The organism is Microcoleus sp. w1-18aA5, assembly GCF_036701705.1.
Classification (GTDB): domain Bacteria; phylum Cyanobacteriota; class Cyanobacteriia; order Cyanobacteriales; family Microcoleaceae; genus Microcoleus.
The window spans coordinates 1-82597 of the sequence record NZ_JAUPTE010000021.1 but is presented as its reverse complement, the minus strand read 5'-3'; the positions used below and the strand labels follow the sequence as shown (position 1 = coordinate 82597).

Genomic DNA, 82597 nt, shown 5'->3' with positions numbered 1-82597 from the left:
CAATTTTCAAGCTATTCAGACTCATGAATCGAACAATGTTGGTCATGGTCGAGTTGAAAAACGCACGGTTAGTATTAGTAACCAGTTAGATAATATTCCTGAATTTCCGGGACTTAAAACCGTGATTCGTATTGAGTCATACCGCGAAGTCCATCGAGCAAATATTATTGAATCAAGTGTTGAAATTCGTTTTTACGTTTCTTCTCTGATTGAAACGGCTGAAGAATTTGCCAAGCGGATTCGAGGTTATTGGGGAGTTGAAAACAAGGTTCATTATGTGCGGGATGTAACTCAAGGTGAAGATGCTTCTCGTATAAGGACAAAACCTTTAGTTCAAATTTGGGCAGCCGCTCGAAATTTTGCACTCAACATATACCGCGATTATGGATTTGATAATATGGCTCAAGCCCAACGTCTGGCGGGATTTGGCCTTAAACTAATTAAGGAGTTGTTTAGAATGAAATAGCCCTGGATTTAATCCTATCTACAATCACATCTAGAACCCCATCCAAATTATGATAAACATTATCATTTGTAAACCTCAAAAAATTAATTCTTGCTGATTCAATAAATTCTTGCCTTTCCGCATCATATTCTACAGCACCTTCTTGAAAATGACTATCACCGTCAACTTCTAGTGCTAACTTGATTTCCGGTGAGTAGAAATCAATCACAAATTCTGCTACGCTGTACTGTCTGCGAAATTTACAATTCTCAAGCTGTCTGTTTTTGATTTTGTCCCAGAGACGTTTTTCAGCTTTTGTCATTTCTCTGCGAAGCCGCTGTCGCTTGAGTTTTTCTGAGGTTTTGTTGTAAAGTTTTGTCATTTTTTTATTGGGGTCTTTTCGTTGCTTGCTTGGCTTTTCTTACCCCCCCCAGCCCCCCCTTAGCAAGGGGGGGAGCAAGAGGGTTTTTCATTGCTTGCTTGGCTTTTCTTACCCCCCCCAGCCCCCCCTTAGCAAGGGGGGGAGCAAGAGAGTTTTTTCGTTGCTTGGCTTTTTTTACCCCCGTTGCTAAGGGGGGGAGCAAGAGGGTTTTTCGTTGCTTGCTTGGCTTTTTACCCCCCCCAGCCCCCCCTTAGCAACGGGGGGAGCAAGAGGGTTTTTTCGTTGCTTGCTTGGCTTTTTTTAGCCTCGTTGCTAAGGGGGGGAGCAAGAGGGTTTTTCGTTGTTGCTTGGCTTTTTTTACCCCCGTTGCTAAGGAGGAGCAAGAGGGTTTTTTGAGGTTTTGTGAACTATCCGTGTAAGTCCGGTAGATAAAAAAAAGGGGCAACTCGCGTCGCCCCTCATCTATTTAACCAACTGGAAAATTACGCTTCCACAGCAATCTTTTGTTCCGAAGCCTCCGGCGAATTCGCTTCACTTGGCGGCACAACTTGCCAGAACTTAGGCAAATATTCAGCCCAATTTGCCAAAATCTTCTCAGCTTTCTTGCTGCCAGTTCGATCGCACTGAGCCTCAATCAACTCCTTCAATTGCGCCTCCCCAGCCGCCGTACAAACGCGCTGCATCTTCACAATCTCCCCGTTGACGTGAGCCGGAAAAGTCCCATCTTCATCGAGGAAATAAGCCAAGCCACCAGTCATTCCAGCGCCGACGTTGCGGCCGACTTTTCCTAACACGACAATCACGCCGCCAGTCATGTACTCGCAGCAGTGATCGCCCGCACCTTCAATGACTGCTTTCGCCATCGAGTTACGCACCGCAAACCGTTCGCCAGCTTTACCCGCAGCTAACAGAGTTCCCCCCGTCGCACCGTACAAACAAGTGTTACCGACGATCGCATTTTCGGAAGCATTATAAGTCGCACCAGCCGGCGGTGCGATCGCGATTTCGCCACCGTGCATCCCTTTACCAACGTAGTCGTTGGCTTGGCCTGACAGTACCAGCGTCATCCCCGGCAAATTGAACGCGCCGAAGCTTTGGCCTGCGCTACCAGTGCAATTGAGGGTGATTTGACCGCTAAAGCCGGTGTTGCCGTGTTGCTGTGCGATCGCACCTGCTAAACGTGCGCCTACAGTGCGATCGGTATTCACCAATTTTACACTCTTGCTAACAGTGCCGTGATTGGCGATCGCACTTTGAATCTCAGCATCCGCCAGCAAATCGTCATCTAACACAGGCCCGTTAGTGTGTACATCGCCGTGGATCAAGAAAGATCGATCGCTCTTAGTATCAGGTAACTTGGTCAAACAATCCAAATTAATCGCTTGAGTTTTAGTTAGTTGCACCCCCTCGCGCATTTTCAGCAAATCCCCGCGGCCGATGATATCTGCGATCGACTTATAACCCAATTTCGCCAGCAAACTCCGCACTTCTTGTGCTACGAAATAGAAGAAATTAACAACGTGTTCCGGCGTTCCGGGGAACCGTTTCCGCAAGTGTTCTTGTTGAGTTGTCACGCCCACCGGACAACTATTCATGTGGCAAACGCGAGCCATAATGCAGCCTTCTGCAATCATTGCCACCGTGCCGAAACCGTACTCTTCGCCGCCCATCAAAGCGCCTACAATCACGTCCCAGCCGCTTTTAAAGCCACCGTCAACGCGCAGCAAAACTCGATCGCGCAATTTATTTTCCATCAGCACCCGGTGAACTTCTGTCAACCCGAGTTCCCACGGAGAACCTGCGTGCTTAATCGAACTCAGTGGTGAAGCACCGGTGCCGCCATCGTGGCCGGAAATTTGAATCACATCAGCATTTGCCTTGGCGACACCGGCGGCTACAGTCCCGATGCCAACTTCCGACACCAACTTCACCGAAACTCCTGCTTTCGGATTGATTTGGTGCAAGTCAAAAATCAACTGCGCCAAATCCTCGATCGAATAAATATCGTGGTGAGGAGGAGGCGAAATCAGCGTGACACCCGGTTTCGATCGGCGCAAATAAGCAATGTACTCGCTCACTTTCGCCCCTGGCAATTGACCGCCTTCACCCGGTTTCGCACCTTGTGCGATTTTAATTTCGATTTGTTGGGCGTTCATCAGGTACTCAGGAGTCACCCCGAAGCGTCCCGAAGCTACCTGTTTGATTGATGAAGAAGCTGTATCGCCATTCTGCAAACCTTTCAAGTGAGGTAGCGTTTGTGAGAAACCAGCCGCGCTCACATCGTTTAGCACTTTGTAGCGCACCGGGTCTTCGCCACCTTCGCCGGAGTTGGATTTGCCGCCGATGCGGTTCATCGCAATCGCTAGCGTTTCGTGGGCTTCCGGGGACAAAGCGCCGAGGGACATACCGCCGGTGGCGAAGCGCTTGACAATATCTGCTACAGATTCTACGTCTTCAATGGCAATGGAAGGGCGATCGCTCACAAAATCCAGCAAATCCCGCAAAGCCGTTACCGGGCGATTTTCGAGCAGTTTCTTGTAAACCTCGTAGTGATCGTAAGCACTTTCACCATTTTTGTCACCAATTGGTGTCATTTTTGGTTCGGCCCCATTGCCGTTACCGTTGCTTCCTTCTTCCTTCTTCCTAACATCCGTTACATCCGTTACATCCGTTACAGAATCCGTTGCCGAACTTCCTTCTTCCTTCTTCCTTCTTCCTTCGTTAAAAGTAGTCACAGCCTTGTGCAAAGCCTTCGCCATTTCCGGGCTGTTCATGTGATATTCACCGCCCCGGCGGTACTGCACAAAGCCGTAATTTTCCAGCTTTTTGAGGTGCAATTCTGGGAAAGCCTGACTGTGGAAAGACATTACCTCGTTAGCCAGTTCCGCCACACTCAAACCGCCGATGCGGGAAACAGTGCCTTTGAAACCCAAATCGAGCAAATCACCGCCAATGCCGATCGCCTCAAAGATTTGCGCCCCCTGATAGCTAGCCAGCAGTGAAATCCCCATTTTCGACATAATCTTCAGCAAGCCGTTTTCCACCGCTGTGCGGTATCTAGCTTGAGCCTGTTCCACGGTAATATTGGGAACTTTGCCGTGCTGCATCAAGTTTTGAGTCTTGCTGTCAGACCACCAGGCGCGCACGCTTTCCAATGCCAAGTAAGGGCAAACAGCCACCGCCCCGTAACCAATCAAACAAGCGAAGTGGTGAGTGCTCCAACATTGCGCGGTATCCACAACCAGCGAAGTTTGCATCCGCAGGCCGACGCTAATTAAGTGGTGGTGAACCGCACCAACTGCCAGGAATGGCGGAATATAAGTACATTCAGCACTCAATCCAACACTAGATAAATCTCCCTCTTCCTTCTCCCCTCTTCCTTCTTCCTTCTTCCTTCTTCCTTCTTCCTTCGATGGTCGATCGCTCAAAATCAGAATTCTCGAACCCTCGCGCACCGAAGCAGCCGCCTTTTGACAAAGTTGCTCGACTGCTGTTTTCAAACCAGAAGGCCCAGCAGAAATTTTGTAAAGAGTTGACAATTCCGTAGCTGGGAAAGACTTTTGATCTTTCAAGAAAGACAGTTCAGCGTCGTTGAGTACGGGAGAATCAATTTTCAGCCGCTTGGCATTTTCCGGCACTGCTTGCAGTAAATTGCCCCGCAGGCCCACATTCATCGTCAGCGACATCACCATCCCCTCGCGCAGGGGGTCGATCGGCGGATTTGTGACTTGAGCGAACCGCTGTTTGAAATAGTTGTACAGCAACTGAGGCTTTTCTGACAATACAGCTAAGGGAGCGTCGTCGCCCATGCAGAAAGTCGGTTCTTTCCCAGAACTCGCCATCTCGACGATTACCATGTCCAAATCTTCGGCTGTATAACCGAAAGCAGTTTGGGTTGCCAACAAGGTTTGCGAGTCGAGGGTTGCTGTTTCGGCAAAAGGCTGCGGTTCCAAGGTTTCGCGGTGTTTTTCCAGCCATTCGCCGTAGGGATGCCGCTTAGCAATTCGCTGCTTGAGTTGCCAATTTTTGAGAATTTCTTGAGTTTGGAGGTCAACGGCAATCATTTGTCCGGGTCCCAAACGGCCTTTTTCGACAATATCTGCTTCGGGAATATCGACAACTCCGGCTTCGGAGGCCACAATTACCAAACCGTCTTTAGTAATGCAGTAGCGGGCCGGCCGCAAACCGTTGCGATCGAGCGTAGCACCTACTTGTTTCCCGTCGCTGAACACCAGCAGTGCGGGGCCGTCCCAAGGTTCTTGAATCCCGCTGTAATATTCGTAAAAATCGACAATTTCTGGATATGGAGCCAAATCCGGCTGATTTTTGTAGGCTTCAGGTACCAGAATTGTCAGGGATTCTAGGGGGGTGCGGCCGGAGTGCACCAACAACTCCATCACGTTGTCTAAGTTTGCCGAATCGCTGCTTTCGGGATTGACAATTGGGTTGAACGTGTCGATATCAGCTTGAGTCCAATTCGGGTGAGCTAAATTGGCTTGCCGCGCCTTCATCCAGGTAATATTGCCCAACAGCGTGTTAATTTCGCCGTTGTGTCCCAGCAAGCGCATCGGCTGGGCTAAGTGCCAGCGGGGCATGGTGTTGGTGCTGAAGCGCCGGTGATAGACGGCAAAAGAGCTTTTATAAGCGGGATTTTTCAGGTCTGGGTAAAATTCTGCTAGTACAGCCGATCGCACCATGCCTTTATAGACGATCGTGCGGCAGGAAAAAGAGCAAGTATAAAAGTCTTGGCGGGTGAAGTTGGGGCGATTTGACAGCGCGTGTCCGATCGTGCGGCGCGCCAAAAATAGATGTTTGTCGAGTTCGTCTCCGGCTAAGTGTGGTGAACTGACTATTACTTGTTCGATTTGAGGTTGATTTTCTAGCGCTTGCTCGCCCAAAACCGACGGTACAATGGGAACTTTGCGCCATCCCAAAAGTTTCAGCCCGCGATCGGTCAGAACTTGCTCAACCACCTGCCGCGCTATAGTCGCTTGAAATTTATCTTGAGACAGAAACAGCATTCCCACGCCGCAGTTTTCCCGCGCCGGAGGCACAATTCCCTGTTCGGCAAACCAAGCATCCAGCAATTCCCAAGGAATCGCGGTCATCAAACCCGCACCGTCGCCGGAATCCGAGTCAGCGCTGCAACCGCCGCGATGTTCCAGACAAGTTAAAGCTGGAAGCGCTTTTTCAATAATCGAGTGCGTAGCTTCGCCGCTTTGGTTGGCAATAAACCCCACACCGCAGGCATCTCTTTCTTCCACTAACCAGCTTTGGCCGGCGAATGGAGTTCCTCGCTCTGTTTGATGCACGTTTCTGTTTGGATCGATCGTGTTACCCATGTTGATTGAATGTTATTTCCGTGATTGTGTGTTGATGCGTTTTTATAGCTCGGAGAGAGAAGGCTGCCGAGCGGTGGGAGCCTAGTAAACTTTAAGACAGCACATTGGAAGCTGATTTGATTAAAAATTTACGTCTATGCGGCCTGTACCTAGCACTGAAACCCTGTTTGCAGATTTTAAATTATCTCGCTCGCATCGCCTCAGAGATGTCTCCTAGAATACCCTGCTGTTAAAAAGCAGTGATTCTTTGGGCGATCGCCGCCCTGCAACTAGATACATTGCAGCCGATCTAGTTTTTTGTGTGGGTTTTTCCTGAGTCCGCAAGGGTAGCCTTGCAGCGAACACAGGTAGATAGTAACTTTAGCGTTATTTTGCTTGCTGCGCTGTTGAGTTGCTTTCGTCAGCGCCCGCAGACACAAAAGCAACCTGCCCGCTCAGTCGGTAGGTGCAATGTAGCAGCGCGGTTCACAACTGGTGAAACCTGTCTTATTGTGAAGTCAACTCTCAAGCCGCGAACATCAAGTTTATCAAAAAATTGATAAAATTTCACCCATTAGACTTAGAGTTTGCGTGCAAGTCTTGTCAGCGATCGTCCAGAACTCACGCTAAGATGCCTAGCCGAAAAAGGTTGACAGTTTTCCATAACTCTAATTGAGATTTTTTTACCCACAAAGTTTTGTCATCTCAAATCCGTTGGCATCGGAATTATTGATCTCTCTCTTCCCTTTCTCTGTATCCTCTGCGTCCTCTGCGGTTTAATCATTCCGATACAACGGGAATGGATATCACTCATCAATGCAGGATATTTCAAGGATTTCTAACACATTAGGAGCATCTGGTAGAGTCTGCGCCGCCTTTTGGAACACGCGCCCAAATGGATACTTGCTTGCTGACAAGATTCGGGGAGAGGCAAAAATTTTAGACCACTGTCCAAGCTGCCAGATTCATTGAAGTAAATCTCAAATCTCAAACTCAACTCGACTAACGCTCACAAGATTGTCCTTGGTAATTTTGTTTAGCTCAACCGTGAGCTTTTTTACAGATTTGATTGGCATGGGGAATATTGCATGCCTATCTTTTATAAAAGAAAGGTTAGTTAGGGGAAATCGTAAGACTGGTAAAATGTGCAGATGGTGATTACGCTCAATTCTGCATACAGGTAGACCGAAGCCCAGTGATATAAATCATGGTAATCCTATTATAGGAGAGAAATAATTAAAATAACTTGACACTGATTAAAATAGCAGAGCGCTTGAGAATTTACGCTTTTTTCGTAAGGAAGAGGTTGGCTTAAATTAACCCCGCACACTTGTATCAATGCGTGTTAATGACTCAGAAAATCAGCCAAAAGCTAAAGTAATTTTAGGTCAACGCTATCTCAAAAAAAGTATACAACCAAAAACAACCAAAATATTAAGTCTGGCTTTAAAAAAGCGCTTTCATAATTTGAGCGACAAAGTAGATTAAACTAAATATAGTTAATCAATAGCACAGCCGATAGAGCGAAAATAGTAGATAGTAACTCTAAAAAGCTTCAGGCTTGACAGAAGCAGTAGGAGTAGGTAGGTAGGTATGGCTAGCATAACAAATATTTTTCGAGGATATCAAATCAACGAGCAAATATACGCAGGCAATCGAACTCTAGTTTATCGTGGCCGTCGGTCTTCAGATCAGCAGCCCGTCGTGATCAAACTGCTGCGAAATGACTTTCCCCGCTTCAACGAACTGGTTCACTTCCGCAATCAGTTTGTCATTACTAAAAACTTAGAGATCCCCGGCACTGTCAAGGCATACAGCCTGGAGACTTACCATAACCACTATGGTCTGGTGATGGAAGACTTTGGGGGAATTTCCTTAAGTAGTTACCTCGCTAGTCTGGTATTCGCCAGCAAGGAACCTCTGGAAGGCTTGCCCATTAACGAGTTTCTTCCCATTGCAATTCAAATTTCCAACTCGCTTGACGGACTTTATCGCCACCACATCATCCATAAAGACCTCAAACCTGCCAACATTCTAATTAACCCTGTCAGCAAACAAGTTAAGCTGATTGACTTCAGCATCGCTTCCCTGTTGCCGCGCCAAACCCAAGAAATTCAAAATCCCAACCTCCTCGAAGGCACTTTACCTTACATATCTCCCGAACAAACTGGGCGAATGAACCGAGGCATTGACTACCGCACGGATTTCTACTCTCTGGGAGTCACATTCTACGAACTGCTGACGCGACAGTTGCCTTTCCAAAGCGAAGATCCGATCGAGTTAGTACACTGTCACCTTGCCAAGCAGCCTATCCCAGTTCATCACCTCAACAATAACGTTCCATTGGTGCTGTCTGAAATTGTTAGCAAACTGATGGCGAAGAATGCTGAAGATAGGTATCAAAGTGCGATCGGACTCAAGTTTGATTTGGAAACTTGTTTGTACGAATGGGAAGATACAGGTCAAATTACTTCCTTTAAATTGGGAACGCGAGATTTGTGCGATCGCTTCATCATTCCCGAAAAATTATACGGTAGAGAGAACGAAGTATTCTCCCTACTAGCAGCCTTCGATCGCGTGAGTGCAGGAAGCGCGGAAATGATGCTGGTGGCTGGCTTCTCAGGCATTGGCAAAACCGCTGTTGTCAACGAAGTTCACAAACCGATTGTCGCAGCTAGAGGTTACTTCATCAAAGGCAAATTCGACCAATTTGGGCGCAGCCAACCCTTCTCAGCTTTTGTACAAGCTTTTCGCGATTTAATGAACCAATTGCTGAGCGAAACAGATGCTAAAGTTGAACAGTGGAAGACTCAAATCCTAGCAGCATTGGGCGAGAATGCTCAGGTAATTGTTGAGGTAATTCCCGAACTAGAGCGGATTATCGGAGAGCAACCACCCGCACCAGAACTTTCGGGCAGTGCTGCCCAAAATCGCTTCAATCGGTTATTAGAGAACTTCATTCAACTCTTCGCCACCCAAGAACATCCCCTCGTCATCTTCTTAGACGACTTGCAATGGGCCGACTCAGCCTCATTGAAGTTGATTCAACTTCTGATGAGCGATCGCGATCGGCACTATCTCTTATTAATTGGAGCGTATCGAGATAACGAAGTCAGTCCCGTACACCCTTTATTACTGACATTATCCGAAATTCAACAGACGGGAGCTACAGTCAACACCATTACCCTCACGCCGCTGGATTGCGTCAATTTGAATTGTTTGATTGCCGATACTTTAGTTTGTTCTAGAGCGTTGGCTATGCCCTTAACAGAACTGGTCGATCAAAAAACCCAAGGCAATCCATTTTTCAGCACACAATTCCTCAAATCATTGCATGAAGATGGGCTAATTACCTTTAATTTTGATGAGCGGTATTGGCAGTGCGATATCGCGACTGTGCGAACCTTAGCCCTGACTGATGATGTTGTCGAGTTCATGGCGATTCAACTGCAAAAGTTGCCAGTCCAGACTCAAGAAGTTTTAAAGTTAGCTGCCTGTATTGGCAACGAATTTGATATAGAAACGCTGGCGGTAGTGTGTGAAAAATCTTCTTCAGATACGGCAGCCAACTTGTGGCCAGCTTTGCAAGCAGGGTTGATTCTCCCACTAACTGAAGTTTATAAGTTTTTCACTTCAGAGGAGTTGGAATTCACAAATCAGAATTCAGAAGAAGAAAGCGATACTTCTGACTCGTGGTTCCAGAATCCAGAATCCTGTTATTACAAATTTCTGCACGATCGCGTACAGCAAGCAGCTTACGTTTTGATTCCCGAATCCCAGAAACAATCCACTCACCTCAATATTGGTCAACTTTTGTTGATTAATACTCCCACAACAGAAAGGGAAGAGAAAATTTTTAATATAGTCAACCAGTTGAATTATGGTGTTGATTTAATTACCGAGTCAACCGAGCGTTACCAACTGGCTGAGTTGAATTTAATCGCTGGACGCAAGGCGAAGAATTCTACTGCTTATGCTGCAGCCCGCAAATATTTAAGTTTTGGCAGGCAAATTCTAGCTCCCGATAGCTGGCACACTCACTATGAAACAGTTCTCGAACTGCACGTATTAGGGGCAGAAACCGCATACCTGAGCTATGATTTTCAGGACATGGAGGAATTAGCAGCTTTAGTCCTGCACAATGCCAGAACGCTGCTGGATAAGGTGAAAGTTTATGAAATCGAGCTATCTGCTTGTACGGCGCAAGTCAAACCTCAACAAGCAGTTGAAATGGGGTTAGCAGTTCTCAAACTCTTGGGAATCTGCTTTCCAGAAAATCCAACACCGGCAGATATCCAGCAGGGACTAGAACAAACCGCATCACTTTTTGCTGGGAAAAAAATTGCAGACTTTATAGATTTGCCAGAAATGGAAAATCTCCAAAAGCAAGCAGCCTTGCGAATTTTATCAGCTATAGTTTCTCCAGCCTACATCACTGCTCCACTTCTCCTGCCACTGGTTATTGTCGAAATGGTTCAGTTGTCGGTTAGTTATGGGAATGCTCCCTTATCTGCTTTTGCTTACGGCTTGTATGGATTGGTATTAAGCGGTGTACTTCAAGACATTGAAACTGGGTTTGAATTTGGGCAATTGGCGTTAAATATTGTTGATTTATTTAATGCTAATTACCTCAAAACCAAAGTCTATTATACAGTCGGCGTTCACATCATACATGGTAAACATCATGTTAAAGAAACCATCCCTCTTTTAAAAGAGGGTTACGCCAGAGGACTGGAAACAGGAGAGCTAGAATTAGGATATTCAGCCAAAGAAATTTCTCAATATTCATATTTAATCGGTCGGGACATTGCGGGGCTCGAAGAGGAGGTAGCGACCTACTGCAATGCGCTGGTTCAATTTAAACAAGAAGCAGCGTTAAATTATACTCAAATCGTTCATCAGGCTTTATTAAATCTGCTGGGGCGATCGGAAAATCCCTGTCAATTTGTGGGAGATGCCTACAATGAACAAACAATGCTCCCATTTCACATCCAAGCAAACGATCGCAACGGACTCCACTATTTTTATTTCCATAAACTGCTTGTGTGTTACCTGTTTGGAGAAACCGAGCAAGCTTTAGAAAATGCTCGGCAAGCCGAACAGTATTTAGACGCGGTGACGGGTATGCTCAATGTGCCGATGTTCTACTTTTATGACTCTCTAGCACGGCTGGGAGTGTGTAGGGATGGGGGTTCATCGGAAGAGAAAGAAGAACATCTGCAAAAAGTGAGAAGCAACCAGGAAACCCTTCATAAATGGGCACATCACGCTCCCATGAATTTCTCGCACAAATGTTATCTAGTGGAAGCCGAACGGTTCCGAGTGCTGGGTGAATATGTGCAGGCGATGGAGAGTTACGATCGCGCCATTTTTCTTGCTAAAGAAAACGATTATCTCAACGAAGAGGCTCTGGCGCATGAATTGGCTGCTAAATTCTACCTGGCATGGGGGAAAGAAAAAGTTGGTCAGGTATATCTAATAGATGCTTACTATGCTTATGCTCGTTGGGGAGCGAAAGCAAAAATCGACGATCTAGAGCAACGCTATCCCGAACTTCTCGCTCCTATCTTCAAACAGGAAAATGCTCGTTCATTCGAGGAAGCTACTACCTCCCATGAGACTTCATTGATTTCTAGTCATCGCCAAACAATTGCTGGAAGTACGAGCACCGCAGTAATAGATTTACCAACTGTTATCAAAGCTTATCAAGCTCTGTCTAGCGAAATTAAGCTGGAACAATTGCTCACTACCCTTATGGAAGTAGCGATTCAGAATGCAGGCGCTCAAACAGGAGTATTAATTTTGAAAGAAGAGGACAACTGGACAATCGCCGTCCACTGTAGCGATCGCCAAGGCTGTCTTCTGCAAGAAACTATTGGGATCGAGAAGAGCGAATCTATTCCCCAGACTGTGATTAATTACGTCAAACGCACCAAGAAAACCCTAGTTTTCGATGATGTCAAAACTGAATTAATATTTACTTCTGACCCGTATATACAGCAGCAGCAACCTAAGAGCATCCTCTGTAGTCCGATTATCCATCAAGGCAAAATGATGGCAATTCTGTATTTGGAAAATAATCTGACGACAGGGGCATTCACTCACGATCGCGTGGCCCTCCTCAACATCCTCTGCTCCCAAGCTGCCATCTCGCTGGAGAACGCCCGCTTGTATCAGCAATCTCAACAGCTTTATCAACAATCTCAGGATTATGCTCAAAAACTGGAGCAGTCTATCCAGGATCTCAAACAGATGCAACTGCAATTGGTGCAGGGTGAAAAAATGTCGGCTCTGGGAAATTTAGTCGCAGGTGTAGCCCACGAAATTAACAATCCCGTAGGCTTTATAGCAGGCAATTTGCAACCCGCTCAAGAATACGTGGGGGATTTATTCAATTTGATTGATTTGTATCAAGAAAAATTTCCCAATCCGGGAGTGGAAATTGAAGCAGAAATAGAGGATATCGACTTGGAGTATTTGCGAGAAGATTTGCCCAAATTGATTGGTTCGATGCAGGAAGGAGTCGATCGCATCCGCAATATCAGTACGAGTTTGAGAACGTTTTCCAGGGCAGATAGCGATCGACCAGTTGCTTTCAATATTCACGATGGACTGGAGAGCACTCTGCTAATTCTCAAGCACCGTTTAAAAGCCAGCGAGTTTCGCCCTGCCATTGAAATTGTGAGAGAGTATGGTAACTTGCCCCTAGTGAAATGCTTTCCGGGACAGTTAAACCAGGTATTTATGAATGTGCTGGCTAATGCTATTGACGCTCTGGAGGAGTCCAATAAGGGGCGGAGTTTTAGTGAAATTAAAACCCTACCTAATCAAATCACAGTTCAAACAGCTCTGAGCGAAGACAATAATCAGGTTGTGATTCGCATTAAAGATAATGGAGTGGGGATGTCGCCCGAAGTCAAGGAAAACATCTTTAACCACTTATTTACAACCAAGGCTGTGGGTCAAGGAACTGGATTAGGATTGTCGATAGCCCATCAAATTGTTGTAGAAAAACATGGAGGTACGTTACTGGTGAATTCTTCTTTGGGGGAGGGTTCGGAGCTGGTGATTTCTATTCCGGGGTGAGCCTTTTGTAGTAGGGCTTGAGGGCAATTAGTGCGATCGGCTAAAAATATCGGATTTAGTAAGAAGAAACATACGGATCTTCCGGGTTTCTAAATCCCCATGCGTTTAGAAGTGAAATTGTGAGTTGTAAGCTGTGAAACGTAATTTTTTCTATTGGCGTCTAATATTGTCAGTCTCGATTTTACCCGTACTGGCGATCGTCCCGTCTTTAGTGTGGAATCAACCCGCCAGAGCACAAGAGGGGGAGAGGGCTGGGTTGATTTATTATGCTTCGAGAGCCCGCCAGGGAATGAATTCCCTGGCTGATAGCGAAAGTCGGTTAAAACCGACTGAAATATTCACCGATAGTTCTCTTGAGAGAACTTCAGTTATGAGACAGGGGTGGAAACCCCTGTCGGACTATAAGTTTTTGGCTCAATCTGTACCGCCATCTTCGATAATTAGACAAGGCAGCCAAGTGTCTCTAAACGGCCGCATTCTCCCCCTAACTTGGACTCAGCAGCCGGCAAACAGCACTTCTGGGAATTTCCGAACTTGGATTGCTGATGTTGGATTGATGCAAAGTGCGGGAGTGGATTTGCTTAGCAGCGCCGACAGTGCCAAACAACCGGTGCAGTGGTTTTCGGTATCTTTAACCGGCGCTCAAAGCTTAGCAGCGCGGGCAACAGGCCCGTATCGTTACTTAGATGTTACCGATTTTGCTAGACTTGCGGGCTGGGAGATATCTGCTGATGGGAATATTCTAAAAATTACTTCTCAAAGTGCAAGTGTTACCGGAATTCGGCAAGCAGAAATAGAATCGGGCGATCGCATTGTAGTAGATCTCGATCGACCCGCCCCCTGGCAAATCAACTTTGTCAATAAACCAATCCCGTCGCCGACACCCACACCCAACCCCCCGGACGACCCCACAAAGCCCGCTATCCCACTGCCAAACCTCCGCACAGCGCCAAACCTCGAAACACCAGACGACCCGACCAAACCCGCTCTCCCGCTGCCAATAACGCCCGCAGCGCCGATCGCCGGTCAAGAATGGTCGATCGCGATCGATGCCAAAGCCGCACCCGCCATAATTCAGCAGACTTTCTCAACCAGCAAACAATTGCTATCACTAAAAGTCGAACCTGACGGCGTTCAAACCAAAGTCAAAGTCACGATTCCTTTAGGTTGGCGGCCGCAAGTTTTCAGTCTGGGAAATCCCAATCGATTAGTAATCGATATTCGGCCAGATTCGTTACTAGAAAAAAACATTGTTTGGGCGCCCGGTGTGCAGTGGCGACAGCAGTATCAAAATTTAGGTAATGCTCGTTTTCCGGTAGTTTGGTTAGAAGTTAATCCCCGTCAAGCTGGTGTAAAAATTCGACCAATTCTCAGCAATCCGCCTGCTGATCAAGGCACTGCACCTTTATTGCAAACAGCAGAAGCGTCGGGTGCGGCTGCGGCAATTAATGCAGGTTTTTTCAATCGAATTAATCGCTTAGCTTTAGGGGCAATTCGGCGGGACAATAAATGGCTTTCCGGGCCGATTTTGAACCGGGGGGCGATCGCCTGGAATGATCGGGGAGAATTTGCGATCGATCGTTTAACTCTGCAAGAAACTGTGATCACTACGGCCAATCAATTTTTGCCTGTTTCTCACCTCAATAGTGCCTACGTACAACCGGGAATCGGTCGCTACAATTCTGATTGGGGCACAACTTATACTCCGTTGTCTGGCAATGAAATAGTTGTGACAGTTGCGGGCGATAGAGTTGTCAGCCAATCCCCCGGAGGTGCGGTGGGAACAACAACTTTTTCCATTCCAGCTAACGGTTATATTTTGGTTTTGCGTGCCGATTTGTTCCCGGCATCTGAACTCTCTATCGGCACTTTATTGCGTTTGGAAACTAACACTTTTCCTGCTGATTTCAACCGTTTTCCTTACATTATCGGCGGCGGGCCGGTGTTGGTACAAAACAGTCAAGTTGTGCTGGATGCTAGGGCGGAAGGGTTTAGCGATGCGTTTGTTAGACAGACAGCAATTAGAAGTGCGATCGGGCGAAATGCTGCGGGGAATTTGCTGATTGTAGCGGTGCACAATCGCGCGGGCGGGGCGGGGCCAAATTTCGCAGAACTGGCGCAGATTTTGCAGCAAATGGGTGCTGTGGATGCTTTAAATTTGGATGGGGGAAGTTCGACGGGTTTGTATTTGGGAGGTAGTTTGCTCGATCGACCTCCGTCAACTGCTGCGAGAGTTCATAATGCGATCGGTATTTTCATTCAACCATAAGTAGTTAATCTTCGACATTAATTTTCGGCGGTTAGAAACCGTTACTACACAAACAAAGTCCACCTACGTGGACTGGTAAATGTGAATGTCCCAACCTGCGGAGGCAGGTTTCGTCTTTGTAGCCGCGGTTTCCAACCGCCGCGGCATCTACAAATCTTTTGCCAAAAATAACTTGACATCCCAGTCTCCCTGTGCTAGCTTGTCGAATAGTATGGTGTTTAATCCACAAATCGCAGCACTTTAGCTATGTTCACAGCCAACAGCTATTTTTATTTTTGGTACAGCCAAGTTCGCCCGGAGTGAATTGGTAATTCACTGTGAACATCCGGGCGAACCGCAGATTAACACCTGCGGTTTTGTTTTTTCTAGTTTTTTTCCCAACAACCAATCGAGTACAAGCGAAAACAGCAATGACATTATTCAGTAACTGGTACAACAGCTTTTATTTTTGGCCCAACAAGAGTTCTGGGTAAATTGTCGCGCTGTCTTTTCGCACGAACCCGGAACTCTTAAAAGTTCCGGGTTTTTTGTTGTCAACCACCCACTTAATTTTCCTGGAAAATACCCTCATGTTAGAAGCCAAACTCGTCACTAAATCTCATCCCGAACACCAAACAATTGTCAAAATCTCAGAAACTGTCTCAGTCGGGGGCACAGAATTATTAATCATCGGTGGCCCCTGTACCGTAGAAAGTTCCGCACAAATGGAAACAGTCGCCCGCCAACTATCCGCCGCATCCGTGCAAGCTTTGCGAGGCGGAGTCTACAAACCCCGCACTTCTCCCTATGCTTTCCAAGGGATGGGAATTGAGGGACTGGAAATTTTAGCTGATGTCAGCCGGCGCTACGGTTTGCCCGTGGTGACAGAGGTAATGTCGATCGCCCAAATCGAGCCAGTTGTCACCTATGCTGATATGCTGCAATTAGGCAGTCGGAATATGCAAAACTTCGAGTTACTAAAGGCGATCGGTCAAGCCGGAAAACCAGTCCTGCTAAAACGCGGTTTGTCAGCCACAATCGAAGAATTTGTGATGGCCGCCGAATACATTCTCAGTCACGGAAATCCTCATGTAGTTCTCTGCGAAAGAGGCATCCGCAGCTTCGACAATTACACCCGGAATGTATTAGATTTGGGTGCAGTCGCAGCGCTGAAACAGTTAACTCATTTGCCAGTAATTGTAGACCCTTCTCACGCCGTCGGCAAGCGAGAATTAGTCGCACCACTAGCCAAAGCAGCGGTTGCTTGCGGTGCAGACGGATTAATTATCGAGTGTCACCCGCAACCGGAAAAATCGGTTTCTGATGCGCGGCAAGCTCTTTCTTTACCAGATATGGTAGATTTAGTTGCGAGTTTGCGCCCTGTAGCCGCCGCCGTTGGCCGGTGCATACCCGAAATTAATGTGCATTCACAGGTATTAAGTTTGAAGTGATATTAGTGGGAAATAATCTATAACTTTTAACGTCAAACTCTACAGTCGGTTTTAACCGAATTGAGCTTTGAGGCAGGGGTTTAAACCCCTGCCGAAATCGGGGAAAGCGCGTGTTTCACGAATTTAGATTAAAATAAAAAATAATACTGTCATCTACGAAAATTTGCTTAATTATGGCAATACTACTTAACGTTCCCTCGATCGTCTGCTCTGGCTGCGGTGATACAATTACCAAAGCCATCAAAACTGTTGAATCCGATGCTACTGTCAATGTGGATGTCGCAGCTAAGACTGTTACAGTAGAAGCTCAAGCTTCGGAAGAGTCAATTAAACAGGCGGTTGTTGCTACAGGCCACACCGTCCAAGATTAATATCTAGTTGGGTGGGGGCGGATTTACGAGATTAGTGGTCTTAAACCAAAATAATTGGTAAAAGCCGCCCCTAGAGAATTTTAAATCCATTACCAATGCCCAATGCCCAAAAGCTTAATCTGCTTCGTCTAAGTGGTCGGCGACGGCTTGGTAAAGTTCAAAAACGTGGCGATCGAGTAAACTATAAAAAACTTGTCTCCCAACCTTGCGGTAACTTACCAACCGCATCGCCCGCAATGCCCGCAACTGATGCGATACTGCTGACTCACTCATACTCAACGCTGCAGCTAAGTCACACACGCACAGTTCTTGTTTTGCCAAAACCGACAGCAGCCGCAGGCGATTCGCATCTCCCAAAAGACTGAAAAACTCAGCCATCCGCTGCGCTTTTGCGGTGTTGAGAACTTGTGTTTGGATGTCCCCGGCCCGTACACTGTCAACTAGGTGCGGTCGATCGCACATTGGTGTATCGTTTTCTTGGTGAGGCTGACTTATCGCTCCATTAACAGCAGAGTTGGGTGACATCTTTTCCCGGCTAATTTTAATTCTCATTTTCATTTTAGTGCGATCGGCAAAGCTTTTGTAACAAAACTTTTACACTCCCTTGACTTATATCTGAATATGTGTTCATATATTAGTATAGACAAACAACCCCACCAGGAGAATGTAAAATGACTACTGCCACCCAAACAAAATGTGCCTGTCCTTCATGCTCGTGCGTTGTCAGCCCCAGCGAAGCCATTGAAAAAGACGGCAAAACATACTGTTCCAGTGCTTGCGCTGACGGACACCCCAACGGCCAAGGCTGTGGCCACACCGGCTGCGAGTGCCACAAATAAATATTCGGCTTCACAAAAGGTTAATTACCAACTGCCAAATCTATCTTTAGGGAGATGCGAACCGCGCATTTCCCATTTTTTTTGCTTTTAGGTTAAAGAAAAGTTAAAATAAAGCTAACTTAAGGTTAAGACTGTATTAATAGACTAAATACAGAGCGAAAAAGCACAATTGCTACTTACGCAATACAATAGAAGCAAGTTAGCGCCGCGATACTGAGTACAAATAGTGCTATTAACAGCAGAGACCGAACCACAAGTTGAATACCAAAAGTTTAATTAGGAGGGGGCAATGAAAGAGCGGGAAGATTTTTTACATCCTCGCAATCGCTACTACGGTGATTTCACGCCAGAAAACTTGGCGTTTAATGCCAACTTGCAGGAGTTTGCTCAAAAAATAACTTATATTTGCTCGCTGGAAACAGGGGGGAAAATTAGTGCTGAGAAAGCCTATAAAGATATTAAGATGCTTTGGAAAGACTTAAAATCCTCTAAGAAGCAATTGGGAATTGGTCAAAAACCCCCCAGTACCGAGGAGCAAAATTCACCTTAAAGTCATCGCAGCCAACGCAGCGTTGGCAATCGAAAACCCCTGCGATTGCGAGCGCTGCATTTTGCTGCGTACCCATTAAATGTAAGGTGCTTGGTAGTAGGCGAACTTTAGAAAATTCTATGGTTTGGGAGTTGGTGCAGTTTCTCCGGCAAAGGAAGTACAATTACCGCCGAGGCCAGAAATAATCGCGCAAGTATTAGTTTTCAGCATTCCCTGATATGTATCAGCACCGGTGCCCGGGCCGCCCAACTCGTCGCTGTAAAGTTCTTTGTCCCAAATTTTGACATTTGCCTCCCTCGCCACAGTCTCCATCAACTTCGGATTAGTTGTAGTTTCGGCAAAAATTGTCGGCACTCCTGCGGTCTTAATTTCTGAGGACAATTCGGCAATTCTTGCGGCGGTGGGCTGTTCCTCTGTCGTCACACCCTGCAAAGCTCCAGCCATCTCTAAACCGTAAGCATCGGCATAGTAACTCAGAGCATCGTGAGTTGTTACTAACTTGCGTTTTTGGGCTGGAATAGTCGCAATTTGAGCTTTAATCCAAGTATCTATTTTTTGCAACTCATCTGTTAAGCTGACTGCATTTTTTGTATAAATTTGAGCATTGTTGGGGGAAACTTTGATCAATTCATCGCGAATTGTTTCTACCATACGGATGCCATTTTGAGGGTTATGCCAAACGTGAGGATCAGGGACTTTTTCGCCTTCTGCATGAGATTGGTTTTCCCCTTTCTCTTCGCCGTGTTCGTGCTCGTCTTTGCCCATCAGCGGTTTGGGAACGGCGAGTTCGTGGACGGCGATTTTGGGCGCGGAATTACTGCTGGATTGAATTAACTTAATGATGCTGGGTTCGTGGTTGTAGCCGCCGTATAAAATCAGATTTGCTGTTTCAATCGCTTTGCGGTCTTCCGGTTTGGTTTGATAGGCGTGGGGGTCGTCTCCCGGCTTGATTAGACAGGTAGTGTCGATCGAACTTTGAGCGATTTCTTTAGTTAGGTTGCAGATAACGCCAGTCGTAGCCACGACTTTGGGCAAGTTGGCGGCGGGACTGGCTTGAGTTTGAGTCGCGGCCGGACTCTCTGGCACTCCATTGCTGGCGTTCTGTCCTCCAGTGCACCCAACCAGCCCGCAGCCAATTGCCAAAACAGCCGCACCGCACAATCTGCCACTTTTTCCAGCCCAGTTCTTTAACATTTTCACCTTTGGAACGATAATCATTATTGCTTTTTCGAGTTATCCTATTGTAGTAGCTACGAACAAGAATCGTTCTCAAAATTTTGAATTATGTTAGAAGTGCAAGACTTAGCTGTTAATTATCGAGGAATCTCTGCCCTCAACAGCGTGAATTTCCAGTTAGATCCCGGACAATTAACCGGTGTGTTCGGCCCCAACGGCGCGGGGAAAAGCACGATGGTGAAAGCGATGCTGGGATTGATACCCACCTGTCGCGGTTTGGTCAAATATCAGGGGCGGCTGCTGAAGGAACAGTTGTCGCGGGTGGCTTATGTGCCGCAGCGATCGCAAATTGACTGGGATTATCCGATTACGGTGTGGAATGCGGTAATGATGGCACGAACCGTCCAGACTGGTTGGTTTCGCAGTCCCTCGAAGCAGTCGCAAGAATTGGTGAAAGCTGCTTTGCTGCGGGTGGGAATGTGGGATTTGCGCGATCGGCAAATTGGCGAACTGTCTGGCGGACAGCAGCAGCGGATTTTCTTAGCAAGGTCGATCGCCCAACAAGCCGATTTATTTTTTTTCGACGAACCTTTTAACGCGATCGACAAAGCAACTGAAGAAATTATTTTCAATATTTTTGCAGAGCTCAAGGCCGAAAATAAAACATTGCTAGTAATCAGCCACGATTTAGGCGAAACTTTAAAACAGTACGACAATTTATTATTGCTAAATAAGCAGTTAATTGCAAGTGGTACCTGCCGGGAAGTGCTCACCGCAGCCAATATTCAAAAAGCCTATGGATACGATTTAAGTTTAGTTTCAGCGTAAGCCAAAAAAGATTTATCTTTAAAATTGATAGTGGCACGGGCGGGACGCCTGTGCAATTGATAGTGGCACGGGCGGGACGCCTGTGCAATTGAAGGTGGTTGAAAAAATCCTATTATTGACGTAATTCAATGTTAAACCTACTAATTGAGCCGCTAAAATTCGAGTTCATGCGAAATGCGATCGCCGTCGGCGTTTTGCTAGGAATTCTCTGCGCCGTTGTCGGCTCCTACTTAATTGTACAGCAAATGGGAATGATGGTTGACATGATAGCCCATTCAGTATTAGCAGGATTGCCAGTGGCTTTTTCTTTAGGTTTCAATATTTCGATCGGCGCCTTTATATCGGGAATTATCAGCGCGGTAATTATGGCGTGGATTCAATCGCAATCGCGCCTAAAAATTGATGCAGTCATGGCATTAATTTTATCTACATTTTTAGCCATTAGCGTCACCTTGATTAGCTTATTGCGGACAACAAAATTAGACTTAGACGGGTTTCTGTTCGGGAATATCTTGTCAGTTGCACCGACGGACGTGCAGCAGACTGTGGTGATAACTTTGATAATTTTGGCGACGGTTAAAATCTTTTACAAAGAACTGCTATTCTATACTTTTGACCCTCTGGGGGCGCAAGCGTCCGGTTTACCTGTAAACTGGATTTATTTGGGGATGATTTCGGCGATTACGCTGACGATTGTTGCGAGTTTGCAAACTGTGGGGGCGCTGTTAGTAATTTCGCTATTAATCGGACCGGGAATTACGGCGTATTTGTTGGTAAAAGAGCTACATTTAATGATGGGATTAGGAGCAATTATTGGGATTATAGCTAGCGTGACTGGTATGTATCTCAGCTATTATTTTAATATGCCGTCTGGGGCGGCAATTGTATTAGTTATTTTTGGGTTATTTTTAGGGGCTTTGCTATTCAGTCCCAGTCAAGGAATTTTGACAAGAAAGAGAGCAGGATAATTCGATTAAGTGTAAAACTCTTGATAAATATCGCTTTTAGCTGAGTCTCTATCCCGCTAAATCCCCTTTAAAAAGGGGGACTTTGATCCTTTGCGGTTCTTCCCGAATCGAAGGGGACTTAGAGCCTTTCCGGTTCCCCCCTTAAGAAGGGGGGCTAGGGGGGGATCTGGGCCTAGTAGTCAAACAGCAGACTTGGTACGACGTTAGACTTGGTACTAAGTTTGACGCGCTTGTTGACAGCAATGGCACTCACCCGCCGCTACAAATTATGCGTTTTTTACGCCTGATTACTTAGCTTGACAATAGGTTTCATAAACGCCGTCAAGCAGTAAGTTGATAGCAAAAGTTGCTTTCTCAGTTGCTAACAGCGCTTCCTGTTTTGCTTCTTCAGTTTGGCAAAGTTCTAACAGCGCTTCGCGGGTAGCTTCCGAGTGGAACTCGTCGGCTTTTTCGTGGACTTTAAAGAAAGACAAAGCAGATTCGGAATCGATGCCGTAAAATTCCTTCAAACCAGCGATTTTGGTTGTAGAAACTTCGGGGATTTGCGCTTCGTAAGCGTAAAGGGCTGCTAAACCTGTGACAGGCGATTCGCTGCGCGCTAAGTCTTTGAGAATGCGAACGGATTCGCTGGTTTTTTCTAAGTGTTCGTGATCGATAACAGCATTTCTGTCTAAACCCAAACCTTCGGCAAAGCGCAGCCACAGTTCAGGGTGATTAGCAGCGCCTCTCTCTTCTTCTATCAGGTTTTCGAGGAGCATCTGACGAATTTTGATGTCGTCACAGGCGGCGTGCGTAGCGCTGACGTAGGTGGGGAAGTTGTGGACTTGCAGATAATATTCTTTGGCGTACTCTTGCAGCATTGCGAGGTCGAGTTTACCTTCGTTCCACATTTGGTAGAACGGGTGTTTCAGCAAGTGGTTTTGGTCGAGAATAGTGTTGAGTTGTTCGAGAAATTGCTGTTGGGTCATAATTGTTGATCGCCTTGGAGGATAGTTCAGCCACTAAAATGGTATTGTAATCTAGCATTTTGTCAAGACCAAGTTTTCAATTTTTATGTTTTGGTCAAACTGGTGCGCCCGTTATGCCAACTTAGCGCCGCCCGAAGCCTTGGCCGCGCATAGACTTTGACCAAACCAGCAATTCGCCACCGCATCCGCCAGCGGCGAGAAACTGACCTTCGGGATGCCATGCGAGACAGGAAAAACCGCCCTCTGCACCTTCTAGAATTTGCAGCAATTGTTCTGCTTCCCCCCACAAACAAACTTGACCATCTGCGGCGGCGGAAGCTAATAAAAATGTGCTAGGTTGAAAGGCGATCGCATTTACCACATTTTCATGCACCTCTAACGCCCAAGAATCCCAACCAACACTTTCATCAGCGTCTCTTTCCCAGACGGAAATGCCTTGAGAGCTCGAAGCAGCTAACAAAGGTGCACCCAAAGAATTAGTTTTATCCGACCAAGCTAACTCCCGAACTTTCCCCGGAAAACCCTGCATTACCCACGGTTCAAAATTTCCCCATTCATTAACAATGAGAGTATTGTCCATATTGCCACAAGCTAAATATTCTCCTTGTGGCGACCAAGCAATTGCACCGGTTGCAGAGGGTACTGATAAAATTTCCGGGTCTTCGTCCCAGTCTTCGCCATGCCAAACTTTGACGCCTTGATAGCCGCTAACTGCCAGATATTGAACCATCGGATGCCATGCTAAATCGAGGATAGATGATGACTCGAAATTCAGCGTTACTTCAACAACATTATCCTCAGCATTCCAGACTTGAACGTAGCGGCCCATACTGAAAGCTAACTGGTTGCAGTTGGGACTCCAAGCTAACTTATCAACCCAGACACGCTGGTTATCCAAATCAGCAATTAATTCCCCAGAATTAACGCGCCAAATTCGCACTTTTCCATCTTGTCCGCCAGCAGCTAGGAATTGACTGTCGCGGGAAAAAGAAAAACAATCGGCTGACTTACCCGTGGCACTTTGTAGTGTTTGCAAGGACAATTCATTAACTTCCCCTACTTCCGCCAGCATCACTTCCCCCGCAGCAGAACAGACTGCTAAACTTGTACCATCCGGCGACCAAGTAACAGCAGTTACGTAGTCAGACAGCATTGCTTTGGCGTGAAATTCCAGGGTTTGTTCGCTACTTTTTAAACTAGACACCGACGGAAATCCTCTCGCAATTGATTTTCGTTTAAGTTACGGCCGATGAATACGAGTTCATTTTTCGGAGTTTCGGTGGCTTTCCAAGGCCTATCCGGCCGGCCATCGAACACCATGTGTACTCCTTGGAAAACAAATCGCTGGTTGTCTCCGGCGACATTCAAAATTCCTTTTGTCCGAAAGATATTTGGCCCTTGAGTCCGCAACAATTCCTCCATCCAATCGCTGAATTTGTTGCGGTCAATAGCGCCGGATTCTACTATTGCTACGGAGGTAACTGTTTCGTCGTGTTCGTGAGTGTGCTCGCCCAAAAAGTCGGGTTCGATTTCTAATGCGCGGTTCAAATCAAATGCTTTAACGCCCAACAAAGCATCCATTTGTAATTCAGCATTGCGGGTTCGGTGAATTTTTGCCATTGCATTCATGGCGCGAATTCGCTTTTCTAATTCAACCAATTCTTCGTCAGTCACTAAATCTGTTTTGTTGAGTAAAACTACATCAGCGAAGGCAATTTGTTCTTGAGCTTCGTCTGCATCCCAGTGCTGCCAGATGTGCTTGGCATCCACTACGGTGACAACTGCGTCTAGCAGCAATTTTTCCCGCATATCTTCGTCTACAAAAAATGTTTGAATTACGGGTGCGGGGTCGGCTAAACCTGTGGTTTCGATGACTATGTGATCGAATTTGTCGCGGCGCTTCATTAAGTTACCGATAATCCGAATTAAATCACCTCGGACTGTACAGCAAATGCAGCCGTTGTTCATCTCAAAAATTTCTTCGTCGGCATCAATTATCAGTTGGTTGTCGATGCCTACTTCGCCAAATTCGTTGACGATGACTGCAACTTTTTTGCCATGTTCCTGTGTTAAAATGCGGTTCAGTAGCGTAGTTTTGCCTGCACCCAGATAGCCTGTGAGAACAGTAACAGGAACTGATTCGATCGCCCCAGCACTCACCATACTTGACCTCGATTATTGTACAATGATAACCATTATCACTATTCTATACCAGACTTGCTGGCAGTGACCACAATATTAAATAATGTTAATAAATTGTTCGTGAGAGCTTGGAGGAGTGAGTTTTACCAATAATATTTGCTGCAATTCAAAATATCGATAAACCCGCCCCTCTCAGATGAAACTTAATTGTTAATCATAGTTGCAATTCGATCGCGATCTAACTCTCGACCGATCAGCACTAATTTGGTTTGGCGGAGTTCGGAAGGTTGCCAAGGGCGATCGTAAAAATATTCTATCCGCGAGCCCACACCTTGTAACACCATCCTCATCGGTTTCTTGGGAACCGCCACAAACCCTTTAATCCGATAAATTTCCTCCTGCTGCATCAAGGATTGCAGTTTTTTCACCAAAGCTTCAGGTTCAAATTCGCGATCGGCAATAAAGTAAGTCGAGTTAATATCATCATCGTGCTCGTGTTCCTCCTCAGTGTCGTGGTGACTCGGACGAGACTCCAAATCATCCTCAACCGCCGCATTAAATCCCATTAGCACATCAGGGTTAATTTCGCCACCTTTGCAGGGCACAATTTTCACACTCGGACGCAACTCTTGCTGCAACCAGCTTTGGACTTTCTTGTGAGTTTCCGCATCTACGCGATCGACCTTCGTTAAAAGTACCATATCGGCACAGGCTAACTGGTCTTCAAACAATTCCTCGATCGGAGTTTCGTGATCTAAACTATCATCAGCCTGTCGCTGTGCCATCAAAGCATCGATATCACCGACAAAAGAACCGCTAGCAATAGCTTCGCAATCGACAACAGCAACAACACCGTCTACTGTAGCACCCGTGCGAATTTCCGGCCAGCGAAAAGCTTGAATTAAAGGTTTAGGAAGTGCGAGGCCAGAAGTCTCAATTAAAATACAATCAATTTGTTCTCTGCGCTTCAACAATTCCTGCATAGTCGGCAAGAATTCCTCTTGAACAGTGCAGCAAAGACAACCATTTGTTAGTTCAACAATATTGCTGCTAACATTTTCTTCTTCGTCGCAAACTTGGCAATCGCGCAGCAGTTCTCCGTCAATTCCGATTTCGCCAAATTCGTTAACCAGAACAGCAATGCGGCGACCTTGATTATTTTGCAATAAGTGGCGAATTAAGGTAGTTTTGCCGCTACCAAGAAAACCAGTGATGACAGTAACAGGAATTTTGTGCATTGATAATTTTGTGCTTATTTGGTGATAAAATATCTCGTGACCAAGCTCTGCCTGGGAATACTGATCTAGAGGCTCTGCCTCGCTGGAATAAAGGAGCGCTTTTAATACGAGGCAGAGCCTCTGCATATGTGTTACCAGACCGAGATCGTAGGTGACAACTTAAGACTGAAATCTACAATAAAAGTCGCTTTTAAGCGAAGTCTAGATCCCCCTAAATCCCCCTTAAGAAGGGGGACTTTGAGAATATTTCTTGTCCCCCCCTTATTAAGGGGGGTTAGGGGGGATCTAGATTTCGATAAAAACAAGAGAGACGATCGGTTTGACGTTAAGTAGTCACCAATGGGCAGAGCATGGTAACGAGAAAGGCTCTAATTTGCCAGCGGTGGAATCTTTGCTAAAACGCCTTTTTTCAGAGCTTGAGGACGCTCCGACCAAGGCAACAAACCGTCCGGTTTAGCATAGTATTGACCCGCGCATTCGAGTACCGCCTCGACGCTTTCCGACTCATTTGCTGGTAAATCGCCAAACAGATAAGTGTACTTTCCAACAGCAGCAAAAGACACCGCACAAGAGTGACTGCAAGCACTCATGCACTCAACCTCTTGAATCTCAAACTTATCATAAAACTCCCAATCTTTAGCGAGTTGCGACAAATTTTCCATAAATTGTTGACCGCCGCTTTTACCTTCGCGCTTGCCGTTTTTCCAAACACTAGCGCAAGCAGTGCAAACAAATAGATTGTGCTTTGTGCGTACAGCCGTGTTAATTCCATCCATCATCCGTACCTCGCAGATGCGTTCAAAAGTGAGTTAGATATCGGCGGGCATTCTGACTTGAGAAACCACAAGGGTTTCATTACAGTTGCGGGACAGCGCCGGACTTGCACCGAACTTTCCCCGTTTCCTCTAACGGCTGCTCCCCGCTAGAACCGATCGCGAAATCACATCATACCGCACTTGCCGCCTTTTTGGAAAAAAGTTATGTTGGTCATGTCGATCCATCAAAAAAAATAACTCTTTGTGGAACAGGCATCTTGCCTGTTGCTGACAGGATAGAAGCCCATCAAAAAAAATAACTCTTTGTGGAACAGGCATCTTGCCTGTTGCTGACAGGATAGAAACCCCTGCCCAAAAAATTCACTGTTTGTGGAACAGGCATCTTGCTGGTTAATGACGGGCTAGAAGCCCATCCCACAAGAACATTACTACAAACTATATGAACGCCTTCCCCGATTTTTCCACTCACGGCTATCAGATTGAAAAAGAACTCGGACACAACAGTCTCGGCGGCCGAGTTACATACTTAGCGAAAAATACGAATACTCAAAAATTAGTTGTAATTAAGCAATTTCAATTTGCCCAATTAGGTGCTAGCTGGACAGAATACGAAGCTTACGAACAAGAAATTAAAGTTTTGCAAAAACTGGATTTCCCGGGCATTCCCCGCTATTTGGATTCTTTTCAAACTGACAGCGGTTTCTGCATGGTGCAGGAATACAAAAATGCCGAATCTGCTGTAGCGCGGAGTTTTTCGCCGCCGGATATAAAAGAAGTTGCGATCGAAACTTTAGAGATTTTAGTTGACCTGCAAGCTCAGAACCCGCCGATAATTCACCGCGACATTAAACCAGAAAACTTGTTAATAGATGACGAACTCAATGTTTATTTAGTAGACTTCGGTTTTGCTCGGCTAGGAGGTGGAAATATCGCGGCTAGCAGCGTTGTCAAAGGTACGATGGGATTCATGCCGCCGGAGCAAATGTTTAACAGGAAATTAACAAAAGCCTCCGATCTTTACGGCTTGGGGATAACGCTAATTTGCTTGTTAAGTGGTACGAAATCTGCGGATGTCGGTAATTTAGTTGATGCCAATTATGGCATTCATTTCCGGCATTTAGTGCCACCATTGCAGCAGGGTTGGATGAATTGGCTGGAGAGGATGGTAGCGCCGAGATTGCAAGACAGATATCCATCGGCGGCAGATGCTTTAACTGCGCTAGAATCTTTGGATGTCAGCAGCTTGCCGAAAGTGAGAATTGAGCGCGATCGCATTCAATTCATCGCCACAGAATATGGAGAGAAAGTAACACAAATCGTTACCGTTAGCAACCCTATTCCGGATACAATTTTAGCCGGTCGATGGGAAGTTGCACCGCACCCGAACGATCCGCCACATACTCCTTACGACCACCCTTACATCTCCTTTGAACCGCAGAAATTTGAGGGCAATGAGGTTAGGTGCAAAATAACGGTAGATACGAGCAAATTGCTAGCAAGTAAAACTTATCATCGCCAGATGATACTCCACGTTAATTCCGATCCAAATACCCATGAAATTGAGATTCAAGTTAAAACTGCTCCTCTTCCCGAACCAAAGCAAATGCCATATTTGTTTAAAGATAGAGGGAGTTTTATGTTTGTGTTTATCTGCCTCGGTTGGCTGCTAAGCAACCCGATGGATCGAGGGATGTTTTTCACGTTAATAGCTGTGCTACTTTCGGGTTTTGCAGCAGCAGAAAAGATGCTCTATACAGAAAAAGAAAAGACGCTCTATACAAAAGTAAATAAAACTGCAAATGGGTTTCAATCTGTCTTAGGAGCCACTTTAGGGATTACAACAATATTTCTGGCATCGACTACTTTTTTATCAGTTATTGGTAGTAGTTTTGGTAATAGTACGGGTCAAGAAATCGCTTTACTTTTTTGTTTGGTGATTGCAGCTATAGTTGGTGCTTCAGGTTGTGTTGAGAAGAGTAGGAGTTTGACAATCCTGGCATTTCTAGCTTGTGGACTTTTGAGTGTCTTTTATTTACCGACGAGTATAGTAGTGACATTTGTGCTCTTTGTTACTAATTTGGGTTGTTTTAAGGTAGTTTATACCTTAGCTAAAGCCAGGAGTTACGAACAGATAAAAAGAGGCTTTTTTAAGAAAGATGCTGTAGCAATCGCATTTCTCACCGCTGGATTTTACATCAGTTTAGGAGCCGTATTTCAACGCTACTTAAGCGTGGCAAATGAGATGGGATCGATCGAACCCTTAAAAGTTTTAGTTTTAGCAGCAAGTGCGACTGCCCCTCTCCTCGTCACCGCTATTCCATTACTTTACTTGATTGTTCTTAAAAGAAACAGAATGATTGCTGCCTACCGCAAATCCAAGCCATATTTGATTAAACCATAATCAACCGTTCCTACTAATAACTTTTGTTTGGATTTTTCAAAAATTTTAAATACTGAAGTCATTACTACAAACCTGACAAATTTATGGACGCTTTTCCTGACTTTTCTAACTACGGTTATCAAGTAACTCGCCAACTCGGACACAATCGCGCCGGCGGGAGAGTTACCTATCTCGCTACCGAAATTAATACCCAACGTTCCGTCGCTGTTAAACAATTTCAATTTGCCCAAACAGGCGCTAATTGGGCTCAATATCAAGCGTGCGAACAAGAAATTAAGATTTTGCGAGAACTGGATCATCCCAATATTCCCCGCTATTTAGATTCCTTCCAAACTGCATCGGGTTTCTGCATGGTTCAGGAATACAAAAATTCCGATTCTCTCGCTATTTTGTGCCAGCTAACACCGCAGCGAACCAAGCAAATTGCTATCTCTGTTTTAGAAATACTCAAATACTTGCAAAACCGCGTTCCTCCAGTTATTCACAGAGATTTAAAACCGGAAAATATCTTGGTGGACGATCGCCTGAATGTCAGTTTTGTCGATTTTGGATTTGCTAGAATCGGCGGGGGAGAAGTGGCCGCCAGCAGCGTTGTTAAAGGCACTTTGGGCTTTATGCCACCAGAACAAATGTTCAATCGGCAGCTAACTGTTGCATCGGATTTATATAGTCTCGGCGCAACGCTAATTTGCTTGCTAATCGGCATCCATTCTACTGAAATTGGCAGCTTGATGGACGATACGGGGCGGATTAATTTTAAACCTCGGTTGCCGCAGCTAACTCCAGAATTTCTTGACTGGTTGCAAAAAATGGTGGAACCTAATTTTAAACACCGTTATCCTTCCGCAGATGCGGCCTTAAATGCTTTGATTCCCCTCCAAGTAGTTCAGCAGCGTAACAACTTAAAACCGGTATTGATATCAGTCGGAGTATTAACAGCAATTTCGGCTATTTTTATTCCGCTTTTTAGGAAATCTCCCGAACCTCAAACAGCAGTATATCTCCAACGAGTAATCAACTTAGAAAATTTCAACCCTAAGACTCAAGTAATGTTAACTGACGAATTAGAATCAACGAAACTTAGGAATGTTTGGTCTTTGAAGAAAAACAAAAAAGTCTATTTTGCTGTAAGTGCTGCTAACTTGCCAGAAGGAGAATATAGAAGTTATTGTAAGGTTGTCAACCCTCAAGGACTATTGGCAGCCCAAAGTCAATCTTATTTAAGAACGACGGGGGATGGATTAAATACTTGGTGTTGGTACACTTTTCAAAAGGATGACAAGCCGGGAAATTGGAAGTTTGAATTTTACTTAGAGGGTGAAAGAGTGGCGCAAAATAGTTTCAAGGTCTTACCTTAAGATAGTTGTTCCGGGCTGGCAGTGAATTTCTTTGCCGTCAAAAGTTGGCGGATTCCAAGTTTCTGCATAACTTGCATTAATTCGATCGCTCTCGCAAATTGCAGCAATAGTTGTTATAATATTGCTACCCTTTTCTTTAAAAGCAAATACTGCGCCAGTGTAGGATTTCTCCATGCTCCTCATATCATTAGGTTGGGCAATCGCGATCGCGCTTTCAAATTGTGCTGGTTTGCGGTGATTGTGCCTAGTTTGAACCGGGCCCATTGATGAGACGAGAGTGTAATAATAGTTATTGGTCTGTTCTTTAATTCCAATACTCAATTTTCCAATGGAATCGCTAAATTGACCGTATTCTGCATAGTAAGCTTGCTGCGCTCTATTGATGCTTGAAATATATTGTATGGCTTCAAAAAAATTCTTACCCCTTGACGGGGACGGGGGCGGGACGATCGTATTGAGTGGGAAATTGTACCATGACGCCATGATGCCAGCCACAACCGCGCTGTAAATTGCAATCCTCGGCAGCAAACTGGATACTGGCAATCTCGATTTTTTACTGGCTTTAGCTACATTGACTGACATTTTTTTAACTGTCATAAAGTAAATTTGCCAAGCTTGTAGGGTGCGCCACAAGCACCCTACAGATTATAAATTATGCAGTTTCGTGCTGTTTGTGCCATGCGGGATGCCACAGCAATTCAGCAGTCGATCGCTTCTCGACCATTTCAGGAGTAATCATACAATTAGCCACATCCTTGCGAGAAGGCAACTCGTACATGACATCGAGCATTAACTCTTCTAAAATGCTGCGGAGAGCTCTGGCGCCAGTTTTGCGACGATAGGCCTCCTGGGCGATCGCCCGTAGCGCTTCCGGCTGGAATTCCAATTCCACGCTATCCATCTTCAACAGCTTTTGATACTGCTTCACCAGCGCATTCCGGGGCTCGGTCAATATCTGCATCAAAGCTGCTTCATCCAGCGGCGAAATCACCGTCACCACCGGAATCCGCCCGACAAACTCAGGAATCAAACCAAACTTGACTAAATCGTCCGGCTGTACCTGCTGCAAAATATCAGCAGCCCGCTTGTCTTTCGCCGGCAAAGTCGAGTTGCTGTCGCTTTCCGTTGGCTGAATAAAGCCCAAGGATTTTTTACCCAAACGTTGTTCAACTATTTTTTCCAAACCGACAAAAGCACCGCCACAAATAAATAGAATTTTGCTAGTGTCAACTTGAATAAAATCTTGGTAAGGATGTTTGCGGCCGCCTTGCGGGGGAACATTAACCACTGTTCCTTCCAACATTTTTAGCAGCGCTTGCTGCACTCCTTCTCCCGATACATCCCTCGTGATCGAAGTGTTTTCGCTTTTGCGAGCAATCTTGTCAATTTCATCAATATAAATAATGCCCCGTTGCGCCGCTTCCACATCAAAATCGGACATTTGCAACAGCCGCAGCAAGATATTTTCTACATCGTCGCCGACATATCCAGCTTCTGTCAGTGTCGTCGCATCCGCTACCGCAAACGGAACTTCGAGCATTTGCGCCAAACTTTGCGCTAACAAAGTTTTGCCACAACCTGTGGGTCCTACTAGCAGGATGTTGGATTTTTGCAGTTCTACATCGCTATCAGGGGAAGACTTCTCGCTATCTTTAGCTTGGTCAACGCTCAAGCGCTTGTAGTGGTTATAAACTGCTACAGAAAGGACTTTTTTTGCTGAATGCTGGCCGATAACGTGGTTGTCTAAATGCTGCTTAATCTCTGTTGGTTTCGGAATTTGAGCTAAAACAATTTTCGATTTATTCGATCGACCCGGACGCCTGGTTCCTTGTCCCTGAGACTCTCGCACCTCTGATTGGGGAATCTGTTGACCAATTGTTTTACTGGAGTCAAAGAACTCCTCCTCTAAAATTTCATTGCACAGTTCCACGCATTCATCGCAAATGTATACGCCGGGCCCAGCTATTAACTTGCGGACGTACTCTTGCGACTTGCCGCAAAAGGAGCATCTGAGATGGGAGTCATATTTTGACATATTTGCCTCTTAATTTACGGTTGCGGTTGCTTGTTTCGACTGGGGAAGTTGCCGCGGGAGCGACCTTAGCTTTGCCCTAGAAGGGTTTCCCGATCGGACACCCAAGCCAGTCAAGCTTCGCGATCTCTATTTCTAAGTTAACACTTTTGAGGCTTTAGTCATTAGTCACAAGTCATTCGAGCAAATTTAAATTTTTCATTTTCACTTGAAAATAAAGCCGCACGGGCTTACCATTTTTTGTATTCCAAAAATTTTCCTGACATAATTATTTTCACTCGATCGCCTTTTGGGTCTGCTTCTTTCTCGACATCCAAAGTAAAGTCGATCGCGCTCATAATCCCGTCACCAAATTTTTCGTGAATCACTGCTTTGAGTGGCATCCCGTAAACCTGGATAATTTCATAAAAACGATAAATCAGGGGGTCAACCGGAACCGAGTTCTCCAAAGAACCTTTTAAGACAGGTTCACAGAGAACCGCAGCGGTCTCGCTATCTAGCCCCAAAGCCGAGATAATTTTCTCGGCTTCATCTGCTGATGCGGTAGCTTGACGATAAAGAACCGCCGCAATCCAAACTTCGTCGCGCCCCAAAACTTTTTCCAAATCTGCAAAACTAATTCCTTGAGCTTTTTTAGCAGCCAAAAGCTTTTCTGTAATTCCTGAAATTGCCATTAAATATTCTCCCCTTCACTCCAGTGTCAGATGTGAAATATCTCTCATGTTTTGGGGATTTTGTCAATACCAAGTTGAGAAAAAAATCCAATTGATAGCTCGGATCATCAGCAAAAGCCGCTCTCGTCAACCCACAACTCATACAATTTGAGATTTGAGATTTGAGATGTTAGGTTGGCAATGACTGATGACTATCAGGGTTTGGAGCCAGTCAACACTTGCATTCTTTTTGCCAACTGGTATCACAACTGACACAACTGATAAATCCTAAAATAACTCATATAGCCTTTCTCAAAAAGGTGAGGTACGAATTTTGACCTGGAAAGCTTGACAATACAGGGTTTCTGTATACCTCATTTATCTGAGAACCGCTATAGCTGCCCTGTGGCGATGGTACAGTTGGCAGTATATGTAATAAAAGTTACACAAACCAAGGCATTCGGCAAACGGCTGAATTTTGCTCGTGCTAGCCTGAAGATCAATCCTCGCTCCCTCCGCCAAAGCCCCTTTACCACTCAAAACCGGCAACTGACAAAAGTATGGAGATTCAGACCAAAGATTACACGATCCAGTACGATCGCGCTACGCAAACAGTCACCTGTAGCGGCTCGTTCCGACTCAGCCAGGCGGAAGAATACGAACCGATCGTCGATCTGCTCAACGAAGTGGCTGACTCCTGCCCAAACACCGTTACTCTAGACTTGCGAAAGCTAGAATTTTTAAATAGTTCTGGAATTAATATTTTCTCAAAATTTGTGATCAAAGTGCGCCAGCAAAAAAATATTCAAATCGCCATCAAAGGTTCTAAACAGATCCCCTGGCAGATAAAATCCCTGAAGAACTTGCAGCGGCTGATGCCTTCCTTGCACTTAGAATTGGAATAATAACGAAAAAGGTAAACAGGAATCCCCGGCTAAGTCCGAGAACCAAGATGAGGGTGGCTGAAGTTAATCGCAATAAGTCATAGTTAAACTAGCACAAAACCCTAAAAAACTTCAGAACCGACTAAAAATTACCAATTTTCAATTGCTATGCAGGAAGAACCATCGACAGAACAGCTACTTTTCGACGTTCAGCGGCTGAGTGCGGAACTTGAAAACTTGAAGCGCGAAAAGGTTGACCTAGAAATCTTGCTGGAGACTACCACCGAACATTCAGATACGATGGAAGCTCACTTGCTGAGCAAAGCTCAGTTGGCGCTGCGTTCCAGCGAAGAGCAGTTTCGGGCGATCGCCTCGGCAACTCCCGTGCCGATATTAGTTTCTCGCCTCTGTGACGGCTTAATTATGTATGCGAACGCTCAATTGGCTTCTCTCCTGAACATACCCCTAGAAAAATTGATCGGCTGCTGCACTCCAGACTTTTACTTCAACCCCACAGATCGCCCAAACCTACTTGAGGCACTTGCTAAAGAGGGATACCTGCAAAACTACGAACTCCACTGTAAAAAATCAGACGGCACCGCTTTCTGGGCGATGATCTCGGTTCAGTCGCTGGTGTTTAACGGGCAGCAGACGGCATTGTGCGTCTTGTACGACCTCACCCAGCGCAAGGAAGCAGAACAAACCCTCCAAGAAAGCGAAAAGCGTCTCCGCCGCCAGAGTTTGGCTTTGTTGCAGCTAGGTAGGCAGAGGACTCTCAACAGCGGTGCGCTGAATGTGGGAATTCGCGAAATTACCGAGGCTGCTGCCCGGACTTTGGATGTGGAAAAAGTCAGCGTCTGGCTTTACAACCATGGAAGATTTGGAAATCGCTACCCCAGCGATCAGCAGCTAAATTTTACGGAGAGAGTGCTCGCCCACAACCAAACAGAGCCATTAGATACAGAGACCGCTACCCCTGATCCAAACGAGGGGGTTAATCATTCTAAGTTTAAAATCCCCAACCTCAAATTAGTTTGTCTCGACGTGTACGATCGCACCCAAGAGAATCATTTGAGCCGGGAGTGCATATCGGCAAGCGATTTAAATTTATCAATTTTAGATGTTGAAGGCGACGCACCGGGCGAAAATTTGCGATCGGACAATGGTTTAGAACCTCCGACAAAGACTCAAAACTCTGTACCAACAAATTTGTCCCACTCATCTTCCCTAGCCGAACATTCCGGTGTGCTGCCAAATGCCAGCAAGCCGAATTCATCCATATTAAATGTAGCAATTAGGCTCGGGGGCCAGATCGTGGGCATCCTCTCTCTCGAACATATCGGCGCGCCCCGCCAGTGGGCTTTGGAGGAGCGCACCTTCGCTGATTCTTTGGCAAATTTGGTAGCACTGGCGATCGAAGGATTTGAGCGCCAGCGGGCTCAGGAAGCACTCTCCAAAGCCAAAGCGCAGCTAGAAATGACCGTCGATCAGCGCACCACTCAACTCACCACCGCCAATAAACTGCTCCGCATCGAAATTGCCGAACGCAAAAGAGCCGAAATAGCCTTGCAAGAAGCCTTACACAAAGCTGAAGCAGCTTCGAGAGCTAAAAGCACTTTTTTAGCCAATATGAGCCACGAGCTGCGGACGCCGCTCAACGCGATTATCGGTTACAGCGAAATGCTACAAGAAGAAGCACGGGAATCGGGACTCGAAGAGCTCATTCCCGATACCCAAAAAATTTATAACGCCGGCAAACACTTGCTGACTTTAATTAACGATATTCTAGACCTTTCTAAGATAGAAGCAGGTCGGATGGAGCTTTATTTAGAAAAATTTGACCTCAGTAATTTAATAGAAGAAGTTGTTGCAACTTTGCACCCTTTGGTCGAAAAAAATCACAATCAATTGCAAGTTTCTTGCTCTGAAAATTTGGGAGTGATGTATGCAGATTTGACTAAAGTCCGGCAAATTCTGTTCAATTTGCTCTCCAATGCCCTGAAGTTTACCGAAGGTGGAACGGTGCTGTTGAGTGCGACTCGCGAACCAGCAGGCGATAGCGATTGGGTGTATTTGCAGGTATCTGATACGGGGATTGGAATGTCGGCTGAACAGCAACAGAATTTGTTTCAACCTTTTATTCAAGGGGACGCTTCGACTACTCGCAAGTACGGCGGCACCGGTTTAGGATTGGCCATTAGCCGCTTGTTTTGCCAGATGATGGGCGGCGATATAACTGTTGAGAGTGAGTTGGAGGTTGGCTCTACTTTTACTGTTCATTTAAAGACAAAAGTTGATATTAATTAGAAGCAAGTTGGGTAACTAGCAATGTAGCAGATTTAAGGGATTTAACGGGTGGGGAATTTTCCAGAAATTGTGGATCGGATTTAACGGCTTTAACGGATAGCAAAAGATGGAAGAATTTCCCCTTACTAATTTTCCCATTACCAATTACCAATTACCAATTACCCATTCCCTTTTTAATTGTGACACCGATCGCGATCGACCTCTGTTGTCGATCACACAGTAGCATTTTTTTTCAGCCTAGAATACCTATATTATTCCAAGATTGTCCTGCAGGCACGATCGGGGGCCTCGCTGCATTCACAATTCCCACCTCAACCTAATTAAGGCGGTGGGGGGTTGCTTCCAGAAAGGCAATTTGGTAAAAGTAATGCTATGGTCGCGAAGCAGTAGAAGGCAAAATTTAACAGGAAATCAGGAAGTTTCAAAAGTCTCTGGACGCAGAAACACAATTCTGCTTTTTGCCTTCATACTGCTTCTACGGGCGAGATAGCACTGCTGCTGAAAGCAATGCACAATTTCTCAGAATCAAAGGAGTGCATCTACATGATTAAACCTTGCAGTCAACCGCTAAAAATAAACCCTTTTACCTGTTATCGCGATCCGGCTACAGGCAGGTGGACTACTGTAGTTACAAGTGTTCCAAACACTGGCGAAACAGACTCTAGTTTCAAAGCAGAAGCCGAAGGCGAAAACGAAGGTAAAGCAGGAACGATCCTTTCTGCTTCGCCTGCTGTCTCGGTGTCGAAAAAAGTCCTTTCTTTCTCCCTGCCTCCGTTTAAACACCGTGCCAAAAAATCTGCTGTTAGTGTCAGCAGGTAGCTATCGCAGGGGTCTAATCTAGTTTCCACGGTTAGTCCCCGGCGATCGTCAAACCAAACAAAACAAACTTATCCATAGCCTAAACTGCCAAAAAGCGATATACTGGCAGCAAACTTTCTCCTGCAATATCCGTGAAGTATTTGCTCGATCGCTGCCTCCACTTTGTATGGACAGACCGACCAATTCGCCAGCGGGGAACAATCATCGTTGCTATCCCCATTATTTTTCTGTTTGCTTCCCTGCTGGCAATTGCAGCCCTCCGAGAGATTACCATACAGATAAGAGAGCGAGGAGATACTAATAGGGCAATACTTCAGGAAACTAACCGCTTGTTAACCCTTGTGGTGGATGCGGAAACGGGCATTCGAGGTTACGGCTTGACGAAGCGCCCCGCATTTCTCTCACCCTACTTAGAAGCCAAGAAGAGTTTGCCTCCGCTGCTGGCTAAACTCAAGGTTATGGTTCAAGAAAACAAACTGCAAGCTCAGCGATTTGAAGATATAAAAAAAAGTACCGAACAGCATATAAATTTCTTGCAAAACACTTTGAATAAGCTCGACAGTTCGGCAACAAGCCTGCAGTCGCCGGAAATAATTGAGGTGTTCACTCAAGGCAAATTGAGGAGGGATAACCTGCGTGCAAAAATTAATGTGTTTGCTAATGCCGGCGAAGCCTACCAGAAAGCTCTAGATGAGCAAAGACGGGGTTTGATAGATTTCACTAATTTTGTGCAAGTTGCTGGTTTGCTTTTCGGCTGTTTGGGCGCAGGGGCTTCCTGGTATTTATTTGATGCTTTAGAGAAGGAGTTGAGGAAGCGGGAAGCAGGCTTGGAAGAAAGTACAAGTCGCATTCAAGCTGTGGTAGACAATGCGGCTGACGGGATTATCACTTTGGACGCAGGGGGAAATATTGAGTCTTTTAATAAGGCAGCAGAAAAGATTTTTGGCGAGAAAGCCGATCGAATAATTGGCTCTAACTTGCGGCGACTGATAGCTCAACCGCAGCCTTACAGCACCGTGGGGGATTATTCGATCGAATATTTTGTGTTACATCCAGATACTCCGCTGAAGACTTACCAGCAAGAAACAGTTGGAATTCGCCACGATGGAACTAAGTTTCCGATGGAGTTAGCTATCAGCGAAATGCGTCTGGCAAATCAACATTTGTTTATTGCGATATGCCGCGATGCCAGAGGACGAAAACAAGCCGAGGAAACTCTGCGAAAGCAAGCGCAAATGCTGGATTTGGCCAACGATACGATCGCGGTACTAGACTTGAATGGGGCGATTTCTTATTGGAATTTGGGGGCGAAGTGGCTCTACGGCTGGCGGAAGTCGCAAGCAGTAGGAAAAAACATTCACAAGCTTTTACAAACAGAATGGGCCCAACCTTTTGAGGTAATTCAAAAAGTATTTTTCGAGAAGGGTTCTTGGCAAGGAGAACTGATGCGAACTAAGAAAGACGGGACAAAAATAACGGTGGCAAGCCGATGGACGTTGCAGTACGACGATCAAGATCAACCGGTTGCTATTTTGGAAATCAGCAACGATATTAGCGATCGCAAACGCTCAGAAATTGCTTTAGCCCAAAGCGCCCAGCGGTTTCGCGCTACTTTTGAGCAGGCGGCAGTCGGCATGGTGCAAGCGAGTGTGGAAGGTAAATTTCTGTTAGTCAATCAAAAACTTTGCGATATTTTGGGCTACAGCCGCCCAGAATTGCTGGAGAAAAAATTTCAGGATATTACTTGGCATGGAGATTTGGCAAGTGAACTGGAACTTGTGCGCCAATTGTTAGCAGGAGAAATTGAAAATTTCTCTCTGGAAAAGCGCTACATCCGCAAAGACGGAGAGTTGGTGTGGGCAAACTTGACGGTTTCGCTGCTGCGAGAACAAAATGGCACTCAATTTCTGATGAGTGTGGTTGAAGATATTAGGGATCGCAAACAAGCGCAGGAATCGCTGCGGTTGCGCGCTCAAGAATTGAGGTTAACAGCTCAAAATCTGGCTCAAACGACAAATGTTTTAAGAAAGCGGAATCAAGAATTAGACCAGTTTGCTTATGTAGTTTCTCACGATTTGAAAGCGCCACTCAGGGCGATCGCCAATCTCAGCAGTTGGATAGAAGAAGACCTCAGCGAGTCGATGACAGAGGATACTCTGCACCAAATGAACCTGCTGCGTGGCAGAGTTCACAGGATGGAAGGTTTGATTGAGGGACTGCTGCAATATTCCCGCGTCGGACGAATTCAAGTGCCTTCAGAAATGGTAAAAGTTGAGAATTTATTAGCCGAAATAATTGATTCGTTGGCGCCACCCTCTGGATTTGAGGTGAAAGTTGAACCGGGAATGCCAACTTTTGTGACAGAAATATTGCTGTTGCAACAGGTTTTTTCTAATTTAATTAGCAACGCAATTAAACACAACCGAGCTGAATCGGGTCACGTAAAAATCTCGGTTAAAGAGTTAGATGATTTTTACGAATTTTCTGTAGAGGACGACGGGCCGGGAATTGATCCTCAATATCACGATAAAGTTTTTGTGATTTTTCAGACCTTGGAAGCTCGTGATAAAGTTGAAAATACTGGGATTGGTTTGTCGCTGGTGAAAAAAATTGTCGAAGGTCAAGGGGGCAGTATTTCCATAGAATCTGCCGAAGGTGAGGGAGCAACTTTTCGGTTTACTTGGCCGAAGCAACCTATTAGCCAAGACGGAACATAAAATAACTTTAAAGGTAGGATGTTTAGGAATGAGAATTAAATAACTTCCACTCTTGAAAGTGGGATGGGCGTCCCGCCCGTCCCACAATAATAATTAAAATTATAAGTTATTTAATTAGCGATCATTAGGGAGTACCGCGATCCAAAAAGTAAATGTAGGGTGTACCCGGACTACAGAGAACCCGATAGCGACTGTTTAAACTGCATCACAACGGATTTCGATGATAAATCCATCAGGATCGTAAAAGTAAATGCCGCGTCCTGTAGCGCGAGTGACGGGGCCGCTATCGATCGCAATTTGATTAGACTTTAGCACTTCCAGAGCGCGATCGAACAAAGCCGGATTGATGTCGAAGGCTAAGTGGTTGGCGCGGGTAAAAGCTTTCTCCGGGTCTGGGTTTGGCGGTTCCAAGTCTGGCTGCCAAAATAAGTCAATAACAGTACCGTCTGGGGTAACGAAATTAGCGACTTTACCAGCGGCTACCATTTCTGTTAAAGTTGCGGGAATTTCTGTGCCTGTTAGTTCGTGCAGGCCGAGAATTGTACCGTAGAAGTGGCGGGAAGCTTTCATGTCGCGCACGTTTAAAGCGATATGGTGAACGCGGCGCAAATTCCCCGGCGCGAGGACAATTTTGACGTTGTTTTCGGTAGTTTGCATGATTGTCATCAATTGCGAATGTTCAAATTGAAAGCAGTTTTATTTATTCAGATGGTCTGCTGTAAAATAAGCATTTTCAGTGGGTAGTCAGGAGTGGAAGCCTCCGATTTCTACTATGAGGACTGAAGTCCTCACTACCAACACTTTTATTCGGGTCGTGCGATCGCACATACTATCCATTAGTATTATTTTTCTTTAGGAAACGATGCCATGCCTACAAATAGCATGGTCAGACCACCTGCCAGAATGGCGAAGGCAAGTACACCTACAACTAAATCTAATCCCGATGTATTTTCCATTAAGTTAAACTGTTCTCCCATTAAATACAATCATCGGTATTTGTTCATGGTTTAGTGCTTGCACACAAGGGGGAAGAGCAGAAGAAAAAAATAGCTTTCAACTGATTGGAAAAAAAGCCTATTAATTCCTTCCCTCTTCCCTAAACATCCATCCGTTAAATCAGTTAAATCCTGTACACTGCTTAGTTGCCGAACTTCTTATTTCGCCAATTCTCGATCGATAGCAGCGATTAGTTCTGGCGAATCGGGGCCAACACTGCTGCGGAATCTGGCAACCACTTCACCCTGTTTGCTAACTAAGAATTTCTCAAAATTCCAGGAAACCTCACCCTTGGGATCGACTGCACTCGTAAGCTTAGCGTACAGCGGGTGCTGCTGAGTGCCTTTAGCGCGTACTTTGTCAAATAATTCAAAGGTGACGCCGTATTTTGTAGTACAGAAATTGACGATTTCTGAATTACTTCCGGGTTCTTGAGCTCCGAAGTCGTTACAGGGAAATCCTAAAACACGGAGTCCAGCCGCGCTGTACTTTTGGCTCAATTCTTCGAGCCCTTTGTATTGAGGTGTATAGCCACATTTGGAAGCTACATTAACTATCAAGAGTACCTTGCCAGCGTACTCTCCTAGCTGCTTGTCTTCGCCTGCGATCGTTTTTACTTTAATGTCGGAGATTGTGCTGGGCATTTTCAAATACTTTTAAATTTGACCACCACAATTTTACCGCAAGTCGTTACAATTTTGTCGAGAGGTCGATCGCTAAAAATTTAAATAGCCCGGTCGGGGCGGGTTGACGGATATCAGGCTTATATTATAGATATTGGTGAACCCGCCTCTACCAAAATCACGATTAATTTACCGAACATGATCTTAGTAGACGGCGGTGAACTTTCCCACAGCATCTATCGGCAAAGTCAGCCATTAGATTTAAGTTTCTCGCTAATAGCTAAAATCTACACCAAAAAGAACGAATATTTTAACTCTCTGAATGGTGTTCCGTCATCCATTTTTGGTAAGTATCCTCAAGTTGCTTGTCTTCGAGAACGAGTTCTAGGCGAACTTTGACGCAACCGTGACGAGGTTGAGAGGCGATCGAATTTAAGATTTTGCTAGCTTTCTGCACAGAGGTAAATTCTGCCTTAACTGTTGGTTCATGGCGATCGCTCTTAACCTCCGTCAAATCTATACCGGTGATGTTTCCCTCGCCTAAATCTATTTCGGCCAACACCTTCGGATCGTCGCCGACTTGTTCGACAATCAGCTTTTCCCACTGGATGGGTACTTGTACCATCCGAGTTTCAATTTCTTTACGCACTATGACTTCGCCGACTTTCCGCTTGCTGCGATTGATCACCAATCGTTCTTCTAGCAGGCGAATTACTTCTTGATCAACAATATCGAAGTTTTCCTCATCCTCATCTGTCTCCAAATTTGGATCTGTGAGCTCGGCATCTGTTAGATTTGACATATCTGTTGAGGGATTGGTTAACTCACTGTTGCTAAATTCACTATGCGTTCCAGAGGCATTTTCTAAATACGGATGCTCGCCATTAGCCGACACGAACGGCAGCAAATCGATTTGACCCGAATTAATAGTTACAAACAGCGCTTTTTGATGATAATCTACTTTTTTGAGCAGCTTAATACTTAATAAAAAAGTGCGGGTATTTTCGCTGCCTAGCCCGGCAACCACAAAGTTTAACTGACCGTTAGCATCAAAATAGACATCTTTAACTTTGCCGACCAAGTGACCTTGGTTGTCTTTGACGGTAAAACTTTTTAGCTTCGTTCTGACTTTTTCAGGAACCTGGTTGAGACGGGTTATTGATTTGGCAGTTGCTATCTTTTCTGCTGATGCTTGACCGTTCATTTTTTAAACTTTCCTGCTTAGGGATTTTTATTATCAATTGGTAAGGGGAAATTGGTAAAGGCGGGGAAAGTGGATAAACGTTGCCAAAACTAGACAAGTTTTGTACCCCCCCCCGCCGCTCACATAGGAATTGCGCGATCGCTACCAATCCAATCAAACCTGCGCGGTGACAGAATTATGTCATTAAGGCGCAATTCCTATGCAATAGCTGTTGCGGTTGGTTTAGATCTTTGGATTTTTATTATCTACAACCGCAGTTCCATCAGTTTGAACGTCTAATTCTTCACGACGCAAGGTTTCTTCGCCCTCAACCGTGCTGCGAACAACTTCTTTTCTGACGTTGACTTCTTCCCGGACGAAAGCTTCCTTATGGATGTCGGCCGTTTCTTCGTAGACTTCCATGCGTGCAACTTCCCCTGATTGGAAGTCAGCCTCACCGACTGAAACTACTCGACCTGCTTCTACCGGGGTTACTCGATCAATTACGACTCGTTCTTTTTCAATTGGTACTGAAGCTCGCGCTGTTTCAGTTTCCACGCGCTTGCCAACTGCTACTTCGCCTGTTTTTGCGCGGTGTTTGTTGGCAATCAAGCGTTCTTCATAAAGCTTGAGATTTTGGTGCTGCTGTTCGTTGGTTTCGTAGAGGGGGCGGTCGATATCGTAGTTGTAGCTGCTGCGATCGTAGCTAGCAGGAGTTGCAGTGCTTGCAGCGGCGGCAGTTCCTTGATTGCGGTAGACGCCTCTTACCTGTTCTTCGCGATCGTAATCTACTGCTTCTAATTCATTGTAAGCCGGCAATTGTTCTGCTTGAGCTTTGTTGCGAAGGCCTGTGGCGTGGACGCGACGGGCTCCATAGTCGAAGCGAGCCGAGCCGATTGGCAACAATACTTTTTTGCCAAAAATCCAAATACCGGTGTCAATTACCAGATAGCGGAAACGACCAGTGTCATCAACCAAAGCGTCATAGACCGTGCCTACTTTTTCATCAGAATCGCCAGCATAAACATCAAATCCCTTGATGTCGTCTCCAGCAAATATCTCTTCCTGATAGTTAGGATAAAATTCTGCTAATCTTTGAAGTGCCATGTTTTTTTTCCTCTTTGCTCTACTTAAGTTAATAGTAGAAATTAATTCGCTAACTTCCCTCTCCCTAAAGTCAGAAGTGTATAATTTAGGTTGTTTAATACTATAGGAATACTACGGCATCTCTGCTTCTATGCTAGCGCACTCAGCTATTTTAAAGATTGTAAAACTCTACAATCGTCAATCTTATAACAAGTATTAAAACTCAAAGCCAACCGTAAGGATACTGCCTTGCTGGGTCCTACTACCCTTGCAGGATACTCCTTTGCATTGTGCCTACTGTTAATAATTGTTAACTATGTGGTGAAAAATCAGCATTACATAGTATTACCAAAAGATCAAAGCCCCTCATCTTGCACGAGAGGGGCTTCAGGAAAGCTAGAAATTTTAAGTTCAAAGTTGATTGAATTGAGTTCTGATAGCTTCTATCCGACTGCGGTTAACTCCCAAATCCGACTGTCCCAGACGGGAAGCCGATCGCACATGGATGACTTTTGCTGCATCATCTACCAAAAATTCAACGTCATCAACAAACCCCATCAAAGCACTGGTGAACTCCGCATAGAGGTAATTATCAGTTGCCGTGATAATTTTAGTTTTTCCATAGGAGTCGATTACCCCTTTTAGCTTTACCATCGCTTCACTCTGGGACGAAGTGTAAGCCAAAGGCTCAATTTTGTGTTCGGCATCTTGACTGAAGCTGCTGACGCAGTTGGGGGAACTCGGGCACGCTGCGAGTTTTCCTGACTGAATCCCGATATTGGCAGGTCTTGTTCCAGCAAACATTGTTTTTTCTCCGGGTATAGCGATAAAAGTAGCGATCGACAGTACCGCTACTGCTAGCAGTGATATTAAAATAACTAGGACTCTTTTCAACGCTGTCGGCGATTTTGTTTCAACTGTTTGCAAAGGATTAGCCCTCCAGAAAGTGCAAGTTGGATATAATACCAAATCCGGCTTAAATACCCCCTTTATTTCTTAGTCTGCTAAGGCAGACTTCGTTTGTCTAGTAGCGGTTTCAACCGCCGAATCATAAAGGGTATGGCAAACCCAGATTTGGTCTCCTTTTCATATTAATTGAAATTGACCTCTAAAATTTAAAAAGATTTTTTTTGTTCTTCAATTAACCAGTAAGTCAGCATTCTTCCTTTACCTTTAACCGGGATATGACCCCGTTCTTCCAAAACAAACTGCTCTTTCAAACGCTCATAAGTCGCAGCCGTCACTTGAATTTTACCCGGCAATCCGTTCGACTCCATCCGCGAAGCTACATTAACAGTATCCCCCCACAAATCATAGCTAAATTTACTAATCCCAATAATTCCAGCCACCACCGAACCGCTGTGAATTCCGAGCCTCAATTGAAAATTTTCTCCCATTTTGGCATTAAATCTCCTCAAAGCTGCCTGCATCTCCAAAGCTAAAAGTGCGATCGCCTCAGAGTGATCCTCCCGCGGCGTCGGCAAACCCCCAACCACCATGTAAGCATCCCCAATCGTCTTAATCTTTTCCAACCCGTGCAATTCAGACAACCTATCGAACTCCGAGAAAATCCCGTTCAAAATTTCTACCAACTGCGTCGGACTTTTGTGAGCCGAAAACTCTGTAAAACCCACCAAATCAGCAAACAAGACGCTCACATCATCAAAATGATCCGCTATCAACTTTTGCTCTTTTTGTAAGCGATCTGCAATAGGTTTCGGTAAAATATTGAGAAGCAATTTCTCGGTTTGTTCTTGCTGCACTTTCAGCGCTGCTTCAGCTTGTTTCCGCTGAATCAGTGAACCTAGCTGCGTAGCAACCGCACTCACTAATTCCAACAAGCGAGGCTGACATTTCAGAACTTTTTCGCGATAAAAAATCAAAATAGCTAACACTTGATTGTCCGCCAAAATTGGCACCCCAAAAGCCGCTTTCAATCCCACACTCACCGCAATTTCCGCTCGTAAAAAAACTTGTTCCGGTGCAGTAGAAACATCATCGATCCATTCAGAGTGCTGCGACTGCCAAATCCTACCTGGGAGTCCCACACCGGGAGCAAAAATCAACTGCCAACTTGTTTGTCGGAATTCGGCAAAACTGGAGTCGCTGACGTACCTGCCTGTCGCGCATTTTAAAAAGCCCTCACTGCAAGGAATCCAAGCTTCGCCCAGATTCCATTCAATAGTTTGGCAAATTAAACCTAAAATCACATCTATAGCCGACTCAAAATCCTCAGATTTGCTAATAGCTTGAGTTGCCTGCAGCAGCAATCTTGTTTCCATTTCCACCTGGTGGCGTTCAGCTATTTCCTGGTGCAACTGGATATTTTGAGCAGTCAATTTTTGATTTTTTTCTTGCAATTGCATTTGCAATGAACGCACAGTAAGTTGATTGCTCACTCGCGCCAAGACTTCTTTCACCTGAAAAGGTTTGGTGATATAATCGGCTCCGCCCACTTCAAAAGCTTGTGCTTTATTTATTCCTTCTTCTAGCGCGCTGAGAAAAATTATGGGAATTTCCCTAAATTGCGATTGTGCTTTTAATTTTTTACATAGTTCGTAGCCGTCAATATCAGGCATCATAATATCGAGCAGAATCAAATCGGGGGGGCTAGATTGAATTGCATCTAACGCCGAAAAACCATTAGTAACGGGTCGAACTTTATAGCCATTTTTTTGCAAAATTCTAATCAACAAACGCAGATTATCTGGCGTATCGTCAACTACTAAAATATCTGCTTGATAGTTTTCAGTTTGTTCCGCCTTGATCTGCATTATCTGATTCCTCCGCCTCGGCAATTAAATTGAGAATTTTCTGGTAATCAAAATTATCGAGATGACCCTGGAGGATTTCCGCTAATTCAGGATGAGGCTCCCTTATTTCGTCGATTGTCCTGACAATTAAGTCAAAATCAGCACTGCGGATTACCTGCTTTATGTTGTCTATCCATTGTGCCGGAAGTGTAGGTAAATAAGCAAGCGCAGCATTAGGGAGGGAGCCAGATAAATTATTTCGATCGCCTATTGAGATAAAGTCCGTTGAGTTAGAGTACAGATACTTAACCCCCAAATGTTTGGTCAGGGTATCAAATATATCTGTTTTGCGGAAAGGTTTGCTAATAAAATCGTCGCAGCCGACCAGTAAAGCAAACGCTTGCCTTCCTTCAATTGTACTAGCTGTCAAAGCAATAATCTTCGGAATCGGGGAGTCGAGATGGGAAATATTCATTTCCCCCTCTTGCTCTCTCTGCTTGATTCTCGCCTTAATTTGTTTAGTAGCTTCGTAGCCGTCCATCACTGGCATTCGCACATCCATCAAAATTAAATGCGGATGCCAATTTTCCCACATTTCTATTGCTTCCTGACCGTTGGTGGCTTGTTCCAGCGCGAAACCCAAAGGAGAAAGCATTTTGACTAAAAGTTGGCGGTTGTCTTCGCGATCGTCCACAATTAAAACCCGGTAGCACGGTTGATTGGGTTCCAACCCACTAACTTCGCGGTTAAGTTCCGGATCGGGAATCTCACCAACATCAACTGCACTGACTGGAATTTCAAATTTAAAAGTGGTGCCAAGTTCCAGTTGACTTTCTACGACAATTTCTCCTCCCATCAGGCGGACAAATTGACGGCTGATTTTCAATCCTAAACCCGTGCCTTTCTGAGTTTTTTGACCGGAAGCTGTTTGTACAAAAGCCTTAAAAATATTGCCCAATTCTTCGGGAGCAATGCCAAATCCTGTATCTTCAATTTCAAAGAGAAGGAAAAAACTAGGCACTGTTGAATCCTCAGCCTCATCGCTGCATTCAACCTTGGCAAAATCACTGCTAGTTCTCGAAAAATCCCGAATGCTTCTTGTAGTATCAAAGCAAGCTGTGGGACTATCCAATAAATCCAGAAATCCAGATTTATCTAACTTTATAACTCTTAAGATGATTTCGCCTGTTTGGGTAAACTTAATCGCATTACTCAGAAGATTAATCAGCACTTGCCGCAGTTTAATATCATCGGTTCGCACGTACTGAGGAACGTCAGCATCGCGCTGGAAACGCAACTGCAATTCTTCATTATGGACTCGCAGTTGAAACATATCTTGCAAATCGTCAAGCAAGCGGTAGAGGTCAAAGTTTTTCGGGTTGAGTGTCATCCGCCCCGCTTCGATTTTTGACAAGTCTAAGACTTCATTGATCAAGGTAAGCAAGTGTTCGCCACTACGGCGAATAATTCTCATATTTTCTCGGTTTTCTACAGTAAGATCCGGGCTGGGTTCCATGATTTGTGCAAAGCCGAGTATAGAATTGAGAGGGGTGCGTAACTCGTGGCTCATATTGGCAATAAACGTGCTTTTAGCTTTGTTTGCTGCTTCAGCAGCTAATGCGGCTTGTTGCAGTTGTTCTGTGCGTTCGTCAATTTGGGCTTCTAAGGTGTGGTGGTAATCTGCTAGTATTTTTTCGGCTTGTTTGCGATCGCTAATATCTTGAAAAGCTGCGATCGCATAAACAATATTTCCGGTAGCGTCAAAAATCGGCGTGGTATTGATCTCGATCGCAATTCTTTTGCCATCTTGACGGATTTCTACATCGTCAACCTTGACAGATTCTCCTTTCAGTGCACGCAAAATTGGCAGATTATCCGGCGGGTACAACTCATCAGTATTGGCAACATAAAGTTGATAAGTGGCAGCTAATTGTTCCGCAGTGCTTTCGGGGATAGTGTCTGCACCCAGCAAATCCCTCGCTGTCTGGTTGAAATAGGCGATCGAACCATCGGGATGATAAACAGATACCCCCACTGGTAAAGCTTCTAAAAATTGACTCAGGCGGCTTTCACTCGCAGACAGCGCCTCATTTACTAGCTTTAACTCCTCGTTTACTTCTTGGCGCTTATGAATTTCATCTGTTAACTTTTGATCTTGCAAATAACTGTGAACTGCTTCTACTACCGTTAATTTTAAGTCTTCATTTTGCCAAGGTTTAGGAATATAACGGTACAATTTAGCATACTTAATAGCATTACTCAGGGATTCCAAATCAGCTTGCCCCGTTAGCATAATGGTCAGCGTCTCCGGCGAGCTTTCGTGAATTCTTCTGAGCAGTTCATCCCCTTTAATATCCGGCATGATATAATCGGAAAGCACCAAAGCAATCTCGTATTCATCTGCCTGCAAATCTGCCAGCAACTCTAAAGCATCAGCCCCTCCTTCAGCGGTTTCAATTATACACCGATCGCCGATCGCCTTTTTCAATTCAATTTTTAAACTGTTCAAAACATCAGGTTCATCATCAATACAAACAATCACAGGTTTTTTCATAACTTAGCCAGGCCAGATTTTATAGTCTCTATTAAGTCTTTGCTTTGCCAGGGTTTGTACAAACAACAGTATAAATCTGCTTCTTCTACTGCCCGCTGAACAGCCGCTGCATCCGCTTGTCCAGTCAACATCACTTTAATAATTTTAGGATATTTTTGGTGAACTTTAATTAAAAGTTCGTCACCTTTAATTCCCGGCATCAGCCAATCAGAAACAACCACAATCACCTGAGCTTTTTCTTGAAAGTCCTCCAGTAAACCTAAAGCTTCATCACCACTTTCAGCTAATTCATAAAAGTAATCATTTTTAAATTCTTTTTTGAGCTGAATCTTGAGAGTATTCAAAATATCCGGTTCATCATCAACGCAAAGAATTATAGGCTTATTCATCTTTTCCTCTCTGCTTAAATTTTAGTAGGTTTACCCACATGAGTTGCTTTTACATTATGGATTTCCGCCAAGTATGCAGGATATCTGTCTCCTATCTTATTTTAATAGGACTTCCGAAGATAAACCCGGTTTCTTGTAATAAATCTTGTGTTTGTCAGCGAGACGGCGATGACTGCCACCGCGAATTAGCCCCCTGCAAGTAAGTTTTGTTTAATAAATTGGCAGCGATACTGTAAAAGTTGTCTGCCCCGGTACAGAATCTACAGCAATTGTGCCTTGGTGTTTTTCCACAATTTTTCTTACAATATCCAATCCCAAACCGCTACCTTCGCCTGCAGATTTAGTTGTAAAAAACGGCTGAAAAATTTTGGAAATAACTTCTGAGGGAATACCTTTGCCGTTATCAGTAAACTTGAGGAAAATAGTTGCCTCTTGCTGCCGAGTTTCAATAGTTAAAATACCTTTATAATCCATTGCTTGCAAGGCATTATGAACAAGATTCGTCCAAACTTGATTTAAGTCATCGGGATAGCACATAATGTCTGGTAAATCTCCATAATCTTTAACTACTTCTATACCGTGTTTCAGTTGATTTTGATAAAGAGTTAACACCGTTTCAATGCCATCGTGCAAGTTCGCCTGGACTTTTTCTGGTTGGCTATCAAAATGAGCGTAGGTTTTTAAGGCAAATACTACTTTCCCCGACTTCGCTGTCGCTCTTTGGATCAGGCTAATACTTTTTTTAAAGCTCGCAAACTGGTAAGCACTATTTAAAACTACTTCCCAATCCGGGGATTTAAAAAGTGGCAAGATATCTTCTATGTTTTCGTAGATTCCCATGTCTACTAAAGTATCCGCAATTTCCTCCGGGTTGTCAACATATTCTGCCATCAAATTCCCGGTCAACTGCTGCTTAAATTTCCGTTTCTCTCTGCTTGTAAATAAAACTTCTTGATGGGTTGCTCTGTACAGTAAAGCTAAAAAATAAGCTTTGCTTTCCTCCGAAAGTTGTTGATAAATTTCAGGAAATTTTTCTAAAAACTCTTCGGAAAAATTAGCTATATTATTAATAGAGGAACCTATAATGCCCAGGGGTGTATTGATTTCGTGGGCAATGCCGGCAATCAGTTGTCCCAGGGCTGCCATTTTTTCCGATTGAATCAAATGCTCTTGAGTGGCTTGCAGTTGGTGCAGTGCCGTTGCTAAATCTTGATTTTTTTCTTGCAAAGTTTGTTGCAGTGAACAAATTTTTAAATGAGTTTCTATCCGGGCTAAAACTTCCTCAACCTGAAACGGTTTAGTAATAAAGTCAACTCCGCCAACTGCAAAAGCTTTAACTTTATCCAGCACGTCATTGATCGCACTAATAAAAATAACAGGAATGTCTTTAGTTATTTCAGAAGCTTTGAGTTGCTGGCAAACTTGATAGCCGTCCATTTCCGGCATCATAATATCCAGCAGCACTAGATCCGGGGGTATTTTTTGAGATGCAGACAATGCTAGTTTGCCATTGGGAACCGGGCGAACTTGATAGCCTTTTTCGCTCAAAATTCCTGCCAGCAACCGCAGGTTTTCTGGCGTATCATCCACTACTAAAATATTAGCTCGATTGGTTTTAGGTGAAGTTGAAGTCATCGGGTATTTACTGTTTCTCACTGAGATCGATTATGTTCAAAACTCTGTCATATTCAAAATTATTAATGCAATCTTGAAGCTTGCCCGCAAGAGAGAGATTGACAGTGCCGATTTGTGCGATCGAAGTTGCGATCGCCTCCATGTCCACACTCAAAATATTTTGCTTGAATTGGGCTATCCAGTCTGGAGAAAGAGAGGCGAAAGCCTCCGGTGTCAGCACCTCTTGACTTGACTCCTCTACACCTGTGGCACTTACTGCGGTTGGATCTTCATAAATATAGCGTACTCCTAAATGTTTTCCCATTGCCACAAAAATGTCCTCCTCTCGGAATGGTTTCCGCATAAAATCATCGCAACCCGCCGAAAGAATCACCGCCCGTTCTTCCTCCAAAACGCTAGCAGTTAGGGCTACAATCGCCGTTGCTTGCCCGCCAGTTGTAGTTTTAATCTGTTTCGTTGCCTCATAGCCATCCATCACAGGCATTCTCATGTCCATCCAAATCAGATGCGGTTCCCACTCCATAAAAATATCAACCGCTTCTTTACCGTTATTCGCTTCTCTCAACTCAAATCCGAGTGGACTCAGAAGTTTTACTAAGAGTTGGCGGTTCAAAGGTTTGTCGTCCACAATTAGCAAGCGATAACTCGGCTGATTCGGTTCGAGGGCAACCACTCGACGTTGAGTTTTTTTGCTTTCAATATCAGCAGCTTCAACCAGATGAACTTGGATATCAAACTGAAATACTGCACCCTTTCCGATCTCGCTGCTAACAGTAATTTCACCTCCCATTAATTGCACGAACTGGCGGCTAATAGCTAAACCTAAACCCGTTCCTTCCTGAGAATCTTTACCTGTTTTCGTCTGCACGAATGCTTCAAACAACTGATGGATTTCCTCAGCAGCAATGCCTGCACCAGTATCTTGAACTTCAAAATGCAGCCAGTAGCGGCCGGGTAATTGGTCAGTGCTTTTTTTATGTATATTCCGCTTTCCCCCTTTGACTTGCACCGACACTCCCCCTTCTGAAGTAAATTTAATTGCATTATTTAGCAAATTAATTAAGACTTGCCGCAATTTAACTTCATCAGTACAAATGTAATGGGGAACTTCGGCGTCTCTGTCGAAGATTAACTGCAAACCTTTTTGCTCAGCTTTGAGAGCAAACATATCTTCTAAATCGTCGATTAGTTGGTACAAATCGAAGTTTTTCTCATTAATCGTCGTGCGTCCGGCTTCGATTTTTGACAAGTCTAAAACTTGGTTAATTAAAGCCAGTAAATGTTCACCACTCCGCAGGATAATTCCAACATCTTCTTGATTTTCTTGAGACAACGTTTTACTGCGAAGCATGACTTGAGCAAAGCCGATAACCGCGTTCAGGGGCGATCGCAATTCGTGGCTCATATTGGCGAGAAACGTACTCTTCGCTTTGTTTGCTGCTTCGGCAGCTTCTTTCGCCTGCTGCAGTTTGATTTCCGCTTGTTTGTTATCAGTAATGTCTTTAATAAAACCTTCGTAGTAAAGTAGATTTCCTGCTTCATCGCAGACAGCTCGACAATTTTCCGAAATCCAGATTATGCTGCCATCTTTGCGGTAGATTTCCGATTCAAAGTTTGATAGTATCCCGTACTCGTTCATCAGCGCTGCAAATTCGTCGCGGCGGTTCGGTTTCACGTAAAGCTGGTTATAGAAATTCGGCTGTGCTGCTATTAATTCCGCAGGCGAGTCGTAACCGTAGATGTTAGCTAAAGCGGGGTTAGCGCTGATATATTTCCCGTCAATAGCAGTTTGAAAAATTCCATTCAAAGCATTTTCATAAATGTTACGGTACTTTTCTTCTGCTTCCCGGAGGGCAGTTTCTGCTTTTTGGCGCTCGGTAATATCGCTAGAAATCGACAAAAAACAAGCTTCTCCGTCAATATCGATGGTTTCTATCGACAGCAGTGCTGTTCTTTCTGTACCATTTTTATTGCGAAACCTCAGCTCATAATTGTGAAGAGCCGTCTTGTTTTTTAACATTTGAATCATGCGATCGCGCTCTCCCAAACTCGCCCAAAAATTGAGTTCTACCGCTGTTTTGCCAATGATTTCTTCGTGACTGTACCCCATCATCCGACAAAAGCTCTCATTGGCTTCTATGTGGCGACCATCGCTGATTCTCGTCAGGGTAATCGCATTAGGACTTAAACGAAAAGCTTTAGAAAACTTTTCTTTTGCCTTGGCAAGATCGGCGGTACGTTCGGCCACTTGCACTGCTAAATTGTCGTTGTATTCCTTTAATACTTTCTCCGCTAGTTTGCGTTCCGTAATATCTTGAAAAGCACACATTCCATAGATAATATTTCCTTGGGCGTCGTAAATAGGAGTTCCCGAAATTTGCAGGGGGATAGTTTTGTCCGTCGAGGAGATTTCAATGTCATCAACAGTGACACTTTTGCCCTGCAAAGCATTTAACATTGGGTCGCGTTCCGCCGGATAAATTTCCTGAGTGCCAGCTAAATAAGCTCCGTAGGATTGGCGCCAATTTTCGGAATTTGTTGCCACAATTCCTTGACCTAAAAGCTGCTCTCCTATAGGATTAATGTAGTGAGGTTGACCGTTTGGCTCTGCAATAAAAATGCCTAGCGGTACTGCATTGAAAAATTGTTTGACTCGGTTTTCACTTTCCGAAAGAGAAGTAAATGAATGCTGCAATTGCTCGGCCATGCTGTTAAAAGAAGCGGCAAGTTCTCCGAGTTCGTCTTGGCGATTGAGAGTGAGCTTTGTCTCCCATTCATTCCGTGCCAAAGCTTTCGCCGCCGCATTCAATCTTAAAATCGGCCGCACCACCCATTTAGCAGTAAGAATCCCCAGAATTGTCGCCCCAATCAAAGCGGCAACCGACAGCAAAAAAGTCGTGCGCGTATTGGCGTTAATTTGTTCCATAAAGTCCGATTCTGGCACAACTACTACAATCAGCCAATCCAACCCTCGATCGTCTTTAAAAGGAGCTACCTGAATAAAATTTCGCTTGCCATCAACATCAAAAGTAAGTTGTTGAGAATTATTGATTTTAGCTAAGCTATCGTAGGATTTATCTAAATATTGTGCAGTTTGGCTAATTACCCGATTCTCGCTTTCTGAAGCTTTAATGCGCCTTGTTTCTTTACCTTCCACCACGAATTCTGGACTCGCCGTTGAAGTGGCAATTAACATCCCCGATCGCTCCATGACAAAAGTTTGTCCTGATTTTCCTATTTTTAGGCTAACCAGAAATTCTTTGATTCTGGAAAAGAGCAAATCGCTGCCAGCTACTCCTAACAATTTGCCAGCATCGTCGTAGATAGGCAAAGCAGCAGTAATTGCCAGTTCCCTGGTCAAAAAATCTGTATAAATTGGAGTCCAAATAGGTTTTTTTGCGGCAGCGGCAGCTAGGTACCAAGGACGAGTTCGCGGATTGTAAATATTGGGTGAAATTTGCACTAAGTGAACGCGATTTCCCTGAGAGTCGGCAGTATATCGAGCTAATTTATTGCCAGTAGAGCTGTCAGCAGCCGATATCAAAATCCCATCTTTAGTGCGAATTGCTCCAGAGTGTTCTCCATTTTCTTTGCCTGTGTAAATGATGCTGATAGAATCAAAATATTGAATTTGTTCGAGGAAATGATGTTCGAGTTTTGGCTTTTCTTCTAGGTTCAACTGCCCCAGTTTTATGCCTTGAACGTTCAGGTGATTGACAATGTGGGGAATTGACATATAATGTTCCATGCGGTCTTTGATACGATCGCTAATTTCTCCCCGCAACTGAGCGGCAACATCGTTGACTGCTCGCTGACCGTTTTGGAAAGATAGCCAACCTACAAGTCCTACCGTGCCGACAATTTGCACTAAAAAAGGAACCACAAGCACCGTTTGTAATGGAACTTTGCCGATAATTTTTGTAGCCAAACGATTGAGGGGTTTAGGAAACATATTCATCCTCAGAGGAATTGGGCATTGGGAATTGGGCATTGGTAATTGTTGGGAGTTTTGAGTGTAAATTATGTTCCCTTTGCCCTTCCTTTTCTCCTTATGCTGTAGTTTACTGACGACAGTACCGTCGATCAATTCATATCAAAATAGCGTATTTCTACTCAGAGTTTTTTCGTAACTACTGATACAGATCATTGGGCGCGATCGACCTAAGTCGAAATCATCTGATCTATTGCACCATTCTCAATTACTTATTTAGGAACAGGCTTTTCAGCCTGTTCGACAAGAGATGAATTTTATTGTGGAACAGGCAAGATCCCTGTTCCACAACAAGTACATTTTCTTGTGGCGTGGGCATCCTGCCCGCCCAGGGAAGGGTTATTGAGAATGGTGCAACATCTCAGTTTGAACAAACAGTAGCTAACAAGCACACACCCCAAAAATCTGTATTTATCTGCGATTCAACTCCATCCTTTCGCCGTAGCGTAAAAGCATATCCAAACTCTCCAAACGATTTTGCCAAGTTTGCACTTGATAGCTATTTTCCGCAGAATGCAAGCGCATCGAAGATTGAAATTGAGATTGAAAACTCCTTAACAATCTTTTAGTAGTTGCTAAACTTTCGGTAGAAGGATTTGCCGCCAACTTGCTCAAAGATTGCGCCAATTCATCCGCTCGACTTTGCAAAACTTTCAGTTCAGATTCGGACACCCGCAACTGATTGTTAGCCAATAAAAAACTCCATTCCTGCTTGAGAGCAGTATACCGCGAAGCCGCCGCCGCAAACGGCTGTCGGTAAGGAATCGGCTCCGCAGCAGAAGTGGAACGCACTGGGGTGCCTTGAGTGCGGTTAAAAAAGCCCTGCATCCCGCTGCTGATACTTTCCACCGCAAAAATAGCATAGCCCCCTGTCGGCAAATCGCGCAAAGCTTGGATTTGGTCGATCGCCACAACTTCCGGGAGAGTCAACAGCTTAACCGACGGAGAAATCAAAGCCGAACCTAGCATTTGTTCCTTTACCAGCGGTTCGGTGATACGCTGAAGTCGGTTCGTATCCAAAGCATAAGTCATCGGCACAATCAAATCTACAATGCCCTGACGAGCCCAAACTTCCCAATTTTGCTGAATTTTGTAAATCCGCTGACTTTCCGGGTGCGGAAACACTGCCACCGACAGAATTGTGCGCGGATAATTCTGCCGCAAAAGCTGAGAAACTTCAGCTACAAAACTATTAATTTGATTAGTTTTAAACTCAACCCACTGCCGCCACAAACTGCCATTCCTGGGGGAAATATTCACGGGATCAGCACCAGTCAACTGCCTAAATTGCTGCCTCGCAGCAATACCATAACCGTAAGTAAAATTTGCATTGTCATCTTGAAAAGGATAGCGAATATAGTCTAATTGCACCCCATCTACTTTGTAGTTATTGGCAATTTCGTTGACTATTTGTAGCAAATAATTCCGCGCTTCCGGGTTGGCAGGATCGAGATAAAATTTACCATCGTTAGGATTTTGCGTGCGTCCTTTATTGTCAATATTTGCCCACTGTGGATGGGCGGAAAGTACCGGGCCTGGATAAGAGCTAGGCTGGCCAATTAAAGTATTGTGGCGCTTATTTCCTGTGGCAAAAACCCAAACCCAAGCGTGCAGTTCCATGCCTCGATCGTGAGCTAATTTAACCGCAGATGCCAGCGGGTCCCAGCCAACAGTCAGGGGATTTTGTTGCGGTGCAACTTGACTGGGATAAATGGTATATCCGGCATTTAAAGTTTCAAAGAAAACGGTATTGATCCCGGCGGCGGCGAGCCGATCGAACACTGCAGCCAAACCCTGTTCCGATCGCGCTGCGACGATCGTCCCGCGATCGAGCCAAACCGCCCGAATTTCCGCCCCAACCCGCTGTCCTTCCTTCGGGTAATTTTCCCACAGCAACTGCCGCGCTTCCACCCACTGCGATCTCGCCTCCGCGTAGTTTTGCTGTTGCAGGAGTTGGTCAAAAGTTTGCAAAACCTGTCGCGCTTGGGCGATCGCCCGCACCCTGATCGCTTGCAGAACAGGGGGGCGGCTGGTTGTGGGGCCGCCTCCGCCCTGTTCTGCAGCCACCAGTTGAGGGGAGGTAGCAGCATTGAGATTGATGGCGGTATTGGCTGAATTAGATGCTGTCAGGGCGCTTTCAAACCGGCCGAGGAGGTTAGTGAGTTCTTGGCGCATCAAGTACGCTTCAATGCTGACGATCGGCTTATTGGAATTTGGCTGCACGTCCAAACCCGCCGACGCCGACTGATCCGAAGGGTCTGTAAAAGTTGCAGGTACTGGATCGGAAAGCGAGCCAGAGGGAGAAAGTCGGCTCAGCGGGGTAGTACGTGGCAAACTAGGGCTGTTTCTAGTGACTCTGGAGGGGGGAGTTGGCAGTGGGGTCGCGGCCGCAGTGGGCGGCGCTACAGGCCCAGAAGCGATTGTGCCTCCCCAGCGGGCGATCGAGGCTTGCAGCCAAGCCTTATCTACATTTGCCGAACCGTCGCTACCCCAGCGCCAGCCGAGATAGGTAGCGCGATCGGTGGCGATGGCTGCGGAGGAACCGGAACTATCTTTCCAAGTAGCAATAGTTTGACTGTTCGCATCAGCCGGAATTAAGACACCGCCTTGGACTGAGGCATTTTGTTGGACAGCGGGTATCCAATTGCTAGAAGCGGTGCAGGCGAGATCCCGACAGCGGCTGCGTGGTTGTGGCGTCGCTGGCTGGGTTAACGGAAAAGCCCAATAGGCCCCAAGGAGCGATCGCAAAGATTGGCGCACCAAGGCCGGGGAACTGCGGCCGACGGGGCCCGAAGCAATCAAGCGGCCACCCTGGGAGGCCCAAGCTTCTAAAACTTTAATTTGTGCCGGAGTCAAAGTTTCAATGTTGGGCAAAAACAGCACGTTAACGCCTGTTAAATCCGCCGTACTTTTGATTTCTTCGAGATTGATTGGTTTGTAAGCAATGCCGCTTTCCCAGAGGCGCGTGGTAATCTTTACCCAGTCGGGAGAATTCTCGGAACTGCGAACAACGCCCAGAACTACTTCTGCGAAACTCGGAGAGGGAAATAGGATGAAGAGATTGAGTAATGTACTCGCTATAGTTCCAATTAAGACTTTTTGCAAGAAAGTGAAAAAGCGAATTTTTTGAGCCTGGGAGCAGGCATCAGGCATTTGATCGGGCTTTTTGATTTGTTGCATCATAAAATAAGAGAATTACCCAGCGCACCGTTTCGGAAAATTTCAATAACAATTAAGATCGATCGATCCGCACCATACAATTTTCTATCCTGCCCTGCAACCTGAATCAGGAAAAAGTGCGATCGATCGATTTTAGATTTTAGATTTTAGATTTTGGATTTTAGATTTTGGATCTATTCCTCATGACAGTTGACAGTTGACAGCTTACTGTTGACTGTTGACGGTTGACTGTTGACTGTAAGCTGTCCGGCATCTAAATTGTATTTTGGGTTTTTCAATCCAAATGCACGCAGATTTTAATCTAATATCGTTTGCGGTTGCATCGGTATTGTTCAAATGTCCAAATGTCCGAACTGTCAACTGTCAACTGTCAACAGCCAACAGCCAACTGTCAACCGTCAACAGTCAACTGTCAACAATTTTCTAAGTTGCAGCTTCATTCACCGGGAATCTATCGATTAACTGCATCGCCCGACAAGCATTCCTCCGCAAAGAATCGGAAACATGAGGAACATGAGGAATCTGAGACAAGAAATCCAAAGTCCGGCGCAAAATCCGCACCACATCTCCTTCATCCAAACTCGTATGGCTAATCAGTTCCAGCCATTCAACGCCCAGAGCCCACTGTTCGACCAAAGTCACTAAATCCCGTTCCAGCCAAATCGGGATTGCAGCTTCATGACGGTACTGCACTTGAAACAATCGGCGACGCAAGCCTTTTTGTAGATTGTCCAAAGGTGCCAAAACTTCCGGCGACAGCGAGTAGTGAGTCCAACTGTCGGGCCTGGAAACTTCTGTAACTAAGGCGGCACAAGCAGCAGCGAGGTGGTGGGGGTCGAGTTCGTCAAACTCGGCAGACATCAGGGACAAACCCAGCCACAGTTCGTTATCGCCACGAATGGCGGCGCAAGCTTGGCCCAAGATTGTGGGCACCAACCTGTCAGAGGAGTCATCTCGGTTCCCATGTGCCGAAACTACTCTTTCCAAGCAGCCGAAATTCAGCAAGATATCGATTAAGTTGAGAAATTGCTCCCAGTAGCGAGCTCGTTGCTTTTCTAACTCTTGTTCGCTTTTGCGGATTTCTTTTTTCAATTCTTCCCGGCGGCGCTGGCGTTTGAGCAAAGTACCGGGATTCCCCCATTGTAGAACCGGGTGAATTTCTAGCTTAGCTTCTACGGCTGCGATTTTCTGCTGTTGCTCGATCGCCTCTGGGCTCGGTTCCGGTGTCGGCAATTGTGGGATCGATGCAGCAATTGCAGCAGTTTCTTCATTTGCCAAGCGGCACTGGCCGAGTCTCAGGGGCATTTCCGACGGCGGGTTCAAGGTATCTGCAACGCTCAAGCGAGGTAATTCGGCGTGCAAGGTAGCGACATCGCTAATGGCGACGACATACCAACGGTTATCTTTCCCCAAGCACACCAAATTTGGTGCTTGGCCAGAACCTGCGATTTTGGCAACCAATACGGCGGGTACAGGAGTTGTGTGCGATCGTTTGGCTGTCGGAACGTGTTTACCTTTGAGACTCAGAACCGTTCCGAGCACTGCAAAAGCCACAGCTACGGACATCTCCTTAAATCTGGCTTCTTCAGCTTGCTGCAATAGAGTTTTCAGCAAACGTTTGTCTTCTTTGAGTCTTCCCTGCAATTTTTCGTAATGAGCGAGCTCTTTTTCCAGGGTGGAGACATTTCCTCCCGCTGCCAGGGACTGTTCAAGCACCGCCAATTCTGCTTGCAATCCGTCTAATTCTTCTTGCTGCGGCTGCAAGTACAAGGTAGAAAGGTATTGACCGAAACTCCGCTCTACCAACTCTTGAGCTTCGTCGAGAGTGTGTGTTTGCAGCAAATTCAGCACCATGCCGTAGCTGGGAGTAAACTGACTGGCGAGGGGGTCGGCTTTGGCTGTTGCCAAATACGAGGCTTCTTTTGCGCCTTCAAAGCGCGTCTGAACTGCAACCACGTGCCCCAGCTTGTCCATGCCCCGCCGACCCGCCCGACCGGCCATTTGCAGGAATTCTGAAGCGTTTAGCAGTCGGTGTCCCTTGTCGGTGCGCTTGGACAGGGTGGAAATGACTGTGGTGCGGGCGGGCATATTAATCCCGGCGGCTAGGGTTTCGGTGGCAAATACGACTTTGATCAAACCTCTCCCAAAGAGTTCTTCTACTAAACCTTTCCAGGCTGGCAAAATGCCTGCGTGGTGGGCGGCGATGCCTTTTAAAAGTGCTTCTTTTTGACCGAAGCGTTCTGCTTCTGGGTTTCGCTGTAAAAAATCGTCAATGATGCGTTTGAGTTCGGCTGTTTCGGCTTCGTTAACTAGGGAGAAATTGCCGACTTCTGCGACTGCTTGGTCGCACCCGCGACGGCTGAAGATGAAGTAAATTGCTGGTAGCATATCTCGATCGTCCAACCGGGCCAAAACATCGGTCAAACTCGGAGTGGGGATGCTGCCTCTTTCTACTTTTTGCCCCTTCTTTTTGGGGACTAACCGGACATTGGCTCTTTTGCCGGTCTCGTCTAGTAGGGGAAATATCCCTTTTTGGTTGGCGAAGTGGAATTGCAGCGGTACTGGCCGAAAGTCTGAGTAGACGAGTTCTGTGGGCCCGTGGACTTTGTTAATCCAGTCTGTGAGTTGGTCGCTATTGGCAACGGTTGCTGAGAGGGCGAGCAGTTGAATTTCGCTCGAACAGTAGATGATCGATTCTTCCCAGACGGTACCACGCTGGCGATCGTTCATGTAGTGACACTCGTCGAGTACCACGGTTTCGACTCCGGTGAGGGAAGTACCGACTTCTCCGATCGGCGTACCGTAGAGCATATTCCGAAATATTTCGGTAGTCATCACCAAAATCGGCGCATCTCGATTTACGGAGATGTCGCCCGTGAGCAAACCTACGTTGTCGTCTCCAAATTGACTGCGGAAGTCGCGCAGCTTTTGGTTAGAGAGTGCTTTGAGGGGTGTGGTGTAGAAGACGCGCCGCCCTCTGGAGAGTGCTTGATGGATGGCGTATTCCCCGATTAACGTTTTCCCAGAGCCTGTGGGAGCACACACGACAACGGATTTACCTGCATCGAGGGCGGCGATCGCCTCTCTCTGAAAGTTATCTAGCTCGAATGGAAATATGGTCTTCAGATCCAGCTCTGGGCGGTTCTGGGCAGTGTCTGGCACAAGGATTATTATAAGGTTGCAGGATAAGTATGCTTAAATCTTGCTGAAAGCAAGTCAGCAGAGGACTGTATTGATTTTAGACCAACGCCCGCAAATCGGCTATTAAGGAATAAGTCTGTTGGCAGTTGGCAGTTGGCAGTTGACTGTTGACTGTTGGCAGTTGGCAGTTGACTGTTGACTGTTGGCAGTTGGCAGTTGGCAGTTGGCAGTTGGCAGTTGGCAGTTGGCAGTTGGCAGTTGGCAGAAGAAATAAAAAAAATTGTGCCTTCTTCCCTCTTCCTTATTCCTTCTTCCCTCTTCCTGACATCCGTTACATCCGTTACATCCGTTACAGAATCCGTTGCCGAACTTCCCTCTTCTTTCTCTATGATTCCAGTTATTTCGACTATTCCTGTGGTGCAGCTTGCTTCGGGCGATCGACTTTCACTGCAAGTCTATCAGTTTCAAGGTGCGATTCCGGGCAAAAAAGCTTATCTGCAATCTAACCTCCACGGCGCTGAGATTAGTGGTAATGCGGTTATTTACCAATTAATTGAGTTTTTAAGGTCTTTGGACAGCAGCCAGTTAAGCGGGGAAATTTGGCTGGTTCCGGTTTGCAATCCTGTGGGTGTAAGTCAGCGATCGCACCATTTTTCTCCTGGTCGCTACAATCTTTATGATGGGGTAAATTGGAACCGGATTTTCTGGGATTTTGAAAAGCAAGGGGAAGATATTCTGGGTTTTGCTAATTCTCACATTCACCTCGATGCCGATACTGTCAAAGTTAATTACAGAAAAGCGATTGCTTTGAGTTTTGCGAAAGAGTTGGCAAAAATTAATGCTCCTACTTGCCGCCCCTACAGCGAACTTTACCGATATCAGCTACAATCTTTGTGTTTGGATGCGGATTATGTGCTGGATTTGCACAGTTCTACGAATCAAAGTTTAGATTATCTTTACTGTTTTAATTCCCGCGAGGAGAGTGCGAAAGCTTTTTTGCTCGATCGCGCTATCTTGATGAATGAGTACGATGGGGATGCTTTTGACGAGGCGTTTCTCAAGCCTTGGCTGGCTTTGGAGAAGGTTTTGGCCCAGTTGGGAAGTGCGATCCAATTTGATGTGGAAGCTTGGACTTTAGAATTAGGTTCGGGGATGGAAATGAATCCCGATTCGGTGGCGAATGGCTTGCGGGGCATCAAAAATTACTTAGCAAGTAAGGGTTTATTGAAAATAGATGGATTTCCTCTGCCGGAAACTGCGGCGCATCAAGTTATTTTCACCCCCAAGAATTCGGTGTTCAAATACTACGCGCCGGCGGGCGGGATGATTCAAAATCGAGTGCAATTGGGGAGTTATGTCAAAAAGGGCGATCGGCTTTATCAAATTCTCAGCTTTAATAAGAATGGGGAATTTCCGAGTTTGGTTGATGTTTGTGCTGAGTCGAATGTTTTCATTTTTGATGTTTCGACCAATCAGTCAGTAAATCAAGGAGAGTATGTGTTGTCGGTGATGGCAGATTGAGAATACTAAGAAACCGCGATTTTGTAGGGGCGGTGCCAAGAATGCCCGCCCCCTCCCACTCAAGATTAGTCCCAGCCGAAGTCTCGATCGCACAATTCGGCTAGTCTTTGGTTGTGCGATCGAAAATATGCTCTCAATTGCTCGTATACTGTCTCGCTGATGGGGGGATATTGGGTGGCGTTGTATTTTTCGTAGGTTTGTAGTTGGTGTGGCGGTAAATCTAGAAATTCTAAGACGCTGTTGTATGTGCCGAAGGGATTGGTATATAAGTCTTCGCTTTTGAGGATTAAAAGTTGTGATTTGGGAAAAAGTTTTATCCAGGCTGGGAGTTGATCGGCGTAAATGCCGCGGGTTAGATAGCTGTGGTGTTGGTGTTCGTAACTGTAGTAGTTTGGGTTGGCTATTAGTTTTTCTATTTCGCCTTTGAGTCTTTGGGGCTCGGCGGCGATCGCACTTTCTAATGATAGCGATTCGTAGCCTATTTTGATATAGTAATAATAGTGGGAGATTGCGCGTTCTACTGGGTTTCTCAGCAGGGCGATTATTTTAACTTTCGGACATAAATCATAAATTCGCTGGGGAACTTGGGGGTGACAGATGTAGTAGGGGCTGGCTTCTCCGGTTACTAGATTTTCGCCTGTTTGGGGCTGGGGAAATTGGGCATAGTACCAGTCTGGGCTTTTGTCGAATTTTAAGTCGAAGTAATGGATTTCTTTTTGGGCGGCGGGGGCGATTTGGGGATGTTGGATTAAGTAATTGTACAGGGATGTTGTGCCGCCTTTTTGGGCGCCGATGATGATGAAGTCTGGAGGTTTGGAGGGTTGTTTCATGGGTGGGGATGGTAGGTTTATATTTTGCAATTGTACTGACAGTGTTTCGGATTTGGCATTTGTACCGATAGTCCGCCGGGGGGGCAAACGAAAATTCGATCGCACTTGGAGGCATTACCACAATTCGATCGCACTTGGAGGCATTACCACAATTCGATCGCACTTGGAGGCATTACCACAATTCGATCGCACTTGGGGGCATTACCACAATTCGATCGCCCAATTTACATTTGAGCGCACAAATACGCCTAATTACAATTCGATCGCCCACTCTACATTCTAGATTCCGGTGGTTGAAACCGAGCCTAAACAAACAAAGCCTGCAAGGGATGGGCAATACGTTGGATAAGATCGCGATCACTGTTTTTGGGTGATCAAATTCACTCGCGCTCTTGGTACTGACATTTCTATTTAACTCGATTAGAGTGGAGTTAGGGAACTCTCATCCTTGCGGGGCAAATCTTTCTCTGAAAAATATATTATCGGTGGCGATTTTGCTTGGGGGTTTGTGGGTTTTATTTTTCAGCCAAGGTACAGATTTAAATTTGTGCAAGAGGCTGATATGCAAGTTGCGGAAAATGGGAACAATAAAGATGGGATTGTACTGTCGAGCAGTAAGTACCAGCAATACCATCTCTGAAATTATTCAGGAAGGCGTCAATGTTTAAGAGCAAATTATCCAGAGTTATCGTATCCCTGCTGCGGCGGATTGCTGGTGTTACCAGATCCGGGGCCAAGCGGCTGATGAGAGCAATGCTGCAAACCCTGATGGCTATGGGCCGGAGGGCGAGACTGCCGGTGGCGGGGTTTGTGCTGCCGACGGTGACGATGGTGTTGCTGGTAGTGATTTTGTTGACTGTGGCGATTACCCTGCGATCGTTCGATCGGGCGAATACGGCGCGTAACGTGCGCGTGAACCAGCAGGTGCTGGCGGCCGCGACTCCCGCGCTCGATCGGGCGAAGGCGAAAATAAATTTCCTGTTGTACGAAGACCCGCAAAGACCCACGGCGACTCCATCCGATGAAAATTTGTACAGCAGGCTGGCCAACGCTACAGGTGGTTCGGATCTTTACACATTTGGGGGCGAGCAACGGTTGATACTTAGATCCGATCTTAGTGTTCCTGCAAATGGCATAAATCCAGACAATCCTCGAAACCCTATTATTAACCCCGCAACAAATGTAGAAAATGAAGCTATAAATACTGCTTGGAGATATCCAGTCGATACCGATAACGATGGAATATTTGACACTTTTACTCTCTACGGAATATTCTCCCGCACCCCCGCACGCAGTAATGTCGCTCCAACTGTAGGCGACTTCACAAGACCCAGAAGACCGATCGAAGCAAGAACCCCACCAATGTCGGGGAATGCAACCCCTGCCTGTGCCAGGGGTGGAGGTACAGTTGCTAGTTTGGTCGGCAACCTCGGTTGGTACAAAACCGACGACGGTCTACTGAAAAAGAGCTTTTTTGTTTATACGGTTAATGTACCAATTACAGCCGCAGAAGCTGGCACTCTAGGTGCACAGTATCAAGCCTTTAAAGGCACCACCAGCATTTCGGCCCTTGAATACCAGCAAGACCAAAGCCGCATTCCCCTCGCCAACAACGCGGCAGTTTATGAAGACGATCTAGATATCTCGCCGGGACCTCCGCTGAATCTAAACGGGGGTATACTTACAAATAGCAATTTGTTGGTATCAGGGGTCAATAATCCAAATAGTATACAACTGTATCAAATCAGCAGCCCAGCTTCCTGTTTTTACAACCAGGAAAATAGCAAAATTACGGTGGGAGGAAATGTAGTTAGCGGGTGGTCGGGCAGCACCATACCCACGAATCCAGTGGGCGTACATCTTTTTCGGACAGTTGCTAATCTTCCTGGACCGGGCGGGAGAACAGCAGCAATGCAAGCTGCGGCCCAAACCATTAACCCCGCAAATCAATCCGCCATCGGCAATAACAGCTTGCAGGTACTTTATAACAATGCTGCCTATACAGCTCGCCTCGCTATGCTTGTAGCAGCAAGAAGGGGACAAAACCCTCCCGATGAAGATGTTGAGCCTGTAGCGGCGAACGATCCATTTTCGGTGCGAAATAAACCGGACACCCAAACCCGCAAACAAGCGCTGGAAGAACATTTTAAACAGACACTCCGGAAGGTTCCTTTTGCTGAAGTAGGGCCGGCCGCACCTACAAACGACCCAACTCTAGGTTTCAGCCTTCCCTGGGCGCCACCGCTACCGCCACAAACACCGGGGGCATGGCCTCTTCTAGGAGAAGGTACTGACGATCTGCGACCTCCCAACGCATGGAGCATTCCCACTCCCGCTGCAACCAACATTCAACTTACACCAACCCAGCTACCAGCAACAGACCCTTCAACACAGCCAGACCAAGAAGCACTCTTGGGCGATCGGGTATTGGTGGGTAATAACCTACCAGCCCTCAGAGATGCTGCTAACAATGGCAGATTAGCCAACACGCCCGAAAACACGGGTGTAACCTGGACGGGCAGCACTACACAACGTACCAGATCGCCCAGGGTGACAAAACTGGGTGACGTGGGAGCGACCGACCGCAGCGGTTTCTGGGAAGGTGAAGCTGCCCGAGTACCCGTCAATCCGCTGGATGGCAATGGTGGTCTGCGCGTCATCACCGGTGCAGGGGTTTACGAGCGCATCAATTCTTTTCTGCCTCCCCCCAGTTGGCAAGATCCTGTGACTGGTGCGACCAGAGGCGGAGTAGCAAGCCCTGCTGATACTTACAACGACCCAACAACTCCTGCTCCTGAGGCTTACCCTGTTGTCTGGCCCGATACAATGCCGATGTCGCCTCTGGGGCCAGGGTCTCAGGTGTATAACAACAATCCTGCATCTGGCGCGGTGGGTTGGATTCAGTGGCCAGGAGCACCGCTGCCGGCGCCACCTTTGCCCCCAGGAGGGCTAACGCCAACGGGACTGGCGGTAGCAGCAGGTTCTGCGATCGATGGGACTACTCCCCAGTATGCCAAGGGGGATTTGCGGATGCGGGCGACAGTGGTTTATCACTATGCAAACGGGGCAGCGCCAGGGGGAGCGGGAACTTTCAATGAAACGCCGCTGGCCTGCATCAGCAGCTATTACGACCCCAGCACGGCTTCTACAGCCAGAAATCGAGTAGGAGTTGGACTTGATGTCAGCGGCGACCCCACATTAGGGGCTCGCGGAACTCAAGTTGGCTCTAACAACGGGGTGGTATATGGCGTCACTGGAATAGTAGCAGGTAGAGCGATCGGTCCTTTGGCTCCCGTAAACGGTGTGTTCCCCGGAAATAGTCCTTTAGTACAGCAAGCTAACTTAGTCTTCCCCGACGGTCGGTTTGTCAACCCGCTTTTGAGAGACGCTCTCGAACGCGGCCCCGCCCCCGGCGCTCGCTCTTTGGCACAAACAGCGGCTATTGACTCAACTAACTGCGCTTTACAAATTCTGGCTGGTACCGCTGGGGCTCCCGTTGTTCCTATTCCTGATGGGGCTATAAAAGAAGTAGCCTTTTTGAATGCCAGAGAAATTAAGGCGATCGATCGCGATGACTGGCAGACCCCTAATGTTAACGAAGCCTTTACCCTGAGCAGTCCGCTAACAGATGTTAGCCCAACATCACGAGCAGCGCGGCTAACGGGAAACTACAACCTGCCCTTAGAAGAACGGGAACCCTTAGAAATTCGCGCCACTCAAATAGACCTCAATGTATTGCGGAGCACCCAAATTGGAGCGGGAGAGTATTTACTGCCGAACACCGGGATTATCTATGCCAGCCGGGATGATGCGCTGCCTGATCGCAGCGCCCGCATACCCGGTACAGGAGGCACAAGCATAGATGAACCAAGGAGCGCATCGGTCAGTCCTACGGACTCCAGACTCGACCCCACCCGCAAGCCTAACGGGATTCTGCTCGTTAACGGTGCACAGCTAGCTCGAACCCCCGGCATAGGAAATAATCCTAGTGTCGCCGCCGTGGTACAGGAAAAAGGACTAACTTTGGCATCTAATTTGCCAGTCTATATTCAAGGAAATTTCAACCTTCACACTCAAGATGAGTTTACTCAGGCTCTTAATTGGGCTACTTTCTACGATCGCCAAAACCTCAATCCAAACTTTGCCTGTCGCCAAAACGACCCCAGAGTCACCGGATGTGCGATCGGCGACGCTTGGCGTCCCGCAAACGTACTGTCAGATGCAGTCACCCTACTCTCGGCAAATTACCGTTTTGGCTTCCGCAACGAGGGTGATTTTGACCTGAGAAACAATGCCGGTGCTGCTGCTGTATTGCCCCGCAAACAGCAAGGATTTTACACCAATAACTTTGTTACCAACGGACTCTCCAGCGGCGCATTCTCTGCTACTGGTGACCGTTTAGGAGTGGGGGCAACACTAACAGATGCCAGCTACGCGAATACCAACGCTCTTAGAAGTTCTTACTTCAACAACTTTGTTACCCCCGTGCAGCGGCGCGGGCAGTTCCCAGAGTATGTAATGGAAGTGTGTACAAAACTGCCGGTTTCTGCCTGTGGAGATGGCGACTGGTACGTCGATCCAGCACGGGCGACGATCGCACCCTTATTCGGTAAGGCAAATGTTAATGATAACATAACAGCCGCAGCCACTCCTTATCCAGCAGGAACAACGGCTATTCCTCCAGTGCCAGAATTGCAGCGCTTCCCCCGCCGCGTTGCTTTTCAAAGAACCTATACTCCTGCTCTTCCTTCTCCTACAGTTCCTACAGCTTTCGCTCTGGCAAATCTTCCTAATCCAGTGCCTTTAGGAATTAGTGCCGTAAACCCGAACCAGGTTATTGCTGTTACTGCTCCTGGTCAAGCCAGGACAACATCAATTAATTCTTTGTGGTTTGCAACGACTGCAGCGTCTGGCGGTAATCCCGTAACCTACGGTTCAGGCGATTTCCCGTATGTATTCAACCGCAACCTGATGGACAGCACGGGTGCAGTGCTACCAGTTTTAACCGCAGCAGGCGCGCCTGCTGCGGGTTCGCAGCCACTGCTGATGCCAGTCTTGCAAACTCAAACTGTGGGACCAGCAGGGGCTCGAAGTGCTCCTTTACCAACAGGTGGACTGGCCGTGCAAGCGACTGGGTGGATACCGCAGGCTTTGCCCGCAGGCACAACATTCAACCTGATTGTAGGCTCGAACGACACTCCTTCCCGAGCATTAGGCAACAACGTTGGTGACTTTAACGGCGGCCTACAAAACTTGGCCCGGTTTTTGGAGAACTGGAATACCATTGCCAGCAACATTCAAGGTAGTTTTATTCAGTTCAACCGCAGTGCCTACAGCACCGCACCCTACCTCCCTATTCTCGATCCGGCTGCTCCGCAACAGACAACTCCAAACACTCAGTTGCTGAGCCTATTTGCGCCACCGACACTTGCACCCCTACCCATAGCCGGGCCAGCTCCAGCCATCAATTATTCTCCTACCCCTCCTCAGCCTGGCTATAGAACTGCCAACGGCAGCATCCCCGGTGCCAATGGTATGGGTCGGATTCCCTTCTTTACTCCCCCTACCAGAAACTGGGGTTATGACGTGGGCCTGGTATCTCAGTCGCCTGACTTGTTTACCCAAAGGTTCACAGCTCCTCCGGCACAGTCTACCCCGGATGAGTATTTCCGGGAAGTACCCCGAAATGACCCGTGGATACAAACTTTGATGTGTGCGGACGTTCCCCAGAACCCGCAGGCTACCGCAGGCCCACCTGCTATACCTGCTACCAATCCCAATCGCCCAGCAGTTTGTCCTCCAAACCTTTAACTTTCGGCCGAGCAATTACCGGAGACTTCTATATGACATACCAACAACGACAACAAAATGTATCCAAGTCGCGAGATGGCGGCTACACGATTATCGAGTCGTTGGTAGCGATGATTGTGGTTTCGGTGCTGATGATTGCGATCGCCCCCGTGATGGCATTCTCAGTAGCAACTCGCGTACAAGCCCGCCGGACGGAACTCGCCACGCAGGCGGCCAGAGCTTACATAGACGCTCTCAGAACGGGGGCGATCAAACCTCCAACTGATCCACAACCTACGATCGGTTTTCCTGCGCGAGATACGTCTGTTCCTCCTGCTTTTCATCCTGCTCCTACAGCCTCCAATGCTTTGTACTGCGTTAACTTCGATGAAACGGCAGGTTGTGCTGGCAGCAAAGAGTTTTTTGTTCAAGGTGCTTGGCGAAATCCAGCTAATGCGACGAACGATCCGACACCAACAGGCTACGAACTTACTGTGCGGGTTTACCGCGCGGATGGGTTTACCGGAGGTCCGATGAAAACTGAACAGCAATCAGTTGCTAATTCCGGTCTTGGCAATCCTCAAGCGCCTTTGGTGGTAATGAAAACACAAATTCCCCCTACTACAGGGGGAGGTCCGTCTGCATATCGAGCGTTGTGCGCTCGTACCACTGGCTGTCAGTAATAATCAAAGTCCCGGTTGTTAGATTTAAAATCGCTCCCCCCATTGGACAAAGGAAAAAGTCAAAATGAAAACTTTACTCAGGTTGCTTCTCAAAAGTCAGCACCAAACAAACCGATCCGATGTAGCTCACACAGACAAGGGTATGACTCTTGTTGAGCTATTAGTGGGAGCGATTATGGCATTTTTAATCATTACGCCGATGCTCGGTTTTGTAGTCGATATGCTGAATACCGACAGGAGGGAACAAGTAAAGTCAAACACCGAGCAAGACATTCAGGCAGCGGTGGATTTCATAGCTCAAGATTTGAGTCAAGCGATGTATATTTACGACAACAGAGCGCTCAATGGGCCTGCTGGCCCTAACGAACAGATTGTTGGGCCCCAGCTTCCTCCCAATGCAAATGGAACACCAATTCTGGTATTTTGGAAGCGCCAGCAGCTAAGAAATTCTATTCCTATTAATCCCACTGTTGCTGCTAGTGTCAAACCCATAAATTGCGACGCTCAGAATCCCCGTCAATGCAACGACACCTACGTGCAATCTTTAGTTGCTTACTATCAAATTAGAGATGCTGACCCTACTTGGTGTCAACCGGATGGAGGCAATAATTGTCCTACCCGTATTGTCCGCTATGAAATTAGGGATGGAATCGATCGAATTACAGACCCATCAGTTCCAGGTGGTTTGGCCACTTACGGTATTGGCAACACAACAAATGCTCAGCAAACAGATCCTGCTTTTAATACTTCCACTGACATTGACCCAACGACCAGTTTTAGCTTAAACAATCCAACAGTTAATGTGACAAATCCAACGGGATTGGCAAATCCACAGTCAGGGGCACAAAACCCTCAAGTGCTGGTTAATTATATAGACAACAGTACACAGAATGTTCCGGTTCCGACAGGAGTAGAGTGCCAAACTCTTCTGGGTTTTGTCCCGCCCGCAGTAACACCGGCAGGAACACCAGCATTCGTTCCCGATCATTTACTCATAACCGACAGGTCAGCCAATTCAGCTCATAGCTTCTACGCTTGTGTAGATACATCTAATAACATAGCCAGAGTAACTATCAGAGGAAACAGCCTGCGTCGCCTTCAAGCCAACGATACTGCTTACAACTCCACCAGAACGGCATTTTTCCCAACAGCAACCGTTCAAGTACAAGGTCTCGGTGCAGTAGGACAATAACTTATGTTTGAAACAGATTTCCGAATCGTGCCAGTAGCAGATAAAACAGGAGAATAAAATGAAAACCCCAATATTATTAAAAGTTTTGCCGATTTCTGCCACAAAAGCAAACCCTAATTTCAAGAAAACTGCATCCAGAAAGGGCGATCAGGGATTCACGCTTCTAGAAGTGCTTGTGATAGCGTTAATCGTAGGTATATTAAGTTCGATCGCCGCTCCAAGCTGGGTGGCATTCATCAACAGACAAAGAGTTCGCACCGTGAACGATCGAGTTTTGCAAACCTTGCGAACTGCACAAAGCGAAGCAAAGCGAACTAAGCGCGATATCACAGTTACATTTAATCCTACTGACCCGCCAACACTTACGATTAATCCAACAAATCCGGCAACAAACCCTCCCGTACAAACCGCTCTCACAACAACCCCTCCAATACAAACAGTGACTTTCGACGGTGGAGGCGAAATTAAACCGGGCACTATTACACTTTTAACTAATAAACCCTTACCCTCAATCACTTTTAACTATCAAGGAAATATCACAAGCCCATCAATACAGAGTAGCACGCCACGACAAACAACTGACGGTTTTACAGTCACAGTTGCTCCTGCTCGCGGTGGTGCAAAGCAGTGTGTAATTGTTGAAACTATCCTAGGAGCAATGAGGACTGATGAAGGGACATTCAATACCTCAACAGGACAGGGTTGCCCGTAGCCCCGCAGATATTTTTAAATCTCTAACAGCAATTCCCCATAATTTATGAATTGCTCAAAGTCTATTAACTTAAATTATTTTATATTTCAAATCCTATTAAAACTGTCAAAAAATGCAGCTAGAACTAAAACAAATAATCATCCAGCCAGGAAATCAACTATTACTCAAACACATAACCTGGCCGATGTTTGAAACCCTACTAATATCATTTCCGGTAACACCGGAATGATGTTGACGGTTGACGGTTGACAGTGAACAGTCAACCGTCAACTCGAATTTACTATTCCGATGCTAACGGATTTGATATCATAACTGCTTAACTAACCAAGCGATCGCCCCTGCAACATCAGCAACCTTTTCAACATCCGCAATCGGCGGCCGCTGCACCATCACCACGGGAATTCCCAGTTCCCTAGCCGCCACAATTTTCGCATAAGTAGCACCGCCCCCGCTGTTTTTACTAACAATCGTATCAATCTGATATTCTAATAATAATTGACGCTCATCTTCCAAAGAAAAAGGCCCCCTTGCTAACAACAATTTACCATTAGGAATAGGAGAATTGAGTGCCGGAGGATCGATCGCCCGCATCAAAAACCAAATAGCATCCAAACCAGCAAAAGCAGCCAACTCCTGCCTACCAATAGTCAGAAACACCCGCTGAGACTGCCCTAATAAAGCCCTTGCAGCCTCCGAGTGGCCCGCAACTTCAATCCAGCGATCGCCCTCCACCCTCTCCCAAGCTGGACGCACCAGCATCAAATAGGGCACATTACATTCAGCAGCAGCAACAGCAGCATTAGCAGAAATCCGAGCCGCAAACGGATGAGTAGCATCGATTAAGAAGTCGATCGGGCGATCCTCTCCGTTGGCGTAGCCCCCGTAGGGGCGGGCTGCGCGATCGAGCAAAAACTCCGCCAGCCCAGCCGCCCCACCAAACCCCCCAATTCGCACCGTACCCATTTTTGGGGTAAAAGGCTGTTGAGTGCGTCCTGCTAGCGAAGAAACCACCTCTATTTCAGCAATTTGAGACGCTCTGACCGCCAATTCAGCAGCATCCCCCGTCCCCCCCAAAATTAGCAACCGTTTTTTCATAAAATTAGTCCTAATACCAATTTAATGTGAATTTGCACATATCTCGATCCCCCTAAATCCCCCTGGTTGTTGGGGGACTTTGAGAAGAATCTTGTCCCCCCTTTATTAAGGGGGGCGCCAGGGTGATCGGATTCTATGCAACCTCATAAAAAATTGGTATAACTTATCCAAGCAACGCCCGCAAATTCGGTTAATAATATGTTTAATAAAGTTTAAACCGCCAACAACAATGATTCGCTCACTTTTGACATTTTTCACAGTATTAATTGTAACCGGGTTAGTATGGTTGGGAAATATCGGCCCCGTTGCCGCACAAGTACAACCAACAGATATCACCGATCCCCAACAGGAATTGGGAGAACTCGTTCAAAAAGCTTTTGAAGCTACAAATGAAGGCAAATTTCCCGCTGCAGAAACTTTTTGGACTCAAATCATTGACAAATTTCCCTCACAAGCCGCCGCTTGGAGCAACCGAGGCAATTCCAGAGTCAGCCAAAACAAACTACAAGCAGCTATTACCGACTACGAAAGAGCGATCGAGCTAGCACCCGACGCCCCCGATCCCTACCTCAACCGCGGCACCGCCTTAGAAGGTTTAGGACGCTGGCAAGAGGCGATCGCCGACTACAATCATGTACTAGAATTAGACTCCCAAGATCCAGCCGCCTACAACAACCGAGGCAACGCCGAAGCAGGTTTAGGAAAATGGGAACAAGCAATAGCCGACTACAGCAAAGCCTTTGAATTAGCCCCCGAATACGCCTTTGCCCGCGCCAACCACGCCCTCGCACTTTATCAAAACGGGCAAACCAAAGAAGCAATTCGCAACATGAAAAACATCGTCCGCAGATACCCCCAATTTGCCGACATGAGAGCCGCCCTCACCGCCTGTCTTTGGGAAGCAGGAAAGCGCGGCGAAGCAGAGAGCAATTGGGTAGCAGCCATCGGCCTCGACTCCCGCTACAAAGACCTCGATTGGGTTGCCAATAACCGCCGCTGGCCACCACTTGCAGTCAGTGCATTAGACAAATTCTTGCACTTAAAATAATCTCACAACACCAATGAAAAATTGCGAGCATCCCCATAATTGTGGCATATAATTCCTCAAAGGGATGATCCAAAAACTTGTCAAATGTCACCCGAAGATATATAGCAATCCTCGCATCATTTGTGAATTTCTTCTTACTCCCTCCCCTTGATAAGGGGAGGGTTGGGGTGGGGTCAAACCTTTACGACTCCTGCAAGGATTGCTATAGCAAGAAATAAACTATTGAAGAACAATTCTAACTCTTCTTCCCTGTTTCTTCTTTCCTCAATATTCACCAGTACACCGCTCGTTGCCAAATTCTTTCTTCTCAAAACTCGTATTCCACATCTCCAGCAACAATCCTATCCGTCACCAACATTCTGTATAGTTCCAGTTCTTCAACAGTAACTTTTCCGTCAGCCAAAATCGCTTTCTTGATGTCTTCCATTTCTTGCTTAGATATCTTGCCATCAGCAACAGCTCGCTCGATTTGGACTTGGAGCTTTTCTAGTTGCCGAGTTTCTTCCAGCGTAGGTTGTTTATCAGTCGATCGTGAAACTAACATAGTGGCACTCTCCTAGAGATTGACCTCTACTCTGTACTAAGCCGCCGCAGCAGATATTGTCAACTCAAAGATGCAAAAATTGACAAATAAATGTAACAAAACTACATTTACTTGTCAATAGGATAAAGTGCAAAATTACTTAACAAAATTACATTAGACATCTTGCAAAAATGCTGAGACCCCTCCCCAACCCTCCCCTTAGTAAGGGGAGGGAGCCTAATTTTTCTTGCTTCCCCCCTTACTAAGGGGGGACTGAGGGGGGTGAGTTTTTGACTTTTGCAAGAGGTCTATTTGTTTGTAAATAATACGATGTCAAATCCGCGCTTCATCGTCGGGCGTAAAGTCGAATCAACCTGCCAACAAATAATTCGCGCAATTTTCATTTTATTGACCCCGATTCATACCGATTTAATGTGAACTTGCACATATCTCGATCCCCCTAAATCCCCCTTAATAAGGGGGACTTTGACCAAGCTCTTGTCCCCCCCTTATTAAGGGGGGCTAGGGGGGATCGGATTCTATGCAACCTCATAAAAAATTGGTATGACCCCTCCTTCAACAGTCAACAGTCAACAGTCAACAGTCAACAGAACTAATTCCCAAATCCGCGCAGCCGTCAACTCCTCGACATTCCTGAAAACCGCTGCTGCACCCGCATTTTCCAACACCGCAGCATAAGCCTCGCAGCGCACAGCATCATCCAAAACATGAGGCGGCAAAATACCAGCCCCCAGCCAAACCCGATTTGGTTGCACTTCCCGCGCCTTCACAACCGTGTAAATATCCGCAACAGTATCTCCCGCATAAATCACCGGCAAATTTTTTTCTAAACCGTGCAGAGTTTCCAACTGTTCAATTGCCGCGAAAAGTCCAGCCGGATCGGGTTTTCCCGGTGCATCCTCCATCGCCACCAACACCGGGGAATTTAAACTCAGTTTCCCTGACAAAACATAAGCAGCTTCATCCCGCATCGCCCCGCTAAAAAAGCCCCAAACCATGCCCCCAGCCGTTAAATTTTCCAGATAAGCCGGACTTAACAACAGCGGTTCGGTACAAATGTAACCAGTCCAATTTTTCTCATCAGGCCCGCGATAGCGACTTTGGAAAAAAGCCACTAATTCCTCATAATTGAGAGCGAGTTCGTTTCTCGATCGCCCAATCCCCTCAAAATAACGGCAAACTAACTCGAAAGACGCCTGCCAGTCATTATTCCACACACCCTCAGACTTCAGAGAGTCGATATCGAGAGAATTCGGGCGAAAAGCACCCGCCGTGAAATGTTCCACCGCATCGGCGATCGCCCGCCGATAGGAACCGGACACATCCCTCACCACACCGTCAATGTCAAAAACTACAATAATTCTGTTCACAACTTAACCATCCTTGTACCTAGGGCGCGTGAGAACCCAAATTTTATCTGTTCCCAGCCCCTGAGTGGCGCTAAAACCAGCCGCGCCACAAAACTTTTAATGGCCGATGACCAATTATCGAACAGAGTGTGCTACGCTTAGCGATTGTAGAAATTTTTAACAAGTTCGATCGGAACCCTGGAGGTTTGCTTGTCCAAGTTCATCTTAAAAGTTCTCTGGCTAGAAGAGAATGTTGCCCTCGCCGTTGACCAAGTTGTCGGCAAAGGAACTAGCCCGCTGACATCCTACTTTTTCTGGCCTCGCAAAGATGCCTGGGAAGACCTCAAAAACGAACTCGAAGCCAAACACTGGATTGCTGACAACGATCGCGTCGAAATCCTCAACCAAGCCACAGAAGTAATCAACTACTGGCAAGAGGAAGGCAGACGGCGCCCGATGACCGAAGCTCAGTCAAGATTCCCCCTAGTGACTTTTACCGGCAGCAACTAAGCCCAGCTTTAATTTGCTACCCATATACATTGCCTGTTATGGCTGACAAGGGGAAGGAGAGAGGGGAGAAGGCGAGAGGATTTGACGCTTTTTCCACCTCGCCGTGAAAAATACAATTTAAATCCGCTACAGCTTTTCTTGATACTAACTCCGATTTTGGAACCTACTGGGGTTTTGGGCTAGGTCGATTTGAGATTTTAGACTTGAGATTTATCCAAAATAAAGCTCTCAAATCTGATTTAATACAATCTAAAAAGACTAAGCAACCAAACCAAATAAATCTAAAATCGGCTTTTTTATACTCTTGAATTGTACAGTCAGCTCTCAACGTAATTCCCCCAAACCTCCAACCTCAAGCCTCAAAATCCATCGGTTAAATCCGTTAAATCTTGTACACGGATTCCTTCTTCCTGACATCCGTTACATCAGTTAAACAATCCGTTGCCGAACTTCCTTCTTCCTTCTTCGCGGAATCTATGGGCGCCGAAAGTACGATCGACCAGACCGAACAGCTACCGCTGGTAGTAAATCCCGACATTCTCCAGCAAGCAATCCTCTACAAAATTAATACTCGCATAAACGCTCGCGGAGAATTAATTTTCCCCTGCATACCGGGAATGCTAAGCCACTATCTCAAGTCGATAGAAAAGCTATTTAGCACTCTCGACAGACCCCTGCCAGAAGACCGCCGAGACGAACTCAGCAAGCTATTAGCCACCAAGTTAGAACAAGGCTACCGCACCTCCACAGCATCGATGCTGATCCTGCAATACGAATCAGTGCAGCCACCGCAAACCGGTTTAGCTTGCAAAGTCATTGTTACTAGCTCAACAGTTGGAGAACAGTACAAAAGCTGGGTAGAAACCAGAGAACCTCCGCTTTTCGGCTCTCATCCCGATGCAAAATTAATGACCACGGCTGCTAAATTGGGTACACCCGATCGAGTGCGGATTTTGGACGTGGGCGCTGGGACCGGCCGCAATACCTTGCCCCTGGCGAGATTGGGCTATTCTGTAGATGCGATCGAACTAGCCCCAGCTTTTGCAGAACAATTGAAAGCCGCAGTAACAGCCGAAAACCTTCCCGTGACAGTGACTGAAGGCGATGTGCTCGATCCCTTAATGCGGATGAAACCAGCCCGCTACCAGTTGGCAGTTGCCGCCGAAGTCATCTCACATTTTCGAGACAGCGATCAAGTACGGCTTTTCCTCGCTAAAATGTGCGATTCCCTGTCTCCCGGAGGCCTGTTGCTGTTCAGCACGTTTTTAACCGTCGGTGACTATCAGCCCGATGCCCTAGTGCGACAAGTTGCCCAACTCTCCTGGTCTACTTTATTTACCCCCCAAGAACTTGCCACCGCAATGGAAGGCTTGCCCTTAGTCCCAATATCCAACGAATTGGTGTTTGAATATGAACGCCACCACCTGCCGGAAGAAGCCTGGCCCCCGACGCCCTGGTTTCCCAGTTGGGCCACCGGTCGAGATGTCTTCCCAATGGCAAACGCCCGCCCGCCAATGGAATTGCGCTGGATTTTGTGCCGCCGAAGTTAAAATTTTTCTCATTTTTAGGCGGACACAGCAATCAAAACGGTTAACTGGCAGTAACAGTTTCCTCAGATATTTTTATTTCAATAGCTTAAATCCGGCTAGCTGTTAATATGACGCTGCCGGCACAGAAAAATTTACAAAAATATATATTAAAATGTAAAGAGAGCGAAGTTCGATCGCCCCTGGGTGACAAACCCAGTGTCTGATTAGATCCAGCGCTTGCCAACCTTTTATTTCTTGCGAAAAATTGGGTGGCTAATGGCAATCGGGCTTGCATAAAATTCGATCGTCATCTTGATGGGTGCAACTAAAGTTAAAATGAATTCAACAAACCTATTCCTCTCGATAGATGACTTTTTAGGGAATAGGATTAGCCAATAGATTAGCTCGCTAGTCAGCGATGCTGCTGAGAAACAAATATGCTTTTAACACGTCCACTACAAGCGTTTGGAGCAATCTTCGGGCACAAACCTTCCACAAATAGATCATCGATCGACCAAAAAACCAGTAAAAATTATTGGGAGGGGAATATTGAGTCCGCTGTAAACGAACAAATTGACTGGTACATCCAAGTGGAAATGCTAATGAGTAACGCTAAATCTTCCTGCACCAATGAAGAGATTACTGCTTGGCTGCGGGGATTGCTGACAATTGCTTGGGCAGACGGCAACTTTGACGAAGACGAGCAAAAAATGATTGCAAATCTAACTCAGGATGAACTACACCCGGTATCTTTTGAGGAGGGCTTTGAACCTATTGCCCCAGAGGAATTAGCCGCTGTGTTAGGGAAAGACACCGCCAAAGGCGAGGATTTTTTAAGGACAGCAGTCATGGTAGCTTTGGCAGACGGTACCTACTCGCTCAGCGAAGACGAGGTAATCTCTAAATTTTGCACAGCTTTGGGGCACAATGTAGAGGCGATCGAAGCTCTGCGACACACCATCGAAGACAGCAAATGCGATGATCCGCAGGGGCCCAGCAGCCAAATAGTTTTTGATGCGAATGTCGCCCCCGCCGCCGGAACACCCCTTTCATCTCGGCTACCTCAACCTCACCACAAAAATGTCCTGCAACCCGTCAAAGACTGGCTTGACGGCTGGGAAATTCACGACCCAAAATTGGCACACTTTGTCTGTAAAATTATTCCGCCCCAGTGTCCGTTTGAGCGAGATATCGTGTTATTTGGTCGCAAAATCGTCCATATTCCGGCGATGTGCCAGATTAATCCGCTTTACGAACAGTTAGTCGGGATGCGCTTTCGAGCTCTCTGCTATTTGGCAGATGAATGTAAGGAAGATGTATCGTCCTATTGTTAGTAGTCAGTAGGCAGTTGTCAGTAGACAGTTGTCAGTAGGCAGTTGTCAGTAGGCAGTTGTCAGTAGGCAGTTGTCAGTAGGCAGTTGTCAGTAGGCAGTTGTTAGTAGTCAGTTGTTAGTAGTCAGTTGTCATTCTTGTGAAATCTTGGATTAATGACTATAACTATTAACCAAGGACTACTAATTAGTCCAGGATGCAAAAACCGGGTTTTTCTAGGACAAAACATCGTTACACCCATCCGCGCCCGTAGAAAAAGCCAGTAGAAAAACCCGGTTTATTCAGTTTTTGTAGGTAAGTCTTGCTAAGAGAAAATTTGCTTTGATACTACTTCAATAAAAGTCTTAGTACAATCCTCAATCTTATACAAATTATTAAAAATCGCAAATTTTGGAGCCGGACACAGCATTGCCGTTTCTCTACAAATGCTCGCTTACAATCTCTCGCTCTGCACTACTTTTAAAAATTGGTATAATTATAATTTTCGGGCAACTGTAAGTTGCAACTAAACTTGGCTGGCGTCTGCCGACCCGGACTAAAGAAAAAGAGAAATATGGTACTTGGATCTGGTATCATAATAACTACTGACTATTGACAACTGACAACTGACAACTGACTATTGACTACTGACTAAATTATGCAATTTATCGATCGAGCAGATATTCAAGTCGCAGCCGGCAAAGGCGGCGACGGTATGGTAGCTTTTCGCAGAGAAAAGTATGTACCGGCGGGCGGCCCCTCTGGCGGGACGGGCGGCAAAGGCGGTTCCGTGTATATGGTGGCAGTGGAAAGCCTGCAAACGCTGCTAGATTTTCAGTACAACCGGATTTTTAAAGCCGATGACGGGAAGCGGGGCGCGCCGAAAAATATGACCGGTGCCGGTGGGGACGATCGCACGATCGAAGTTCCCTGCGGTACAGTTGTTTACGACGCTGAAACTCAGGCAATCTTAGCAGATTTAGTGACGCCCGGACAGACTTTTTGCGTAGCTAAAGGCGGCAAAGGCGGTTTGGGAAACAAGTGTTTTTTGACCAATTCCAACCGTGCTCCAGATTATGCGATGCCGGGAAAAGAAGGTGAACACAAATTTTTGCGTTTGGAATTGAAGCTATTAGCTGAAGTGGGAATTCTGGGGATGCCCAATGCTGGCAAATCCACCTTAATTTCAGCTTTGTCTGCGGCTCGCCCCAAAATAGCAGATTATCCGTTTACAACTTTAGTCCCAAATTTGGGCGTAGTCAGAAAACCGACTGGAGACGGTACGGTGTTTGCAGACATTCCGGGATTGATTGAGGGGGCGCACGAAGGTGCTGGTTTGGGTTACGAGTTTTTGCGGCACATTGAGCGGACTCGGTTGTTGCTGCATTTGATCGATATTACCGATGAAGATCCGATCGCCAATTATGTCACAATTCAGGAAGAATTAAAGGCTTACAGGCGTGGTTTAGCCGATCGACCGCAGATTTTGGCTTTTAATAAAGTAGATGCGATCGACCTCGAAAGCGAAGAAATCGGTAATTTAATCAGCCGAATTAAAGAAATTAGTGGCGCTCCTGTTTTGTTGATTTCCGCCGTTAGTAGAGTTGGATTGGATGAATTGATGCAGCAAGTTTGGCAGAAACTCGACGAGATGAACGAAAAAGAGGCGGCGGAACAGTTAGCAGTCGCGAGTGTTTAATCGCTTTCTGGTTCCTGAAATTTCCGTGAATCGGTAGGTGCTTTTTTGAGGGGTCAATCGATTTTAGATTTTCGATTTTAGATTTTCGATTGAAGCATTGACCCCACGGATCAATTCGGGGGCTGGTTTATCGGATACAGATTTTTTATTTCTGGACAGATGAATCCGGGGGCTTGTATCCTGGATGCTTGATTGTCAAATCTTTCGGCTGTATGGCTTGTGCGGCAAGGGTTTGAGCCTCTATGATCTCATAAAATATCTTGGACATCTATCTACGAAGTCAGTTTTTACTAAGTAAATCTTTAATTTTTTCAATAGTAAATGGAGGATATTTCCTATGAATCATTGCATGACAGTTAGGACATAGTGGACATAAATCTTGAATAGGATTAACTTCATATTCTTGATTAATTTCAGATAAAGGAATTATATGGTGAACATGAATAAAACCTTTACCTATTTCTCCAAAAACTTTTTCAAAGTTAAACTTGCAAACATAACAATTTAGCCCATAATGTTCAATACATTCTTTGCGAGCTTGATTATTTCGTTCATAAGCATTAACTTGTATTTGACGGATAGAACCTTCTTTAAAAGTTTTAGTTTCCTCTGCTTCTCCGACTTCATCAGGAAATATTAGCGTATCATCGGAGACACTAAAAGAATCGAAAAGCTGTTCAAAATCAAGCTTGGGTATAGTTAACATTTTGCAAACTAAAACATAGAGTTCTTCTTCAGAATATTCTTTAAATCCTTCATAAATTTCTTTCTCACAACGCCATAACTCTCTCTGCCACCAGCCTCTACGCCTATTTTCATGGTAAGGATCAAAAGCATCTCTCAAATTTTTGATTGTATTAGCGGAAATTCCAAGTAGAGAGCCTATTTTTTCATGGGTATCAGTCATATTACCAAATCCCAATTTCTGATAAGCATATCTATCAAATCTTGAAAGATAATAAGCTACTATATAAGCATAGGGGGAATTACAATCACCCAAGGAGTCTATAAGACGATTCCAGTTATAAGGTTTTTTCACAATTAAAATTATTCATTTGTTTTGTAATACCACTTCTCTAAATTATTGCTATAATCTGCATCGTTAAGTTGATTTCATACAATCACCTACTGTTTATGTGGTTTGTGGGCGGGGTGCTGGATAAGCTGTTCGACATCTAAACTGCATTAACTAAGTTACCTTTGTTTTTGATCTTTAGGTTCCATTTCATAATTAATTCTCCTTCATTTAAAAGTTTATGTAACAGTGATTCTAGTTTTTCAATGGATTCAAAT

At 45.9% G+C, this 82597-nt stretch carries 57 protein-coding genes and 1 riboswitch; of the genes, 26 read left to right on the top strand and 31 right to left on the bottom strand.

Going from position 1 to position 82597, the window contains the following annotated elements; all coding sequences use genetic code 11:
* The coding region (locus Q5691_RS10610; protein WP_333344788.1) for an ISAs1 family transposase at positions 1-466 on the top strand (466 nt) is incomplete at its 5' end.
* Here Q5691_RS10610 and Q5691_RS10605 read toward each other — a convergent pair.
* Together Q5691_RS10605 and Q5691_RS10600 are read right to left on the bottom strand one after the other, a co-directional pair.
* Positions 453-827: an endonuclease domain-containing protein gene (locus Q5691_RS10605; protein WP_333344786.1), complete on the bottom strand. Its 375-nt coding sequence runs from the start codon at positions 825-827 to the stop codon at positions 453-455. The two genes, Q5691_RS10610 and Q5691_RS10605, sit on opposite strands and share 14 nt — an antisense overlap.
* A gap of 482 nt (positions 828-1309) precedes the next feature.
* Entirely contained in the window at positions 1310-6169 is a 4860-nt protein-coding gene (locus tag Q5691_RS10600) for a glutamate synthase-related protein (protein WP_333344785.1), read from the bottom strand.
* 1572 nt (positions 6170-7741) lie between these two features.
* Here Q5691_RS10600 and Q5691_RS10595 point away from each other — a divergent pair.
* The 5 genes from Q5691_RS10595 (at position 7742) to Q5691_RS10575 (ending at position 17304) form a co-directional block, all read left to right on the top strand.
* Entirely contained in the window at positions 7742-13234 is a 5493-nt protein-coding gene (locus Q5691_RS10595; RefSeq protein ID WP_333344783.1) for an AAA family ATPase, read from the top strand.
* A 133-nt stretch (positions 13235-13367) separates the two neighbouring features.
* Positions 13368-15503 (top strand): phosphodiester glycosidase family protein, encoded by a 2136-nt coding sequence (locus tag Q5691_RS10590; protein ID WP_333344781.1) that lies wholly within the window; start codon positions 13368-13370, stop codon positions 15501-15503.
* A gap of 85 nt (positions 15504-15588) precedes the next feature.
* The gene (locus Q5691_RS10585; protein WP_333307419.1) at positions 15589-15747 is read left to right on the top strand and encodes a hypothetical protein; all 159 of its coding nucleotides are present in this window, start codon (positions 15589-15591) and stop codon (positions 15745-15747) included.
* A 325-nt stretch (positions 15748-16072) separates the two neighbouring features.
* Positions 16073-16933, top strand: coding sequence for a 3-deoxy-7-phosphoheptulonate synthase (gene aroF / locus Q5691_RS10580; protein WP_333307422.1), 861 nt, complete (start codon positions 16073-16075; stop codon positions 16931-16933).
* Positions 16934-17106: 173 nt separating this feature from the next.
* Positions 17107-17304 carry a heavy-metal-associated domain-containing protein gene (locus tag Q5691_RS10575; RefSeq protein WP_333209897.1) on the top strand — a complete coding sequence of 66 codons (198 nt, stop codon included), beginning with the start codon at positions 17107-17109 and terminating at the stop codon, positions 17302-17304.
* Between the two features lie 114 nt (positions 17305-17418).
* Here the strand turns inward: Q5691_RS10575 and Q5691_RS10570 are convergent, their stop codons facing one another.
* The gene (locus tag Q5691_RS10570; protein WP_333344779.1) at positions 17419-17829 is read right to left on the bottom strand and encodes a metalloregulator ArsR/SmtB family transcription factor; all 411 of its coding nucleotides are present in this window, start codon (positions 17827-17829) and stop codon (positions 17419-17421) included.
* A 146-nt stretch (positions 17830-17975) separates the two neighbouring features.
* Between Q5691_RS10570 and Q5691_RS10565 the strand changes: the two genes are divergently transcribed.
* On the top strand, positions 17976-18143 hold the full coding sequence (locus tag Q5691_RS10565) for a metallothionein (RefSeq protein ID WP_333081421.1): 168 nt from the start codon (positions 17976-17978) through the stop codon (positions 18141-18143).
* A 289-nt stretch (positions 18144-18432) separates the two neighbouring features.
* Complete coding sequence (locus Q5691_RS10560; RefSeq protein ID WP_006631574.1) at positions 18433-18693, top strand: DUF7219 family protein; 261 nt, start codon at positions 18433-18435, stop codon at positions 18691-18693.
* A 117-nt stretch (positions 18694-18810) separates the two neighbouring features.
* On the opposite strand, the gene Q5691_RS10555 is transcribed toward Q5691_RS10560, so the two are convergent.
* Positions 18811-19887: a metal ABC transporter solute-binding protein, Zn/Mn family gene (locus Q5691_RS10555; protein ID WP_333344777.1), complete on the bottom strand. Its 1077-nt coding sequence runs from the start codon at positions 19885-19887 to the stop codon at positions 18811-18813.
* 90 nt (positions 19888-19977) lie between these two features.
* Here Q5691_RS10555 and Q5691_RS10550 point away from each other — a divergent pair, with 90 nt between their 5' ends.
* The gene (locus Q5691_RS10550) at positions 19978-20697 is read left to right on the top strand and encodes a metal ABC transporter ATP-binding protein (RefSeq protein WP_333344775.1); all 720 of its coding nucleotides are present in this window, start codon (positions 19978-19980) and stop codon (positions 20695-20697) included.
* A 128-nt stretch (positions 20698-20825) separates the two neighbouring features.
* Positions 20826-21665 carry a metal ABC transporter permease gene (locus Q5691_RS10545; RefSeq protein ID WP_333209902.1) on the top strand — a complete coding sequence of 280 codons (840 nt, stop codon included), beginning with the start codon at positions 20826-20828 and terminating at the stop codon, positions 21663-21665.
* A gap of 287 nt (positions 21666-21952) precedes the next feature.
* On the opposite strand, the gene Q5691_RS10540 is transcribed toward Q5691_RS10545, so the two are convergent.
* The 5 genes from Q5691_RS10540 to Q5691_RS10520 all read right to left on the bottom strand — a co-directional run bounded on the left by Q5691_RS10540 (position 21953) and on the right by Q5691_RS10520 (position 26792).
* Entirely contained in the window at positions 21953-22633 is a 681-nt protein-coding gene (locus Q5691_RS10540) for a CADD family putative folate metabolism protein (protein WP_333209904.1), read from the bottom strand.
* A 121-nt stretch (positions 22634-22754) separates the two neighbouring features.
* Positions 22755-23837 (bottom strand): WD40 repeat domain-containing protein, encoded by a 1083-nt coding sequence (locus Q5691_RS10535; RefSeq protein ID WP_333344773.1) that lies wholly within the window; start codon positions 23835-23837, stop codon positions 22755-22757.
* Positions 23825-24796: a GTP-binding protein gene (locus Q5691_RS10530; RefSeq protein WP_333209907.1), complete on the bottom strand. Its 972-nt coding sequence runs from the start codon at positions 24794-24796 to the stop codon at positions 23825-23827. Before Q5691_RS10530 ends, Q5691_RS10535 begins: the two co-directional genes overlap by 13 nt.
* 182 nt (positions 24797-24978) lie before the next feature.
* Positions 24979-26013: a cobalamin biosynthesis protein CobW gene (gene cobW, locus Q5691_RS10525; RefSeq protein WP_333307437.1), complete on the bottom strand. Its 1035-nt coding sequence runs from the start codon at positions 26011-26013 to the stop codon at positions 24979-24981.
* A 368-nt stretch (positions 26014-26381) separates the two neighbouring features.
* Complete coding sequence (locus Q5691_RS10520) at positions 26382-26792, bottom strand: DUF1636 domain-containing protein (RefSeq protein WP_333209911.1); 411 nt, start codon at positions 26790-26792, stop codon at positions 26382-26384.
* A 22-nt stretch (positions 26793-26814) separates the two neighbouring features.
* Positions 26815-26961, bottom strand: a riboswitch (cobalamin riboswitch).
* Positions 26962-27228: 267 nt separating this feature from the next.
* On the opposite strand from Q5691_RS10520, the gene Q5691_RS10515 reads away from it, so the two are divergent.
* Both Q5691_RS10515 and Q5691_RS10510 read left to right on the top strand, forming a co-directional pair.
* Complete coding sequence (locus Q5691_RS10515) at positions 27229-29190, top strand: serine/threonine-protein kinase (RefSeq protein WP_333344770.1); 1962 nt, start codon at positions 27229-27231, stop codon at positions 29188-29190.
* A gap of 83 nt (positions 29191-29273) precedes the next feature.
* Positions 29274-30548, top strand: a complete 1275-nt coding sequence (locus tag Q5691_RS10510; protein ID WP_333344768.1) for a serine/threonine-protein kinase — start codon at positions 29274-29276, stop codon at positions 30546-30548.
* Here Q5691_RS10510 and Q5691_RS10505 read toward each other — a convergent pair.
* The 3 genes from Q5691_RS10505 to cynS all read right to left on the bottom strand — a co-directional run bounded on the left by Q5691_RS10505 (position 30540) and on the right by cynS (position 33254).
* Complete coding sequence (locus tag Q5691_RS10505) at positions 30540-31145, bottom strand: type IV pilin-like G/H family protein (protein WP_333209921.1); 606 nt, start codon at positions 31143-31145, stop codon at positions 30540-30542. The genes Q5691_RS10510 and Q5691_RS10505 overlap by 9 nt on opposite strands.
* A 55-nt stretch (positions 31146-31200) precedes the next feature.
* On the bottom strand, positions 31201-32583 hold the full coding sequence (gene clpX / locus Q5691_RS10500) for an ATP-dependent protease ATP-binding subunit ClpX (protein WP_333209924.1): 1383 nt from the start codon (positions 32581-32583) through the stop codon (positions 31201-31203).
* Positions 32584-32810: 227 nt separating this feature from the next.
* Complete coding sequence (gene cynS / locus Q5691_RS10495; RefSeq protein WP_333209926.1) at positions 32811-33254, bottom strand: cyanase; 444 nt, start codon at positions 33252-33254, stop codon at positions 32811-32813.
* A 539-nt stretch (positions 33255-33793) separates the two neighbouring features.
* Between cynS and Q5691_RS10490 the strand changes: the two genes are divergently transcribed.
* The gene (locus tag Q5691_RS10490; RefSeq protein ID WP_333209928.1) at positions 33794-34138 is read left to right on the top strand and encodes a slr1659 superfamily regulator; all 345 of its coding nucleotides are present in this window, start codon (positions 33794-33796) and stop codon (positions 34136-34138) included.
* Between the two features lie 147 nt (positions 34139-34285).
* Complete coding sequence (locus Q5691_RS10485) at positions 34286-36424, top strand: ATP-binding protein (RefSeq protein WP_333230372.1); 2139 nt, start codon at positions 34286-34288, stop codon at positions 36422-36424.
* 590 nt (positions 36425-37014) lie between these two features.
* Here the strand turns inward: Q5691_RS10485 and Q5691_RS10480 are convergent.
* Entirely contained in the window at positions 37015-37272 is a 258-nt protein-coding gene (locus Q5691_RS10480; protein WP_333344766.1) for a hypothetical protein, read from the bottom strand.
* 102 nt (positions 37273-37374) lie between these two features.
* Here Q5691_RS10480 and Q5691_RS10475 point away from each other — a divergent pair, with 102 nt between their 5' ends.
* Complete coding sequence (locus Q5691_RS10475; RefSeq protein ID WP_333344764.1) at positions 37375-39960, top strand: PAS domain S-box protein; 2586 nt, start codon at positions 37375-37377, stop codon at positions 39958-39960.
* A 195-nt stretch (positions 39961-40155) separates the two neighbouring features.
* Here the strand turns inward: Q5691_RS10475 and Q5691_RS10470 are convergent, their stop codons facing one another.
* From Q5691_RS10470 to Q5691_RS10410, 13 genes are all read right to left on the bottom strand, one after another.
* Complete coding sequence (locus Q5691_RS10470) at positions 40156-40617, bottom strand: VOC family protein (protein ID WP_333307460.1); 462 nt, start codon at positions 40615-40617, stop codon at positions 40156-40158.
* A gap of 185 nt (positions 40618-40802) precedes the next feature.
* Complete coding sequence (locus Q5691_RS10465; RefSeq protein ID WP_333344762.1) at positions 40803-40937, bottom strand: hypothetical protein; 135 nt, start codon at positions 40935-40937, stop codon at positions 40803-40805.
* A 177-nt stretch (positions 40938-41114) separates the two neighbouring features.
* Positions 41115-41600, bottom strand: a complete 486-nt coding sequence (locus Q5691_RS10460; protein WP_333344760.1) for a glutathione peroxidase — start codon at positions 41598-41600, stop codon at positions 41115-41117.
* A 289-nt stretch (positions 41601-41889) separates the two neighbouring features.
* Positions 41890-42783 (bottom strand): DUF2382 domain-containing protein, encoded by an 894-nt coding sequence (locus Q5691_RS10455; RefSeq protein ID WP_333230376.1) that lies wholly within the window; start codon positions 42781-42783, stop codon positions 41890-41892.
* A gap of 222 nt (positions 42784-43005) precedes the next feature.
* Positions 43006-43869 (bottom strand): DUF2382 domain-containing protein, encoded by an 864-nt coding sequence (locus Q5691_RS10450; protein ID WP_333209941.1) that lies wholly within the window; start codon positions 43867-43869, stop codon positions 43006-43008.
* A gap of 390 nt (positions 43870-44259) precedes the next feature.
* On the bottom strand, positions 44260-44775 hold the full coding sequence (locus Q5691_RS10445) for a DUF1499 domain-containing protein (RefSeq protein WP_333209943.1): 516 nt from the start codon (positions 44773-44775) through the stop codon (positions 44260-44262).
* Between the two features lie 188 nt (positions 44776-44963).
* A complete protein-coding gene (locus Q5691_RS10440) occupies positions 44964-46622 on the bottom strand; it encodes an adenylate/guanylate cyclase domain-containing protein (protein WP_333307466.1) in 1659 nt (552 codons plus the stop codon).
* Positions 46597-49155, bottom strand: coding sequence for a response regulator (locus tag Q5691_RS10435; RefSeq protein ID WP_333344758.1), 2559 nt, complete (start codon positions 49153-49155; stop codon positions 46597-46599). Before Q5691_RS10435 ends, Q5691_RS10440 begins: the two co-directional genes overlap by 26 nt.
* Positions 49152-49544 carry a response regulator gene (locus Q5691_RS10430; RefSeq protein ID WP_333209949.1) on the bottom strand — a complete coding sequence of 131 codons (393 nt, stop codon included), beginning with the start codon at positions 49542-49544 and terminating at the stop codon, positions 49152-49154. The genes Q5691_RS10435 and Q5691_RS10430 overlap by 4 nt, the downstream gene beginning before the upstream one ends.
* A gap of 210 nt (positions 49545-49754) precedes the next feature.
* Complete coding sequence (locus Q5691_RS10425) at positions 49755-51179, bottom strand: response regulator (protein ID WP_333307472.1); 1425 nt, start codon at positions 51177-51179, stop codon at positions 49755-49757.
* A gap of 7 nt (positions 51180-51186) precedes the next feature.
* On the bottom strand, positions 51187-55131 hold the full coding sequence (locus tag Q5691_RS10420; protein ID WP_445304749.1) for a PAS domain S-box protein: 3945 nt from the start codon (positions 55129-55131) through the stop codon (positions 51187-51189).
* A gap of 450 nt (positions 55132-55581) precedes the next feature.
* Entirely contained in the window at positions 55582-58323 is a 2742-nt protein-coding gene (locus tag Q5691_RS10415; protein ID WP_333344756.1) for a family 10 glycosylhydrolase, read from the bottom strand.
* Positions 58324-58773: 450 nt separating this feature from the next.
* Complete coding sequence (locus Q5691_RS10410) at positions 58774-61512, bottom strand: RNA helicase (RefSeq protein WP_333344754.1); 2739 nt, start codon at positions 61510-61512, stop codon at positions 58774-58776.
* Positions 61513-61878: 366 nt separating this feature from the next.
* On the opposite strand from Q5691_RS10410, the gene Q5691_RS10405 reads away from it, so the two are divergent.
* Complete coding sequence (locus Q5691_RS10405; RefSeq protein WP_333344790.1) at positions 61879-63012, top strand: succinylglutamate desuccinylase/aspartoacylase family protein; 1134 nt, start codon at positions 61879-61881, stop codon at positions 63010-63012.
* 65 nt (positions 63013-63077) lie between these two features.
* On the opposite strand, the gene Q5691_RS10400 is transcribed toward Q5691_RS10405, so the two are convergent.
* Entirely contained in the window at positions 63078-63842 is a 765-nt protein-coding gene (locus Q5691_RS10400; RefSeq protein ID WP_333344752.1) for a sulfotransferase domain-containing protein, read from the bottom strand.
* A 52-nt stretch (positions 63843-63894) separates the two neighbouring features.
* On the opposite strand from Q5691_RS10400, the gene Q5691_RS10395 reads away from it, so the two are divergent.
* The 5 genes from Q5691_RS10395 to Q5691_RS10375 all read left to right on the top strand — a co-directional run bounded on the left by Q5691_RS10395 (position 63895) and on the right by Q5691_RS10375 (position 72219).
* Entirely contained in the window at positions 63895-64125 is a 231-nt protein-coding gene (locus tag Q5691_RS10395) for a hypothetical protein (RefSeq protein WP_333344750.1), read from the top strand.
* A 377-nt stretch (positions 64126-64502) separates the two neighbouring features.
* A complete protein-coding gene (gene hpsA / locus Q5691_RS10390) occupies positions 64503-69653 on the top strand; it encodes a hormogonium polysaccharide biosynthesis protein HpsA (RefSeq protein WP_333344749.1) in 5151 nt (1716 codons plus the stop codon).
* A gap of 32 nt (positions 69654-69685) precedes the next feature.
* A complete protein-coding gene (gene hpsB, locus Q5691_RS10385) occupies positions 69686-70315 on the top strand; it encodes a hormogonium polysaccharide secretion pseudopilin HpsB (RefSeq protein WP_333344747.1) in 630 nt (209 codons plus the stop codon).
* A gap of 64 nt (positions 70316-70379) precedes the next feature.
* Positions 70380-71507 carry a hormogonium polysaccharide secretion pseudopilin HpsC gene (gene hpsC, locus Q5691_RS10380; protein ID WP_333344745.1) on the top strand — a complete coding sequence of 376 codons (1128 nt, stop codon included), beginning with the start codon at positions 70380-70382 and terminating at the stop codon, positions 71505-71507.
* Positions 71508-71565: 58 nt separating this feature from the next.
* On the top strand, positions 71566-72219 hold the full coding sequence (locus Q5691_RS10375) for a prepilin-type N-terminal cleavage/methylation domain-containing protein (RefSeq protein WP_333344744.1): 654 nt from the start codon (positions 71566-71568) through the stop codon (positions 72217-72219).
* 306 nt (positions 72220-72525) lie between these two features.
* Here Q5691_RS10375 and Q5691_RS10370 read toward each other — a convergent pair whose 3' ends face one another.
* Positions 72526-73314 (bottom strand): cobalt-precorrin-6A reductase, encoded by a 789-nt coding sequence (locus Q5691_RS10370; protein ID WP_333344742.1) that lies wholly within the window; start codon positions 73312-73314, stop codon positions 72526-72528.
* A gap of 229 nt (positions 73315-73543) precedes the next feature.
* Between Q5691_RS10370 and Q5691_RS10365 the strand changes: the two genes are divergently transcribed.
* Complete coding sequence (locus Q5691_RS10365; RefSeq protein ID WP_333344740.1) at positions 73544-74362, top strand: tetratricopeptide repeat protein; 819 nt, start codon at positions 73544-73546, stop codon at positions 74360-74362.
* A 307-nt stretch (positions 74363-74669) separates the two neighbouring features.
* On the opposite strand, the gene Q5691_RS10360 is transcribed toward Q5691_RS10365, so the two are convergent.
* A complete protein-coding gene (locus tag Q5691_RS10360) occupies positions 74670-74906 on the bottom strand; it encodes a hypothetical protein (protein WP_333344738.1) in 237 nt (78 codons plus the stop codon).
* 569 nt (positions 74907-75475) lie between these two features.
* The gene (locus Q5691_RS10355) at positions 75476-76276 is read right to left on the bottom strand and encodes a TIGR01548 family HAD-type hydrolase (protein ID WP_333344736.1); all 801 of its coding nucleotides are present in this window, start codon (positions 76274-76276) and stop codon (positions 75476-75478) included.
* 177 nt (positions 76277-76453) lie between these two features.
* Between Q5691_RS10355 and Q5691_RS10350 the strand changes: the two genes are divergently transcribed.
* The 4 genes from Q5691_RS10350 to obgE all read left to right on the top strand — a co-directional run bounded on the left by Q5691_RS10350 (position 76454) and on the right by obgE (position 81304).
* A complete protein-coding gene (locus Q5691_RS10350) occupies positions 76454-76765 on the top strand; it encodes a 30S ribosomal protein PSRP-3 (RefSeq protein WP_333037125.1) in 312 nt (103 codons plus the stop codon).
* A 389-nt stretch (positions 76766-77154) separates the two neighbouring features.
* Positions 77155-78315, top strand: a complete 1161-nt coding sequence (locus Q5691_RS10345; protein WP_333209980.1) for a class I SAM-dependent methyltransferase — start codon at positions 77155-77157, stop codon at positions 78313-78315.
* Positions 78316-78731: 416 nt separating this feature from the next.
* Complete coding sequence (locus Q5691_RS10340; RefSeq protein ID WP_333344734.1) at positions 78732-79628, top strand: Mo-dependent nitrogenase C-terminal domain-containing protein; 897 nt, start codon at positions 78732-78734, stop codon at positions 79626-79628.
* A 635-nt stretch (positions 79629-80263) separates the two neighbouring features.
* Entirely contained in the window at positions 80264-81304 is a 1041-nt protein-coding gene (gene obgE / locus Q5691_RS10335) for a GTPase ObgE (RefSeq protein WP_333209984.1), read from the top strand.
* 280 nt (positions 81305-81584) lie between these two features.
* Here the strand turns inward: obgE and Q5691_RS10330 are convergent, their stop codons facing one another.
* Positions 81585-82343 (bottom strand): HNH endonuclease, encoded by a 759-nt coding sequence (locus Q5691_RS10330; RefSeq protein WP_333344732.1) that lies wholly within the window; start codon positions 82341-82343, stop codon positions 81585-81587.
* Between the last annotated feature and the right edge of the window lie 254 nt (positions 82344-82597).

Coding starts and splice junctions, on each gene's coding strand:
- aroF (WP_333307422.1), top strand. CDS start 16,073: ATGTTAGAAGCCAAACTCGTCACTAAATCTCATCCCGAACACCAAACA.
- Q5691_RS10595 (WP_333344783.1), top strand. CDS start 7,742: ATGGCTAGCATAACAAATATTTTTCGAGGATATCAAATCAACGAGCAA.
- Q5691_RS10575 (WP_333209897.1), top strand. CDS start 17,107: ATGGCAATACTACTTAACGTTCCCTCGATCGTCTGCTCTGGCTGCGGT.
- Q5691_RS10455 (WP_333230376.1), bottom strand. CDS start 42,783: ATGAACGGTCAAGCATCAGCAGAAAAGATAGCAACTGCCAAATCAATA.
- cynS (WP_333209926.1), bottom strand. CDS start 33,254: ATGGCAATTTCAGGAATTACAGAAAAGCTTTTGGCTGCTAAAAAAGCT.
- Q5691_RS10605 (WP_333344786.1), bottom strand. CDS start 827: ATGACAAAACTTTACAACAAAACCTCAGAAAAACTCAAGCGACAGCGG.
- clpX (WP_333209924.1), bottom strand. CDS start 32,583: ATGTCAAAATATGACTCCCATCTCAGATGCTCCTTTTGCGGCAAGTCG.
- Q5691_RS10565 (WP_333081421.1), top strand. CDS start 17,976: ATGACTACTGCCACCCAAACAAAATGTGCCTGTCCTTCATGCTCGTGC.
- Q5691_RS10450 (WP_333209941.1), bottom strand. CDS start 43,869: ATGGCACTTCAAAGATTAGCAGAATTTTATCCTAACTATCAGGAAGAG.
- Q5691_RS10405 (WP_333344790.1), top strand. CDS start 61,879: ATGATTCCAGTTATTTCGACTATTCCTGTGGTGCAGCTTGCTTCGGGC.
- Q5691_RS10555 (WP_333344777.1), bottom strand. CDS start 19,887: ATGTTAAAGAACTGGGCTGGAAAAAGTGGCAGATTGTGCGGTGCGGCT.
- hpsC (WP_333344745.1), top strand. CDS start 70,380: ATGAAAACTTTACTCAGGTTGCTTCTCAAAAGTCAGCACCAAACAAAC.
- hpsA (WP_333344749.1), top strand. CDS start 64,503: ATGTTTAAGAGCAAATTATCCAGAGTTATCGTATCCCTGCTGCGGCGG.
- Q5691_RS10465 (WP_333344762.1), bottom strand. CDS start 40,937: ATGGGAGAACAGTTTAACTTAATGGAAAATACATCGGGATTAGATTTA.
- Q5691_RS10400 (WP_333344752.1), bottom strand. CDS start 63,842: ATGAAACAACCCTCCAAACCTCCAGACTTCATCATCATCGGCGCCCAA.
- Q5691_RS10530 (WP_333209907.1), bottom strand. CDS start 24,796: ATGGTGAGTGCTGGGGCGATCGAATCAGTTCCTGTTACTGTTCTCACA.
- Q5691_RS10415 (WP_333344756.1), bottom strand. CDS start 58,323: ATGCCTGATGCCTGCTCCCAGGCTCAAAAAATTCGCTTTTTCACTTTC.
- Q5691_RS10550 (WP_333344775.1), top strand. CDS start 19,978: ATGTTAGAAGTGCAAGACTTAGCTGTTAATTATCGAGGAATCTCTGCC.
- Q5691_RS10570 (WP_333344779.1), bottom strand. CDS start 17,829: ATGTCACCCAACTCTGCTGTTAATGGAGCGATAAGTCAGCCTCACCAA.
- Q5691_RS10490 (WP_333209928.1), top strand. CDS start 33,794: ATGGAGATTCAGACCAAAGATTACACGATCCAGTACGATCGCGCTACG.
- Q5691_RS10435 (WP_333344758.1), bottom strand. CDS start 49,155: ATGAAAAAACCTGTGATTGTTTGTATTGATGATGAACCTGATGTTTTG.
- Q5691_RS10425 (WP_333307472.1), bottom strand. CDS start 51,179: ATGACTTCAACTTCACCTAAAACCAATCGAGCTAATATTTTAGTAGTG.
- hpsB (WP_333344747.1), top strand. CDS start 69,686: ATGACATACCAACAACGACAACAAAATGTATCCAAGTCGCGAGATGGC.
- Q5691_RS10360 (WP_333344738.1), bottom strand. CDS start 74,906: ATGTTAGTTTCACGATCGACTGATAAACAACCTACGCTGGAAGAAACT.
- Q5691_RS10460 (WP_333344760.1), bottom strand. CDS start 41,600: ATGCCCAGCACAATCTCCGACATTAAAGTAAAAACGATCGCAGGCGAA.
- Q5691_RS10545 (WP_333209902.1), top strand. CDS start 20,826: ATGTTAAACCTACTAATTGAGCCGCTAAAATTCGAGTTCATGCGAAAT.
- Q5691_RS10430 (WP_333209949.1), bottom strand. CDS start 49,544: ATGAATAAGCCTATAATTCTTTGCGTTGATGATGAACCGGATATTTTG.
- Q5691_RS10510 (WP_333344768.1), top strand. CDS start 29,274: ATGGACGCTTTTCCTGACTTTTCTAACTACGGTTATCAAGTAACTCGC.
- Q5691_RS10375 (WP_333344744.1), top strand. CDS start 71,566: ATGAAAACCCCAATATTATTAAAAGTTTTGCCGATTTCTGCCACAAAA.
- obgE (WP_333209984.1), top strand. CDS start 80,264: ATGCAATTTATCGATCGAGCAGATATTCAAGTCGCAGCCGGCAAAGGC.
- Q5691_RS10560 (WP_006631574.1), top strand. CDS start 18,433: ATGAAAGAGCGGGAAGATTTTTTACATCCTCGCAATCGCTACTACGGT.
- Q5691_RS10505 (WP_333209921.1), bottom strand. CDS start 31,145: ATGACAGTTAAAAAAATGTCAGTCAATGTAGCTAAAGCCAGTAAAAAA.
- Q5691_RS10440 (WP_333307466.1), bottom strand. CDS start 46,622: ATGCAGATCAAGGCGGAACAAACTGAAAACTATCAAGCAGATATTTTA.
- Q5691_RS10370 (WP_333344742.1), bottom strand. CDS start 73,314: ATGAAAAAACGGTTGCTAATTTTGGGGGGGACGGGGGATGCTGCTGAA.
- Q5691_RS10340 (WP_333344734.1), top strand. CDS start 78,732: ATGCTTTTAACACGTCCACTACAAGCGTTTGGAGCAATCTTCGGGCAC.
- Q5691_RS10420 (WP_445304749.1), bottom strand. CDS start 55,131: ATGTTTCCTAAACCCCTCAATCGTTTGGCTACAAAAATTATCGGCAAA.
- Q5691_RS10485 (WP_333230372.1), top strand. CDS start 34,286: ATGCAGGAAGAACCATCGACAGAACAGCTACTTTTCGACGTTCAGCGG.
- Q5691_RS10470 (WP_333307460.1), bottom strand. CDS start 40,617: ATGCAAACTACCGAAAACAACGTCAAAATTGTCCTCGCGCCGGGGAAT.
- cobW (WP_333307437.1), bottom strand. CDS start 26,013: ATGCACAAAATTCCTGTTACTGTCATCACTGGTTTTCTTGGTAGCGGC.
- Q5691_RS10515 (WP_333344770.1), top strand. CDS start 27,229: ATGAACGCCTTCCCCGATTTTTCCACTCACGGCTATCAGATTGAAAAA.
- Q5691_RS10540 (WP_333209904.1), bottom strand. CDS start 22,633: ATGACCCAACAGCAATTTCTCGAACAACTCAACACTATTCTCGACCAA.
- Q5691_RS10600 (WP_333344785.1), bottom strand. CDS start 6,169: ATGGGTAACACGATCGATCCAAACAGAAACGTGCATCAAACAGAGCGA.
- Q5691_RS10585 (WP_333307419.1), top strand. CDS start 15,589: ATGTCCCAACCTGCGGAGGCAGGTTTCGTCTTTGTAGCCGCGGTTTCC.
- Q5691_RS10365 (WP_333344740.1), top strand. CDS start 73,544: ATGATTCGCTCACTTTTGACATTTTTCACAGTATTAATTGTAACCGGG.
- Q5691_RS10520 (WP_333209911.1), bottom strand. CDS start 26,792: ATGATGGATGGAATTAACACGGCTGTACGCACAAAGCACAATCTATTT.